The 113206-nt window shown below is 68.7% G+C and carries 96 protein-coding genes, 1 tRNA gene and 2 pseudogenes (2 of these 99 running past the window's edge); 54 read left to right on the top strand and 45 right to left on the bottom strand.

The window, feature by feature from the left end; all coding sequences use genetic code 11:
- A protein-coding gene (locus AC1DW0_RS22320) for a LysR family transcriptional regulator (protein ID WP_457350726.1) crosses the window boundary here: on the bottom strand, positions 1-837 show its 5' portion. It extends 156 nt beyond the left edge of the window; only the first 837 of its 993 coding nucleotides appear in the window; it begins with the start codon at positions 835-837; its stop codon lies off the left edge, out of view.
- Between AC1DW0_RS22320 and AC1DW0_RS22315 the strand changes: the two genes are divergently transcribed.
- The 5 genes from AC1DW0_RS22315 to AC1DW0_RS22295 all read left to right on the top strand — a co-directional run bounded on the left by AC1DW0_RS22315 (position 836) and on the right by AC1DW0_RS22295 (position 5413).
- Positions 836-1786 carry a quinone oxidoreductase family protein gene (locus AC1DW0_RS22315; RefSeq protein WP_477948082.1) on the top strand — a complete coding sequence of 317 codons (951 nt, stop codon included), beginning with the start codon at positions 836-838 and terminating at the stop codon, positions 1784-1786. The genes AC1DW0_RS22320 and AC1DW0_RS22315 overlap by 2 nt on opposite strands.
- Positions 1783-2223 (top strand): RidA family protein, encoded by a 441-nt coding sequence (locus AC1DW0_RS22310; RefSeq protein ID WP_477948080.1) that lies wholly within the window; start codon positions 1783-1785, stop codon positions 2221-2223. The genes AC1DW0_RS22315 and AC1DW0_RS22310 overlap by 4 nt, the downstream gene beginning before the upstream one ends.
- Entirely contained in the window at positions 2220-3299 is a 1080-nt protein-coding gene (locus AC1DW0_RS22305; protein ID WP_477948078.1) for an aminotransferase class V-fold PLP-dependent enzyme, read from the top strand. The genes AC1DW0_RS22310 and AC1DW0_RS22305 overlap by 4 nt, the downstream gene beginning before the upstream one ends.
- A complete protein-coding gene (locus AC1DW0_RS22300; protein WP_477948076.1) occupies positions 3296-4090 on the top strand; it encodes a carbon-nitrogen hydrolase family protein in 795 nt (264 codons plus the stop codon). The genes AC1DW0_RS22305 and AC1DW0_RS22300 overlap by 4 nt, the downstream gene beginning before the upstream one ends.
- A 69-nt stretch (positions 4091-4159) precedes the next feature.
- Complete coding sequence (locus AC1DW0_RS22295) at positions 4160-5413, top strand: MFS transporter (protein WP_457389338.1); 1254 nt, start codon at positions 4160-4162, stop codon at positions 5411-5413.
- Here the strand turns inward: AC1DW0_RS22295 and AC1DW0_RS22290 are convergent.
- The 4 genes from AC1DW0_RS22290 to AC1DW0_RS22275 form a co-directional block, all read right to left on the bottom strand.
- A complete protein-coding gene (locus tag AC1DW0_RS22290) occupies positions 5397-5951 on the bottom strand; it encodes a hypothetical protein (RefSeq protein ID WP_056199808.1) in 555 nt (184 codons plus the stop codon). The genes AC1DW0_RS22295 and AC1DW0_RS22290 overlap by 17 nt on opposite strands.
- A gap of 140 nt (positions 5952-6091) precedes the next feature.
- Positions 6092-6706 (bottom strand): hypothetical protein, encoded by a 615-nt coding sequence (locus AC1DW0_RS22285; RefSeq protein WP_056199805.1) that lies wholly within the window; start codon positions 6704-6706, stop codon positions 6092-6094.
- Positions 6707-6714: 8 nt separating this feature from the next.
- Complete coding sequence (locus tag AC1DW0_RS22280; protein ID WP_477948143.1) at positions 6715-7056, bottom strand: GNAT family N-acetyltransferase; 342 nt, start codon at positions 7054-7056, stop codon at positions 6715-6717.
- 55 nt (positions 7057-7111) lie between these two features.
- On the bottom strand, positions 7112-8293 hold the full coding sequence (locus AC1DW0_RS22275) for an FAD-dependent monooxygenase (RefSeq protein WP_457389340.1): 1182 nt from the start codon (positions 8291-8293) through the stop codon (positions 7112-7114).
- 159 nt (positions 8294-8452) lie between these two features.
- Here AC1DW0_RS22275 and AC1DW0_RS22270 point away from each other — a divergent pair, with 159 nt between their 5' ends.
- The 3 genes from AC1DW0_RS22270 to AC1DW0_RS22260 all read left to right on the top strand — a co-directional run bounded on the left by AC1DW0_RS22270 (position 8453) and on the right by AC1DW0_RS22260 (position 15769).
- On the top strand, positions 8453-9433 hold the full coding sequence (locus tag AC1DW0_RS22270; protein ID WP_457389341.1) for a potassium channel beta subunit family protein: 981 nt from the start codon (positions 8453-8455) through the stop codon (positions 9431-9433).
- A 65-nt stretch (positions 9434-9498) separates the two neighbouring features.
- A complete protein-coding gene (locus tag AC1DW0_RS22265) occupies positions 9499-12639 on the top strand; it encodes a diguanylate cyclase (RefSeq protein ID WP_457389342.1) in 3141 nt (1046 codons plus the stop codon).
- A 31-nt stretch (positions 12640-12670) separates the two neighbouring features.
- On the top strand, positions 12671-15769 hold the full coding sequence (locus AC1DW0_RS22260; protein ID WP_477948072.1) for a P-loop NTPase fold protein: 3099 nt from the start codon (positions 12671-12673) through the stop codon (positions 15767-15769).
- On the opposite strand, the gene AC1DW0_RS22255 is transcribed toward AC1DW0_RS22260, so the two are convergent.
- Positions 15725-16369, bottom strand: a complete 645-nt coding sequence (locus AC1DW0_RS22255) for a hemerythrin domain-containing protein (RefSeq protein WP_457350709.1) — start codon at positions 16367-16369, stop codon at positions 15725-15727. The genes AC1DW0_RS22260 and AC1DW0_RS22255 overlap by 45 nt on opposite strands.
- A gap of 111 nt (positions 16370-16480) precedes the next feature.
- Between AC1DW0_RS22255 and tkt the strand changes: the two genes are divergently transcribed.
- From tkt to AC1DW0_RS22230, 5 genes are all read left to right on the top strand, one after another.
- Positions 16481-18508 carry a transketolase gene (tkt, locus tag AC1DW0_RS22250; protein ID WP_056201247.1) on the top strand — a complete coding sequence of 676 codons (2028 nt, stop codon included), beginning with the start codon at positions 16481-16483 and terminating at the stop codon, positions 18506-18508.
- 243 nt (positions 18509-18751) lie between these two features.
- Entirely contained in the window at positions 18752-23275 is a 4524-nt protein-coding gene (locus AC1DW0_RS22245) for a hybrid sensor histidine kinase/response regulator (protein ID WP_477948069.1), read from the top strand.
- Positions 23276-23576: 301 nt separating this feature from the next.
- Complete coding sequence (locus tag AC1DW0_RS22240; protein ID WP_477857556.1) at positions 23577-24587, top strand: hypothetical protein; 1011 nt, start codon at positions 23577-23579, stop codon at positions 24585-24587.
- Between the two features lie 70 nt (positions 24588-24657).
- Positions 24658-25656 (top strand): type I glyceraldehyde-3-phosphate dehydrogenase, encoded by a 999-nt coding sequence (gene gap, locus AC1DW0_RS22235; protein ID WP_056199784.1) that lies wholly within the window; start codon positions 24658-24660, stop codon positions 25654-25656.
- 169 nt (positions 25657-25825) lie between these two features.
- Positions 25826-27871, top strand: a complete 2046-nt coding sequence (locus tag AC1DW0_RS22230) for a S8 family peptidase (RefSeq protein ID WP_477857567.1) — start codon at positions 25826-25828, stop codon at positions 27869-27871.
- Here AC1DW0_RS22230 and AC1DW0_RS22225 read toward each other — a convergent pair.
- The 3 genes from AC1DW0_RS22225 to AC1DW0_RS22215 all read right to left on the bottom strand — a co-directional run bounded on the left by AC1DW0_RS22225 (position 27854) and on the right by AC1DW0_RS22215 (position 29913).
- A complete protein-coding gene (locus AC1DW0_RS22225; RefSeq protein WP_477948067.1) occupies positions 27854-28525 on the bottom strand; it encodes a hypothetical protein in 672 nt (223 codons plus the stop codon). The genes AC1DW0_RS22230 and AC1DW0_RS22225 overlap by 18 nt on opposite strands.
- 166 nt (positions 28526-28691) lie before the next feature.
- Positions 28692-29420, bottom strand: coding sequence for a biotin--[acetyl-CoA-carboxylase] ligase (locus AC1DW0_RS22220; RefSeq protein ID WP_477948065.1), 729 nt, complete (start codon positions 29418-29420; stop codon positions 28692-28694).
- Between the two features lie 4 nt (positions 29421-29424).
- Complete coding sequence (locus AC1DW0_RS22215; RefSeq protein ID WP_056199773.1) at positions 29425-29913, bottom strand: SET domain-containing protein; 489 nt, start codon at positions 29911-29913, stop codon at positions 29425-29427.
- A 232-nt stretch (positions 29914-30145) separates the two neighbouring features.
- Here AC1DW0_RS22215 and AC1DW0_RS22210 point away from each other — a divergent pair, with 232 nt between their 5' ends.
- The 7 genes from AC1DW0_RS22210 (at position 30146) to AC1DW0_RS22180 (ending at position 42399) form a co-directional block, all read left to right on the top strand.
- A complete protein-coding gene (locus AC1DW0_RS22210) occupies positions 30146-32737 on the top strand; it encodes a DNA topoisomerase III (RefSeq protein ID WP_477948063.1) in 2592 nt (863 codons plus the stop codon).
- Between the two features lie 217 nt (positions 32738-32954).
- A complete protein-coding gene (locus AC1DW0_RS22205) occupies positions 32955-34817 on the top strand; it encodes an ATP-binding protein (RefSeq protein WP_457389349.1) in 1863 nt (620 codons plus the stop codon).
- A gap of 157 nt (positions 34818-34974) precedes the next feature.
- Positions 34975-35958, top strand: a complete 984-nt coding sequence (locus tag AC1DW0_RS22200) for an AEC family transporter (RefSeq protein WP_477948060.1) — start codon at positions 34975-34977, stop codon at positions 35956-35958.
- A gap of 80 nt (positions 35959-36038) precedes the next feature.
- A complete protein-coding gene (locus tag AC1DW0_RS22195) occupies positions 36039-38876 on the top strand; it encodes a M16 family metallopeptidase (protein WP_477948058.1) in 2838 nt (945 codons plus the stop codon).
- A 74-nt stretch (positions 38877-38950) separates the two neighbouring features.
- Entirely contained in the window at positions 38951-40756 is a 1806-nt protein-coding gene (locus AC1DW0_RS22190) for a tetratricopeptide repeat protein (protein WP_477948056.1), read from the top strand.
- Between the two features lie 20 nt (positions 40757-40776).
- Complete coding sequence (locus tag AC1DW0_RS22185) at positions 40777-42036, top strand: glutamate-5-semialdehyde dehydrogenase (protein WP_056199759.1); 1260 nt, start codon at positions 40777-40779, stop codon at positions 42034-42036.
- Positions 42037-42039: 3 nt separating this feature from the next.
- Entirely contained in the window at positions 42040-42399 is a 360-nt protein-coding gene (locus AC1DW0_RS22180) for a hypothetical protein (protein ID WP_477856962.1), read from the top strand.
- 463 nt (positions 42400-42862) lie between these two features.
- Here AC1DW0_RS22180 and AC1DW0_RS22175 read toward each other — a convergent pair whose 3' ends face one another.
- The 16 genes from AC1DW0_RS22175 to AC1DW0_RS22100 form a co-directional block, all read right to left on the bottom strand.
- Entirely contained in the window at positions 42863-44449 is a 1587-nt protein-coding gene (locus tag AC1DW0_RS22175) for a DUF4139 domain-containing protein (RefSeq protein ID WP_477948054.1), read from the bottom strand.
- An 87-nt stretch (positions 44450-44536) separates the two neighbouring features.
- Positions 44537-45601 carry an adenosine deaminase gene (locus AC1DW0_RS22170; RefSeq protein WP_477948052.1) on the bottom strand — a complete coding sequence of 355 codons (1065 nt, stop codon included), beginning with the start codon at positions 45599-45601 and terminating at the stop codon, positions 44537-44539.
- 148 nt (positions 45602-45749) lie between these two features.
- Positions 45750-46883, bottom strand: coding sequence for a BMP family ABC transporter substrate-binding protein (locus AC1DW0_RS22165; RefSeq protein ID WP_477948050.1), 1134 nt, complete (start codon positions 46881-46883; stop codon positions 45750-45752).
- Between the two features lie 35 nt (positions 46884-46918).
- A complete protein-coding gene (locus AC1DW0_RS22160; RefSeq protein WP_477948048.1) occupies positions 46919-47839 on the bottom strand; it encodes an ABC transporter permease in 921 nt (306 codons plus the stop codon).
- Positions 47840-47912: 73 nt separating this feature from the next.
- Positions 47913-48992 (bottom strand): ABC transporter permease, encoded by a 1080-nt coding sequence (locus tag AC1DW0_RS22155; RefSeq protein ID WP_477948046.1) that lies wholly within the window; start codon positions 48990-48992, stop codon positions 47913-47915.
- Positions 48979-50502, bottom strand: coding sequence for an ABC transporter ATP-binding protein (locus AC1DW0_RS22150; protein ID WP_477948044.1), 1524 nt, complete (start codon positions 50500-50502; stop codon positions 48979-48981). The genes AC1DW0_RS22155 and AC1DW0_RS22150 overlap by 14 nt, the downstream gene beginning before the upstream one ends.
- Positions 50503-50684: 182 nt before the next feature.
- The gene (locus AC1DW0_RS22145) at positions 50685-51539 is read right to left on the bottom strand and encodes an outer envelope protein (RefSeq protein WP_457350665.1); all 855 of its coding nucleotides are present in this window, start codon (positions 51537-51539) and stop codon (positions 50685-50687) included.
- A gap of 138 nt (positions 51540-51677) precedes the next feature.
- A complete protein-coding gene (locus tag AC1DW0_RS22140; RefSeq protein ID WP_056205664.1) occupies positions 51678-52370 on the bottom strand; it encodes a GntR family transcriptional regulator in 693 nt (230 codons plus the stop codon).
- On the bottom strand, positions 52367-52807 hold the full coding sequence (gene hpxZ, locus AC1DW0_RS22135; protein ID WP_477948042.1) for an oxalurate catabolism protein HpxZ: 441 nt from the start codon (positions 52805-52807) through the stop codon (positions 52367-52369). The genes AC1DW0_RS22140 and hpxZ overlap by 4 nt, the downstream gene beginning before the upstream one ends.
- Positions 52804-54606, bottom strand: coding sequence for an allophanate hydrolase (atzF, locus tag AC1DW0_RS22130; protein WP_477948040.1), 1803 nt, complete (start codon positions 54604-54606; stop codon positions 52804-52806). The genes hpxZ and atzF overlap by 4 nt, the downstream gene beginning before the upstream one ends.
- Positions 54603-55277 (bottom strand): cysteine hydrolase family protein, encoded by a 675-nt coding sequence (locus AC1DW0_RS22125; protein ID WP_056205655.1) that lies wholly within the window; start codon positions 55275-55277, stop codon positions 54603-54605. Before AC1DW0_RS22125 ends, atzF begins: the two co-directional genes overlap by 4 nt.
- Positions 55274-56806: an ABC transporter ATP-binding protein gene (locus tag AC1DW0_RS22120; RefSeq protein ID WP_056205654.1), complete on the bottom strand. Its 1533-nt coding sequence runs from the start codon at positions 56804-56806 to the stop codon at positions 55274-55276. The genes AC1DW0_RS22125 and AC1DW0_RS22120 overlap by 4 nt, the downstream gene beginning before the upstream one ends.
- Before the next feature lie 9 nt (positions 56807-56815).
- Positions 56816-57508 (bottom strand): biuret amidohydrolase, encoded by a 693-nt coding sequence (gene biuH, locus AC1DW0_RS22115; RefSeq protein WP_477948038.1) that lies wholly within the window; start codon positions 57506-57508, stop codon positions 56816-56818.
- A gap of 17 nt (positions 57509-57525) precedes the next feature.
- Positions 57526-58452: an ABC transporter permease gene (locus tag AC1DW0_RS22110; RefSeq protein WP_457324918.1), complete on the bottom strand. Its 927-nt coding sequence runs from the start codon at positions 58450-58452 to the stop codon at positions 57526-57528.
- A 73-nt stretch (positions 58453-58525) separates the two neighbouring features.
- On the bottom strand, positions 58526-59650 hold the full coding sequence (locus AC1DW0_RS22105) for an ABC transporter permease (protein WP_477948035.1): 1125 nt from the start codon (positions 59648-59650) through the stop codon (positions 58526-58528).
- Between the two features lie 22 nt (positions 59651-59672).
- On the bottom strand, positions 59673-60791 hold the full coding sequence (locus tag AC1DW0_RS22100; RefSeq protein WP_477948033.1) for a BMP family ABC transporter substrate-binding protein: 1119 nt from the start codon (positions 60789-60791) through the stop codon (positions 59673-59675).
- A 279-nt stretch (positions 60792-61070) separates the two neighbouring features.
- Between AC1DW0_RS22100 and queC the strand changes: the two genes are divergently transcribed.
- Complete coding sequence (gene queC, locus AC1DW0_RS22095) at positions 61071-61775, top strand: 7-cyano-7-deazaguanine synthase QueC (RefSeq protein ID WP_477948031.1); 705 nt, start codon at positions 61071-61073, stop codon at positions 61773-61775.
- Positions 61772-62317, top strand: a complete 546-nt coding sequence (locus tag AC1DW0_RS22090; RefSeq protein WP_457442492.1) for a LemA family protein — start codon at positions 61772-61774, stop codon at positions 62315-62317. The genes queC and AC1DW0_RS22090 overlap by 4 nt, the downstream gene beginning before the upstream one ends.
- Before the next feature lie 28 nt (positions 62318-62345).
- Here AC1DW0_RS22090 and folE read toward each other — a convergent pair whose 3' ends face one another.
- Positions 62346-63038 (bottom strand): GTP cyclohydrolase I, encoded by a 693-nt coding sequence (gene folE, locus AC1DW0_RS22085; RefSeq protein WP_056205638.1) that lies wholly within the window; start codon positions 63036-63038, stop codon positions 62346-62348.
- 43 nt (positions 63039-63081) lie between these two features.
- On the opposite strand from folE, the gene rsmB reads away from it, so the two are divergent.
- The 7 genes and pseudogenes from rsmB to AC1DW0_RS22050 all read left to right on the top strand — a co-directional run bounded on the left by rsmB (position 63082) and on the right by AC1DW0_RS22050 (position 69374).
- Positions 63082-64422: a 16S rRNA (cytosine(967)-C(5))-methyltransferase RsmB gene (gene rsmB, locus AC1DW0_RS22080; RefSeq protein WP_477948029.1), complete on the top strand. Its 1341-nt coding sequence runs from the start codon at positions 63082-63084 to the stop codon at positions 64420-64422.
- A gap of 1 nt (position 64423) precedes the next feature.
- Positions 64424-64984, top strand: a complete 561-nt coding sequence (locus AC1DW0_RS22075) for a DUF4390 domain-containing protein (protein ID WP_457389376.1) — start codon at positions 64424-64426, stop codon at positions 64982-64984.
- Positions 64981-67266 (top strand): sensor histidine kinase, encoded by a 2286-nt coding sequence (locus tag AC1DW0_RS22070; protein WP_477948026.1) that lies wholly within the window; start codon positions 64981-64983, stop codon positions 67264-67266. Before AC1DW0_RS22075 ends, AC1DW0_RS22070 begins: the two co-directional genes overlap by 4 nt.
- 6 nt (positions 67267-67272) lie before the next feature.
- Positions 67273-67641: pseudogene (locus AC1DW0_RS22065) on the top strand (response regulator); the annotation flags it as partial.
- Positions 67642-67785: 144 nt separating this feature from the next.
- A pseudogene (locus AC1DW0_RS22060) lies at positions 67786-67971 on the top strand (helix-turn-helix domain-containing protein); the annotation flags it as partial.
- Between the two features lie 77 nt (positions 67972-68048).
- Positions 68049-68124, top strand: a tRNA-Phe gene (locus AC1DW0_RS22055).
- A gap of 281 nt (positions 68125-68405) precedes the next feature.
- A complete protein-coding gene (locus AC1DW0_RS22050) occupies positions 68406-69374 on the top strand; it encodes a S1 family peptidase (RefSeq protein WP_477948024.1) in 969 nt (322 codons plus the stop codon).
- Between the two features lie 49 nt (positions 69375-69423).
- Here the strand turns inward: AC1DW0_RS22050 and AC1DW0_RS22045 are convergent, their stop codons facing one another.
- The 8 genes from AC1DW0_RS22045 to glpD all read right to left on the bottom strand — a co-directional run bounded on the left by AC1DW0_RS22045 (position 69424) and on the right by glpD (position 78499).
- On the bottom strand, positions 69424-69882 hold the full coding sequence (locus AC1DW0_RS22045; protein ID WP_477948141.1) for a tyrosine-type recombinase/integrase: 459 nt from the start codon (positions 69880-69882) through the stop codon (positions 69424-69426).
- 896 nt (positions 69883-70778) lie between these two features.
- Positions 70779-72512, bottom strand: a complete 1734-nt coding sequence (locus AC1DW0_RS22040) for an ABC transporter substrate-binding protein (RefSeq protein WP_056205625.1) — start codon at positions 72510-72512, stop codon at positions 70779-70781.
- Positions 72513-72765: 253 nt separating this feature from the next.
- On the bottom strand, positions 72766-73074 hold the full coding sequence (locus AC1DW0_RS22035) for a DUF2160 domain-containing protein (protein WP_056205623.1): 309 nt from the start codon (positions 73072-73074) through the stop codon (positions 72766-72768).
- A gap of 30 nt (positions 73075-73104) precedes the next feature.
- On the bottom strand, positions 73105-73917 hold the full coding sequence (locus AC1DW0_RS22030; protein ID WP_056205621.1) for a carbohydrate ABC transporter permease: 813 nt from the start codon (positions 73915-73917) through the stop codon (positions 73105-73107).
- The gene (locus AC1DW0_RS22025) at positions 73910-74791 is read right to left on the bottom strand and encodes a carbohydrate ABC transporter permease (protein WP_477948021.1); all 882 of its coding nucleotides are present in this window, start codon (positions 74789-74791) and stop codon (positions 73910-73912) included. The genes AC1DW0_RS22030 and AC1DW0_RS22025 overlap by 8 nt, the downstream gene beginning before the upstream one ends.
- Entirely contained in the window at positions 74788-75816 is a 1029-nt protein-coding gene (locus tag AC1DW0_RS22020) for an ABC transporter ATP-binding protein (protein ID WP_477948019.1), read from the bottom strand. The genes AC1DW0_RS22025 and AC1DW0_RS22020 overlap by 4 nt, the downstream gene beginning before the upstream one ends.
- Positions 75816-76886 (bottom strand): ABC transporter ATP-binding protein, encoded by a 1071-nt coding sequence (locus AC1DW0_RS22015; RefSeq protein ID WP_477948017.1) that lies wholly within the window; start codon positions 76884-76886, stop codon positions 75816-75818. Before AC1DW0_RS22015 ends, AC1DW0_RS22020 begins: the two co-directional genes overlap by 1 nt.
- Positions 76877-78499 carry a glycerol-3-phosphate dehydrogenase gene (glpD, locus tag AC1DW0_RS22010; protein ID WP_477948015.1) on the bottom strand — a complete coding sequence of 541 codons (1623 nt, stop codon included), beginning with the start codon at positions 78497-78499 and terminating at the stop codon, positions 76877-76879. Before glpD ends, AC1DW0_RS22015 begins: the two co-directional genes overlap by 10 nt.
- A 188-nt stretch (positions 78500-78687) precedes the next feature.
- On the opposite strand from glpD, the gene AC1DW0_RS22005 reads away from it, so the two are divergent.
- The gene (locus tag AC1DW0_RS22005; RefSeq protein ID WP_477948013.1) at positions 78688-79452 is read left to right on the top strand and encodes a DeoR/GlpR family DNA-binding transcription regulator; all 765 of its coding nucleotides are present in this window, start codon (positions 78688-78690) and stop codon (positions 79450-79452) included.
- A 109-nt stretch (positions 79453-79561) separates the two neighbouring features.
- Here the strand turns inward: AC1DW0_RS22005 and AC1DW0_RS22000 are convergent, their stop codons facing one another.
- The 9 genes from AC1DW0_RS22000 to AC1DW0_RS21960 form a co-directional block, all read right to left on the bottom strand.
- The gene (locus AC1DW0_RS22000) at positions 79562-80965 is read right to left on the bottom strand and encodes a HipA domain-containing protein (RefSeq protein WP_477948011.1); all 1404 of its coding nucleotides are present in this window, start codon (positions 80963-80965) and stop codon (positions 79562-79564) included.
- Positions 80962-81264, bottom strand: coding sequence for a helix-turn-helix domain-containing protein (locus AC1DW0_RS21995; RefSeq protein ID WP_457322519.1), 303 nt, complete (start codon positions 81262-81264; stop codon positions 80962-80964). Before AC1DW0_RS21995 ends, AC1DW0_RS22000 begins: the two co-directional genes overlap by 4 nt.
- A 280-nt stretch (positions 81265-81544) precedes the next feature.
- Positions 81545-82684 (bottom strand): MFS transporter, encoded by a 1140-nt coding sequence (locus AC1DW0_RS21990; protein ID WP_477948009.1) that lies wholly within the window; start codon positions 82682-82684, stop codon positions 81545-81547.
- Positions 82681-83142, bottom strand: coding sequence for a thioredoxin family protein (locus AC1DW0_RS21985; RefSeq protein WP_477948007.1), 462 nt, complete (start codon positions 83140-83142; stop codon positions 82681-82683). Before AC1DW0_RS21985 ends, AC1DW0_RS21990 begins: the two co-directional genes overlap by 4 nt.
- A gap of 69 nt (positions 83143-83211) precedes the next feature.
- Positions 83212-84174 (bottom strand): extracellular catalytic domain type 1 short-chain-length polyhydroxyalkanoate depolymerase, encoded by a 963-nt coding sequence (locus tag AC1DW0_RS21980; RefSeq protein ID WP_477948005.1) that lies wholly within the window; start codon positions 84172-84174, stop codon positions 83212-83214.
- Between the two features lie 4 nt (positions 84175-84178).
- The gene (locus AC1DW0_RS21975; protein ID WP_457350616.1) at positions 84179-85555 is read right to left on the bottom strand and encodes an efflux transporter outer membrane subunit; all 1377 of its coding nucleotides are present in this window, start codon (positions 85553-85555) and stop codon (positions 84179-84181) included.
- Positions 85552-88707 (bottom strand): efflux RND transporter permease subunit, encoded by a 3156-nt coding sequence (locus tag AC1DW0_RS21970; protein WP_477948003.1) that lies wholly within the window; start codon positions 88705-88707, stop codon positions 85552-85554. The genes AC1DW0_RS21975 and AC1DW0_RS21970 overlap by 4 nt, the downstream gene beginning before the upstream one ends.
- Positions 88708-88714: 7 nt before the next feature.
- Entirely contained in the window at positions 88715-89911 is a 1197-nt protein-coding gene (locus AC1DW0_RS21965) for an efflux RND transporter periplasmic adaptor subunit (protein WP_477948001.1), read from the bottom strand.
- A gap of 149 nt (positions 89912-90060) precedes the next feature.
- Positions 90061-91293, bottom strand: a complete 1233-nt coding sequence (locus AC1DW0_RS21960; protein ID WP_477947999.1) for a multifunctional CCA addition/repair protein — start codon at positions 91291-91293, stop codon at positions 90061-90063.
- A gap of 106 nt (positions 91294-91399) precedes the next feature.
- Between AC1DW0_RS21960 and fghA the strand changes: the two genes are divergently transcribed.
- The 6 genes from fghA (at position 91400) to AC1DW0_RS21930 (ending at position 97560) form a co-directional block, all read left to right on the top strand.
- Complete coding sequence (fghA, locus tag AC1DW0_RS21955) at positions 91400-92224, top strand: S-formylglutathione hydrolase (protein ID WP_457322885.1); 825 nt, start codon at positions 91400-91402, stop codon at positions 92222-92224.
- A 114-nt stretch (positions 92225-92338) separates the two neighbouring features.
- Positions 92339-93670, top strand: coding sequence for a dicarboxylate/amino acid:cation symporter (locus AC1DW0_RS21950; protein WP_457322886.1), 1332 nt, complete (start codon positions 92339-92341; stop codon positions 93668-93670).
- A 33-nt stretch (positions 93671-93703) separates the two neighbouring features.
- Positions 93704-94306: a TetR/AcrR family transcriptional regulator gene (locus tag AC1DW0_RS21945; RefSeq protein WP_477947997.1), complete on the top strand. Its 603-nt coding sequence runs from the start codon at positions 93704-93706 to the stop codon at positions 94304-94306.
- A 74-nt stretch (positions 94307-94380) separates the two neighbouring features.
- A complete protein-coding gene (locus AC1DW0_RS21940) occupies positions 94381-95283 on the top strand; it encodes an alpha/beta fold hydrolase (protein WP_477947995.1) in 903 nt (300 codons plus the stop codon).
- A gap of 22 nt (positions 95284-95305) precedes the next feature.
- Positions 95306-97183 (top strand): ATP-binding cassette domain-containing protein, encoded by a 1878-nt coding sequence (locus tag AC1DW0_RS21935; protein WP_457350606.1) that lies wholly within the window; start codon positions 95306-95308, stop codon positions 97181-97183.
- Positions 97180-97560, top strand: coding sequence for a hypothetical protein (locus AC1DW0_RS21930; protein WP_477947994.1), 381 nt, complete (start codon positions 97180-97182; stop codon positions 97558-97560). The genes AC1DW0_RS21935 and AC1DW0_RS21930 overlap by 4 nt, the downstream gene beginning before the upstream one ends.
- A gap of 248 nt (positions 97561-97808) precedes the next feature.
- Here the strand turns inward: AC1DW0_RS21930 and AC1DW0_RS21925 are convergent, their stop codons facing one another.
- Both AC1DW0_RS21925 and AC1DW0_RS21920 read right to left on the bottom strand, forming a co-directional pair.
- Complete coding sequence (locus AC1DW0_RS21925) at positions 97809-98429, bottom strand: response regulator (RefSeq protein WP_457322890.1); 621 nt, start codon at positions 98427-98429, stop codon at positions 97809-97811.
- A 279-nt stretch (positions 98430-98708) separates the two neighbouring features.
- On the bottom strand, positions 98709-100151 hold the full coding sequence (locus AC1DW0_RS21920) for an aminotransferase-like domain-containing protein (protein ID WP_056205578.1): 1443 nt from the start codon (positions 100149-100151) through the stop codon (positions 98709-98711).
- A gap of 73 nt (positions 100152-100224) precedes the next feature.
- Here AC1DW0_RS21920 and AC1DW0_RS21915 point away from each other — a divergent pair, with 73 nt between their 5' ends.
- From AC1DW0_RS21915 to atpD, 18 genes are all read left to right on the top strand, one after another.
- A complete protein-coding gene (locus AC1DW0_RS21915) occupies positions 100225-101142 on the top strand; it encodes a DMT family transporter (protein WP_457350604.1) in 918 nt (305 codons plus the stop codon).
- 12 nt (positions 101143-101154) lie between these two features.
- Positions 101155-101448 carry a DUF2917 domain-containing protein gene (locus AC1DW0_RS21910; RefSeq protein ID WP_056205574.1) on the top strand — a complete coding sequence of 98 codons (294 nt, stop codon included), beginning with the start codon at positions 101155-101157 and terminating at the stop codon, positions 101446-101448.
- Complete coding sequence (locus AC1DW0_RS21905) at positions 101445-102140, top strand: aspartate/glutamate racemase family protein (protein ID WP_477947993.1); 696 nt, start codon at positions 101445-101447, stop codon at positions 102138-102140. The genes AC1DW0_RS21910 and AC1DW0_RS21905 overlap by 4 nt, the downstream gene beginning before the upstream one ends.
- A 138-nt stretch (positions 102141-102278) precedes the next feature.
- Positions 102279-103487: an aminotransferase-like domain-containing protein gene (locus AC1DW0_RS21900; RefSeq protein ID WP_477947992.1), complete on the top strand. Its 1209-nt coding sequence runs from the start codon at positions 102279-102281 to the stop codon at positions 103485-103487.
- A complete protein-coding gene (locus AC1DW0_RS21895) occupies positions 103487-103921 on the top strand; it encodes a GNAT family N-acetyltransferase (RefSeq protein ID WP_056205569.1) in 435 nt (144 codons plus the stop codon). The genes AC1DW0_RS21900 and AC1DW0_RS21895 overlap by 1 nt, the downstream gene beginning before the upstream one ends.
- A 7-nt stretch (positions 103922-103928) precedes the next feature.
- Positions 103929-104768, top strand: a complete 840-nt coding sequence (locus tag AC1DW0_RS21890) for a PhzF family phenazine biosynthesis protein (protein WP_477947990.1) — start codon at positions 103929-103931, stop codon at positions 104766-104768.
- A gap of 2 nt (positions 104769-104770) precedes the next feature.
- Entirely contained in the window at positions 104771-105349 is a 579-nt protein-coding gene (locus AC1DW0_RS21885; protein WP_056205565.1) for a VOC family protein, read from the top strand.
- Positions 105349-106071: an alanyl-tRNA editing protein gene (locus tag AC1DW0_RS21880; protein WP_477947987.1), complete on the top strand. Its 723-nt coding sequence runs from the start codon at positions 105349-105351 to the stop codon at positions 106069-106071. Before AC1DW0_RS21885 ends, AC1DW0_RS21880 begins: the two co-directional genes overlap by 1 nt.
- Positions 106072-106194: 123 nt before the next feature.
- On the top strand, positions 106195-106710 hold the full coding sequence (locus AC1DW0_RS21875) for a GNAT family N-acetyltransferase (RefSeq protein ID WP_477947985.1): 516 nt from the start codon (positions 106195-106197) through the stop codon (positions 106708-106710).
- 17 nt (positions 106711-106727) lie between these two features.
- Positions 106728-107621 carry an SMP-30/gluconolactonase/LRE family protein gene (locus AC1DW0_RS21870; RefSeq protein ID WP_477947983.1) on the top strand — a complete coding sequence of 298 codons (894 nt, stop codon included), beginning with the start codon at positions 106728-106730 and terminating at the stop codon, positions 107619-107621.
- 150 nt (positions 107622-107771) lie between these two features.
- Positions 107772-108269 carry an ATP synthase subunit I gene (locus AC1DW0_RS21865; RefSeq protein ID WP_477947981.1) on the top strand — a complete coding sequence of 166 codons (498 nt, stop codon included), beginning with the start codon at positions 107772-107774 and terminating at the stop codon, positions 108267-108269.
- A gap of 16 nt (positions 108270-108285) precedes the next feature.
- Positions 108286-109140 carry a F0F1 ATP synthase subunit A gene (gene atpB, locus AC1DW0_RS21860; RefSeq protein WP_056205556.1) on the top strand — a complete coding sequence of 285 codons (855 nt, stop codon included), beginning with the start codon at positions 108286-108288 and terminating at the stop codon, positions 109138-109140.
- A gap of 80 nt (positions 109141-109220) precedes the next feature.
- The gene (gene atpE, locus AC1DW0_RS21855) at positions 109221-109496 is read left to right on the top strand and encodes a F0F1 ATP synthase subunit C (RefSeq protein WP_056205553.1); all 276 of its coding nucleotides are present in this window, start codon (positions 109221-109223) and stop codon (positions 109494-109496) included.
- Positions 109497-109570: 74 nt separating this feature from the next.
- A complete protein-coding gene (locus tag AC1DW0_RS21850) occupies positions 109571-110041 on the top strand; it encodes a F0F1 ATP synthase subunit B (RefSeq protein WP_056205551.1) in 471 nt (156 codons plus the stop codon).
- A complete protein-coding gene (locus AC1DW0_RS21845; RefSeq protein WP_477947978.1) occupies positions 110042-110575 on the top strand; it encodes a F0F1 ATP synthase subunit delta in 534 nt (177 codons plus the stop codon).
- Between the two features lie 94 nt (positions 110576-110669).
- Complete coding sequence (gene atpA, locus AC1DW0_RS21840) at positions 110670-112223, top strand: F0F1 ATP synthase subunit alpha (RefSeq protein ID WP_477947976.1); 1554 nt, start codon at positions 110670-110672, stop codon at positions 112221-112223.
- 60 nt (positions 112224-112283) lie between these two features.
- Positions 112284-113156, top strand: a complete 873-nt coding sequence (gene atpG, locus AC1DW0_RS21835) for a F0F1 ATP synthase subunit gamma (protein WP_477947974.1) — start codon at positions 112284-112286, stop codon at positions 113154-113156.
- Positions 113157-113198: 42 nt separating this feature from the next.
- Positions 113199-113206: the beginning of a F0F1 ATP synthase subunit beta gene (atpD, locus tag AC1DW0_RS21830; protein ID WP_056205542.1), read on the top strand. Its footprint extends 1408 nt past the window's final position; 8 of the gene's 1416 nt are visible here — the first part of the coding sequence; it begins with the start codon at positions 113199-113201; the stop codon falls past the right edge of the window.

The following is a 113206-nucleotide window of genomic DNA, read 5'->3' as shown; positions in this document are numbered from 1 at the left end:
CGCCAGCGTGCCCACGCGCAGCCGCGGCAGCGCCAGCGACAGACGCGTGACCGCCACACCCAGGCCGGCCTCGGCCGCGTCCAGCGTGACGCCGGCATCGTTGAAGGCCGGCCCTTCGGGTTGTGCGGAGACACCGGCCGCGGCTTGCCACAGCGGCGCGTCGCCGGTCACATGGCTGAGCATCTGCGCTGCAGGCCAGCGCATGGCATCCGGCCCGAGCGCGTGGGCCACCGCTGGCGCGGCGACCGCCAGCAGGCTGTCCTCGAACAGCAGCTCGCCGCCGTCCTCGGGCCGGCCATGGCGCAGCGCCACCAGGGCCACACGTGGCGCCGGGCGCACCAGCGCGTAGTCGGTCTGCACGATGAGGCGCACCGCCGGCGCGGCCGCGATGAAGCCGTGCAACCGCGGCAGCAGCCAGGCGCGAGCGAGAGAACCGAGAGTGGCGATCTGCAGCGTCGTGCGTGCCTCTTCTGGCTCGGGGTAGACCGCCTCGTGCAGGGCCGCGAGCGGCCCGCCCAGGCGCGCCAGCAGCTCGCGGCCCTCGGCCGTCAGCCGCATCTGGTTGCCCACGCGCTCGAACAGGGTCTGGCCGCACCAGTCTTCCAGCTGGCGCACCTGGCGGCTGATGGCGCCGGGCGTCAGATGCAGCTCGGCGGCGGCGCGGCTGAAATTGCCCAGGCGGGCGGCGGCCTCGAAGGCTTGCAGGGAAAACAGGGGTGGCAGGCGTTCGCGCATGGTCTTGAGAAATCGGCACAGCCGGTGTGCGAAAGCCTCGCTGGTGTGGCGGGCGGGTGGGGCCGACAGTGGCGCGACGTTAACGCTGGAGATCAAAGCCATGCCCGCACAAGCCATTCTTGTCCACCGGTTCGGTGGCTCCGAGGTGCTGGAATTGCAGCAGCTGCCGATGCCGGAGGCCATGCCCGGCCAGGCGGTCGTGCGCATCGACTACGCCGGCATCAACTTTGTCGACCTCTATCAGCGCGAAGGCCGCTATCCCAACATCAGCCTGCCCTGGCGCCTCGGCCTGGAGGGGGCGGGCGAGATCGTCGACGTCACGCCAGGCGCCGAGTTCCAGCTCGGTGATCGCGTCGCCTTCACGACCGGCGTGCAAGGTGCCTATGCCAGCCATCTCGCCGTGCCGCTGGAGCATCTGGTGCGTGTGCCCGATGCGCTGTCGCTGCGTGACGCCGCTGCGGCGCTGGAGCATGGCCTGACGGCGGCGATGCTGCTCGACGACGTCGCGCGGCTGCCGGCGCGCGAGCCCGTCCTCGTGCATGCCGCGGCCGGTGGCGTGGGCGGCTGGCTGGTGCAGTGGCTGATTGCACGCGGCCATCCGGTCTTCGGCACGGTGTCCAACGCTGCCAAGGCCGACTGGCTGCGTGGCCTGGGCGCCGTGCCCCTGCTCGCGGACGGCGACTGGTTGTCGGCGGCGCGCGGCGTGGCGGTCGCCTTCGACTCGGTAGGCCGCTCCACCTTCGCCGGCAGCCTGGATGTGCTGCGCATGGGCGGCCATCTCGTGCTTTTCGGCGCGGCCAGCGGCCAGCCCGAGCCGGTCGACGTGCTGGCGCTGCAGAAGAAGAGCCTGACGCTGACGCGGCCCGTGCTGCCCCACTTCCTGCCCGATGCGGCCAAGCGCCGCGCGCGTGCGGCAACCGTGTTCGATGCGCTGCTCAGCGGCGCCGTGCAGCTGCGCATCCACGCCGAATTCCCGCTGGCCGACGTGGCCAGTGCCCATGAACTGCTGGCGTCGCGTGCGACGCAGGGCAAATTGCTTCTCAAGCCATGACCACCTTGCAAGACCGCCTGGCCAGCCTCGGCCACACCCTGCCCGACCTCGGCGAACCTGCTGCGAACTATCTGCGCCACCGCGAAGGCAAAGGCCTGCTCGTCATTGCCGGCCAGATCGGTACGCCCGGTCGCGGCGCGCTGGACGCGTCAGCCGGCCACGCCGAGGCCGAGGTCGCCGCACTGAAGCTGCTGGCCGTGCTGGACGCGGCTGTCGGTGGCGACCTGGGCCGCGTGCGCCAAGTGTTGCGCCTGGGCGTGTTTGTCGCTTCGTCGCCTGGCTTCACCGAGCACAGCACCGTGGCCGACGGCGCGTCCGATCTCGTCGTCGCGGCCCTGGGCGAGCGTGGCCGACATGCGCGCGCGGCCATCGGTGTGGCCAGCCTGCCTGCGGGTGCGGCGGTGGAGGTCGAGGCGCTGGTGGAGCTGGTGTCGTGACCGGGCACCTGCTGCTCAACCATGCCGGCGCCTCGCCGATGTCGGCGGCGGCCCTCGCGGCCCTGCAGGCACATCTGGCGCTGGAATCTCGCCTCGGGCCGATGGAGGCCGGGGACGCGGTCGCGCCCCAACTGCAGCGCCTGCGCGAGGACGCCGCACGGCTGTTGAACGCTGGCACGGACGAGGTGGCCTTTCTCAGCAGCGGTTCGGCCGCCTTTGGCGCGGCCTGGTCGGCCTTCACGCACAAGACGCCGCTGCGCCCCGGCGACCGCATCCTGGTCGGTCGCCAGGAATGGGGCGGCAATCTGGCGACCTACCAGCGCAGCGGTGCCAGCGTCGAGGTGCTGCCCTGCCGTGAAGACGGCAGCGTCGACGCCGAGGCCAGCGCGGCGCTGATTGACGAGCGCGTGCGCTGGATCTCGTTGACCTGGCTGCCCGCCAATGGCGGCCTCATCAACGGCGCTGCCGCCCTGGGCCAGGTGGCGCGCGCGGCCGGCGTGCCGTATTTCATCGATGCCGGCCAAGCCGTGGGGCAGTTGCCGGTGGATGTGCAGGCCCTTGGCTGCGATGTGCTGAAGAGCGCCGGCCGCAAGCATCTGCGCGGCCCGCGTGGCACGGCGCTGCTGTATGCGCGCAAGGGTTTCCTGGATCATTTGGAGCCGCCCTGGGTGGACGTCTCGGGAGGGCGATTCGAAACGGCGGAGCAGCCGGTGGCGCTGCGGCTGGCCCTGCAGGTGGCGATCGCCGAAGCGCTGGAGATCGGCATCGATGCCATCGCCGCGCATGTGCAGGGCCTGGCTGCCCGGCTGCGCCAACGCCTGGCCGAGTTGCCCCATGTGCGCGTGCACGACCTCGGCACCGGCCCACGCTCGGGCCTGGTCAGCTTCACCGTCGAGGGCGAGGCAGCCCCGGCGACCCGCGCGCGCCTGGCTCAGCAAGGCATTCATGTCGGCGCCAACGGCGTGCCCTACACGCCGCTGGACATGCAGGCCCGTGGTCTGGACGGCATCGTGCGTGCTTCATTTTCCTGGCTTAACAACCCAGCGGACATCGAGCGGCTAGCATCCGCGCTATGAAGATCGCTGCAGTCCAAATGGTCTCCGGCCCCGACGTGGCCGCCAACCTCGGCACCGCGCGCCGCCTGCTGGAGGACGCCGCCCGCCGCGGCGCCCAGCTCGCGGCCCTGCCCGAATACTTCTGCCTGATGGGCATGCACGACAGCGACAAGCTGGCCCTGGCCGAGACCGAGGGCGAAGGCCCCATCCAGGCCATGCTGGCCAGCGCCGCGCGCGACCTGGGCCTGTGGCTCATCGGCGGCACGCTGCCGATCAGGTCGACAACGCCTGAGCGGGTGCGCAACACGACGCTGGTGTTCTCGCCCGACGGCGAGCAAGTGGCGCGCTACGACAAGATCCACCTCTTCGCCTTCGACAACGGCCGCGAGAGCTATGACGAAGGCCGTGTGCTGGAGCCCGGCAACCAGCCGACGAGCTTCGACGCCGGCGGTGTCAAGGTCGGCCTGTCGGTCTGCTATGACCTGCGTTTCCCTGAGCTCTACCGCGCCTATGCCGGTTGTGACCTGCTCGCCGTGCCGGCCGCCTTCACCTACACGACCGGCCAGGCGCATTGGGAGCTGCTGCTGCGCGCCCGCGCCGTCGAGAACCAGTGCTACGTCGTCGCCCCCGCCCAGGGCGGCCAGCATGCCAACGGCCGCCGCACCTGGGGCCACAGCATGGTCATCGACCCCTGGGGCCAGGTGCTCAGCGTGCTGGCCGAAGGCGAGGGCGTCGTCGTCGCCGACGTGGACCCGGCGCGTCTGACTCAGGTGCGCCAGCAGCTGCCGGCCCTGGCCCACCGCAAGCTCTGAGCAGGCGCGTCGAGAATCGGCGCACTCCGCCGCTCCGGGCCTGCGAGCGGCGTCTGCAAAGGATTCCCCATGACTGACAAGATGGCCAGCCGCTCCACGGCCTGGCTGGTGGGTGCGCTGGTGGCGCTGGCGCTGTTCGGCAACTACTACGTCTACGACTCCATCGGCCCGGTGGCCGACCTGCTGCAGCAGCAGCGCGCCTTCAGCGACAGCCAGATCGGCCTGCTGAACGCGATCTACAGCCTGCCCAATATCGTGCTCATCCTTGTCGGCGGCGTGCTGGTGGACCGCTTCGGCGCCGCGCGCATGACGCTGTGGACGGCGGCCATCTGCCTGGCTGGCGCGGCCTTGACCGCCTTCAGCCCCAATTTCGCCGGCATGGCGACCGGCCGGCTGCTGTTCGGCATCGGCGCCGAGACCTTCGGCATCGCCACGCTGGCGGCCATCGCGCAGTATTTCGCCGGCGGCACCGTCGCCTTCGCGATGGGGCTGGCGCTGGCGATCGGGCGCCTGGGCTCCTTTGGCGCCGACATGTCGCCGACCTGGTTCGCCAGCGCCTACGCCCAGGGCTGGCAGCCGCCGCTGGTCATCGCCGCCACCCTCGCTGCGACGTCGTTCGTGGCGTCGCTGGCCTACTGGTGGGTGGACCGTGGCGCTCAGCGTGGGGTGTCAGCCGCACCGGCGGCCGAACGCTTCGTGCTGCGCGACCTGCTGCACTTCGGCAAGGCCTATTGGTATCTGCTGGCGCTGTGCGTGCTGTGGTACTCGGTCATCCTGGCCTTTCGCAGCACCTTCTCGATCAAGTATTTCCAGCACACGCATGGTCTGGACCTGGCCACGGCAGGCGAAATGAACAGCTATGTCTTCCTGGCCGCGGTGTTCGCCACGCCGGCCTTCGGCTGGCTGTGCGACCGGCTTGGCCGCTATGCGCCTTTCCTGGCCCTGGGGGCGCTGCTGTTGCCGCTGGCGCTGGCCGTCATGGCACTGACGGACTGGTCCCTGTGGGTGTCGACGGCGCTGATCGGCATCAGCTTCTCGCTGGTGCCGGCCGTCATGTGGCCGCTGACCAGTCGCCTCGTTGCCCCGGCGCGCTTCGGCACGGCCATCGGCCTCATGTGGGTGGCGCAGAACGCGGGTGTCAGCGGTGCCAACCTGATGGCCGGCTGGTTGAACGACCAGGCCGGTGCCGGCGCGGCCAACCCGGCGGGCTACGGGCCGATGATGGCCTTCTTCGGCACCGCGAGCGCGCTGGGCTTACTGTGCGCGCTGGCGCTGTGGCTGACGGCCGGTCGGCGCCGGCACGAGGTCACGGCCGCAGCGTGACCAGGTCGCGCAGCAGCAGGTCGATGTTGGCCCGCAGCGCGCGCTCGTTGGCGATGCGCAGCCGCTCGTTGGGCGACACGATGGCCTCGCTGAAGCGGGCCTCGTCGGTGTTGGCGACGCGCCGCTGGTAGACCGGCTTGCCACTGGCCTTGTCGACCAGGGTGTAGCTCACCGCCACGCCGACGGTCACGCCGACGGCGGGCACCAGGGGCTGGTCCAGCTGCAGCAGCTCGGCCTGCAACTCGAAGCGCGGCGCCGGCTCGGGCGACAGCGGCTTCATGCCGACGGCATGCAGAGACTCTTCCAGCGCCTGCTGCAGTGCCAGGGCACTGACCTTGGAGCCCCACCAGCGGCCGGTCTCCTGGCCGCCCTTGACGGCAGCGACGCCGACCTGGGCCTTGAGCGCATCCGGCACCCAGCCACGGATCTGCAGCGCCTCGGCCGGGCTGATCGCCATGGGCAGGGGCTGGCTGGGCGTGCCGCAGCCGGCCAGCAACAGGGCCAGCAGGGCGGCGGGAAGCAGGGCAGGGCGCGACATGGGTGTCCCATGCTAGGCCCAGGCGCGGCTGGGCAGGGCAACAAAAGCGGCCGCTCTGCCCGGCTTTTCAGGCCTCGGAAAACAGCCGGTGCGTCATGACCGTGCCGCTGGCGGGAGCTTTCACCCGCGGCATGACGGGGTCACTTCACGTCAAGCGTATAGGTCACGGCCTGCGACATGCTGGGCAGGATGGCGCCGAAGTTCAGCGTGTAGCGGCCGCGCTTGAGCGGCCCGAGGGCCACGTAGTAGCCATTGCCGGCAGCCGGCGCGTCGTCGTCAGGCGCGACGAGGAAGCAGCCCTTGGTGGCCTGGCGGTGCGCTTCCAGCCCCGCGAAGCGTTTGCCGTTGAGATCCAGCACCAGGGCCGCGGGCGCCTCGGTCAGGGACTCGGCGCGCAGCATCAGCGAGGCACAGGCCTCGCGCTCATCGTCGGGCGGGAAGGCGATGAAGTTGATCAGCGGGAAGAACAGCGTCTTGCCCACCGGGATGCTGCAGCGGCGCACCGTGCGCTTTGTGCCATAGGTGCCGGCCAGGAACCAGACCGGCCCGGACTGGCCGCTGGCGCACAGGCTGCCGTCGGTGTCCGCCACGGGGCTGTCCTCTTCGTCGAAGGACAAGGCCCAGTGCCACCAGCGCTTGGACCATTCCTCCTGCGTGGCGCCAGCGATAGCCTTGCCCGGCGGGATGAGCTGGGCCTGGGCCTGGGTCGGCACGGTCGTGGCCAGCAGCAGGGTCAGAAGGAGAGCGTGTCGCATCGATGCTTTCAGGATTTGCGCTTGCGTTCCATGGCCACCTGGGAGACCTGAAAGCCCAGCTTTTCGTAGAAGGTGGCCACGCCGTCGCGGCCGGCGCGCAGCACCCAGGTCATCTCGTCGTTGTCGCCGACGGCCGCCTTGACGAGGGCGCTGCCGACGCCGCGGCCGCGGTGGGAGTCCGCCACGACGACCATGGAGATATAGCCGTTGAAGAGGCCGTCGGTGATGGCGCGCAGGAAGCCGATGACCTCACCGTCGTCGTCCACGGCAGCCAGGGCCACCTGGGAGCGCCGGACCAGTTCCGCAAAGACGTCGGCATCGGCCACGCGCGGTCCCCAGTGGTTGGCGATCAGCAGCTCGCGCGCGGCTTCGACCTCGGCAGGCTGGATGGGTCGGATCTCCAGATCAGCCTCCGAACATCATGCGGTGCGCCAGCGCTTTCTTCAGCGGCGTGGCCAGCTCCAGGCCGGCCAGGGCCAGGCCACGCAGCGCCGGCAGCCCCGGCAGCCGCCAGGCAAAGCTGCGGGCGAGGAAATCGGTCGCGGCAATCATGGGCCAGCGGTCGGGGGCGCGCTGCCAGTCGACGCGGGCCAGCACGGCGTCCAGGCCCAGGCCGGTTTCCGTCGCATCGCGCAATGCATCGATCAGGGCCTGGGCGTCGCGCAGGCCCAGGTTCAGCCCCTGGCCGGCGACCGGGTGCAGGGTCTGGGCCGCATTGCCGATGCGCAGCGCCCGGCCTTGCAGCAGCCGCGTCTCGGCGTTCAGGCCGAGCGGGAAGCACTTCAATGCCGAGATGCCGGTCAGCCGGCCGGCCACGGCGGGCAGTTGCTGCTGGATGACGACCAGGCGCTGGGCGTCGTTCAAGGTAGCGATGTCGTCCTCGGCCTGGGGCAGGCACCAGACGAGGGCTGCGCGCGGGCCTTGCGCGTCGTCGGGCAGGGGCAGCAGGGCCAGGGGCCCGTTGCGTGTGAAGCGCTCGATGGCCAGGCCCTGCAGGCCGGGCGGCGCCAGGCGCACCGTGCCGACCCAGGCGTTCTGGTGATAGTCGCTGGTGATGGACTTTCTATCCTGCTCGGCAAACACGCCGCCCTCGGCGACGACGGCGAGGTCAAAGCTGTCGACGACTGGACCTTCGCCGCAGTCCAGCTCCACGCCAGCCAGGTTCGAGCGAATCGCATGCACGGCGGTCCCGAAGCGGGTGAACAGGCGCTCGCGCTGGGCGGTGGCCAACTCCAGCCAACGCTGCTGCAGCGGCGCGACCAGGGCGCCATAGGGCAGCACGGCGCCAAGCTGGGGCAGGCCCTGCTCGGTGGCACTGATGCGCACCTCGCCGGCAATCGGCGCGGGCGGCGCCTGGCTGACATGCACGGTCTGGATGGCCTGGGCGCTCTGGGGCTGCCAGGCGTGCAGGCGCTGCAGCAGCCGGATGCTGCCGAGGTTGAGCGCCAGCGTGCGGGCGTCGCCGCTGATGTCGTGGTCCAGCGGCCGGGTGTCGAAAAGATGGATTTCAGCGCCTGCCAGGCGCTCGGCGGCGAGCAGGGCGAGGGCGAGGCCGGCAGGACCGGCGCCGATGACGGCGAGCTTCATGGGCTCAACGATAACTGCCGGCGATGCAGCTGCGCGGCGACTCGGGGTGTCGGGCGCCTCGCCCCCGGCGCGCTCGGGGCCATTGTGGCCATGCACCGGCCGGGCCGGGCGGCCCCGATAAGCTGCGGCTTTTCCGCCCCTCCCGCACAGGAACGCTCCATGCAATACCGCCGTCTCGGCCGCGCCGGCCTCCAGGTTTCCGAACTCTCCCTCGGCTCCTGGGTCACGTATCACAACCAGGTCGGCACGAAGGCCGCCACCGAGATGCTGGCCGCGGCCTTCGACGCCGGCATCAACTTCTTCGACAACGCCGAGGTCTATGCGCAGGGCGAGAGCGAGGTCGTCATGGGCCAGGCCTTCAAGGCGCTGGGCTGGAACCGGCTGGACTACATCGTCTCCAGCAAGTTCTTCTGGGGTCTGCAGCGTGATGGCGTGACGGTCAACCGCAAGGACACGCTGAACCGCAAATACCTGATGCAGGCGGTCGACGCATCGCTGAAGCGCTTCCAGCTCGAGCATCTGGACCTGATTTACTGCCACCGCCCCGACCCGAACACGCCCATCGAGGAAACCGTCTGGGCGATGAGCGACATCATTCGCCAGGGCAAGGCGCTGTACTGGGGCACCAGCGAATGGAGCGCCGCCGACATCCGCGCCGCCTGGGAGATTGCCGAGCGCCATCACCTGCACAAGCCCGTCGTCGAGCAGCCGCAGTACCACCTCTTCCACCGCCGCCGTGTCGAGCAAGACTACGCCCGCCTGTACGAGGACATCGGCCTGGGCCTGACGACCTGGAGCCCGCTGGCCTCGGGCCTGCTGACCGGCAAATACCGCAGCGGCATTCCCGCCGGCAGCCGCGGCGCGCTGGAGAACATGAGCTGGATGCGCGAGCAACTGCAGGACAAGGCCAGGAACGACGCTGTCGGCAAGCTGTCCGAGATCGCCGCCGAGCTGGGCTGCAGCATGGCCCAGCTCGCCATCGCCTGGATCAATCGCAACCCGCGCGTGTCCACCGTCATCCTGGGCGCCAGCCGCATCGAGCAGCTGCGCGACAACCTCGGCGCCCTGGCCGTGACGCCCAAGCTGACCCCGGAAGTCATCGAACGCATCGACAGCATCGCCAAGCCTCTTGCGCAGTGATCATTCACGTTCTCTGAGGGCAAGACCCGGCAAAGCAGGCCCTTTGGGTGCCTGAGAATGCCGTTATGAGGGTCTTGACAACAAAAGGGTGCGCTGCAGCGCTGCTGATCGCCGCGGCGCTGCTGGCCACCGCGGCACAGGCGGTGGTGCCGCGCTTCGAGCCCATCGGGGAAGCGGGCGCGGTAAGGGACAACGTTGTCTCCGCGCTAGCGCTGGATGCCCGCGGCGTGTTGTGGGCCGGCTCGCCCGAGGGGCTGCTGCGCTTTGACGGCTATGCCTTCCGGCGCTACCCCTTGAGCGGCCCCGACGGCCAGCTGCTGCCCGAGCAGTTCGTGCGCGCCATGCTGCCCGACCCGCGCGGCTGGATGTGGGTGGCCGCCGGCAACAGCGGCCTGGTGCGCCTGGACGTGGCCACCGGTCGCTGGGATCGCTGGGCGCGCAACGGCAAGTCGGCCGACGAGACCGCGCCCGCCGCCAATACCGTGCGCACCTTCGCCCTGGAAAAGGACGGCACGCTGTGGATAGGCGGCAGCGGCGGCCTGGACCGCTTCGACGTCAAGAGCCAGCGCTTCACCCACCACCGCGGCAAGGAGGACGGCCTGCCCGACCCGCGCGTGCAGACCCTGCTCGTCGACCGCCAGGGCACGCTGTGGATCGGCACCTGGCGGGGCCTGGCGCGCAAGGCGCCCGACGGCCCCATCGAAGCGCTGGACGTCGGCATCGGCGACCAGCTGGTCACGCTGATCAGCGAGGCCCAGGACGGCCGCATCATCGTCGGCACGGCCCAGGGGCGGCTGCGCGCGCTGTCGCCCAATGGCCAGCCGCTGCCCTTCAGCCCCGGCGCCCAGCCAGGCGCCACCTCGGGCGTCTGGCCCGTCATGGCCATGGCCCAGCCCGATGCCGACGAGCTGTGGTTCGGTGACGCCTCGGGCGTGTCGCGCCGTCGCGCGGTCGACGGCGCGCTGATCGAGCGCCTGCCCGCCACCGGTGCCGGCACCGCGCCGCGCAGCGATGTGCGCGCGCTGATGCGCGATCCGTCCGGCACGGTCTGGGCCGGCAGCTATGGTGGCGGCCTGATGCGCCATGTGCCGTCGCTGCCTGGCCTGTCCATGGTGCGCGAGGCCATCGGCTCGGTCTCGGGCGGCCTGGACGTGCGCAGCATCCTGCAGCTGGACAACGGCGAGATCTGGCTGGGCACGCTGGCCGGCGGCATCGAACGCCGCGACCGCCAGCTGATGCCGCTGGGTGTGGTCGCCCAGGGCAGTGGCGGCCTGCCGTCAGGGCGGGTCAATGCACTGGGGCAGAGCAAGGACGGCTCCGTCTGGGTCGCCATCGACACCCAGCTGCTTCGTTTCGACACCCAGGGCCGCTGGAAGGAAACCCTGCGCAGCGGCAATGCCGTGCCGCGGCGCTTCCACGCGCTGGACGACGGCTCGCTATGGATCGCGACGCTGGACGGCGTGATGCGCTGGACGCCCGAGCACCCGCAGATGCGCGCCATCCCGACCGCCGGCCTGGTGGGCGGCACCGGCGAGGTCAATGCCTTCGCCAGCCTGCCCGACGGCAGCCTGTGGGCGGGCGGCGCGGCCGGCCTGTTCCGCGTCGCCAAGCCGGGGTCGGACGAGCCCGTGGCCGAATGGGTCGAGCCCGTGGGCCTGACCGGCCAGACCGTACTGGGCATGGCCGTCGACCTGGCCGGGCGCCTCTGGGTGGACACCGGCACCGGCCTGCACCGCCTCATCGACAGCGACGGCAAGAAGGCGCGCTTCGAAGTCGTCGGCGCCTCCGACATCGGTGGGGCGTTCGGCGCCAACCTGCTGTTCGACAAGCAGGGCCGCATCTGGTCGCAGCGCAATATGTACGACCCGCGCAGCGGCGAGCGCCGCGAACTCGGCGCGGCCGACGGGGCCGACCTCGGCACCGGCTGGTTCCGCGCCTACGCCAAGCTCGACGACGGCCGCATGCTGTTCGGCGGCGCACGCGGCCTGCTCGTCATCGACCCTGACCGTTTCTCGCCCTGGACGTACAAGCCGCCGCTGGTCGTTTCGGAACTGCGCGTCGATGGCGAGGAGCGCGCGCTGCCGGCCAACGGCAGCGACATCGTCCTCGCGCCCGGCGAGCGGGGCCTGAGCCTGGCCTTCGCCTCGCTGGACTACAGCCAGCCCAGCCGCAACCGCTACCGCTACCGGCTGCAGGGCCTGGACGCCGGCTGGATCGACGCCGGCATGCTGGGCCGTACGGCGGCCTACACCAACCTGTCACCCGGCCACTACCAGCTGCAGGTGCAGGGCAGCAATCGTGACGGCGCCTGGAGCCCCACCGAGATCAAGATCGGTGTCAACGTGCGCGCCGCCTGGTGGCAGACGCGCTGGGCCCTGGCCCTGGCCGTCATCGCTGCCGTGGGGCTGGTGGCGGCCATCGTCAGCATGCGCACGCGGCTGCTGCTGCGCCACCGCCGCGTGCTGGAGCTGCGCGTGCAGGAGCGCACCGAAGCGCTGGAGGCCGCCACTGCCGCGCTGACGGCCAAGTCCGTCGAGCTGGAAGAGGCCAGCCTCACCGACCCGCTGACCGGCCTGCGCAACCGCCGCTTCCTGGACCGCCAGATGCCGGCCGACGTCGCCATGGTTCTGCGCCACTACGAGCCGACCTCGGGCGCTCTCGTCGCCAACCCCGACAGCGACCAGGACCTGCTGTTCTTCCTCATCGACATCGACCACTTCAAGCGCATCAACGACGCCCATGGCCACATGGCCGGCGACGCCGTGCTGATGCAGATGCGCGGCCGCCTGGAGCAGGTCTTTCGCGCCACCGACTACCTGGTGCGCTGGGGCGGCGAGGAGTTCCTCATCGTCGCCCGCGGCACGCCGCGCCGCCGCGCGGCCGAGCTGGCCGAACGCGCCCGCCAGGCCATCATGGCCCAGCCCTTCGAGCTCGACGGCGGGCTGCGCCTGACCCTGACCTGCTCGGTCGGCTTCTCGGCCTTCCCGCTATGCCCCAGGCTGCCGCGCGCGCTGGACTGGCATGCCGCCATCGACCTGGCCGATGCGGCGCTGTACGACGCCAAGGACACCGGCCGCAACGCCTGGGTCGGCCTGCTGGACGCCAAGGCCGATGGCGAGGACGAGCTGCGCCAGGACATGCGCCGGCCGCTGGACAGCTGGGCCAGCAGTGGCCGGCTGACGCTGCAGCGTTCAGGTCGCAGCTGAGGCCCGCGGCGGCGGCTTGCGAAACGACGCCATGCAGCCCGCCGTCCCGCTTTCTTTCGGTCACGCAGCTCTGGCCCGGCGCCTCGTGAGCGAGCTGGAGGCCAGCCTCAGGCCCGGCGCTGGCAGCAGCACCGAGCCGGCGCTGGTCATCGGTGTCTTCGGCGAATGGGGTGCGGGCAAGAGCCGGTTGCTGCAGACCGTCGGCGATGAGCTGGACAAGCGCAGCCAGAAGAACGGCGAGCAGGTGCTGACGGTCGTCGTGCCCTTCAACGCCTGGCGCTTCGAGCGTGAGGAGCATCTGCTGGTGCCGCTGTTGCGGGTCGCCCAGCAATGCCTGCGCAAGGCGATCGACGACAGCCTGGGCACCGACATCAAGCGGCATGAGCGGCTGTCAGATCAGCTGATGTTGCTGGGCGATCTGGCGCAGGTTATCTACCAGCACGGTGGGCGCGACCTGGCCCAGGCGGCGCTGACGGCCCATGGAGTCGCGCTCAAGCTGCCAGCCATCAAGCCGGCCGAGGGCAAGCCCAACCCCGGCGCCCTGGAGGTGCTGGAGTTGCGTCGCCGCCTGAGGGCGAATGCGCGCCGGCTGGACACGCCCATCAGCCAGCTGCAAAGCCTCTACTACGACTTCCTCGAACAGCTCAAGGCCGTCACGGGGCGCAACCCTTCGGCGCTGACCCTGCACCGGCAGCGCCTGCTTCGACGCGGCACGGGTCTGTGGCCCGCCTTGCGCTTCTATTCGCGCACGGGCTGGGACTGGTTCTTCACGGGTGAGGTGGCTTCGGCGCCGGGCGTGCAGGTCAACCTGGTGTTTCTCGTCGACGACCTCGACCGCTGCCTGCCCGACAAGGCCGTCGAGGTCCTGGAGGCGATCAAGCTCTTCCTGGAGGTGGAGGGCTGCGCCTTCGTGCTGGCGCTGGACGAGGAGGTCATCGAGCGCGGCATTGCGCACCGCTACCGCGACTACGCGCTGCAGGGCAAGGAGGGCATGACGCCCATCACCGGTGCGGAGTACCTGGAGAAGCTCGTGCACCTGCCGGTGCGGCTGCCGCGGCCCACCGGCGCGGCGGCGCGCGACTTCCTGGCCGACAAGTGGCCGGCCTGGTTCGCCGACGCGTCCGCGCAGGCCAACGACCTCGCCACGTTGGTGGCTGCCATCACGCCCGGCGTGCCACGCAAGCTGCACCGCATGACCTCGTTGCTGGCCCTGGCCGAGTCTCTGGGTGCCGGCGACGCCAAGACGCCGCGCAAGCGCGAATGGCTGGCCATCGTCTGCGCGCTGCAGTTGTTTGCGCCGGCCTTGTACCGCTATCTGCGCCTGCACGGCGCCAGGCTGCTGATCACGCTGGCCGATTGGCGCACCGACGCGCTGTTCCGCGATGTCGCCGGCCTGCGCAAGGCCTTGCAGTTGCAGGTGCTGGGTGTCGATTCACCGGCCCAGCTGCAGTACCGCCTCGTACTGCTGCGCCTGCCCGACCTGTGCGAGGCGGCCATGCACAACCGCTCGGGGTTTGACCTGCTGGAGTTGCTGGCGCGTGTCGGCGAGCTGCACGAAAAGGCGGCGCTGACCGGGGCGCAGCTGGGGGCGCTGATGGTGTTCACGGAACTCGAGGGTGCTGCGGACACGGTGGCGATGCCAGCCGTCGCGGTTCAACCGACTGAACCCATGACCCCGCCGGTGATGCCAGCACCGCCTGCCGCGCCCGAGGTCATCGTCGTTGTGCCCGCCGCGGCGGAGGTGGTGGATGCGGTGTCCGAGCCCGAGGCCACGTTGATGGAACGGGGAGAACCGACGCCGCTGGCAGGCGCGCCTCGGGAAGCCCGTCTAGAGAACGAGCGTGCGCTGATCGAAGCCGTCAACTCGGGTGAGCTTGAGCTGGTGCGGGTGGCACTTTCGCGGGAAGGCGCAGCACTGCGCGACCGTGTGATCTCACATTCACTTTGGGGCATGCTGCGCGCCAGTCGCCTGAGGGGGCAGCTTAGTGAATGGATCGAACGGGGTGCGCCGGCCGATCAGACCCAGTTCCTGCTGCAGGAGTTGCGGCCTCATCTGTCTCAGGTGGCGGCGTTTAACCTGCTGGCCGATTTCGGCTCGCCCGTGCAACGTGTGCTGAAGCGGCCTGACTGGGCGCAGGACGTGAGGGCGCGTGACGGCCTTGCCCTGCTTGCGCCGCCGTTGCTCGCGGGCAAAGACGTTTGGCTGGCGACGTTGCGGAGTTACTCGGCCGCCGAGTGGGCCATTCCGCGCGGTTGGGCCTGCGCGACCCAGCAGCTAGAGGGCGTAGCGCCGCATGCCCGCATCAGCCTGGGCTCGGACGAGCACTATGGCGTGCACGCTGCATTGCACATCGCGGGGCTGCAGCAGCGTTTGCGCTGGGTGCCGAAGGGCAAGCTGGCCATGGGCTCACCCAAAGGACCGCCGGAGGAGGGCGAGTTGCGCACGGTCAGCCTGGCCGCAGGCTTCTGGATTGCGGACACTGCCTGCCCACTGGGTTTCTGGCACCAGGCGATGGGAAGTACTTCCCCAGGTGGCGACGAGTTGCTGCCGGTCACGGGAGTCAATGTCGACGACATCGAGGGCTTCTTGGCGCAGTTGCAGCAGCGGCTGCCGGGCTGCGAAATCCGGCTGCCGAGCGAGGCCGAATGGGAAGCCGCCTGCAGGGCAGGGACGCGAACGGCATATGCATTCGGCGACGACGTGGGGCCGTCGGAGGTGAATGCCGAAAGCTCGGCTCTGGCACCTGTCGCCGGGATGGCTCCCAACGCATGGGGGCTGTTCCAGATGCACGGCAACGTCGCCGAGATTTGTCGCGACCTGCTGAATCCAGGGCAGCGTACGGTCGACTTCTCGGGCGACCCGGAAGGCCCCTCAGGAGCCGGTACTGGCTGGCACGCGCTGCGCGGCGGTTCGTTCCGCAACAGTTTTCCGCAGACCCGCTCGGCCGCCGTCGACCGCATCGCCCACGACGAGCGCCGTGGTGACGTCGGCTTTCGTTTTATTGTGCGAGCCGGCCAGACGCGCGACGTCGAGAAGCCTTCAGCTGCCGTGGACAGGAGCGTTCAACCGCCCATCGAGGAACTTTCAAGTCCCTTGGACAGGGCCATTCAACGAAGGGGGTTCACCTAAAAGCGCCGGTCCCCAGCCCAGGGGCGCCGGCAGCGCGGCCAGGATGCGCTGGCGCAGCGGCGCGTAGGCCTCGTCCACCGGCTGGCCCGGGCGCGGGGCCAGCGGGTCCTGGTGGCTGCTGAAGGCTTCGTCCAGGTCGGCCCAGTCCGCGGCGCTCAGGAGCCGTGCCGCGCGCGGCAGGATCTCGGTCTCCTCGCGCCGCATGTGGCGCAGGTACCGGGCGGTGTAGACCTTGAGCTGCTGCTCGAACTTCATGCGCCGCGGCTCGCCCATGTGCTCCCAGGCGAGCAGGCTGTGCTGCAGCTCGCGCACCGCGCGTTCGCCCTGGGCATGGTCGGCGTCGAGTTCGTCCAGCGTCTCGCGCAGTTCGGGCGCCAGCGCGCGCAGCTTGGGGAACAGCAGCTCGCTTTCTTTTTGGTGATGCAAGCGTTCTGGAAATTCGTCGACATAGAACAGCATCGCCCGCAGCGCACCGAAGTCGCAGGGCGTGCCGGCGCGCTGCTGGGCCTCGAGCAGCAGGGGCAAGGTGCGCAGCATCGCGGCCAGGGCGTCGTGCTCGGCGCGGATGATGCGCACGGCCAGGGGCATGGGCGTGGTCATGCGCCAAGCGTCGCGCTTCGCCGCGCGGGCGGTCTTGCGCTGGATCAAGTCAATCGAACCACCCCCGTAAAATCCCTGGTTTTGCCCTTCAGCCCCAAGAAAGCCCCGGCCATGACTGCATCGACCGCTTCCCCCACCCTCATGGCCAACGCGATCCGCGCCCTCGCGATGGACGCGGTGCAGGCGGCCAACTCCGGCCACCCGGGCGCACCCATGGGCATGGCCGACATCGCTGTCGCGCTGTGGGGCCACCATCTGCAGCACAACCCGGCCAATCCGCACTGGGCCAATCGCGACCGCTTCGTGCTGTCCAACGGCCACGGCTCGATGCTGATCTACGCGCTGCTGCACCTGACGGGCTATGACCTGCCCATCGACGAGCTGCGCAACTTCCGCCAGATGCACAGCAAGACGCCGGGCCACCCCGAGGTGGGCATCACCCCGGGCATCGAGACGACCACCGGCCCGCTCGGCCAGGGCGTGACCAACGCCGTGGGCCTGGCCCTGGCCGAGAAGCTGCTGGCGCGCGATTTCAACCGCGAAGGCCACGAGATCGTCGACCACCACACCTACGCCTTCCTGGGCGACGGCTGCCTGATGGAAGGCATCAGCCACGAGGCCGCGTCGCTGGCCGGCGCCTGGAAGCTGAACAAGCTGATCGCCATCTACGACGACAACGGCATCTCCATCGACGGCCAGGTTGCGCCCTGGTTCGCCGACGACACCGCCAAGCGCTTCCAGGCCTATGGCTGGCACGTCATCGGCCCGGTGGACGGCCATGACGTCGACGCCCTGGACGACGCCATCGGCAAGGCCAAGGAGAGCCAGGACAAGCCCACGCTGATCATCGCCAAGACGGCCATCGGCAAGGGCTCGCCCAACCGTGCCAACACCAGCAAGGCCCACGGCGAACCGCTCGGCGCCGAAGAGATCAAGCTGACCCGCGCGGCCCTCGCCTGGGAACACGAGCCCTTCGCCGTGCCGGCCGAGGTCTATGCCGCCTGGGATGCCAAGGAACGTGGCGACAAGGTTGAGGCCGAGTGGGACAGCCGCTTCGACGCCTATGCCGAAGCCCACCCCGAGCTGGCCGCCGAGTTCCAGCGCCGCATGGCCGGCGTGCTGCCCGCCAACTTCGCGCAGATCGCCGTCGACGCCGTCGTCAAGGCCCATGCCGAAGCGCAGACCGTCGCCAGCCGCAAGGCCAGCCAACTGGCGCTGGAAGCCTTCACGCTCGCCCTGCCCGAGCTGCTCGGCGGCAGCGCCGACCTGACCGGCTCCAACCTGACCAACACCAGCAGCACGCCGGCCCTGCGCATCGCCGCGGACGGCACGCCCAACAACGGCCGCCACATCAACTACGGCGTGCGCGAGTTCGGCATGGCGGCCATCATGAACGGCGTCGCGCTGCACGGCGGCTTCATCCCTTACGGCGGCACCTTCCTGACCTTCAGCGACTACAGCCGCAACGCCATCCGCATGGCCGCACTGATGAAGGCCCGCGTCATCCACGTGATGACGCACGACTCCATCGGCCTGGGTGAAGACGGCCCGACCCACCAGTCCATCGAGCATGTCGCCTCGCTGCGCCTGATCCCGGGCCTGGACGTCTGGCGCCCGGCCGACACGACCGAAACGGTGGTCGCCTGGACCATGGCCATCGGCAACGCCCAGCGCCCGAGCCTGCTGGCCCTCTCCCGCCAGAACCTGACCTACTCGCCCAAGACCAACGTCGACGAGATCGCCAAGGGCGCCTATGTGCTGTTCGACCCCGTGAGCGCCAAGGGCAACAGCAAGGCCGAGGCCGTCATCATCGCCACCGGCTCCGAGGTGCAGCTGGCCATGGCCGCCAAGGCGCTGCTGGCCGACGAGGGCATCAAGGTGCGCGTGGTTTCCATGCCGTCGACGAGCGTTTTCGACCGCCAGGACAAGGACTACAAGAAGAGCGTGCTGCCCAAGGGCCTGCCGCGCGTGGCCGTCGAGATGGGCGTCAGCGACTTCTGGTGGAAGTACGGTGTCGACGCGGTTGTCGGCATTGACACCTTCGGCGAGTCCGCCCCGGCCGGCGTGCTGTTCAAGCACTTCGGCTTCACGCCCGAGAACGTCGCGGCGACCGTCAAGGCGGTGCTGAAGAAGAAGTGATGCCGTCGCGCCCCGGGCCATGTGCGGCCAGGGGGTGGCGATGGACATCAGGGGCTCGGGGGCGCCGCCGCGGGCCTGCCCGGCGCAGCGGGTGAATGCCGATAGCCGGGGTTCCCGGACAGACATCCAATGGCCCTTGATTCCGGGGGCTCTGGAGGGCTGGCGTTGGCGACTGGCGATTTGTTTCGTGCGCGTTCGAGGGGCTGGCGCGCCATCAGCGCACGGCTATGCAATTTCGTCGCGTTGTTCACCGCGCTTGCTGCGCTCGCCACCTGCAGGGCCGCTTGCGCTCAGGACATCCGCGTCGTCGACGTGGCGCTCGTCGCCGGCGCGCCAATGCCGTTCTACCCGCTGCCGTCGCCCCTTGCGTCCGTGGCGGTCCAGCGGATGGTGCAGGACGAGTTCGGCTTCCTGTGGCTGAGCGCCGAGGACGGGTTGCGGCGCTACGACGGCTACGATTTCATGAAGGTCCCGGCGGACCAGCGCGCGAGCAGCGTCGGCTTCATCATTGGCCAGTCGCTGTTCAAGGACCACGCGGGCCGGCTGTGGATCGGCGCCGACGATTCGCTCAGCCGCTATGACCCTGCGACCGGCAGCTTCAAACAGTACCGGTCACCCAACGAGGCCTGCGGCACCGTGGCGATCGCCCACGACATCAGCGAGGACCCGGACGGCCTGATCTGGCTCGCGACGGACGACGGCGTGACGGCCCTGGACCCGGTCACGTCGAAGACGACCTGCCATCGGCCGCGCCACACGCCCGGGCTCGGCGAGACGCGCGTCATCGCCACGCTGGCGCTGCGCGACGGCACGCTCTGGGTCACGAGCTCCGAGGGGCTCTACGTGCTGGACCGGCGCTCGGGCGAGGTCAGGCGACACATCAGGCTGCAGAACGGCTCCGGGCGCAAGTTGGTCGCCACGGGCTACCCATCCAAGCCGTTCCTGGATAGCCGGGGCATGCTGTGGTTTGGCCTGTCTTCCGGCGGGGATCTTGCCTCGGTCGATGTGGCCAGCGGCGAAGTCACCGTCTATGCGTTCCGGGGCGGCGGGCTGGCGCCGAACGCCTCTTCCGGCGTCCTGTCGATCCAGGAGGATGACGACCGGGCACTCTGGCTCGGCACCGGCAAGCTGGGCCTCGTGAAGCTGACGCCGGACCGCACTCAGGCGCTCTGGTACCAGAGCGACCCTGACGATCCCGACGGCTTGCGCGGCGACCTCGTCGTCGGCACGTTCCGGGATCGCGACGGGAGCTTCTGGTCGACGACGAGGGCGGGGGCCGTCTACCGCTTCGACACCGAGCGTCCGCGTTTCCGGTCCTACCGCCACCAGCAGGCGGACCCGCGCAGCCTCGGCAAGGGCGCGGTGACCGCCGCCTACGCCGAGAACGACCAGACGCTGTGGATCGGCACGGACCGCGGCCTGAACCGCGTCGACCGCACGACCGATCAGGCGACGCAGATCGACCTGCCGGTGTTCGCGCGGGGCGTCCGGGCGATTGCGGATCACGCGGGCGATCTGTGGTTGGGCACCTACGGCAACGGCCTGATCCGCTTCGATCGCCGCACGCAGCGCTACACGGCGTACACCCACGTCGCATCGGACCCGCGCTCGCTGAACCACGACCGCATCACGGCACTGTGGGTTGATCGCGGCAACACCTTGTGGGTCGCCACGGACTTCGGCCTGAGCCGCTGGGAGCCGGCGACGGAAAGGTTCTCGACCTTCAGCCCGCAGCCCGGCACCCTGGTCCAGTACCGCTCGATCGCTGAGGACGCCAGCGGCGTGCTGTGGCTGGCGACGTCATCTCACGGCCTGCACCGTTTTGACCCCCGCACGAGCACCTTCAAGGTCTTCGATGCGGAACTCCGCGCCGCGCGTCCGCCGGGCCATCAACGCGTCAATGCGGTCCACGTCGACCGCGCCGGGACGGTGTGGGCCGGGACCTTCCGCGGGCTGGTCAAGCTCGATCCCCGCGACGGCACGTTCACCTCGTACGACTCGCGCGCCGGCCTTCCCGCGGACAGCGTGTTCGGCATCCTGGAAGACGACGATGGACAGCTGTGGGTCAGCACGCCGAACGGGCTGTCGCGCTTCGACCCGCGCACCGGGACCTTCACGAACTACCGCGCATCCGACGGCCTGCTGACCGACCGGTTCGCGAACCCCGTGGTGGCCGCGAGGAGTTCGAGCGGGGAGCTGTTCTTCGGCTCGCAGAAGGGGCTGGTGGCGTTCATCCCCGGCCAGGTCGTCGACCGCAAGCGCACGCTGCCGGTGTTCCTGACCGACTTCCGCCTGTTCGGCGAGTCGGTGCTGCCAGGCAGCACGCCGCTGCAGCAGCCGATCTGGTCTGCTTCTGCGCTGGCGCTGGAACCGCGCAGCATCGCGTCCTTCGACTTCGCCGCCTTGAACTATGTCGACCCGGCGCACACCCGCTACCGGTACCGGCTCGAAGGGTTCGAGACGAAGTGGAACGACACGGACAGCGCGCGGCGCAACGCGACGTACACGATGCTGCCGCCGGGCGACTACACCTTCCTCGTCCAGGCGCGCGGCACCCGCGGGGACTGGAGCGAGAGCGCGGTGCCGCTCAAGATCCATGTTCCGCCGCCGTGGTATGCCACCTGGTACTTCCGCGCCGCGGTCGCCGTGCTGCTGCTGACGGCGCTGTGGTTGGCCTACCGCCTGCGCATGCGCCAGTTGCACCGCCATTTCGAGATCGCGCTCCAGGCGCGGCTCGACGAGCGCACCCGCGTCGCCCGCGAGGTGGCCGAAGGGCTGGAGCAGCGCGTGCGCGAGCGCACCGAAGAGCTGGCCAGCGCCCAGCACGCCGCCGAGGCCTCCACGCGGGCCAAGAGCGAGTTCCTGGCCAACATGAGCCACGAGATCCGCACGCCGATGAACGCCATCCTCGGCATGTCCTACCTGGCGCTGCAGACCGGCCTGGACGCGCGCCAGCGCAACTACGTCGACAAGGTGCACCGTGCCGCCGAGTCGCTGCTCGGGATCATCAATGACATCCTCGACTTCTCGAAGATCGAAGCCGGCCGGCTGGAGATCGAGGAGATCCCCTTCCAGCTCGGCGACGTGCTGGACCAGCTCGCCACGCTGGTGGGCATGCGCGCCGAGGAAAAGGGGCTGGAGCTGCTGTTCGCGCTGTCGCCCACGCTGCCAACCGCGTTCGTCGGCGACCCGTCGCGGCTGGGCCAGATTCTGCTGAACCTGAGCAACAACGCGGTCAAGTTCACCGAGCAGGGCGAGGTCACGGTGGCGGTGGCCGAGACGGCGCGCGAAGGCCAGCGCGTGACGCTGCGCTTCGAGGTGCGCGACAGCGGCATCGGCCTCGCGCCCGAGGCCGTCGCGCGCCTGTTCCAGCCCTTCACGCAGGCCGATGCATCGACCAGCCGGCGCTACGGCGGCACGGGGCTCGGCCTGGCGATCTGCCGCCACCTGGTGGAGCGCATGGGCGGCGAGATCGGGTTGGACAGCGAGCCCGGGCGCGGCAGCTGCTTCCACTTCAGCCTGCCCCTGGGCCTGCAGCCCGGGGCGGCGCCAGCGCCGCAGGACAACGAACTGCACGGCATGCGCATGCTGGTCGTCGACGACCACCCGGCGGCGCGCGAGCTGCTGCACACGCTGGCGACGGCCTTCGGCCTGGAGGCCGAGACGGCGGCCGATGGCGTTGCGGCACTGCAGGCCGTGGCGCAGGCCGACGCCGAGGACCGGCCGTTCAGGCTGTTGCTGCTGGACTGGCACATGCCGGTCCTGGACGGCATCGGCTGCCTGGAACGGCTGGGGCAGGCCGCCGGCAGGCACGCTCCGCCGACGGTGCTGATGGTGACTGCCTTCAACCGCGACGAGGCCGAACGCCAGCTCACCGCACGCGGGCTGCTGGTGGCAGGGCTGCTGGCCAAGCCGGTCACGCCCTCGGGCCTGCTGGACGCCTGCGCCAATGCGCTGGGCCGTCCGCGTGCCGGGCTCAGCCGCAACGTGCAGCGCCACGAACTGCTGCAGGCGCGCCAGGCCGGGCTGGCCGGCGCGCGCGTCCTGTTGGTCGAGGACAACCCCATCAACCAGGAGCTCGCGCGCGACCTTCTGAACCGCGCCGGCATCGTCGTGCACATCGCCGGCGACGGCCAGGAGGCGCTGGCGATCCTCGCGCGCGAGCGCTTCGAGGCCGTGCTGATGGACTGCCAGATGCCGGTGATGGACGGCTACGAGGCGACGCGCGAACTGCGCCGCCGCCCCGAACTGCAGGACCTGCCGGTGATCGCGATGACGGCCAACGCGATGGCCGGCGACCGCCAGAAGGCGCTGGAGGCGGGCATGAACGACCATGTGCCCAAGCCCATCCGCGTTGACGAGCTGTTCGCCACGCTGGCGCGCTGGGTGCGTCCGGCGCTGCCCGCGCCCGCGCCGCAGGCGCCGCCCGCGGCCCTGGACATGGGCGCCGGCCTGGCCGCGCTGATGGGTGACGAGGCGCTGTATCGGCGCTTGCTGGCGCTGTTCCGCGAGCGTGAGAGCGACATCGTCGTGCGCTTGCGGGCGGCCCGTGAGCGCGGTGATGGCAAGGCCGCCCTGCGCTGCGCGCACGACCTGAAGAGCGTCGCGGGCAGCCTGGGCATGCCCGCCCTCCAGCGTGCCGCCACCACGCTGGAGGAAGCCTGCAGCCAGGGCGTCGAAGCGGTGGGCCTGGAGCCGCTGCTGCAGGCGGTGGAGCGCGAGCTCTCGGCCGTGCTGGCCAGTTTGCAGGAGAAGGGCTTGACCTGAAGTCAGCGATTTCTGGTGGTAATACGGTGTCGACGCCGTCGTTGGTATCGACACCTTCGACGAGACCGCGCCGGCCGGTGTGCTGTTCAGGCACTTTGGCTGCACGCCGAAGAACGTGGCCGCGACCGTCAAGGCGGTGCTGAAGAAGAAGTGATGCGCTGACCGCGCCGCATGACGCCAGGGTCGCATTCGCGGTCCTGTTGCTTTGCGGCGGCGTCCCGAAAGCGGGTGACTGCCCGCGTGCCTCGTCGACCGCCTGCGCTACAAACCCGCCTGCATCCTGAAGATCAGGGAGGATCTGATGCGCCCATTTTTCGTCGCCCTCGTCACCGGCTGGGCCGCCTGCGCTGCACAAGCGCAGACGGAGGTGCGTACGCCGTCGCCAGCGCAATCGCTGGCCTGCCTCGTCAAGCCCGTCAAACCTCCGCGCTTTCCCCAGCAGGACAAGCTGGACCGCGGTTTTGGCGCCATGCGGGTGCTGCTCAAGTTCAACAAGCCGGATGCGGCTCCCGAGGTCGAGGTGCTGTTCAACTCGGCTCGGCAGGACATGCAGGACGAGGCGCACCGTTATCTCGAGCGCTTGCGCCTGCCTTGCCTGACGGCGACGGATGGCGTCGTCAGTGCGGTGCAGGAGTTCAGCTTTGCCAATACCGACCGCGACGCCACGCCGCTGCCGCCAGATCGAGCCGCCGGCGAACCGCCGTTCTGCCTCGTGATGCCACGCCATGACATGGACGGTTTCAGGGGCCTGGGCCGGCTGGAGGTCGAGCATGTCGTCATTGCGGCCACCTTTACCGGCGATGGTCGCCAGCCGCCCGAAGTCAAGATCTTGCATTCCACCGGGTCCAGCCGGTTCGAGGCTGCGGTACGAAAGCGCCTGGCCGACTACCGCATGCCTTGCCGCAGCGGTAGCGAGGGGCCGCAATCCTTCCAGCAACAGTTCACGATGTTCCCCACCGATCAGTCCCGCTACGGATTCAAGCGCGAAGCCTTCGGGCTGGCCGAGTTTCTCGGCATGACCCGCGAGCCGACCAAGCTCAGCGCGTTCTACGACTTCAAGACAATGGGTTGCCCGTTCAAGGTGGACTACACGATCTACGGTGGCGCCGTGCCCAACGAGGCCACCGTCGGCAAGCCGGCGGACCCCAACAAGTTACCTTTCCTCACCTGGCTGGCCGGCTTGCACCTCGCGTTCAAGAATGAACAGCAGGCCCGGGACTTGTTCGGTAGCCAGCTGCAGATCGACGTGCCCTGCGGCACGCTGAATCTGCGCGGCGATGCGCCAAGCGCCGGCGGGCTGAAATCGCCCTGAAACCACCCCGTACCGCGAATCGCCGAGAATCGCGCCCGCACCGAATTTTTCATCCTCTGGAGACAGTTCCATGACCATCAAGATCGGCATCAATGGCTTCGGCCGCATCGGGCGCATGGTGTTCCGTGCCGCCGTGGCGAATTTCAAGGACATCGAGGTCGTCGCGATCAACGACCTGCTCGAGCCCGACTACCTGGCCTACATGCTGAAGTACGACAGCGTGCACGGCAAGTTCGACGGCGAAGTCTCGGTAGACGGCAACACCCTGATCGTCAACGGCAAGCGCATCCGCCTGACCGCGGTCAAGGACCCGTCCGAGCTGAAGTGGGCCGAGGCCGGTGCCGACATCGTCATCGAAGCCACCGGCATCTTCCTGGACAAGGCCGGCGGCGAGAAGCACCTGGCCGCTGGCGCCAAGAAGGTCATCTTCTCGGCCCCCTCCAAGGACGAGACGCCGATGTTCGTCTTCGGTGTCAACCACACCAAGTACGCCGGCGAAGCCATCATCTCCAACGCGTCGTGCACCACCAACTGCCTGGCCCCGCTGGCCAAGGTGCTGAACGACAAGTGGGGCATCAAGCGCGGCCTGATGACCACCGTGCACGCCACCACCGCGACGCAGAAGACCGTCGACGGCCCGAGCAACAAGGACTGGCGCGGCGGCCGCGGCATCCTCGAGAACATCATCCCGAGCAGCACCGGCGCCGCCAAGGCCGTCGGCAAGGTCATCCCCGAGCTGAACAAGAAGCTGACCGGCATGAGCTTTCGCGTGCCCACCAGCGACGTGTCGGTCGTCGACCTGACCGTCGAGCTGCTGAAGGACGCCAGCTACGAAGAGATCTGCGCCGAATTCAAGGCGCAAAGCGAAGGCGCGCTCAAGGGCGTGCTGGGCTACACCGAGGACAAGGTCGTTGCGACCGACTTCCGCGGTGACGCCCGCACCTCCATCTTCGATGCCGACGCAGGCATCGCGCTGGACAGCACCTTCGTCAAGCTGGTGTCCTGGTACGACAACGAGTGGGGCTATTCGAACAAGGTCCTCGAAATGGCCCGCGTTGTCGCCGGCTGACGAGCCGCTCGCACAGTCTGGCCGCGCTGAACGCGGGCCGGGGCTTTGATGAAGGCCAGTCGATCTCGCGATCGGCTGGCCTTTCTGCTTTCTTGCGCCCCACACTTGTTTGCGATTGCTTCACAAGGGCGCGCCTAAACTGGCCGCCCGCCCGTTCGAGCTCGCCGTCATGAAGTCCCTGCGTCCGCTGCTGATCGCCGCCCTGACCGTGATGGCCGCGCCCGTGCTGGCCCAGACGCCAGATACCGAAGCCCGCGTCATCGTGCGCTTCAAGCCCCAGGCCGACAGCGTGCGCGCCAAGGCCCTGGCCTTGCGGGCCACCCGGGCCGAGGCGCGCGAGGTGGCGCAGACGCGCGCGACGGCCCTGGGCCTGCGCAGCGGCCAGCGGCTGGCGGCCGGCATCAGCCTGGACGAGCGCACCCATGTGGTCATCGCCAAGGGCATGACCGGTGCCGCGCTGGCAAAGAAGCTGGCCACCGATGCCGAGGTCGAGCTGGTGGTCGTCGACCAACGCCGCAAGCATGCCCGCCTCCCCAACGACCCGCTGTTCGGTGGCGCGGACGTGAACCCTGAATCGACCGTCGGTGGTGTGCAGGCCCGCACCATCGACCAGTGGTATTTGAAGAAGCCCAGCGCCACGCCGGGCCAGGTTGTCTCCAGCATCAATGCGCCGGCAGCGTGGGACACCACGACCGGCACCGCCACAACGATAGTCGCCGTGCTGGACACCGGCGTGCGCCTGGATCACCCCGACCTGTCGGGTCAATTCGTCAGCGGCTACGACATGATCGGCTTCGGCAGCGCCGGCAACAGCCAGCAAGCGACGTCGATTGCCATCGCCAATGACGGTGGCGGTGCTGACAACGACCCGTCCGACCCGGGCGACTGGGTCAGCCAGACCGATATCAACGGCGGCGCCCTGGGCAGTGGCTGCGACAGCAGCGACATCGGCAACAGCTCCTGGCACGGCACCCGTGTTTCCGGCCTGATCGCCGCCAGCAGCAACAATGGCTTGGGCATGGCCGGCGTCGGCTGGGGCCTGAAGATCCTGCCCGTGCGTGTGCTGGGCAAATGCGGCGGTTATGACAGCGACATCATGGCTGGCATGAAGTGGGCTGCCGGCATTGCCGTGCCGGGCTTGCCGGCCAATGCGAACAAGGCCAAGGTGCTCAATATGAGCCTGGGCGGCAGCGGGACCTGTGGCACCACGGGCACGGGCGCTCTCTACCGTGACGTCATCAGCCAGGTCAACGCGGCCGGTGCCACCATCGTCGTCGCGGCCGGCAATTCCGAAGGCCAGGCCGTCGGCCTGCCGGGCAACTGCCCCGGCGTCATCACGGTGGCGGCGCTGCGTCATGTCGGCACCAAGGTCGGCTTCTCCAGCCTCGGCCCCGAGGTGACCATCGCCGCGCCGGGCGGCAACTGCATCAACACGCTGACCAACCAAGCCTGCCTCTATCCCATGGTCAGCACGACCAACTCGGGCACGACGACGCCAGTGGCGGGCGCAGACACCTACACCGGCAGCGGCGCCTCGGTGGGCACGAGCTTCTCGGCACCCATCGTCAGTGGCATCGTCGGGCTGATGGCCTCCGTGCGTCCGGGTCTGACCTCGGCCGAGGCAACGCAGATCCTCAAGAGCACGGCGCGCCCCTTCCCGACAAGCGGGGGCGGCAGCGCCGCGGATGGCAACCCGCCGCAATGCAAGGCACCCAGTGCCACGGCGCAGGACGAGTGCTACTGCACGACCAGCACCTGCGGCGCCGGCATGGTGGACGCCGCTGCGGCCGTGGCCGCGACCCAGGCGCTGAACGGCACGACGGTGACCATCACGCCAAGCCCGGCGAGCGGCCTGACCGCTGGCCAGACGCTGACACTGACCGTCACGGCCACCGGCCTGCCCGGGGACCGCTCGGTCGCCTCCACGGCCTGGGTGCTGGTCGATGGCGGCGGCATCGTGACGGCCTTTGCCTCCGGCGCCAGCACGGCCACGGCGACGATCACGCCGACGGCGGCCGGCAGCTTCACGGTGCGCGCCGACCTGACCGACAACGCCGGTGTCGTCTATAGCCAGTCGGCGACGATCAGTGTCGCGGCAGCGTCTTCGTCGAGCGGCTCGTCGGGTGGTGGCGGCGGCGGCGCGGCCAGCGCGGCCTGGCTGGCTGGTCTGTTGCTGGCGGCGTTGGCGCTGCGACGCTCAGCTGCTGGCCGCTGATGCGGCTGCGGCGGGCGCCGCACTGCAGGCCTTGAAACCGACGGCCAGGGCCGCGTCCTTGGACGCCTTGAGCCGGGCCGCGAGCAGGCCGTCGGCCTGATTGATGACCAGGCTGTGGCGAGCCAGCGGCGCCTTCAGCGCCAGCACGCGCAGGCCCTTGAGGCCGCGTTTGTCGAAGTTCTCGGCCTGGGCGTTCGCTTCGGCCTGGCTGGGGTGCTTGCTGAGCACGAAGGCCGGTTGCTCGGCGGGCAGGCCGTCCAGCGGTTCGAAGTTGATGCGCAGCTGCTTGTAGGTGGCTTCCTTGCGGGCGCGGAACTCGGGGTCGGCGAGCTTGATGGTCGCCACCACCCACACGCCCGGCTGCTCGCTGCTGCGCACCTGGGCCTCAGCACCGGCAGCCTTCAAGGCGGCCTGGGCGGCGGCGAGGGCCGCATCGCCATCGAGCGGGCCCAGTTCCAGGCAGCTGCGCTGGGCGGCGACGGCGGCCGCACTGGCGGCCAGGGGCTGGATGCGTTCGGGATGCTGCTGGGCCTTGACGCGCTGCGGCTCGCGGCCGCCCTCGGCCGGCAGGCCCGTGACGGTGTCCAGCCAGCCGCGCGACCAGATGAGGAAGACGGCGTTCACCGCCAGCAGTACCAACACGACGATACGCATCACAGGCGGGTCTCCAGAAGGTGTGAATGGCCCCGGCGCGTCCGAGCGGGGCGCGTCCAACGGCTCCAATCTAGGCGCAAAGCACAGCCGTAGCTCGGGCTACGGCGAGCATTTGCAACGACGAGTGGGGTCGTTGGCGCGCTACGAGCGGGCGTGTCGGGTTCGTTCATACCTTCTCTAGTCTCAAGCTCAGTTCACCACCGCTGCAGGGCAAGAGGCCAGCGGCGGTTTCCAGCAGCAGTTCACCACGCTCGCTGACGCCGCGTGCGGTGCCGGCCTGCTCGCCGACGCGCACACGCTGGCCGCCCGCGAGGTCGCGGCGCGCGAATGCGGCCTGCCAGGGCGCAAAGCCCAGGGTCTCGAAATCGGCCAGCATGCCACGCAGTGCGGGGGCCAGGCGGTCCAGCGTCTCGGTGGCCGTGGCGGCCGGGTTCAGCGTCTGCAGCGCCGCGTGGCCGCTGGCAAAGGCGGTGCGGTCGGCGCCTTCGGGCAAGGGCCGCAGGTTGAGGCCGATGCCGATGACGACGCCGCGCTGGTCCACCGGCAACGGCACGGTCTCGATGAGGATGCCGCCGAGCTTGGCGCCATCCAGGAAGAGGTCGTTGGGCCATTTGAGCTGGATGTGCCGGCCCGCCGGGTCCAGCGCATCGGCCACCGTGCAACCCACGGCGAGGGACAGGCCGCTCAGGTCAAGCGCGGCCGGCAGTGGCAAGGCGATGGAGAAAGTCAGCGCGGCGTCATCCCCCCCCTGTTCAGTCAGCCAAGCCCGGCCCAGGCGCCCACGACCCGCGGTCTGGCGCGAGGCCGAAACCAGCAGCGCCCCGCCGCCCTCACGCAGATGCGCCAGCGCCTCGGTGTTGGTCGAGCCGCATTCGGCGAGGTGGCGCCGTTCCATCAGGTCAGCGCCCCGACTTGCGGGTTTTGGGGGCGAGCATGGTGCCGCGGCAGGTCAGCGCGCCGCACCAGCAGGCGAACTGTTTCTTGACTTTGGCCGTGTGGCGGTCGTCCAGCACCAGGCCGTAGTCATAGAACAGCTCCTCGCCGGGCTCCAGATCGCGCAGGGCCTGGATGAAGACGCGGCCATCGACCTCGTCGGCTTCGCAGTTGGGCTCGCAGGCGTGGTTGATCCAGCGCGCGTCATTGCCGCCATACAGCGCATCGATGACGAGGCCGCCGTCGAGGTGGAAGTAGAAGGTGTGGTTGGGCTGGGCCGGGTCGTGCGGATGGCGGTCAACCGCCTGCTCCCAGGTGATGCGCTCGCCGGTGTACTCGATGATGCGCGCACCGGCGGCGATGGGAGCTGCTGCATAAACCCCCCGGCCATGCACGCCGGAATCACGGACTTCGATCTTGCGGCGCGGGGCAGGACGCGGGGATTTGGCGGTCATCGGCGCTGTGGTACGGTGATTTCATGGGTGCGCGTGTGCGTAGGCGTGCGCGCGAGGCCCGGATTGTAGGCAGCAAGAATGAGACCCCTCGTCCAAGGACTACCTTGGCCGGTCCCCCGAGGGGACGGCGATACATGCGGCTTCGAGCCGCGTGCACATCGCCTGGCGGGCCGGCTTGGGGCGGCCCGGCGCTCGGCCCGAATGAACGAACAGACAACCGATTGAAAGACCGATGAGCAAGACTCTGATCATTGCCGAGAAGCCCTCCGTCGCGCAGGACATCGTCCGCGCGCTGACACCCGTGGCGGGCAAGTTCGACAAGCACGACGACCACTTCGAGAACGAGCAGTACGTCGTCAGCTCGGCCGTCGGCCACCTGGTGGAGATCGCGGCGCCCGAGGAGTTCGACGTCAAGCGCGGCAAGTGGAGCTTCAACAACCTCCCCGTCATCCCGCCGCATTTCGACCTCAACCCGATCGACAAGAACAAGGGCCGGCTCAACGCGCTGGCCAAGCTGATCCGCCGCAAGGACGTGACGGCGCTGATCAACGCCTGCGACGCGGGCCGCGAGGGTGAGCTGATCTTCCGGCTTATCGAGCAGTACGCCCAGCCGGCCAAGGGCAAGCTCAACAAGCCCATCGAGCGGCTGTGGCTGCAGTCCATGACGCCGGCCGCCATCCGCGAGGGCTTCGAGAAGCTGCGCAGCGACGCGCAGATGCTGCCGCTGGCCGACGCCGCGCGCTGCCGCTCCGAGGCCGACTGGCTGGTGGGCATCAACGGCACGCGGGCCATGACGGCCTTCAACTCGCGCGACGGCGGCTTCTTCCTGACCACGGTGGGCCGCGTGCAGACGCCGACGCTGTCGGTCGTCGTCGAGCGCGAGGAAAAGATCCGCAAGCACGTCGCCCGCGACTACTGGGAGCTGCGCGCCAACTTCGACGCCCAGGCCGGCCAGTACGAAGGCAAGTGGTTCGACCCCGCGTGGAAGAAGAACGACGACCTGGAGCGCCGGGCCGACCGCCTCTGGACCCAGGCCGAGGCCGACGAGATCGCCAAGGCGGTGCTCGGCAAGCCCGCCGTCGTCACCGAGGAAAGCAAGCCCAGCACGACCAGCTGCGGCGGCCTCTACGACCTGACGACGCTGCAGCGCGAGGCCAATTCGCGCTTCGGCTTCTCGGCCAAGACGACGCTGTCCATCGCCCAGGCGCTGTACGAGAAGCACAAGGTGCTGACCTACCCGCGGACGGACTCGCGCTTCCTGCCCGAGGACTACGTGGCCGTGGCCAAGGACACGGCCAAGATGCTGGCCACCGAGGACCTGCCGGGCCCGCTGGCCGCGCTGTCCCAGCATGCCGCCACGTCGCTGAAAGAAGGCTATATCAAGCCGACGAAGAAGGTCTTCGACAACGCCAAGGTGTCGGACCACTTCGCCATCATCCCGACGCTGCAGGCGCCCAAGGCCCTGACCGAGATCGAGGCCAAGCTCTACGACATGGTCGTCAAGCGCTTCCTGGCGGTGTTCTTCCCGCCGGCCGAGTTCCTGGTCACGACGCGTATCTCGAAAATCGACAACAAGCACCATTTCCAGACCAACGGCAAGGTGCTGGTCAAGCCGGGCTGGCTGGCCGTCTACGGCAAGGACGTGGACGATGAAGACGCCAACCTCGTACCGGTGCAGCCGAACGAAGTCGTGCGCACCGAGAGCGTGGACGTGAAGGCGCTGCAGACCAAGCCGCCGGCGCGCTACACCGAAGCGACGCTGCTGTCCGCCATGGAAGGCGCCGGCAAGCTCATCGACGACGACGAGCTGCGCGAGGCCATGGCCGAGAAGGGTCTGGGCACGCCAGCCACGCGCGCGGCCACCATCGAAGGCCTCATCAGCGAGAAGTACATGCTGCGCGAGGGCCGCGAGCTGATCCCGACCGCCAAGGCCTTCCAGCTGATGACGCTGCTGCGCGGCCTGGACGTGGAGGACCTGACCAAGCCCGAACTGACCGGCGACTGGGAATACAAGCTGGCCGAGATGGAGAAGGGGCGACTGAAGCGCGAGGTCTTCATGGCCGAGATCGCGACCATGACCGAGAAGATGGTCGCCAAGGCCAAGGGCTATGACCGCGACACCATCCCCGGCGACTATGCGACGCTGAAGACGCCCTGCCCCAAGTGCGGCGGCATCGTGAAAGAGAACTATCGGCGCTTCACCTGCACCGGCAAGAGCGGCACGGGTGAGGACGCCTGCGGCTTCTCCATCGGCAAGATCCCGGGTGGGCGCAGCTTCGAGTTGAACGAGGTCGAGACCTTCCTGGCGAACAAGAAGATCGGCCCGCTGGAAGGCTTCCGCTCCAAGGCGGGCTGGCCCTTCACGGCCGAGCTGGCGCTGGTGTATGACGACGAGATCCAGAACTGGAAGCTGGAATTCGACTTCGGCGAGGACGCCAAGAAGGCCGAGGGCGATGGCGAACCGGTGGACTTCTCCGGCCAGAACTCGCTCGGGGCCTGCCCCAAGTGCAAGGGCCATGTCTACGAGCACGGCGCCAACTACGTCTGTGAGCACTCGGTCGGTGCCACAGTCACCTGCGACTTCAAGACCGGCAAGGTCATCCTGACCCAGCCCATCGAGCCGGCCCAGGTGCACAAACTGCTGGCCAACGGCAAGACCGACCTGCTGGAAAACTTCGTCTCCAACAAGACGCGCCGCAAGTTCAAGGCCTTCCTGGCCTATGACAAGAAGGAAGGCAAGGTCATCTTCGAGTTCGAGCCGCGCGCTGCCAAGGCACCTGCTGCCAAGAAGGTGGCAGCCAAGAAGACGGCGGCCAAGAGCTGAATTGGGCTAGCCCCTCGTCCATCCTCGCATCGCTGAACGCGAGCGTGTCTGGTCGGTCCCCCGAGGGGACGGCGATGCTTGCGGCATCGAGCCGCAAGCACATCGCCAGTGCGGGCCGGCTAGGGAGCGGCCCGGCGCTCGGCCCGCTCGCGGCGTTGCGCGCGGACGTCGTTGAGGGACTTATGCTCGCTGAATAGGCCTGACAAGGAGGGCAGGGATGGCGTTGGCACCGATCAGCATCGGCATACAGACGCGTCTGACGGCCGGCATTGCGCTGGTTGCGAGCCTGCTGGTGCTGGCGGTGGGCTGGTACTGGACGACACACGAAGAGGCCGAGCTGATGGCCGGCCTGCGTCAGCGCGAGGCGCGCATGGCTGGCCTCATCGAGCGCGGTTTCGCGGGCCCGATCTGGAACCTCGACCATGTCGCCATCGAGAACCTGCTCGACGCCGTCATGGCCGACCCCGAGGTGCATGCCATCGAGCTCAAGGGCCTGGGCCTGCGCGGCGGCCAGGCGCGGCGCGGCCGCGACACCCCGGCCGTGGGGCCGCTGCGACGCGAGTTCGCCATCACCTACCAGCCCGCGGCTGACACGGCCGGCACCCAGGTCGCCTCGGCCGTTCTCACCGTCACGCGTGATCTCATCGACGAGCAGATCAGCCGCACCCGCCTCTTCGTCGTCGAGCTGCTGGCCGTCGTCGTCATCGGCATCGTCATCGCCAGCTCCCTGCTCGTGCAATGGCTGGTGCGCCGGCCGGTGCTGAAGCTGGGCGCCCTGGCCCAGCGCGTTGCAAAGGGCGACCTCGGGGCGCAGGAGACCGTGGAGCGCGGCGACGAGATCGGCGAGCTGACGATGCGCTTCAACGCCATGAGCCTGAAGCTGCGCAGCGCGGCTGACCAGGTGCAGCTCAGCTCCGAAGGCCTGCGCGCCAGCGAGGCGCGCTACCGCAGCCTGTTCGAGAACGCGACCGAGGGCGTCTTCCAGGCCGACGCCGATGGCCGCGTGCTCAGCATGAACCGCGCCTTCACGCAGATGCTGGGCCTGGGTTCGCAAAGCCCCGTCGGGCGGCGGCTGCGCGAGCTGTCAGGCATTGACCGGAACGAGATGCAGCGCGTCGCCGCCGTCATGAACGAGCAGGGCAAGATCCAGCAATGCCAGCTGCAGCTCCGCGGCGCGGGTGGCCGGCCGTTGTGGGTCGAGCTGAACGCGCATTGGGTTGAGGGCGAGAGCGGCCAGCGTCGCATCGAGGGCATGGTCAGCGACATCTCGCTGCGCCGCCAGGCCGAGGCCGAGTTGACCCGCCACCGCGACCACCTCGAAGAACTCGTCAACGAGCGCACCGCCGAACTCAGCGAGGCCAAGCTGCGCGCCGAAAGCGCCAACCAGGCCAAGGGCCGCTTCCTGGCGACCATGAGCCACGAGTTCCGCACGCCGTTGAATGCCATCCTGGGCTTCACGCAGCTGATGCAGATGGACGCCGCCATTCCCGCCGGCCAGCAGGCCAAGCTGCAGTTGATGCGTGACTCCGGCCTGCACCTGCTGGAGCTGATCAACGACGTGCTGGACATGGCCAGCATCGAGGCCGGCAAGGTCTCGCTCAAGCCGGCGTCCGTGGACCTGCGCGCCCTCGTCGACATGGCCTGCGACAGCGTGCGCCTGCGCGCCGAGCAGAAGGGCCTGGCCTTCTGGCTGGACATCGACGCCCGCCTGCCGACCCAGGTCATCGCCGACGGCCAGCGCCTGCGCCAGGTGCTGCTCAACCTGCTGTCCAACGCCGTCAAGTTCACCGACAGCGGCAGCGTGCAGCTCGACGCGCGCGTCGTCGAGCTCGATGCCAGGCACACGCGGCTGCGCTTCGAGGTCAGCGACACCGGCATCGGCATGACACCGGCCCAGCAGGCGCGGCTCTTCCAGGCCTTCGAGCAGGTGTCCGACGCCTCGCGCCACCTCGGCGGCACGGGCCTGGGCCTGTCCATCAGCCAGCAGCTGGTGCGCCTGATGGGCAGCCAGATCCTGGTGCAGAGCACGGCGGGGCAGGGCAGCAGCTTTGTGTTCGAACTTCGTCTTCCTCTGGCGTGAGCTTCTTTGACGCATTTCGGGCCGAGCGCTGGGCCGCTCCCGAGCCGGCCCGCCTTGGCGATGTGCTTGCCGGTCGATCCGGCAAGCATCGCCGTCCCCTCGGGGGACCGATTGGGCGCGCCCGCGTTCAGCGCGGCGAGACCGGGCGAGGGGCACGATGACCTGGGCAATTGCGGCCAAGCTGTTGGCGATATTGGTTGCGGTGGCCATCGGCTGGGCGGTCGGCCGCATGCGCTGGCTGGGCGGTGGCGAGGCCGGCAGTGACAGCGACCCGGCCCGCGTGCTGGCCAATGCGGCCTTCTACATCTTCGTGCCGGCCCTGCTGTTCCGTACCACGGCGCGGCTGGATACGGCGGCGCTGCCCTGGGCCTTCCTGTTCGCCTTCTTCGTGCCGGTGCTGGTGCTGATCGCGCTGCTCTACGTGCTGTACCGCGGGCTGCGCAAGCCGGGTGAGAACGTCGTCGCGCCCAGCGTCAGGGCCATCACGGCAGGCTTTGGCAACACGCTGCAGGTGGGCCTGCCGGTTGCGGCCGGCGTGTTCGGCGAGAAAGGCCTGGCCATCCACATCGCCGTGGTGAGCCTGCATGCGCTGTCGATACTCACGCTGCTGACCGCCATCGTCGAGCTCGACCTGGCGCGCGAGCGCAGCAGCGGGAACCTGGCCGGCACGCTGCTGCAGACCGTGCGCAACACCGTCATCCATCCCGTCGTGCTGCCGGTGCTGGCCGGCCTGGCCTGGAACACGACTGGCCTCACCCTGCCCGCCGTGGCCGACGAGGCGCTGCAAAGCCTGGGCACGGCCGTCGTGCCGCTGTGCCTGACGCTGATCGGCATGTCGCTGGCCTATTACGGCTGGCCACGCACCTGGCGCGGCCTGGCCGGGCTGGTGCTGGCCAAGCTGGTGCTGATGCCGGCCGTGGTGCTGGGCGTCGCGCATTGGGGCCTGGGGCTGAATGGCATGCCGCTGGCCGTCATCGTCATGATTGCGGCGCTGCCGACCGGCTCCAACGCGCTGATCTTTGCCCAGCGCTACCGCGCGCTGGAGGCCGAGGTCACGGCCGCCACTGTCGTCTCCACCATCCTTTACGTCGCCACGGCGCCACTTTGGCTGGCACTGCTCGCCTGGCTGTCGCCTTGGTAGGCTCATGGTGACTCCCGGCACTTCCGCACCGTGTTGAACACGTCGCCCAATCCCGCATTGCCCTTCGAGGACCGATACGAATGAAAGCTCCCGCCCCCCGCCGTCTCGTCGCGCTGCTGGCCCTGGCCGGCGCCCTCTCGGCCGCCCTGCCCGCGGGCGCCGCCCCTGAATCCGCGATGAAGGGTGCGGTCAACACCGAGGCCGGCCAGCTCGCCGTGCGCCAGGAGAAGCTCACCCTGGCCAATGGCTTCGAGGTCATCCTCGTCGAGGACCACCGCCTGCCGCTGGTGGCCTTCAACCTGTGGGTGCATGCCGGCCCGCGCAACGAGGCCAAGGGCCAGACCGGCTTTGCCCACCTGTTCGAGCACCTGATGTTCGCCGGCAGCAAGCACATCCCGCGCGGCGAATTCGACAAATTCGTCGATGCCGCCGGCGGCACCGACAGCAATGGCTCGACCAACTTCGACCGCACCAACTACTTCTTCACGCTGCCGTCCAACCAGCTCGAACTCGGCCTGTGGCTGAAGGCCGACATGCTGGGCTACATGATCGACGAGGTCGATTCGGTGGCCCTGGCCAACCAGCAGGACGTGGTGCGCAACGAGCGCCGCCAGAGCTTCGAGAACCGGCCCTACGGCATCGTCGAGGAGGCGATGTACCAGGCCCTCTACCCCGAAGGCCACCCCTACCGCGCCGCCGTCATCGGCTCGCATGCCGACATCCAGGGCATCCAGCTCAAGGACGTGAAGGACTTTGCCCGCACCTACTACCGGCCCAACAACGCCACGCTGGTGCTGGCCGGCGACTTCGACCCCAAGCAGGCCAAGACGCTGGTGCAGAAGTATTTCGGCTCGCTGAAGGCCGGCGCCAAGGTGCCTGAGGTCAAGGTCGCCATGCCCGAGATCACCAAGGAGCGCCGCCTCGTCGTGACCGACCGCATCGAGCTGTCGCGCCTGAACCTCGCCTGGCACACGCCGCCCATGTTCGCCGCCGGTGACGCCGAGCTGGACGTCGCCGCTCATGTGCTGGGTGGTGGCAAGGCCAGCCGCCTGTACGGCCTGCTGGTGCGCGACAAGCAGCTCGCCCAGAGCGTGCAGGTGGGGCAGGACTCGCAGTCGCTGAGCTCGATCTTCAACATCGAGATCGTCGCCCGCCCTGGCGCGTCGCTGGACGAGATCGAGAAGCTGGTCGACGCGGAGATCGCCAAACTGGCCACCACGCCGCCCACGGAGGCCGAACTGGGCCAGGCCCGCGCCACCATCCAGACCCAGCTGCTGCAGCGCATGGAGAAGGTCACGTCGCTGGCTGATCTGATCAACCACTACAACCAGATGGCCGGCGACCCCGGCTTTGTCGGCAAGGACCTGGCGCGTTATGGGCAGCTAGGCCCGGCCAACGTCAGTGCCACCGTCACGCAATGGCTCAAGAAGGACCGCCGCGTCGTCGTGCAGGCGAAGCCGGGCGAGCAGGTGCTGCCGCCCGAGGTGGCCACGCCGCCGGCGCCCACCAAGGCCGCCAAGGGTGAGCGCGAGTCGCTGAACGCGGCAGAGGCCTGGCGCGCCAAGCCGCCGGGTGCGGCCAAGGCCAAGGCGCTGACGCTGCCCGCCGCGCAGAGCTTCACGCTGGCCAATGGACTGACCGTCATCTACTCGCCCAAGCCCGGCCTGCCGCTGGTGAGCGCCGCCCTGGTGGTGCGTGCCGGCCAGGGCGCCAACCCGGCGGACAAGCCTGGCCTGGCCGGCTTCACCGCCGCCATGCTGCCCGAGGGCACGAAGACGCGCAGCGCCCAGCAGATTGCCGAAGCTGCCGCGGTCCTGGGCGCCACGCTGAACGCCCAGGCCGGCAGCGAGGAGGCGCGCATCGACTTCTCCGGCCTCAAGGCCAGTGCCAAGGAAGGCCTGGGCCTGCTGGCCGACCTGGCGCTCAATCCGGCCTTTGCCGCGCCCGAGATCGAGCGCCTGAAGGCTCAGCGCCTGGCCGCCCTGGCCCAGATGCGCGAGCAGGCACCGCTGCTGGCCAATGCCGTCGGCAACCGCGTGACCTATGGCGAGGGCCACCCGCTCAGCACCAATGCGCTGGGCACCGAGGCCAGCATCAAGGCCGTGGATGGCGCTGCGCTGCGTGCCTTCTGGCAGGCCCATTACCGCCCCGAGCGCGCGGCCCTGGTGGTTGCCGGTGACCTGACCGAGGCCGAGCTGCGTGCGCTGATCGAACCGCTGTTCGGCGCCTGGAAGGGCGAGGGCGCCGCTGCAGCCGCCGCGCCGCTGCCCGCGTCCAGGCCCATCGCCGCGCGCACCGTCGTCGTCGACAAGCCCGGCGCGCCGCAGACCGCACTGGCCGTCGTCTCGCCCGGCCCCTTCGCCGCCGCGCCCGATGCGGCCGCCATCAACGTCATGAACGCGGCCCTGGGCGGCCTCTTCACGTCGCGCATCAACAACCAGCTGCGCGAGGTCAAGGGCTACACCTATGGCATCCATTCCGGCTACACCATGGGCCGCGAGCGCGGCCAGTTCGGCATCCGCGGCAGCGTGCGCACCGACGTGACCGGCCCGGCCCTGGTCGACATGTGGAAGGAGATCGAGGGCATGCGCGCCAAGCCCATGGGCGCGGCCGAGCTGGGCCGCGTGCGCAACGCCCAGCTGCTGTCGCTGCCGGGTCTGTTCGACACCAACCTCGCGGTCGTGGCCGGCTACTCGGGCAATTGGTCCGCGGGCCGGCCGCTGGACGCGATCACCGAGCTGCCGAAGAAGGTCGGGGCCGTCACCGCCGCCACCGCGCTGAAGGCCGCCCAGCAGCACCTCGACCCAGCCCAGCTCATCGTCGTGGCGGTGGGCGACAAGGCCAAGATCGTGCCGCAGCTGGAAGCGATTGGCCGCAAGCCCGAGGTTCGCGACGCCGAGGGCAAACCACTGCCCTGACCCGGCCCTGATTGCGGCCGCGCGGCGCTGGTGCGAGCATGCCCCTCCTGGCCCCTGCCGGGCCTGGAGGTCGCATGCCGTCACGCCATCACCCCGCCACCCGCCTGCTGCAGGCCCTTGCCGCGCTGGGCCTCGTTGCCCTGACCGGCAGTGCCGATACGGCCGCCGCCTTCGACCCCCTGCTGGGCAGCCCCGGCGGCGTCTGCGCCCCGTCAGTGGCCGGTCGGCCCGTGCTGCTGCAGGCCCTGCTGGCCTCGGCCGCCTCCGCGCCCAGGACGGAGACCGCGCCCTTCCAGCCCGCGCCCATGAAGGCCGCGCCGGGCGACGTGCCGCTCTACAAGGACTTGGGCCGCATGAGCTTCAAGCTCGAGCATGCGTCGCCCAAGGTGCAGGCCTATTTCGACCAGGGCCTGCGCCTGGCCTTTGCCTTCAACCATGCCGAGGCGCAGCGTGCCTTCCAGGCCGCGCAGAAGCTCGACCCGGGCTGCGCCCTGTGCTTTTGGGGCGAGGCGCTGGTGCTGGGCCCCAACATCAATGTGCCCATGCAGGCCGAGGCCAACGCGCCCGCCTGGACGGCGCTTGCCCGCGCCGTCGCGCTGAAGGACAAGCTGCCGCCGCGCGAGCGCGTCCTCATCGAGGCCCTGCAGCAGCGCTACGCCGCTGAGCCACCGGCCGACCGCAGTGCCCTGGACGCCGCCTATGCCGACGCGATGAAGCGCGTCGCCGCCCAGTTCCCCGGCGAGGACCTGATGCAGGTGCTCTTCGCCGAGGCGGCCATGGACACCCAGCCCTGGGACTACTGGGAGGCCGCCGGCGCAAAGCCCAAGGGCCGCACCGCCGACATCGTGGCCGCGCTGGAGACCGTGCTCAAGCGCCGCCCCAACCATGCCGCCGCCATCCACCTCTACATCCATGCCGTCGAGGCCTCGACGCGACCCGAGCGCGCACTGGAACCCGCGCGCCGCCTGGCCGCGCAGATGCCCGGCGCCGGCCACATCGTGCACATGCCGGCCCACATCTACTACCGCGTCGGCCTATACCGCGAGTCACTGGATGCCAACCGCCAGGCCATCGCCGTCGACGAGGCCTATTTCAAGAGCTCGCCGTCCGACCCGCTCTACCGCTCGGCCTACTACCCGCACAACATCCATTTCCTGATGGTGTCGGCCCAGATGGGTGGTGCGGCCAAGACAGCCATCGACGCGGCGGCCAAGCTCGACGCGTCCATGCCCGTCGACGTCGTCAAGGCCTTCCCCATCATGCAGCCCGTCAAGGCCGCGCCCTACACGACGCACGCCCAGTTCAGCCCGCCCGACGTCATCCTGAAGCTGGCCGCGCCACCCGACGACCTGGTGCTGGTGCGCGTCATGTACCACTACGCCCGCGCGCTGGCCCAGGCGGCCCGCCACGACGCGGCGGCGGCCCGGCTCGAGATCGACGCCATCACGGCGCTGGAGAAGGGCGCCGACTTCAAGCCCTTCGATGCCTGGGGCATCCCGGCCCAGGCCATCGCGCAGACGGCCCGCCTCGTCGCCAGCGCTCGCCTGGCCGATGCCCAGGGCGACCTGGCCGGTGCCGCTGCCGCGCTGGAGCAGGCCGTCGCCATCGAGGAGGGCCTGGCCTACACCGAGCCGGCCTATTGGTACTACCCCGTGCGCCAGTCCCTGGGCGCCGTGCGCCTGCGCCAGGGCCGGCTGGACGAGGCCGAGAAAGCCCTGCGGGATTCGCTCGCCCGCGTGCGCAACAACGGCTGGGCGCTGGCGGCCCTGGCCGAGGTCTACAGGAAGCGCGGCGACACGGCCGCCGAGAACAGCGCTCGCCAGGCGTTGAGCAAGGCTTGGTTCGGCGCGGAGGGCGGCCCAGACCTTACGAAGCTGTAGGTCGAGGGTCGTCGACGAAAATGGCGGCCATGAGCCTGCCTGCCTACATGGACGACCTCGGCCGCGCCGCCCGCGCCGCCGCCACCGCAATGGCCGCCGCCCCGACGGCCGCCAAGAACGCCGCACTGCTGGCCCTGGCCCGCCGCCTTCGCGAGGCCGGCCCGGCGCTCGCCGACGCCAATGCCCGCGACCTGGCTGGCGCCGCCGAGCTCAGCGGCCCGTTGCGCGACCGCCTGAAACTCGACGCCAAGACGCTGGCGACGGTCGCCGAAGGCTGCGAGCAGATCGCCGCCATGCCCGACCCCATCGGCGAGATCACCGGCGTGAAGCGCCGCCCGACCGGCATCAGCGTCGGCCACATGCGCGTGCCGCTGGGGGTGTTCGGCATGATCTACGAGAGCCGACCCAACGTGACCATCGAGGCCGCCTCGCTGGCCATCAAGAGCGGCAACGCCTGCATTCTGCGCGGCGGGTCGGAGGCGATTCACTCCAACCTTGCCCTGGCCGAGCTGGTGGCCGCATCACTGGAAGAAGCCGGCCTGCCGCGCGCCGCCGTGCAGCTCGTCAACACGACGGACCGCGCCGCCGTGGGGCTGTTGATCAGCTCGCCGCAATGGGTGGACGTCATCATTCCGCGCGGCGGCAAGGGGCTGATCGAGCGAATCTCTGCCGAGGCCAAGGTGCCCGTCATCAAGCATCTGGACGGCAACTGCCACAGCTATGTCGATGCCGAGGTGGACCTGGAGCAGGCCCTCAAGGTCGTCGACAACGCCAAGACGCAGAAGTACAGCCCCTGCAACGCGACCGAGTCGCTGCTGGTCCACGCGGCCCAGGCGCCGGCCTTCCTGCCGCGCATCGCGGCCATCTTCAAGGCCAAGGGCGTGGAGATGCGCGGCTGCCTGCGGACTTTGGCTTTGGTGCCTGGTGCGGTGCCGGCGACGGAGGAAGACTGGTCCACCGAATACCTCGCCCCCATCATCAGCATCAAGGTGGTCGATTCACTTGACGAAGCCATTGCCCACATCAATCGCTATGGATCGCATCACACGGATGCGATCCTGACGACGAATCATCCCAACGCGATGCGATTCCTGCGCGAGGTGGATTCGGCCAGCGTGATGGTCAATGCCAGCACGCGCTTTGCGGATGGCTTTGAGTATGGGCTGGGTGCCGAGATCGGCATCTCCACCGACAAGTTCCACGCCCGCGGGCCGGTGGGGCTGGAGGGGCTGACGTCGATGAAGTGGGTGGTGTTGGGGCAGGGTGAGGTGAGGGGTTGAACAATGACTTCACCGGCCTTTGCACAGATCTGCGTCCAAGTTCAGCCGAACCGCGCGCCCGGATTCGACGTCAACCGGTTGATTGCGGCTGGCGAAGCGTTGGCGAGGAGCATCAAAGGTTGCCGGGGCTTTGACGCCTCGCAAGGCGAAGATGACGGTGCTTACGCCAACCTGATCTTCGTCACGCAGAACCCAGCTGACTCATGGCCCGAACTCCGAGTGGCGCTGCTCGATTCGGCCGAGTTCGGCACGGCGCTCAAGCAGTCCTGCATGTGCCTTTGCACCGGTAGCGACGGTTGGAACGACTGTCTGCTGCTCTATCACTTTGATCCCAAAGAGGCGCTGGACGAGCTGCTCGGTTAATGCAAGGCGTTTGGCACGCCGGTCGCCTGTTTCGATCCGACGGTTGGCCTCCGCGTGAGGCCCATGCCGGGAGTTCTGCCTTTCCGCTTGCAAGCGGAAAGGCCTTCGCCAGGCACAAGACAGTCCGCAGTGGACTGTCTTGTGTCCGGGCTCAGCCCCGGCGGGCGACCTTCTTTTTGAGCGACCAAAAAGAAGGCAAAAAGTCGCCCCCGATCCGCCCGCCCCGCTGCGCGGGGTTCCCTGCGCTGCTCAGGCCTTGAGGGCCCGCGCAAAACTCGCGCCGCTACGCTCTGCTCAAACAGTTGCGCGGAGTCAGTTCTTGAAGTGCGCTGCGCGCACGCCCTCAAGGCCCTGCGCTGCTCGGCGGGCTCAAAGGGGGGTGATTGAACAGCCCGGTGGCGGCCTGCTTTCGGGTTTGGCTGTTGCGGCTGCAGGGGAGAGCTTTTTGTCTACCCCGAGCCGCTCAACGCAACCCCGTCACCTGCGCCTCCTTCGGCGCACTGATCACATAGTCCGCCATGAACCGCTGACTGGCTCCCGCCGCCAGCGGCTGCTCCCACATCACCAGCCCTGCCTGCTTGCGCCACGCCTGAGTCGTCGGCGCCGGGCTGAATTGAGACTGCACCTTGATGTCCTCGTGTTGCGATACCGGCGCGGCTTCGATGAGCTGCAGCGTCACCGCCGCCGTGTGGCGGTTCTCGACGACATAGGCGCGGCCATAGCGGTGCTCTGCGCGTGTGCTGATGAAGCCGGTGTTGCCGGCATTGCGCTGCTCGGGCTCAACCAGCACGCGCAGCGCGTCGTCGCGGCCGAAGGGCAGCTCCAGGCGCTCGTCGCCGCTGGCGATATTGAGCAGGCTGCTGCCCACCAGCGCGCCGTCGCGCACCAGTTGCACGGCGCCGCGTGGCCAGGCGCCGGCGGGTTTGGCGGCGTCAGCGACGAGATAGGCGGCAGCCTCGCTTTGCGGCTGCACGCGTGCCAGCACCTTGGCCTGCAGCTTCTCGCTGCCGAGCGTCAGGCTGGCGCGCTGCGTGCCGCTGTCGACGGTGACGCGCAGCGGCAGCGCGAACTCGGTCGCGTAGCTGCCCTCGAACACCCCGAGGTCGAAGCGCTCCAGCTTGCCTGCCGCCTCTTCGGCGGTGGCCCGGCTGACGAGGGTGGCCCGTTGGCCGGTCACGACCACCGAATCGGCAACTGACATCGCGGGTGCCGGCACGCGGGCGGTCGCCAGGTCGAGCTGCCAGGGCCGGGGCGAGCCGGGCCCGACCTTCTGAGCCACCTGCGCCGTTGTCAGCCGCAGCTTCACGTTCTTCCAGTCTTCGCCGCTTTGCTGCGACACCTGAGCCAGGCGCTCCAGGTTCAGCGCGCCCGTGGCCGTGTCGAGCAGTGCGCGGTAGCTCGGCGCCCAGCCGGCCTGCGTCACGCGGTAGTTCAGCTTCAGCTCGGCCTCGCGCGCGGTCGACAACCGCAGGCGCAGGCTGCGCCACTGCGGGTTGGCGGCGGCCACGCCGTCTCGCTCGGACTTGAGCGGGGCGAGCTGCTTGTCCAGGTCTTCCAACTGGCGGCGGATGGCGGCCTGGCGCAGCAGGCCCTCCAACGCGGTCTTGCGGATCGTGTCTGCCGTCGCGCCGATCCCTGTGGCCGGTGTGGCCCGCGCTTCGCCAGCGCCCAGGGCCTTGAGGTAGCCGAGGCCGGTGTCCAGTGCGCTCGATTCGGCGGTCAGCCCGTCGCGCTGGGCTTCGAGCTTGCGAACCTGTTCATCCAGCGGGCTTTGCGCGCACTCGGGCACGCGCTCGCGCGGCAGCGTCTCCAGTTGCACCGGCCCGAGGTTGACGCTGGCGGGCGCGTCGATCTGCAGCGAGTCAGGGTCGAAGCGGGCCGACAGGCAGCTCAGCACCAGCTCGCGCGCGCCGGCCGCGACGGTGGCCAGCCGCGTGACCTGGGCGCCGCCCGGGTAGACGAGGACTTCGTCGATGTGTGATGCCGGTGCGGCTGCCAGTACGCTGCCAGCCCCCAGGGCGGTGGCCAGGCTAAAAACGGTCGATTTCATGTTGTTGCTCCCCAGGCGAACGCGCCCACGCGGCGCGGAAGTTACCACCTGGTGAGGCGGGCCGCGGCGAACCGCAGTGGCCGGTTCCTAGACCACCGCCCGCGCGAACTCGGCGTTCAGCGCCGCCACCCAGGGGGCGCGGGCCGGCGGTGGCAGGAAGCTCGCTTCGAGGCTGTTGCGCAGCAGCTGGTAGGCCTCGCGCGCGCCCCACTGCGGCAGGGCGTCGAACAGCGCCGACAGGTTCTCGTTGAGGTAGCCGCCGAAGTAGGCCGGATCGTCGGAGTTGATGGTCACGGCCAGGCCGGCGGCCAGCAACTGTGGCAGCGGGTGCATGGCCAGGTCGGGCACGACGCAGAGCTTGACGTTGGACAGCGGGCAGACCGTCAGCGGCATGCGCTCAAGCGCAAGGCGGTGCATCAGCGCCGGGCTCTCTATGGCCCGCACGCCGTGGTCGATGCGCTCCACGCGCAGCAGGTCCAGGGCCTCTTCGATGTAGGTCGGTGGCCCTTCCTCGCCGGCATGGGCCACGCGGTGCAGGCCCAGTTCGGCGCAGCGCACGAACACGCGCGTGAACTTGCTGGGCGGGTTGCCGCGCTCCGAGCTGTCCAGCCCGACGCCGATGAAATGCGCGCGGTAGGGCAGGGCTTGTTCCAGCGTGGCGAAGGCGTCGGCCTCGCTCAGGTGGCGCAGGAAGCACAGGATGAGCGCGGCGCTGACCCCCAGCTTTTCGCGCGCATCGGTGCAGGCGCGCGACAGGCCCTGGATGATCGTGCCCATGGGCACACCGCGCGCCGTGTGCGTCTGCGGGTCGAAGAACAGCTCGGCATGGACGACGTGGTCGCGTGCGGCCTTCTCGAAGTAGGCCCAGGCCATGTCGTAGAAGTCCTGCTCGTGCAGCAGCACGCTGGCTCCGGCGTAGTAGATGTCCAGGAAGCTCTGCAGGTCGGTGAAGGCATAGGCCGCGCGCAGCGCCTCCACGCTGGCATAGGGCAGGGCCACCCCGTTGCGCGCCGCCAACGCGAAGATCAGCTCGGGCTCCAGCGAGCCCTCGATGTGGATGTGCAGCTCGGCCTTGGGGGCGCGAGCCAGCAGCCCGGGGAGGGCCGAGCGGGGGATTCGGTCGAAGTCGATGTCGGTAGGCATGTCGTGCATTGCGTGTTCGCCGTGGGCCGAGCGCCGGGCCGCTCCCAAGCCGGCCTGCGGGCGATGTGCTTGCGGCTCAATGCCGCAAGCATCGCCGTCCCCTAGGGGGACCGACTGGGCTTGCCCGCGTTCAGCGTGGCAAGACCGGGCGAGGGGCTCATTTTCCGGGCACCTTGCCTTCGACGCCTTTGACGAAGAACTTGATGCCGCCCAGGAAGGCATCATCAGCGACAGCATCCTTGGCCAGCACTTCCTTGCCGGTGTTGTCGACCAGCGGGCCCTTCCAGATCGAGAAGCTGCCGTCCTTGAGGCCGGCCTTGACCTGCTCGACCTTGGCCTTGGCCTCGGCCGGCACATCGTCGGCGAGGGAGACGATGTCGATGGCGCCTTCCTTCACGCCCCACCAGGCCTTGCCGGTGGCCCACTTGCCGTCCAGCGCGTCGCGCGTGGCCTTGATGTAGTACGGCGCCCAGTTGATGACGGCCGAAGCCAGGTGGGCCTTGGGGCCGTAGGCCTTCATGTCGGAGTCCCAGCCGAAGGCGCGCTTGCCCTTTTCCTCGGCGGTCTTGAGCACCGCGGCGGAGTCGGTGTTCTGCATCAGCACGTCGGCGCCGCCGTTGATCAGCGCGGTGGCGGCCTCGGTTTCCTTCGGCGGGTCGAACCACTCGTTGACCCAGACCACCTTGGTCTTGATCTTGGGGTTCACGCTCTGCGCGCCCAGCGTGAAGCTGTTGATGTTGCGGATGACCTCGGGGATGGGGATGGAGCCGACCACGCCCAGGGTGTTGGTCTTGGTCATGGACCCGGCGATGACGCCGGCCAGGTAGGCGCCCTCGTAGGTGCGGCTGTCGTAGGTGCGCAGGTTCTCGGCCGTCTTGTAGCCGGTGGCATGCTCGAACTTCACGTCCTTGTGCTCGGCCGCGACCTTGAGCATGGGCTCCATGTAGCCGAAGGTGGTGCCGAACACCAGCTTGTTGCCCTGGCCCACCAGGTCGTTGAAGACGCGTTCGGCGTCGGCCGCTTCGGGCACTTTCTCGACGAAGCTGGTGGCGATTTTGTCGCCGAACTCCTTCTCCAGCGCCTTGCGGGCGTTGTCGTGGGCAAACGTCCAGCCGCCGTCACCCACCGGGCCGACGTAGGCGAAGGCGATCTTCAGCGGCTCGGGTTTGGCGACGGCGGCGGACGCGGGCGTCGCGGCGGCGGGGGGCTCTTCCTTCTTGGAGCAGCCCGCGAGTGCGGCGGCGGCCAGTGCGGCAAGCGCGAAGGTCCGGCGGGTGGCAAGGGATGTCATGCGTTTCTCCTGGGTGAGCGGTTGAGACAAGGAATTCAATGGCCGGGTTTGAAAGGCTTGCCAAGCGACGCCGGCATGTTGGCCTTGATCCAGGCCGGGTTGCGCGAGATCAGCACCAGCACGGCGATGGTGGCGAGGTAGGGCAGCATGCTCAGCCAGTGGCTGGAGATGGCGATGCCTTCGCTTTGCAGGTGGAACTGCAGCATCGTCACGCCGCCGAACAGGTAGGCGCCCAGCAGCACGCGGGCCGGCCGCCAGGTGGCGAAGGTGGTCAGCGCCAGTGCGATCCAGCCCTTGCCGGCCACCATGCCTTCCACCCACAGCGGCGTGTAGATGAGGGACAGGTAGGCGCCGGCCAGGCCGCACAGCGCGCCGCCGGCAGCCACGGCGGCGAGGCGGATGCGCCGCACCGGGTAGCCCAGCGCATGGGCCGACTCAGGCGACTCGCCCACCGCGCGCAGCACCAGCCCCGCCCGCGTGCGGTACAGGAAGAAGTGCAGCGCCACCGCCAGCGCCATGGCCAGGTAGACGACCGGGTGGTGCTCGAACAGCGCCTTGCCCAGCACCGGCAAATCGGCCAGGCCGGGCAGGGCCCAGTGCGTGCGCTCGGCCAGCCGTTGCTGCGTGTACTCGATGCCGACGAAGGCTGAGAAGCCGGCGCCGAACAGGCTCAGCGCCAGGCCGGTGGCGTATGGGTTGGTGTTGAGCCAGATCGCCAGCAGCCCGAGAAAAAGCGACAGCACCGCGCCCGCGCCCATGCCGGCCAGGAAGCCGAGCAGGTCCGAGCCGGTGTGTACCGCGGTGGCAAAGCCGGCGATGGCCGCCACCAGCATCAGCCCCTCGGTGCCCAGGTTGACGATGCCGGCCCGCTCATTGATCAGCAGGCCCAGGCCGGCGATGGCCAGCACGGTGCCGGCGCTCAGCGTGGCGGCAATGAGCAAGGCAATCTCGTTCATTGATGCACCCTTCGGCCTTCGGCCTGTCCCGCCAAGCGGGAGCGAGCTTGCTTGGGGCGGCCCGGCGCGGCGCTCATGCCGCCGCCCTCGCCTTGACCGCCGCCACCCAGCGCATGCGGTACTGCAAGCCGTGGTCGCAGGCCAGCAGCGTGAATAGCAATACGCCCTGGAAGACACTGGTCAGCGCCTTGGGCAGGCCCATGCGGCTCTGGGCCAGCTCGCCGCCGATGTAGAACATGCTCATCAGCACCGACGAGAAGACGATGCCCACCGGATGCAGCCGGCCGACGAAGGCCACGATGATGGCCGCGAAGCCGTAGCCCACCGGCACGTAAGGCGTCAGCTGCCCCAGCGGCCCGGCCACCTCGAAGGCGCCTGCCAGCCCCGCCATGCCGCCGGAGAGCAGCAGCGCCGTCCACAGCGCGCTGCGCGACGAGAAGCCGGCATAGCGCGCGGCGGCCGGCGCGATGCCGCCGACCGTCAATGCATAGCCGCGGTAGGTGCGGAACTGGAACACCGCGAAGGCCGCCACGGCCAGCAGCGCGATGACCACGCCCGCGTTCATGCGCAATCCGTTCACCAGGCGCGGCAGCCGCGTCGAGGCCGCGAACAGCACGGTCTGCGGGAAGTTGTAGCCGTCGGGGTCCTTCCAGGGCCCGTAGACGAGGTAGTTCAGCAGCAGCGTGGCCACATAGACCAGCATCAGGCTGACCAGGATCTCGTTGGTGTTGAAGCGGTCGCGCAGCAGCGCCACGACCCCGGCCCACAACATGCCGCCGACGACACCGCCCAGCAGCACCGGCACGACGAACCAGGCGGAGGTGTCCGGCCCGGCCTGCATGGCCACCCAGCCGGCGCCCAGAGCGCCAAGCACGAACTGGCCCTCGGCGCCGATGTTCCAGATGTTGGCGCGAAAGCACACCGCCAGACCCAGCGCGATCAGTGCCAGCGGCACGGCCTTGACGCTGAGTTCCGACAGTGCCCGGCCATTCTTCAGCGGCTCGACGAAGAACAGCCGCAACGCCTGCAGCGGGTCCTTGCCCAGGGCCGTGAACAGCAGCACGCCGATGACCACGGTGAGCGCCAGCGCCAGCAGCGGCGCGGCCACGGCCAGCAGCATGGAGGTTTGCGTGCGCGGCTCAAGCCTGAGCATGGACGAGCTCCTCTGCAGTCGCGGGCCACAGCCCCGACATCCATTCGCCGACCTGCTCGCGCGTGGCTGCCGCGATGGGCACCGACGGCGACAGCCGGCCGTCGGCGATGACGTGCAGCCGGTCGCAGATCTCGAACAACTCGTCCAGCTCCTCGCTGAACACCAGCAGCGCGCAGCCCTGGTTGCGCAGCCGCAGCAGCTCGCCGCGTATCTGCGCGGCGGCGCCCACGTCCACGCCCCAGGTGGGCTGGGCAATGATCAGCAGCTTCGGGCTCGCATCGATCTCGCGGCCGACGATGAACTTCTGCAGGTTGCCGCCCGACAGCGTGCGGGCCATCGCGTCCGGCCCCGCGGCCTTGACGCGGAAGCCCTCGATCAATTTGGCCGCCAGCCTGCGCGCCTGGGCGATGCGTATCCAGCCACCCCGGCCCACCGCCTCGGTGCGCGTCAGCAGCGTGTTCATGGCCAGCGACAGCGTCGGTACCGCGCCGCGGCCCAAGCGCTCCTCGGGCACGAAGTGCAGCCCGGCGGCGCGGCGCCGGCCCGGCGTGGCGCGGGCGATGTCCTGGTCGAAGAGCTGGATGGTCCCTGCCGCCGCGCGCGGGTCCTCGCCCGACAGCGCCGCGAGCAGCTCCTGCTGGCCGTTGCCCGACACGCCCGCCACGCCGACGATTTCGCCGGCGCAGACGTCGAAGGCGATGTCCTTGAGCGTGACGCCGAAAGGGTCGAGCTGCTCAAGGCCAAGTTCAGCCACGCGCAGCACGTGTGCGCCGCGCTGGCCTTCGCGGGCTGTGAGCACCGGCGCGTCGGCACCGATCATCAGCCGCGACAGGCTGGCGTTGGTTTCCTTGCGCGGGTCGACCTCGCCCACCACGCGGCCGCCGCGCAGCACCGTGCAGTGGTCGCACAGCGAGCGGATCTCGTGCAGCTTGTGGCTGATGTAGAGGATGGAGCAGCCCTCGCCGCTCAGCTTGCGCAGCGTCACGAACAGGCTTTCGACGGCCTGCGGCGTCAGCACCGAGGTGGGCTCGTCCAGGATCAGCAGCTGCGGCCGCGTCAGCAGCGCACGCACGATCTCGACGCGCTGGCGCTCGCCGACACTCAGCGTATGCACCGGGCGGGCCGGGTCCACGTACAGGCCGTACTGCGCCGACACCACCCGCGTCTGCTCGGCCACCTCGGCCAGCGAGCCCGACTTGTCCAGCCCCAGCCAGATGTTCTCGGCGGCGGTCAGCGTGTCGAACAGCGAGAAGTGCTGGTAGACCATGCTGATGCCCAGCGCACGGGCCTGCGCCGGGCTGGCCACCTCGACCTCGCGGCCGTTCCAGGCGATCTGCCCGGCGTCCGGCTTGGTGGCGCCGTAGATGATCTTCATCAGCGTCGACTTGCCCGCGCCGTTCTCGCCGAGAACGGCGTGGATCTGCCCCGGCGCCACCTTGAGATGGATGTCGTCGTTGGCCCGAACGCCGGGGTATTGCTTGGTGATGCCGATCAATTCAAGCCTGCTCATGTGAGCCCCTCGTCCGGTCTCGCCGCGCTGTACGCGGGCGAGCCCAACCGGTCCCCCGAGGGGACGGCGATGCTTGCGGCGTTGAGCCGCAAGCACATCGCCAGACGGGCCGGCTTGGGAGCGGCCCGGCGCTCGGCCCGAAAACCGTAATCCTCATCACCAGCTGTCACGAGGCCCTGCTTTTAGAAGTGATATTCGGCCCTGATCATCGGCGTCTTGGCGAATGCGCCGCTGCCGGCCGGACCCTTGTACGGGTTGCCGAACTTGTTGCGCCAGTACTGGTACTCCAGCCCCACCTTGAACTTGTTCGGCGTCGCGCCGGTGGCGGCGCCCACGTCGTACATGATCTGGCCGTCGAAGTTGGTCTCGGGGCCTGTTGCGCCGCCGAACTCGTCCGTGCCCTTGCTGGCGATGTAGTTGGCAAAGCCTTCGAAGGCCAGGGGCAGCTTGCCCAGCGGGATGCTCCAGGCCGCCGTCAGCATCACATGGCTCTTGTAGTCGTAGCGCGGCGTCGCCGTGCTGCTGAACTTGTTGTACGGCGCGTTGCTTTCCTTCAGCAGCAGCAGGCTGACGTTGAGGAAGCCAGGCACGTCCATCATCAACGTGGGGCCGAGCACGAGCATCTGCTTGCGCGAGTTGTAGCCGGCATCCACCTTCACGTTGGCATCGAAACCGGCGGTGAGACCCACGCCACGGACGGGGCCGAAGGCGATGGGGCTGCCGGTGATCTTGCCGAAGTCCAGCGTGTGGCGATAGACGATGTAGACCTCGCTGGCGCCGCTGCCGGAGTTGGGGCTGGACGGGTCCTTCTTGTCGGACAGCAGCAGGTCGACGTTGAAGAAGTTGGTGCCGTAGGCGTAGCCGCTGGCATGGTTGAGGTCGAGGATGTTCTTGTGGATGTCGTTCGTGCCGAAGGGCTCGGCGAACTTGGTGCCGTAGCGGTAGCCGATGGAGGTGTCGGCCCAGTCAGCGGCCTGGGTGGCGCCGGCGGCGAAGGCGGCGAGGGCGGTGCAAAGCAGGCGTGCGGTGGGTTTCAAGGCAAAGCTCCTAGGGGGTGGATGAAGAACGCGTGAATTGACTCTTGGCGGCCGGCATCGCCATGGCCGCTCGCACGAACCGGCATGGCGGGCTCATGCAATTCATGTGCCATCCGCATGCCCGGGAGCCGCGTGGCATCAGCTGCTCCGCCTGGCGCGGTAAAGCATGTCGAGCGTGATGTGCCGCACTTCGAGCTTGCTCTGCTGGATGTGGGCGCGCAGCAGGCGCTGGGCTTCGTCGGTGCGCCGCCGCGTGATGGTGCGCAGGATGCGGGCATGCTCGTCGTAGGTTGCATCCACGCGCGCGGGTTTGGTGAAGTCCAGCCGCCGGATGATGCGGATGCGTTCGGTGATTTCCCTGTGCACGCGGACCATCTCGCGGTTGCCGCTGCCCTGCACCAGCAGCGCATGGAAGCGCTCGTCCAGCGCGCCGACCTCTGCCGCGTCGGCCAGCCGCTCGGCAGGCGGCACCATCCAGATGTCGGCCAGTTGCTGCAGCTCGGGCCGTTGCTCGTGCTCGCAGAGGTGGCGTGCGGCCTCGCACTCGATGAGGGTGCGCAGGTCGTAGAGCTCGTCCATCACGTCGAAGTCCAGCGGCGCCACCTGCCAGCCCAGGCGCGGCAGCAGTTGCAGGAAGCCCTCACGCTCCAGCCGCTGCAGGGCGGCGCGCAGCGGCGTGCGGCTGACGACGACGCGCTGCGCCAACTCGGTCTCGGAGACGCGGTCGCCGGGCATCAGCGCAAAGTCAAAGATCATCTGCTTGAGCCGCACGTAGGCCTGGTCGGCCAGGCTCGGGGCTTCGGCGGGCGGGGTGGGGGCGGGCTGGGTCACGGCAAGGTCGCGAGAGTCTCGGGCTCCACGATGGTTGGCGTGCCGCAGGCGAAGGGAATCATGCTGACGTGGGCCGCCACGATGCGCCAGCCCTCGGGCAGCCGCACCCAGGTCTGCGTCTGGAAGCCGCGCAGCGGCGTGTCGCTGCGCACGAACTCGACCTGCGCCACCGCCATGTCGGGCCCGAAGGCGTGCAGGCGCAGGTGCTCCAGCCGCCGCGTGAAGGCCGGCGCGGGCGTGGCGGCGCGGTAGGCCTCCAGCTCGGCGATGCCCCATTGCCGGTCGGCGACGCCGTAGCGCGTGACGCGCGCGTCACGCCAGAAGAAGGCGTTGAGCGCGGCCACGTCATTGCCCATCAGCGCCTGCTCGTAGGCGTCGAACACGGCGCCGAGCTCGGCCAGCACGGCGGGGTCGTCGAAGCGAGCGGCGTCCATCATGACGAAGCCAGGAAGGCGCGCCAGCCGCCGTGATGGCTGATGTCGGGTGCACCCAGCAGCGCGGAGCCTTCGCAGATGAAGCCCTTGACCCAGCGGCCGTCGGCCAGCTCCAGATTGCCGAGACCCAGCGGCGGCGGGATCAGCGCGAGCAGCGAGCCGACGCTGGCCACCGGCAGTTCGTAGACCTCGACCTCGATGGCGTGGCCGGCCTCGCCTTCAGGCACACGGGCCAGGCCGGGCTTGGGCGGTACGGTGCCTGGCGGTGCGTGCAGGCGGTAGCGCGGCGCCGTTTGCGTGCGGGCCTGCAGCCGCGCGCCGCGCTCCTGCAGCTGGCCATGCAGCGGCAGGCCCTGCAGATGGGCGCCGACGACAGCCAGCAGCAGCGTCGGCTCGGCCCGGGGCAGGGCTTGCACGTGGCGGTCGGCCGGGCGGGCCTCGCGCAGGCGCGCGCCCAGCGACGCGGGGCCGGCTGCCTCCCAGCGCAGCCCGAAGTCGACCAGCGCCGCGTCGGCCCCGCCGGGGGCGATCAGCGTGATGCCGAAGGGCAGCGGGGATTTGTCATCGGGCAGTTGGCAAGGCAGGGCCAGCGCCGACCAGCCCAGCAGGTTGACGAAGTTGGTGTAGCGGCCCAGCTCGCTGTTGCGCAGCACCGGCTCGGCGGCCACGGCGGCGCGCGTGGGGCAGGTGGGTGCGGTGGGCACGAGCAGCGCATCGACCTGTTGCCACAGGCTTTGCAACTCGGCGCGCAGGCTTTCCAGCTTGTAGCGGCCACGGAAGGCCGCCACCGCGTCGTGGTTGCCCCCCTGCGTGATGACGCGGGCCACGGTGGGGTCGAACGCCTCGGGTTCGGCGGCGAGCAGGTTGTCGACCACGCTCAGCCGCTCGGCCACCCAGGGGCCTTCGTACAGCAGCTTGGCGACTTCGAAAAGCGGCTCGAAGTCCAGCACCACCAGCTCGGCATCCAGTGCGCGGGCGCGGGCCTGCGCAGCCTCGAAGGCGGCCGGCCAGCCCAGGGCGGCGTCGCAGCCAGGCTCCAGCGGCACACCCAGGCGCAGCACCGCGCGGGCGCCACCCAGCCAGGGCAGGCGCGGCGCGGCGACGTGGAAGCGCGCCTCGTCGCCTTCGGCGCCCTCGAACAGCGAGAACGCCAGTGCCGCGTCGGCCACGGTCAGCGCGAACACGCTCACCACGTCCAGTGTGCGGCAGGCCGGCAGCACGCCGCGCATGGGCACGCTGCCCGGCGTGGGCTTGAGGCCCACGAGGTGGTTGAAGCCGGCCGGCACGCGGCCCGAGCCGGCGGTGTCGGTGCCCAGGGCAAGTGGTACCAGGCCCCGCGCCACCACCGAGGCCGAACCCGAGCTGGAGCCACCGCTCACGTATTCCGGCGCGAAGCTGTTGGGCACTTCGCCGTAGGGCGAACGGGTACCGACCAGGCCGGTGGCGAACTGGTCGAGGTTGGTCTTGCCGACGACGATGGCGCCGGCCGCTTGCAGGCGCTGCACGCAGGTGGCCGAGTGCTCGGGCTGGTGGGCGAAGGCCGGGCAGGCGGCCGTGGTGGGCATGCCGGCGACGTCGATGTTGTCCTTCACGGCCAGCGGCACGCCCCACAGCGGCGTGGCGGGGCCGCGCGGTGGCAGCGCGGCGAGCTGGGCGACGAGCTGCTCGGGCGTGCAGACGTGGATCCACGCAGGGTCGGTGGGTTGCAGCCGGGCCAGCAGGTCGGTCAGCAGGATGTAGGGGCCTGCGCCAGCGGCGTAGGCGGCCTGCCAGTCGGCGACGGTGTGCAGGGTTTCGGTCATGTGATCGCTTCGATGACTGCGCTCGACGGCGCTGCCCAGCCGACGATGGCGCCCTGGGCCGTCAGCATGGCCAGCGCGGCGGCCTTGAATTCGGGGAAGTAGCTGGCGGAGCCGTCTTCGATCAGCAGGCACTCGTAGCCGCGATCGTTGGCTTCGCGCATCGACGTCTGCACGCAGACCTCGGTGGTCACGCCCATGAACAGCAGGTGGGTGATGCCGCGCTCCTTCAGCAGCGCGTCCACCGGCGTGGCGTAGAACATGCCCTTGCCGGGCTTGTCCACCACCAGTTCGCCCGGCAGCGGCGCCAGCTCGGGAATGATCTCGGCGCCGGGCTCGCCGGCAATCAGGACGCGGCCCATGGGCCCGACGTCGCCGATGCGCAGCGACGGCTGGCCGCGCAGCCGCTTGGCCGGCGGGCAGTCGCTGAGGTCGGGGCGGTGGGCCTCGCGGGTGTGCAGCACCACAGCTTCGATGGCACGCCAGGCGTCGAGCATGCGGCGCACGGCCGGCACGATGGCCTGCAGCCGCGTCACGTCGTTGCCCAGGCTGGCGCCGAAGCCGCCGGGCTCGATGAAGTCGCGCTGCATGTCGATGACGACCAGCGCCGTGTGCGCCGGGTTGAAGGTGTAGGGAAAGGGTTGCGCGGTTGCCAGCGTGAGCAGCGTGTTCATGCGTGCCCCTTTCCACCCATGAATTCGCCGAGCGACTGGCGCGTGGCTTCCGCAGCGGGCACGTCATGCACGATGCGGCCTTCGCTCATGACGACGATGCGGTCGGCCAGCGCCAGCAGCTCGTCCAGGTCCTCGCTGACGAGCAGCACGGCCGCACCCCGGTTGCGTGCGGCCGTCAGGCGGCCGTGGATCTCGGCGACGGCGGCGAAGTCCAGCCCGAAGACGGGGTTGCTGACCAGCAGCAGCTCGGACTCGCCGGCCAGCTCGCGGGCCAGCACGGCGCGCTGCACGTTGCCGCCCGACAGCGTGCGGATGGCGGCGCGCTCGCCCTGGGTCTTGACGCCGTACTCGGCGATCCATTCGCGCGCACGCTGGCGCAGCGCGCCCCAGCGCACCAGGCCGCCGCGCGCCCAGGGTGCCTCGTCGAAGCTGCGCAGCGCCATGTTCTGCGCCACGCTCAAGGGGCCGACGCAGGCATTGGCCAGCGGCTCCTCGGGCAGGCTGCGCACTTTTCGGGCGCGGTTCTCGGCGCGGCGGGCCAGGAAGGGCTGGTCGTCCACCATCACCCGGCCGGCGAGGCGGGCGCGCTGGCCCACCAGGGCCTGCATCAGCTCGCGCTGGCCGTTGCCGCTGACGCCGGCGATGCCGACGATCTCGCCGCGCCGCACGTCCAGGCTCAGGGCACGCACGGCGGGCTCGCCGCGGTCGCCCATCACGTCCAAAGCCTCGATGGCGAGCTTGACCTCACCGGGCGGGCGCGTTTCGCGCACCCACGTCGGGCTCATGACCGCGCTGCGGCCCTCGCCCACCATCGCAGTGGCCAGGCTGTCGGGCGTGCAGTCGGCCACCGCGCCGGTGGCCGCCAGCGCCCCCTTGCGCAGCACGCTCACGTCGTCGGCATAGGCCATCACCTCGCGGAACTTGTGCGTGATCATCAGCACCGAGCAGGCCATCGCATGCGCCTGCTCGCGCAGCGCGCCCAGCACCTCGTCGGCCTCCTGCGGCGTCAGCACCGAGGTGGGCTCGTCGAGGATGAGCAGGCGCGGCTTGAGGAAGAGCTGCTTGAGGATTTCGAGCTTCTGCCTCTCGCCGGCCGACAGCTCGCCGGGCCAGGCGTCCAGCGGCAGGCGAAAAGGTGCCGTGTCCATGAAGGCCTGCAGCTCGGCGCGGGCAGCCTTCCAGTCCACGACCATGGGCAGGTGGCCGCGCGCCAGCAGCAGGTTCTCGGCGACGCTCATGCCGGGCACGACGGTGAAGTGCTGGTAGACCATGCCCAGGCCGAGGTCGCGGGCCACGACCGGCGAGGCGATCTCGCGCTCGCGGCCGTCCACCAGCACGGCGCCGTCGTCGGGGCGGTGGTAGCCGACGATGGCCTTCACCAGCGTGCTTTTGCCCGCGCCGTTCTCACCCAACAGCGCATGCACGGTGCCGGGCCGCACGGTGAGGGAGACGTCATCCAGCGCCGTGAAGCTGCCGAAGCGCTTGGTGAGGCGGTAGGTATCGAGCTGCAGGGCGTGCGGGTGGGACATGGCCGCGGCTCAGAGTTGCGCCAGCAGGTCGAGCACGGCGGCCGACTCGGCAACGGCGCCGAACACGCCGCCCTGCATCTGGATCATGTTGAGCGCGGCGGCGTGGTTGCCAGGGTCGGTGGCGCCGGTGCAGTCCGACAGCATCAGGCACTCGAAGCCGCGGTCGTTGGCCTCGCGCATGGTCGTGTGCACGCACACGTCGGTGGTGATGCCGGTGAGGATGAGGTTGCGGATGCCGCGCGTGTGCAGGATCAGCTCCAGGTCGGTCGCGCAGAAGCTGCCCTTGCCGGGCTTGTCGATGACGGGCTCGCCCGCGGCGGGGTAGAGCTCGGGAATGATGTCCCAGCCCGGTTCGCCGCGCACGAGGATGCGGCCGCAGGGGCCGGCGTCGCCGATGCCGCGGCCCGCGGTGCCAATCTGCCGCGAGCGCCACAGCTTGTTGGCCGGCAGGTCGGCCAGGTCGGGGCGGTGGCCCTCGCGGGTGTGGATGACGTGCATGCCTTTGCGGCGCGCGGCGGCCAGCAGCACCTTCAGCGGGGCGATGGGCGCGCGCGTCAGCGACAGGTCGTAGCCCATCTTGTCGACGTAGCCACCGATGCCGCAGAAGTCGGTCTGCATGTCGATGATGACCAGCGCCGTGTTGTTCGGGCTGATGTTGCCGTCGAAGGGCCAGGCATAGGGTTTTGAACGCAGGGTCGGCATGTTCGGGTTCCTTCGGTTCAACGGGACACACCGAGTTCGGCGGGCGCACCTTTGAGAGACTGGCTCGGCGTGCAGGTGGCCACGAGGATGAGCAGGGTCAGCGCGTAGGGCATGGCGTTGAACAGGTAGTAGCCGCCGCTCACGCCCACGCTCTGCAGCGCCGGGCCGATGGCGCCCGCGCCGCCGAACAGCAGCGCCGCGCCCAGGCAGCGCCAGGGGCGCCAGCGCGCAAAGATGACCAGGGCCACGGCGATCAGGCCCTGGCCGCTGGACAGGCCTTCGTTCCAGCTGCCGGGGTAGTACAGCGACAGCGACGCCCCGCCGAGGCCGGCAATGGCGCCGCCCACCGTGGTGGCGGCGATGCGTACGCCGTTGACCGAGTAGCCCAGTGCCCGCGCGGCATCGCTGCTGTCGCCGGCCATGCGCACCACCAGCCCCCAGCGCGTGTTCTTGAAGCCCCAGGCCAGCAGCGTGGCCAGCGCCACGCCGATGGGGAAGAGGGCGTTGACCGACAACGCCGTCTGCACGGCGGACGAGTCGCTCCAGGCGCCCAGCGGCAGCGACGGGATCTGCGGCGCCTGCGGCTGGATCAGCGGCTTGCCCAGGTAGAAGGCCAGGCCCGCGCCCAGCAGCATCAGCGCAATGCCGGTGGCGATGTCTGACACGCGCGGCAGCGAGCACAGCAGCCCGTGCAGCAGGGCCAGCAGCGCGCCGCAGCCGCTGGCAGCCAACACGCCCAGCCACGGCGAGCCGCTGAGGTAGGCGCCGCCGAAGCCGGCCATGGCGCTGAAGACGAGCACGCCTTCGAGGCCGAGGTTGATGCGGCCGCTCTTCTCGGTCAGGCACTCGCCGAGGCTGACGAAGAGGAAGGGCGTGCCCACCCGTAGCGCGCCGCCGATGACGGCGAGCAGCAGGTCGGGGATGACGTTCAGCGTGAGGCTCATTGGGGCACCCTTCGGCCTGCGGCCTGTCCCGCCAAGCGGGAGCGAGCTTGCTTGGGGCGGCCCTGCGCGGCGCTCATGCAACCCCCTGAGGTTCAGCCGCCGCAGTGACGGGCGCTGGCCGCCTAGCCACTGCGCGCGGCGCGAACAGCCGCCCGCGCAGCGCCTCGGCCGCGAGGATGAAGACGAAGGCGAAGCCCTGCAGCACCAGCACCGAGGCGTCGGGCAAATCGAGCCGGCGCTGCAGCAGGCTGCCGGCCGCCGCGAAGCCGCCGAACAGCACCGCCACCGGCGGGATGGCCCAGGGGTTGTGGCGCGCCACGAAGCTGACCAGGATGCCCGTGTAGCCCAGGCCCGCGATCACCGAGGCATTGGCCGCCGTGTGCACGGCCGCCACCTCGATGGCGCCGGCCAGGCCCGCCGCCGCGCCGCCGAGGGCGCAGGCCAGCAGGATGAGGCGGTCGGTGGGCAGGCCGACAAGACGGGCGGCCCGGGCGTTGCCGCCCACCACGCGCATCGCGAAGCCCGAGGCGCTGAAGCTCAGCCAGGCGCCGCAGGCCAGGCACAGCACGACGCCGATGACCAGGCCCCAGTGCACGTCGCCCAGCCAGGACTCCATGGTCGCGTCGCCCATGATGGGGCCGATGCGCAGGCCTTCAGCCAGCGGATGGGTGGACGGCTTGTTCAGGCTCGCCGGGTCGCGCATCGGCCCTTCGACGAAGTGCTTGAACAGCGCGATGGCGATGTAGCTCAGCAGCAGGCTGGAGATGGTCTCGTTGACGCCGCGCCACTGGCGCAGCCAGCCGGAGAGCATCACCCAGCCGCCGCCCAGCAGCGCACCGGCCGCCAGCACCATGGTGCTGCCGATCACGTTGCCGGGTGGGCCGAAGAGATAGGGCAGACCGGCACAGCCCAGCGCACCAAGCACCAGCGCGCCCTCGCCGCCGATCATCGTCAAGCCGGCCTGCGCGGGCAGCGCCACGGCCAGCGCGGTGAGCATCAGCGGCGCGGCGCGCAGCAGCGTGTTCTGCCAGGAGAAGGCGTCGCCGAAGGCGCCGAGGAAGAGCAGCTTCCAGGCCTCCACCGGCGACGTGCCGCCCAGCCACACGAAGACGCCAAACAGCAGCAGCGCAGCCGTCAATGCGAAGACGGGCAGCAGCAGGGCTTCGGCGAAACCCTGCGCTCTTGAGTTGGCGACCATGGTGGCGGCTCCTGGAGCGGGGTCACACCTTGCCGATGACGCCTTCGACCAGGTAATTCATGCCTTCAAGCTCCATGTCGGTCTGCTTGAACACCTTGCCCTTGGGAATGACCACCTTGCCGGCGTTGTCCTTCAACTCGCCCTTGAAGATGTCGAAGCTGCCCTTGAGCATCTCGGCGCGCACGCCTTCAGCCTGCTTGCGCCCGCCTTCGGGCACCGAGCTGCCGTAGGGGCTGCTCTTGACGAAGCCGTCCTTCAAGCCGCCGCGCACGAAGTTCGGATGCGGCTTGCCGGTCTGCGCGGCGTCGATGATCTGCTTGTAGGCGGTGATCCAGTTCCACTCCGCGCCCGTCAGGTAGGCCTGCGGTGCCAGCTTGGCCTGGCTGGCGTGGTAGCCGCAGACGAACTTGCCGCGCTTGGCCGCCGTCTCGACGATGACCTTCGGGCCGTCCACGTGCATGGTGAACACGTCCACGCCCTGGTCGGCCAGGCTGTTGGTGGCCTCGGCCTCCTTGACCGGCATGCTCCAGTCGCCGGTGAAGATCACCGTCGTCGTGATGTCCGGGTGCACGCTGCGCGCGCCCATCGTGAAGGCATTGATGTTGCGCAGCACCTGCGGGATGGGCTTGGCCGCGATGAAGCCGAGCTTCTTGCTCTTGGTCACGTGCGCCGCGACCACGCCGTTGAGGTACTGGGCCTCGTCGATGTAGCCGAAGAAGCTGCCGGCGTTCTTGGGGTGCTTGGCCGCGTCCCACAGCCCGCCGCAGTGCGCGAAGCGCACGTTGGGGTATTTGGGCGCCAGCGCCAGGATGTGCGGGGCGAAGTAGCCGAACGAGGTCGGGAACAGCAGGCCCGCGCCGTCCTGGGCGATCATGCCCTGCATGGTTTTCTGCACCGCGTTGGTCTCGGGGACGTTCTCCTCCTCCACCACCTTGATGCCCGGCATCTTCTTCACCAGCGCCGCCGCCTCGGCATGCGCCTGGTTGTAGCCGTAGTCGTCCCGCGGGCCGACGTAAATGAAGCCCACGGTCAGCGGCTTCTGGGCGTGCGCCAGGCCGCTCCAGCCGGCGGTCATCACGCCGGCTCCCGCAGCGCCCAGGCTGCCCAACAAGTGCCGGCGGTTCCATTGCGATCGCGTCATCCTGGCTCTCCTCAAGTTGCTTGACCCACGAAGTGCGCCGGTTGAGTTCCGGCTTGTGTTCAATGCGGTATACAAGCATGTGGCGTGCCAGTTCGCCCGCCTGGGCGAGGCGGGTTGGACGCGCACGCGGGCGGTGCAAAGGCGCGCCGCGCAGGGCGATTCGGGGGCGCGCAAGCACGGCCGAGGTGCCTGTCGGCCGGCTCTTGAAGGTGCCGAACCGGCGCGCCGGCACCCGGCCTGGCGCCGAGCATGGGCGGGTGGCCGGGTAGCATCCCGGCCATGACCGACAACCGCAAAGCCCTGGTGCTGTTTTCCGGCGGCCAGGACTCCACCACCTGCCTGGCCTGGGCCCTGGACCGCTTCGCCGAAGTCGAGACGCTGGCCTTCGACTACGGCCAGCGCCACCGCATCGAGCTGGACTGCCGCAACACCGTGCGCGCCGAGATCGCGCGCCAGTTCCCGCGCTGGGCCGGCAAGCTGGGCGCCGACCATCTGCTGGACCTGTCCCTGCTCGGCCAGATCAGCGACACGGCGCTGACGAGCGAACGTGCCATCGAGCTGCAGGCCAACGGCCTGCCCAACACCTTTGTCCCCGGCCGCAACCTGCTCTTCCTGACCTTTGCCGCGACGCTGGCCTACCGCCGCGGCGCGTCGGTGCTGGTCGGCGGCATGTGCGAGACCGACTTCTCCGGCTACCCGGACTGCCGCGACAACACGATGAAGGCCATGCAGATCGCGCTCAGCCTGGGCCTGGACACGCCGATGACGCTGGACACGCCGCTGATGTTCATCGACAAGGCGGCCACCTGGCGCCTGGCCGAATCACTCGGCGGCGAGGCGCTGGTCAAGCTCATCGTCGAGGACACCCACACCTGCTACCTCGGCGAGCGCGGCGAGCTGCACGAGTGGGGCCATGGCTGCGGCCACTGCCCGGCCTGCGCGCTGCGAGCCAATGGGTTTGCTGCTTACCGGGCGGCGGCATGACGATCTGGAGCTGGGCTGGCGTCGCCGGGGCGGCGCTGCTGTTCTTCTGGGGCATTGGTGCCTACAACCGGCTGATGTCGCTGCGCAATGTCATCGGCGAGGCCTTTGTGCAGCTCGATGCCCACCTGAAGGATCGCGGCGAGGTCTGCGACAAGCTGCTCGCGGCCGTGGCGCCGCGGCTGTCCAGCGAGCAGGCGACGTTCGATGCACTGGCAAGCGCCCAGGCGGAATCACAGGCCGCGGCCCAGGCCTCACGCAGCAAACCCTGGGCGCCCGACCCGGTCGGCAGCCTGGCCGTGGCCAGTGCACTGCACGCCGCGGCGCTGACCCGCTTGCTGTCCCTGCTGGACCACCAGCCCGAGCTGCGCAGCGAAACCGAGATCGACGGCCTGGTCAGCGAGCTGAAACTGATCGAGCGCCAGCGCGCATTTGCGCGGCAGGTGTTCAACCAGGCGGTAAGCCAGTACAACGAGGCCTTGCACCAGTTCCCGACGCGGGTGCTGGCGAATCTCTACGGCTTCAGCGAAGCGCGCTCGCTGTAGGCGGTCGGGCCGAGACTGGACGAGGGGCTCACGACTTCTTCATCAGCGACAGGAACTCCCGCCGCAGATTGGGATCGGTCAGGAAAGCCCCGCGCATGACGCTGTTGGTCATCGCGGCCTCGATGTCCTTGACGCCGCGCCAGTGCATGCAGAAGTGGTCGGCCTCCATGACGACGGCCAGGCCGTCGGGCCGCACGCGGGTCTCCAGCTCGTTGGCCAGCATGATCACGGCCTCTTCCTGGATCTGTGGGCGGCTCATGATCCAGTCGGTCAGGCGCACGTACTTCGACAGGCCGATCAGGTTGGAATGCTCGTTGGGCATGATGCCGATCCACACCTTGCCGATGATGGGGCAGAGGTGGTGGGAGCAGGCGCTGCGCACCGTGATGGGGCCGACGATCATCAGCTCATTGAGGCGGCTGATGTTGGGGAATTCGGTCACCGTCGGCGCCTCGGCGTAGCGGCCGGCAAAGACCTCGCGGACGAACATCTTGGCGACGCGCTTGGCGGTTTCCTGGGTGTTGTGGTCGCTGTCGGTGTCGATGACCAGGCTCTTCAGCACTTCCTGCATGCGGGTCTGCACCTCGGCCTGCAGCGCGTCGAGTTCACCGGGCTCGATGTAGGCGGCGATGTTGTCGTTGGCGTGGTGGCGGCAGCCGGCCGACACGAGGCGGTAGCGGATGCGTTCGGAAACGGGCGCGTCGGGGGCGGGTGCATTCATGGGCGCGAATTCTCCGGCCAAAGCCCGCTCCTACACTGGCGCGATGTCCCAAAGCCCCCAAGCCGGCTCGATGTCGGCTCCCCTGCACCGGCTGCTGTCCCAGGCCGCCGATGCCGTCCAGGGCGTGCGCGAGGGCAAATCCCTGACCGAGCTGCTGGGCCGCGTGCCCGCCGACCTGCGCCCCGGCACCCAGGCCCTGGCCTTCACGGCGCTGCGCCGCCTGGGCGGCGCCGAAGCGGCCCGCCAGCAGCTCGCGCCCAAGGCGCCGCCGGCGCGCGTCGACGCGTTGCTGCTGACTTCGCTGGCCCTGCTCTGGCCCGACCCCGAGCCCGATTCGTCGCCCATGTACGCCGACCACACCCTGGTCGACCAGGCCGTCCACGCCGCCAAGCAGCGCGCGCCGGCCAGCGCTGCCTTCATCAACGCCGTACTGCGTCGCTTTCTGCGCGAACGCGGCGCCATCGTCGCCGCCGCCGAGCGCAGCCCGCTGGGCGCCTTCAACCACCCGGCCTGGTGGGTCGAGAAGCTGCGGCTGGACTGGCCGGCGCAGTGGCAGGCCCTCCTGGCCGCCAACAACCGCCCACCGCCGATGACGCTGCGGGTGCACGCCCAGCGCGCCACGGCGGATGACTACGTGAAGCGCCTGGCGGCCGCCGGCATCGCGGCACGCACCCTGGGCGCTCCCACGCCCCAGGTCGTTGTGCTGGACAAGCCCGTGCCCGTGTCGGCCCTGCCCGGTTTTGCCGAGGGTCTGGTGTCCGTGCAGGACGCGGCCGCCCAGCTCGCCGCGCCTCTCGTCGTCGGCGCAGGCCTCAAGCCGGGTGCCCGCGTGCTGGATGCCTGCGCCGCACCGGGCGGCAAGACGGCCCATCTGCTGGAACTGCAGCCCGACCTGCAGCTGACCGCGCTGGACGCCGACGCGATTCGCCTGATCCGCGTGCAGGACAACCTCAACCGCCTGCAGCAACAGGCGACGCTGAAGGCCGCCGATGCCCGCCAGACCGGCACCTGGTGGGATGGCCAGCCTTTCGACGCCATCCTCCTTGACGCCCCCTGCAGCGCCTCCGGCATCGTGCGCCGCCACCCCGACGTGCGCTGGCTGCGCCGCCCCGATGACATCACCGCCCTGGCCCGCATCCAGGCCGAGCTGCTGGACGCGCTGTGGCCGCTGCTCGCGCCGGGCGGCCGCCTCGTCTACGCCACCTGCTCCGTCTTCCGTGCCGAAGGCCAGGCCCAGCTCGACGCGTTTTTGCAACGCCAAACTGACGCCAAGTCCCATGCCGTGCCCGGGTTCACAGGTCACCTGCTGCCCCTGGCTGACAATGGTTCGCAACAGCAGTCGCCTCTGGACGGCTTTTTCTACGCACTGATCACGAAACCCTGATTTGTTCGCCCGGATCGCCATCGCCGCCTTCTTTGCCGTGCTACTCGCCCTGACCCCCGGGCCGGCGCGGGCAGACGGCATCGAGCTGTCCCAGCTGTCCGCGCGCCGCGCCGACGACGGCCTGGACCTGAGCTTCACGACTCATTTCGAACTCAGCCACCCCGCCGAAGACGCACTGCACAAGGGGGTGCCGCTGTATTTCGTCGTTGAGGCCACCGTGCTGCGCAACCGCTGGTACTGGCGCGACGCCCGCGTCGCCCGTGCGGAGCGCACCTGGCGCCTGGCCTGGCAGTCCCTGACCCGGCAGTACCGCGTCTCCAACGGCGGCCTTCACCAAAGCTTCGCGACGCTGGACGAAGCGCTGACCGCGATGCGCGGCCAGAGCGCCTGGCATATTGCCGAGTCCAAGGACATCGAGGACGGCGGCAGCTACTACCTCGAGTTCAGCTACAAGCTCGACGTCACCCAGCTGCCGCGCCCCATGCAGATCGGCCTGCAATCGGGCTTTGCGCTCAGCATCGAGCAGAAGCGCTACTTCGCGCCCGACTTCACTCTGAAATGACCAAGGTTTCGCGTTGGGGCTGGGTCATCACCCTGGTGACCCTGACGGGCGTGGCCGGTGTGCTGGCCTTCGTACTCATCGTCGGCACCACGTCCGAGCGCGCCTTCTTCGAGCGCCACTACAACTGGCTCTACTGGGTCAATGTGGGGGTCGCCGCGGTGCTGACCCTGGTCATCCTGACGGCCGCCGTGCGTCTCGTCCTGCGTGTGCGCAGTGGCCGCTTCGGCAGCCGACTGCTGCTCAAGCTGGCGAGCATCTTCGCGCTGGTGGGCATCGTGCCCGGCGTGATGATCTACGCCGTCTCCTACCAGTTCGTGAACCGCAGCATCGAGACCTGGTTCGACGTGCGCCTGGCTAGCGCGCTGGAGGCTGGCCTGAACCTCGGCCGCGGCACGCTGGACGCCATGGTGAGCGACCTCGGCACCAAGACGCGTGACGCCGCCGACCAGCTCGCCGAAAGCAGCACGCCGCAGTTGCTGGCGCTGGAGCGGCTGCGCGACAAGCTTGGCGCCCGCACGGTCGCCGTCGTCGGCGCCAACGGCCAGATCCTGCTGGAGGGCGGCGGCGATACCCGCCAGCTCACGCCCGACCGCCCCAGCAGAGCCATGCTGGACAAGGCCCGTGGCAGCGTGGCCAGCCAGCTCGAAGGCCTGGAGGACGAGGCCGCTGCCCTGGAAGGCGGCGCCCAGATCCGCACGCTGGCGCGGATGCGCAATACCGAGCTGCGCCTGGGGCTGGACGAGCGCTACCTGATGGTCATCCAGCGCATTCCGGCCAGCATGCTGACCAATGCCCTGGCGGTGCAGACCGCCAACGCCGAATACCAGCAGCGCTCGCTGGAGCGCGTCGGCCTGCGCCGCATGTACCTGGGCACGCTGACATTGGTGCTCATCCTGGCCACCTTCGCGGCCCTGCTGCTGGCCGTGACGCTCGGCAACCAGCTCGCGCGGCCGCTGCTGATGCTGGCCGACGGCATGCGCCTCGTGGCTCAGGGCGACCTCTCCGCGCGCCCCGTGCTCGCCTCGCGCGATGAACTCGGCGGCCTGACACGCTCCTTCGCCGACATGACCGGCCAACTGGCCGACGCGCGCGCGCAGGTGTCGCGCACCGTGGCCGAGCTGGACGCCGCCCGCACCCACCTGCAGACCATCCTCGACAACCTGACCGCCGGCGTCCTCGTCATCGACGCCGACGGCTTCCTCGAGACCGTCAACCCCGGCGCGACGCGCATCCTGCGCCTGCCGCTGTCGGCCTACATCGGCCGCCCCTTGGCCGACCTTGCCCCGCTGGCCGAGTTCTCCGCGTCGCTGGACCAGCGCTTCGAGCAGCACCTCGGCCGCGACAGCGGCGAGCGCGACATGGACCGCGAGCTTTGGCAGGACTCCTTCGAGCTCAAGCTCGACCCCAAGCAGGACCCGCTGACCCTGCTGGTGCGCGGCGCGCCGCTGCCGCAGGCCGCCCGCCTTGTCGTGTTCGACGACATCTCCGAAGTTGTCTCGGCGCAGCGCTCGGCCGCCTGGAGTGAGGTGGCGCGCCGCCTCGCCCACGAAATCAAGAACCCGCTGACGCCCATCCAGCTCTCGGCCGAGCGCATGCAGCACAAGCTCGAAGCCAAGCTCGAAGGTACCGACCAGGCCATGCTCGTGCGTTCGGTGGCCACCATCGTCAACCAGGTGCAGGCCATGAAGCAGCTCGTCAACGAGTTCCGCGACTACGCCCGTCTGCCGTCGGCCCAGCTCAAGCCCCTGGATCTGAACGAGCTGATCCACGAGGTGCTCAGCCTCTACGCCGAGCCGCAGGAGCGGGGACGCTTGACGGCCGAGCTGGCCGCCAACCTGCCCCACATCAAGGGCGATGCCAGCCAGCTGCGCCAGGTCATCCACAACCTCGTGCAGAACGCCCTGGACGCCGTGCACGAGCGCCCCGATGGCCATGTGGCCGTGCGCTCCTCGTTGTCCGTGACCGAGGGCGGCACGCCGCGTTCGGTGCGCCTGCACATCGTCGACAACGGCCCCGGTTTTGCCGAGAAAGTGCTCAAGCGCGCCTTCGAACCTTATGTGACAACCAAGGCCAAGGGCACCGGCCTGGGCCTGGCCGTCGTGAAGAAAATTGCCGACGAACACGGCGCCCGCATCTCCTTGCGCAACCTGCATCCGGCTTCCGATGCGGGTTCTCCCCCGGACGGCAGTCAGGAGGCTGTCGTGACCGGCGCGCAAGTTTCGCTATCATTTTCGAATCTGGCACCTGCCACCGAGCCCGGTGCACAGGCTGCCAAGACCTAAGGATTCATGGCCACGATTCTTGTTGTCGACGACGAACTGGGCATCCGTGCCCTGTTGTCCGAAATCCTCAGCGACGAGGGACACACCATTGAGCTTGCCGAGAACGCCACCCAGGCGCGGGCGGTGCGTGAACGCATGCGCCCGGATCTCGTGCTGCTCGACATCTGGATGCCCGACGTCGACGGCGTAACGCTGCTCAAGGAATGGGGCAGCGCCGGCGTGCTGACCATGCCCGTCATCATGATGAGCGGCCACGGCACCATCGACACGGCGGTGGAGGCCACCAAGTTCGGCGCCATCGCCTTCCTCGAAAAGCCGATCACGCTGCAGAAACTGCTGCGCGCCGTCGAGCAGGCGCTGGTCAAGACCGCCCCGCCGCGCCCTGCGCCAGCGGCGGTCGGCATGGCCAACAGCTATGCCCGCCCCGAGATGAGCCCGATGCAGGCTGCGCCCGCCAGCCTCGCGGGCAACAGCCACATGCCTGGCAACGCATTGGCGTCCGAGCAGAGCTTCGAGCTCGACCGCCCGCTGCGCGAGGCGCGTGACGCCTTCGAGAAGAGCTACTTCGAGTTCCACCTCGCCAAGGAAAACGGCTCCATGACCCGTGTCGCCGAGAAGACCGGCCTGGAGCGCACCCACCTCTACCGCAAGCTCAAGCAGCTGGGCGTGGACCTGAGCCGCAACAAGCGCGGCAGCGGCGGCTGACGTAGCAAAAGCCACGCAGCCTGTGCTACAGTCGCGGACTTCGCTGAACGGCGCCAGCCATTCGGGAAGCAGATCAAGGCCTGGTAGCTCAGTTGGTAGAGCAGCGGATTGAAAATCCGCGTGTCGGTGGTTCGATTCCGCCCCAGGCCACCAGACAAGAACGGCACCCTTCGGGGTGCCGTTTGCGTTTGGGGGTTTGGGGCGGATGAGAACCACCGAGTGGTTCGCTCAAGGCAGTCCGGTGGACTGCCTTGGACGTGGCCTGTGGCCACGGGCCGAGCGCCCAGCGAGGCCGAGGGATCGGTCCGGCCGATCCCGAGCATTCCGACTGTCGTCGCAGGACATAGACTTCGCCGAAGCTACAAGCACTTAGAGCAAGCCCCGTGTAGTTCTTCTGCCCGGGGCTTTTCTACAATTCGCTCGGACTTCTACAAATGGCCGCGTTGGAACGTAGTCCCGCCGATTGGCTGCCCAGCTGCACCTCGCGCATCGAATGCGAGTCAGAAGGCCAAGCGAAAAGCACCGGCACGGGGTTCTTCTACGACTTCCCGTTATCCGGCGAATTGATTGAGACACCGCCCGATCCCCTGGTGGATGCGACGGGGCGGCTGGTGATCGAAGTCGGGCCATCGGTGCGGCCGCAGTGCGCGCCAATGCTGGTCACTAACAAGCATGTAATCGAAGGCTGCGATTTCGCGACCATCTGGATCACGGTTGCGCCCAAGGGCGCGGAGAGAGACGCATTTGGCCTGCCCATTGGGCGCACCCACATGCCAGCGCGCCTCGCACTGGGCGAGGACGTTGTTCTCCACCCAAATCCAAATGTTGATCTTTGCGCTCTTCGATTGGCTCGGATATTCACGTTGATAGATGAGCGTGGCCTCAGCCTCGTGAACAACCGGCTCTATTCAGGGCATCGCATGCCCGTTGAGCAGCAAAACACCCTGCGTCACATTGAATCTGTTGCAATGGTTGGATACCCAAACGGGCTTTGGGACCATGTGAACAATGCGCCGCTCGTGAGGCGCGGCACGACAGCGACCCACCCCCTCGTGTCCTTTCAGGGACGGCCTGAGTTCGTAATCGATATGGCTTGTTTTCCGGGATCGAGCGGTTCGCCGGTTTTCCTGTATCAGGACGGCATCTACCATGAGGGAGGCGTTCCCCATGTGGGCGTCAAGACAAAGCTGCTTGGTGTGCTGTACGCCGGGCCGCAATTTACCGCTGAAGGCAAGCTTGAACTCCGGCCTGTACCGCATGCCTTAGATCAGATTCCCGTCTCGATTACCCGGATTCCCATGAATCTTGGACACGTGATCAATGCCAGCCAACTGGATGCGTTTGCTTCGATCATTCAAGAGAAGCATCAGCAGTACCTTGCCCAGCAGAGCGCGGCGAGCTAGCTGGGCACAGACGGCGAGTAGAGCGGTGCGGCGTGGAATGGGCCCAAACTCAACGAAGCGGCTGCACGCGCTCGCCAACACGCTGACGGACATAGTGCTCGGTCATTTCTCGATTGCGGTGCCCCAGCAGCTTCTGTGAATGCGCCAAGTCGCCCGTGTCGGTCGCAGCCTTGGCTCGAATGTCCCCGAACTGAAACGACACGCCCGCAGCCTTTCTGGCCTTGTCAAAGCGCGAGCGCATGGCGAAGGTGCCCAGGGGCTTGCCGTCGTCGTCTTGGATCAACCAGGCGCTTCTCCGTACGTACGGGCGGGCGTTGATCCGGTCGATCTGGGCCAACTCGCCGGTTACCTCGATGGCCCGCTTCGCGCCGGTCTTGTTCTGCACGATCCACAAGGCGCCATCGTGGATATCGGCGCGCTGGATCTTCAGCACATCGGCGGGCCGCTGGCCGGTCAACAAGGCCAGGTCCATTGCATCCCGCAAGGTCGGCCCCGCCTTTTCCCACACGGTCTGAAATTCGGCATCGCTGACGTACCTATCGCGTCCGGCCTCTTTGCAGCCCCTGACCCCCTGGCAGGGGTTCGGCGCGTCCGTATAGCCCCATTCCCGGGCTTTGTTGATGATGTGGCTGAGCAGGGCCTTCTCGCGGTTCGCTCGGGCCTTGGCCTGCTCGCCGCGCTTGTCGAGGTATCCCTGGCGTTGCAGGGGGTGTGCGTGCCGCGGGTCACCAGGATTTGTCCCAGTTGGAGGGAACGACGCTCGTCGCTGGTGACGGCCAAACCCTGGGGCTCGTCTCACGCAATCCGTATCAGCCGGACTCTTTGACCAACCGATTCGGAGAGTACGGCAGCAGCTACAGCGCAACATCAATCTTCAATCAGTACTGCCCATACGGCGGCGCGTACGGAGAGTTCTCACCGTTCAATCAGTTCAGCAACAAGCCGCCGGTTTTCCTAAGGAACGGCGTACAAATGAACTCACTGACCGTGAATCCATTCATTCAGCCCAGCATCCACCCAAACAACTTTCTTGCTTGGCTAGGTCACGCGGGCTGACGTGGCGGGGATGCTCAGCGAAGAGGGCGAACCGCTCACAAGCGGCGGCCCTGGCTTCACCAGAAAGTCGACCGCTCCGGCTTCATAGCCGCGGAACGCCCGCGCGGAATCCATGGCCTCCTGCCGGTACAGCGGCAGATGGTCCACGTTGGCGCCGACCTCCCTTGGGGAATTTCAGCTCGTCAAACGATAGTTTTCGGGTAGCAATCCTCAGGGGCGTCGTGACGCGCCCTGTCGTGAGCAGCGAGCGCATTGCGGCGCTCGCCTGCAATCGCAACACGCAATAAAAAGACCCGGCACTTCGCCGGGTCCGACACGCCATCGCCGTCGCGACAGACAGTGGCCCGCTCAGCGAACCTTCCCCGACTTCCACGCATTCAGCAGCGTGTCGTAGGCAATCGTTTCGCCCTTGGGTTTCTCATTGGCGAGCTTCTTCCACGGTGCGCTCTTGTCGGACAGCCACTTGCCCGGGTCTTCCTTCTTGTTGAGCTTGGGCGCGCAGCGGGCCATGCCGGCGCGCTCCAGGCGGCTCATGACCTGGTCCATCTCCTCGGCCAGGTTGTCCATGGCGGCCTGCGGGGTCTTCTCACCCGTCACGGCGACGGCGACGTTCTTCCACCAGAGCTGCGCGAGCTTGGGGTAGTCGGGCACGTTGGTGCCGGTCGGTGTCCATGCGACGCGGGCCGGGCTGCGATAGAACTCCACCAGGCCGCCGAGCTTCGGAGCCAGGTCGGTCATCGCGCTGCTGCGGATGTCGGACTCGCGAATGGGCGTCAGGCCCACGATGGTCTTCTTCAGCGAAACGGTCTTGGCGGTCACGAACTGCGCGTACAGCCAGGCGGCGGCGGTCTTGTTGGCGTCGTGCGCCTCGAAGAAGGTCCATGAGCCCACGTCCTGGTAGCCGTTCTGCATGCCCTGCTTCCAGTACGGGCCGTTCGGGCCCGGGGCCATGCGCCACTTCGGCGTGCCGTCGGCGTTGACCACGGGCAGGCCGGGCTTGGTCATGTCGGCGGTGAAGGCGGTGTACCAGAAGATCTGCTGGGCGATCTGGCCCTGGGCCGGCACGGGGCCGGCCTCGCCGAAGGTCATGCCGGTGGCTTCCTTCGGGGCGTACTTCTTCATCCAGTCGACGTACTTGGTGAGTGCGTAGACGGCCGCGGGCGAATTGGTGGCGCCGCCGCGCGACACGCTGGCGCCGAGCGGCGTGCAGCCGTCGGGTGAGGCGCGGATGCCCCACTCGTCGACCGGCTTGCCGTTGGGGATGCCGATGTCGGCGGTGCCGGCCATCGACAGCCACGCATCGGTGAAGCGCCAGCCGAGCGACGGGTCCTTCTTGCCGTAGTCCATGTGGCCGTAGATGGGCTTGCCGTCGATGGTCTTCACGTCGTTGGAGAAGAAGTCGGCGATGTCCTCGTAGGCGCTCCAGTTCAGCGGCACGCCCAGCTCGTAGCCGTACTTGGCCTTGAACTTCTGCTTCAGGTCCGGCTTGGCGAACAGGTCGGCGCGGAACCAGTACAGGTTGGCGAACTGCTGGTCGGGCAGCTGGTAGAGCTTCTTGTCGGGGCCGGTGGTGAAGCTGGTGCCGATGAAGTCGGCCAGGTCCAGCCCCGGGTTCGTCCACTCCTTGCCCTTGCCGGCCATGTAGTCGGTCAGGCTCATGATCTTGCCGTACCGGTAGTGGGTGCCGATCAGGTCGGAGTCGGAGATCCAGCCGTCGTAGATTGACTTGCCCGACTGCATGGAGGTCTGCAGCTTCTCGACGACGTCGCCCTCCTGGATCAGGTCGTGCTTGACCTTGATGCCGGTGATCTCCTCGAAGGCCTTCGCGAGCGTCTTGGATTCGTACTCGTGCGTGGTGATGGTTTCGGACACCACTGAGATCTCCTTCACGCCTTTGGCCTGCAGCTTCTTGGCAGCGTCGATGAACCACTTCATCTCACCAGCCTGCTGCTGCTTGCTCAGCGTGGAGGGCTGGAACTCGCTGTCGATCCACTTCTTGGCTTCGGCCTCGCCGGCCCATGCGCCCTGACCCACAGCCAGAGCAGCAGCGGCAAAGGCCACGGCATTCAAGCGCAATTTCATGTCTGTCTCCTGAGATGGCTTCCCATTGCTTGCACTGGCACGCCGGTCGGGAAGAGATGGCCGGCCGCCTTCTTGAAAAAACTGCGTCGCTTCAGAGGGTGAGAGGGCATCCGGCGTGGCCGAGATGGCTTCCCAAAGCGCCCTGGTCTAGGCGCAAAGCACAGCCGTAGCTCGGGCTACGGCGAGCATTTGCAACGACGAGCAGGGTGGTTTGGGGAGTCAAAGCGGGCATGCTGGATGTCCTCTCACCCTCTTAGCCCTTGCGCATGATCAGCGCGAGCAGCGCCATGGAGATCACGAAGCTGATCCAGATGGACGGCTCATCCACGAGGCCGAACCACGTGACCATCTTCTCGCTCAAGGCCACGAAGGCCAGGTTGACCCAGGCCGCCGCCAGCAGGCCGATGAACAGGCGGTCCCCGCGGGTCGTCTCCAGCGGCAGCCAGCCGCGGCGGCTGGTGGTGGGCGACTTCAGCTCCCAGACCGTCATGCCGATCAGCATCAGCACGATGCTGCAGAAGAACACCGCCACCGGCAGCGTCCAGGCCATCCACTCGAACATGCTTGTCTCCTTTCGGTCGATCGCCGGGCGCTAGACGCGGCCCATCGCGAAACCCTTGGCGATGTAGTGCCGCACGAACCAGATGACGATCGCGCCGGGCACGATGGTCAGCACGCCGGCGGCGGCGAGCACGCCCCAGTCCATGCCGGAGGCACTGACCGTGCGCGTCATCGTCGCCACGATGGGCTTGGCGTTCACGCTCGTGAGCGTGCGCGCCATCAGCAGTTCCACCCAGCTGAACATGAAGCAGAAGAACGCCGCCACGCCCACGCCGGCCTTGATGAGCGGGACGAAGATGGTCAGGAAGAAGCGCGGGAAGGAGTAGCCGTCGATGTAGGCCGTCTCGTCGATCTCGCGCGGGATGCCGCTCATGAAGCCTTCCAGGATCCAGACCGCCAGCGGCACGTTGAACAGCAGGTGCGCGAGCGCCACGGCGATGTGCGTATCCATCATCCCCAGCGTGGTGTAGAGCTGGAAGAAGGGCAGCAGGAAGACGGCCGGCGGCGTCATCCGGTTGGTCAAAAGCCAGAAGAAAACGTGCTTGTCACCGAGGAAGCTGTAGCGGCTGAACGCGTAGGCCGCCGGCAGGGCCACCAGCAGCGAGATCACCGTGTTGATGGCCACGTAGATCAGCGAGTTGATGTAGCCGGAGTACCAGCTCTCGTCGGTGAAGATGGTCTTGTAGTGTTCCCAGGTGAAGTGCTGCGGCCAGAGGCTGAAGCTGGACAGGATCTCCGTGTTCGTCTTGAACGACATGTTGACCATCCAGTACACCGGCAGGATGGCAAACAGCAGGTAGGCGATCAGGAAGATCGTGCGCTTCTTGAAGCGGCGCTCATCCATGGGCCACCTCCTTCGACTGCGTGCCCACGCGCTGCATCCAGTTGTAGAGGATGAAGCACAGCAGCAGGATGATGAGGAAGTAGATCAACGAGAAGGCTGCGGCGGGGCCGAGGTCGAACTGGCCCACGGCCTTCTGCGTCAGGTACTGCGACAGGAAGGTCGTCGCGTTGCCCGGGCCACCGCCGGTCAGCACGAAGGGCTCGGTGTAGATCATGAAGCTGTCCATGAAGCGCAGCAGCACGGCGATCATCAGCACGCCGCGCAGCTTGGGCAGCTGGATGAAGCGGAAGACGGACAGCTTGCTGGCGCCGTCGATGCGCGCAGCCTGGTAGTAGGCGTCGGGGATGGCGCGCAGGCCGGCGAAGCACAGCAAGGCGACCAGCGGCGTCCAGTGCCACACGTCCATCACGAGCACCGTCAGCCAGGCGTCGGTCGCATGGCCGGTGTAGCTGTAGTCCACGCCCAGCCAGGCGAGCGCGGCGCCCATCAGGCCGATGTCGGTGCGGCCATAGATCTGCCAGATGGTGCCGACCACGTTCCACGGGATGAGCAGCGAGATGGCCACGAGCACCAGCACCGCGGAAGACTTCCACCCCTGGGCCGGCATCGAGAGCGCGAGGCAGATGCCCAGCGGAATCTCAACCAGCAGCACCGAAAGCGAGAACCCCACCTGGCGCAGCAGTGCGCCCTGCAAGTCCTCGTCGCGCATCACCGCCTTGAACCACTCGGTGCCGACGAACACGCGGCGCTCGGGGGAGATGATGTCCTGCACCGAGTAGTTCACGACCGTCATCAGCGGCAGGATGGCGGAGAACGCCACGCACAGGATGACCGGCAGGATCAGCAGCCATGCCTTCTGATTGACCGGCTTCATGCCATCAGCTCCTCGTTCCTGTAGTAGCAGGTGTGGCCGCCCTTCACGCTGAACCACGCGGTCTCGCCGACGGCGGCCGGCGTGGTGTCAGGGCTCAGGCGCGCGCGGATCACGCTGTCGCCGGCCTTGGCGGTGACGAGCCAGTAGGTGCCCACGTCCTGTCGCTGCGTGACGACGGCCTGCAATGCGCCGGCCGCATCAGGTGCTGCCAGCGTCACGTACTCGGGCCGCACGCCCAGCGTCGTCGCGCCGGCGGGGGCGCCGGGCAGCACGTCGGCGGGCAGGAAATTCATCCCCGGCGAGCCGATGAAATGCCCGACGAAGGTGTGCTGCGGGCGCTCGAAGAGCTCGCCGGCCGTGCCGATCTGCACCGCGCGGCCGCGCGTCATCACCACCACTTCTTCTGCAAAGGTCAGGGCTTCGACCTGGTCGTGGGTGACGTAGATCAGCGTTAGCTTGAGCTCCTTGTGGATCTGCTTGAGCTTGCGGCGCAGCTGCCACTTGAGGTGCGGGTCGATGACCGTGAGCGGCTCGTCGAAGAGCACGGCGCTCACGTCCTCGCGCACCAGGCCGCGGCCAAGCGAGATCTTCTGCTTGGCGTCGGCCGCGAGGCCCGCGGCGCGGGTGTCGAGCTGGCCACTCAGCTCCAGCATCTCGGCGATGACGCCCACGCGCTGCTTGATCCTGTCGCGCGGCACGCCGCGGTTCTTCAGCGGGAAGGCCAGGTTCTCGGCCACCGTCATCGTGTCGTAGATGACGGGGAACTGGAACACCTGGGCGATGTTGCGCTGCTGGGGTGTCTGCCGCGTCACGTTGACGCCGTCGAATTGCACCGTGCCCTGCGACGGCGTGACGAGGCCGGAGATGATGTTGAGCAGCGTGGTCTTGCCGCAGCCCGACGGGCCGAGCAGCGCATACGCCCCGCCATCGCGGAAGACCATCTTGAGCGGCAGCAGCGCGTAGTCTTCATCCGCCTGCGGGTTGGGGCGGTAGGCGTGGGCCAGGTCGAGTTCGATGCGGGCCATCAGGTCAGCTCCTTGCTCGGCGCCACCAGCAGCTCGCCGTTGGCGTCGAACACGTACACCTGGCCAGGGCTCAGGTACAGCGTGAGGCTGGCGCCCAGATCGAAGAAGTGCACGCCGGTCAGTTGGGCAACCAGTTCTCCCACCGGGGTCTCCACGTGCACGAAGGTGTCGGAGCCCGAGATTTCCGCCAGCTCCACCGTGCCGGGAAGCGCCACGTCGCCCGGGCGGCTTTGCAGGTGCAGCGCGCTTGCGCGCACGCCGAGGGTCAGCGCGGCGCTGCGGGTGGCGGGCAGGGGAGTCGTGACCTGCACACCCGCCGGCAGGCTCACCCCCGACGGGGTGGCGTTGCCGGCGATGAGATTCATCGGCGGGTCGCTGAAGGCGCGCGCGACGCGGATCGACCGCGGCCTGTGGAACACCTCGGCCGTGGGGCCGTACTGGAGCACTTCGCCGGCGTCCATCACGGCGGTGTAGCCGCCCAGCAGCAAGGCCTCGGTGGGTTCGGTGGTGGCGTAGACCACCGTGGAGTCGCCCGCGGCGAAGAGCTGCGTGAGTTCGTCGCGCAGTTCCTCGCGCAGCTTGTAGTCCAGGTTCACCAGGGGCTCGTCGAGCAGCATCAAGGGCGCGGCCTTGGCAAGGGCGCGGGCCAGCGCCACACGCTGTTGCTGGCCGCCCGAAAGCTCCGCCGGCAGGCGCGAAAGGAAGGGCTCGATGTGCAGCTTGGCGGCCAGTTCCTGCACGCGGCCGGCGATGTTCCTCTCGCGGCGCAGCTTGAGCGGCGAGGCGATGTTGTCGTACACGCTCATCGACGGGTAGTTGATGAACTGCTGGTACACCATGGCGACGTTGCGCTCGCGCACCGGCATGCCGGTCACGTCCTGGCGGTCCACGTGGACCTGGCCGTGCGTGGGCTTGTCCAGCCCCGCCATCAAGCGCATCAGGGTCGTCTTGCCCGCTTGGGTGGCGCCCAGCAGCACCGTGACGGCGCCCGGCGCGAGCTTCAGGTCCAGTGGGTAGAGATGGGTCTCGGGGCCCACCACCTTGCCGACCCGCTCCAGCGTCAACTCCATGTCGTCGTCCTCACGCTGTCTCCAATGCTTGTCGTTGTCGTTTCACCCGGCCAGCGCGTCGCCCACCAGCGGGCGACGTCCCGGCGCTGTGCTTCGCTCATGTGCAGCCCGAGCTTGGTGCGGCGCCACAGCACGTCGTCGGGCGTGCGTGCCCATTCGTGGTCGTGCAGGTAGACGAGCTCGCCCTCGTGCAGGCCCGGTGCGATCTCTTCACCCAGGCCTTCGGCCCCAAGAACCCTGTCGATGCGAGCGCCATAGCAACGCGCCAGCCGATGGCGCAGTTTGACCGGCAGCGCCGGGTGCCGCTCCCCTAGCTTCTGTTCGAAACGGGCGAAGTCGACGTCGGGCCGGGTGGCCGGGCCGATCCAGGCGCTCAGGTCGCCACCGGGCAGCCAGGTGCCTGCGGTCCACGCGGCCGTCTTCAAGCCCAGGCCTTTGCAAAGCCCGTCCGCCGCGTCTTCGGCCAGCTTGCGGAAGGTCGTGATCTTGCCGCCCCACACGGTCAGCAAGGGCGCGCCGTCGGTGTCCAGCTCGAGCAGGTAGTCACGGGTCACGGCCGAGGGATCTTCGGCGTCGTCCTCGATCAGCGGGCGCACGCCGGAGTAGCTCCACACCACATCGCCCGGCGCCACCGGCTTGACCATGTAGCGGCTCGCCTGTTCGCAGAGGTAGCGGATCTCGTCGTCGTCGATCTTCGCGTCGCCGGCCGGGCCCTTGTGTTCGACGTCGGTGGTGCCGATGAGCGTGTAGTCGCCCTCGTAGGGAATGATGAAGATGACGCGCTTGTCGGCGCCCTGCAGCGCGTAGGCGTGGTCGTGGTCGAACAGCTTGGGCACGACGATGTGGCTGCCCTTGACCAGCCGCAGCGGCTTGATCTTCGACGCCTGAGCATGCGCGTGCTCCTTCAGGAACTGCGCCGCCCAGGGCCCCGCCGCGTTGACGAGGGCACGGGCGCGCACGAGGCGGACGGTGCCCGTGGCGTCCTGGAGGGTAGCCTGCCAATGGGTGCTGTCGCGCTGGGCGTCGATGCAGCGCCAACCGGTCAACACCTGGGCACCCCGCTCGGCGGCGTCCAGTGCGTTGAGCACCACGAGCCGGGCGTCGTCGGTCCAACCGTCGGAGTACAGGAAGGCACGGGAATAGCGCGGGTTCAACGGGGCGCCCAATGTGTGCCCGCGCAGGCGGATGGTGCGTGAGCCGGGCAGGAACTCGCGTCGCGCGAGGTGGTCGTAGAGGAACAGGCCGATGCGCATCATCCACACCGGGCGCATGCTTGGGTCGTGCGGCACCACCAGCCGCAGCGGACGCATGATGTGCGGGGCGCTGCGCAGCAGCACCTCGCGCTCGGCCAGCGCCTTGCGCACCAGCAGGAAGTCGTAGTACTCCAGGTACCGGATGCCGCCGTGGATCATCTTGGTGGATGCCGACGACGTATGGGCGGCCAGGTCGTCCTTCTCGCAAAGCACCACCGACAGGCCGCGCCCGGCCAGGTCGCGCGCGATGCCGGCGCCGTTGATGCCGCCGCCCACGATGAGCACGTCGCATGCTTGCGCTGCACTCGGGTGGGCGGGAGATGCGGCCGGCTGTGTCACGCCCGTCAGGGAGTCATTCAAGCTGTCTCCGATCTTCGTGAGTGGTCGCCGCGCAGTCGCGCCATGGATGTTCGCTTTTGTTCGTATGCGTTCGAAGTTTTTCTTTTTAAGTCACAAGCGAACGCTGCGCAAGAGCAAATCCACCCCTATGGAACATCTCCGCGCGCCTTTACGCTGGCCCCCCCAAGCTTGAACCCTGCCTTGCGCGCATGATCCCCAACCCACGACAAGCCCTGCTGATCCAGGAGGTGCGCAACCGCGGCGCGGTCTCCGTGGAGGCCTTGGCCGAACAGTTCGGCGTGACGCTGCAAACGGTGCGTCGCGACGTGAAGCAGCTCGCCGCTTCGGGCCTGCTCGCGCGCTTTCACGGCGGCGTGCGCATACCCACCTCGACGACCGAGAACATCGCGTACCGGCAGCGCCAGCAGCTCAACGAGCACAGCAAGCAGCGCATCGCGCGGGCCATCGCGGCGGTCGTGCCGCAAGACTGCTCGCTGATCATCAACATCGGCACGACAGCCGAGGCGGTTGCGCGCGAGCTGATGAACCACAAGGGCCTGCGGGTCATCACCAACAACCTCAATGTCGCCGCCATCCTGAGCGACAACCCCGCCTGCGAGGTCATCGTGGCGGGTGGCGTGGTGCGGTCCCGCGACCGGGGCATCGTCGGCGAAGCCACGGTGGACTTCATCAGCCAGTTCAAGGTGGACATCGGGCTGATCGGCATTTCCGGCATCGAGGACGACGGCACCTTGCGCGACTTCGACTATCGCGAGGTCAAGGTGGCGCGGGCGATCATCGAGCACTCGCGGCAGGTGTGGCTGGCGGCCGATCATTCGAAGTTCAACCGGCCGGCCATGGTCAAGCTGGCCAGGCTCGACGAGGTCGACATGCTGTTCACCGACCAGGTGCCGCCAGCGCCGTTTCCAGCCCTGCTAGCGGAAGCGGGGGTGCAGTGCGAGGTGGCGCCTTGAGATGGAGCTCAAAGGCAAACCAAATAGGCACGCAGGCACAGAGGCAAGGCATGAAGGCTGCTTCTCGGTGCCTCTGTGCCCCTGTGTCAGCGCCGCGAACTCCAAGGCGTCACAGAAACTCAGGTTTCATCTTGGACGCCTCGTCCGCGAGCTTGGTCAACCGGGTAGCCTGTCCCACGACGAAATCACGGAGTTGGCCTGCAAAGGCGCGCTCACTGTCGTCGATGTAGTCGTCCGCCAAGGCCTGTGCCGGCGCGTGTTCCACCGCCAGCTTGGCCAGCCGTGCCGCCTCGCGTTTCAGTAGCTTCCTGTCGACCCCGCATCGCTGCGCAAAGTCGGCCAGCTGAAACGCTCCTACCTCTTCCAGCGAGAAGGCATCGCCCCAGGCCATGGCCAACTGGTGGTCGATGCCTGCGTACTGAACCACACTGACCAGGTCATACCAGGGCGCCGGGTCCAGTCCCTCGCGTCGCACGAAGAACGAGAAGTTCTTGCCGTGCGCGTCGCAGTTGCCGATCAGGAATTGGAACAGGGCCCACCTCAGCAGGGTCATGCGTGCCACGGCCTTGTTGACGGTCTGCTCCACGCGTTCGAACAGCATTTCGAAACTCACGCCCTCCCGGATGTTGCGGACGTGCTCGCCGCTCCCCAGGTTCCGCTCGTACTTGAAGCTCTCGGGCAGGTCCGAGGCCTGGCAGGCGTCGATGATGTGCAGGCGCCGCACGGTGGGCTCGTTGGCGCCATGCGCGGCACCGTCTCCGGCGCCTTGCACGACAACCCGGTCGAAGCGGCGGACGACGAGTACCGGCCGTGGTGTCCGATAGATGCCGACCTCCGCGACGGGCAGCTTCATGCGCCGCGCCAATGACATGCAGAAGTGTTCGTTGACGACCAGATGCGGCGTCACCGCACGCGCGGGGTCGGGCTTGAGGATGTGAGTCGATGCCAACGGCGGCTCGACCAGGAACAGACGTCCTGCGTCGCTCAGCGGGCGGTCCAGGTAGACCATCAACTTGTCCTGCACGCCCGCGATGGACATGCGGACCTTGCCATCCCAGACGGCCAGCGGAATCTGGTCGCGCTCGGCAATTCGTTGGTCCAGTTCTTCGCGGGTCACCTCACGCGGCGGTTTGGCGGCGGCGGCCGGCGGCACGTCATCCGAGCGCCAGAATCGGAACGCCCCGGTGGTCTCGGTCCCAAGTGCGCTGATGAGGGCGTAGATGTTCGACTTGGAGACGCGGTAAGTCGTGGCCGCGATGTCGAGCGCGCGGCCTTCGGGCAACAGGTTCTCCACGAAGCGCTTCACGGCACCGACGGCATAGCCGTCGGCCGGGGGTTGGAAGGGCAGCGCAGGCGACAGGGGAAACGCTCCCGGCGCCGCGACCCAGTTCGCGTCGTAGTCCAGCGACCACCGGTCGTTCAGGGCCCCATAGCCCAGCGTCGCGACCTTCTGGCCGTCGGCCCAGAGGTTGAGCGCATGCGGGGCAACAGGGGCGTCGGCGGCCGAGTTCATGGCTGCTCCGGAGGCTCGACTCCGGGACGCGAGACGGACTGCATCGTTGGGTGGTCCTTGGGGCCGAGCACGAGGGCGAGCCCCAGGCTGTCCAACACCGCCAGCAGCTTGTCCAGTCGCACGGAGCCCTTGCCGTTCTCGAGGCGGGAGAGCAGGTCGACGGAGACGCCGCTCAAAGAGGCCGCATCGTCGATGCGCAGCGACTGTGCGCGGCGACGGGCTCGGATGGCCGGGCCGAGGGCGCCGGCATCCACGACGCGCAGGAGTTCGGGTGGCGGGGCGCTAGGGTTGGAAGTCATTTCGGAATTCCCGTGATGAGGCGCTCCGGACGATGCCGGAAGGACAAATTTCTTGAATTCCGAAATCATGCCACAGCTGTGGCTTTACAACTTCAAATTCATTAAATTCCGAAACTGTCTCGCTATCTTCGGTCCTGCCAGCTTGATGCCTTAAATTCCGAAACGAGTTTGCCCGCCATGCGACAGCACAAGGGCGAGCTCACCGCGCGCATCAAGTGGCCCAAGCCGGCCGGTCGTGGGTAGATGACCCCGCCCCGGTTTCGTCCTGCTGCGCCCGGCGTCAGGCCCCGCGCATTGCCCGCTTCGCCGACAGCGCCATGAAGACGGCGAACACGACGACGACGACCAGGCCGGCCGTCAGCGACGAATGCTCGGCGATCAGCCCGATCAGCGGCGGGCCGGCCATCATGCCGAGGTAGCCGACGCCAGACACGGCCGCGATGCCGTGGGCCGAAGACACGCCGGGCACTTGCGACGCCGCGCTGAAGATCACCGGTACGACGTTGGACAGGCCCAGCCCCACCAGCGCGAAACCGATCAGCGCCACGACGGGCGAAGGCACGGCCAACGCCAGCGCCATGCCGGCGGCGCCGAGTACGCCGCTGGCCCGCATCAGCTTCGTGCCCGACATGCGCGCTCGCACCCAGTCGCCGCCGAACCGGCCCACAGCCATCGCGCCGCTGAAGCTGGCGTAGGCGAGGGCCGCGGTGCTGGGCTCGCTGCCGCGCTCCTGCTTCATGAAGAGCACGCTCCAGTCGTACATCGCGCCCTCGGCGATCAAGCCCATGGACGCCAGCACGCCCAGCAGCAGCAGCGGGCCACGCGGAATGCTCAGCGGTCGCTTTTCGTCGACCGCACCGGGCTCGACGGGCAGCATCGCGCGGCTGGCCACCAGCGCGCAGACGGCACCCAGGCCGGTGGCCACGAAGAGATGGCCCTGCGGCGTGAGGCCCAGCGCCGGCGCGACGCTGCCCAGGCCCGCGCCTGCCATGCCGCCGAGGCTGAACATGCCGTGGAAGCCGCTCATCAGCGGCCGCTTGGACAGGCGCTCGATCTCGGTCGCCTCGACGTTGACCGACACATCGAGCAGACTGCCCGTGATGCCGAAGCCGAGCATGACGACCAGCAGCGCCGCATAGGACGAGAACGCCAGCAGGCAGGCGACGCTGGCGCAACACAGCACGCCCATGGTGGCGGCCACGGCGCTGGGGCCGAAGCGGCCGACGATGCGGCCCGCCTGGGCCAGGGCCAGCAGCGCGCCGACGCCGCCGGCCAGCATGGCCAGTGCCAGGGTTTGCTCGCCCAGCCCGTAATGGGCCTTGACGGTGGGCACATGCACGCCCCACGTGGCGAACATCACGCCCAGCACGAAGAACTGCGTGCGCAGGGCCCACGAGGCGCCGGTCAGGGAGACCGTCACTTGGCCGAGGCAGTCACGCGGCTGAAGAAGTCGTAGACGCCCTGGTCGCCCATCTTGCGGGCGTCGGCCAGCTCGCCGCCTTCGGTGGCGTAGATCAGCTTGCCTTGCGGCGACAGCACGGCGACGGCGGGGATGCCTTTCTTCAGTGGCACGCGGTAGCTCTCGGCAATGTCGACATTGCGGTCGAAGCGGCCGACGTCGACCTTGACGACCTTGAAGCTCTTGGCGATCAGCGGCGCGCTCGGGCCGTGCTTGAAGCTGTTGTCCAGCATGCGGCAGTCGCCGCACCAGTTGGCGCCGAAGACGACCAGCACGGGCAGCTTGGCCTTCTCGGCTTCCGCCAAGGTGGCGCGGATCGCAGCCTTGGCGTCGACGCCTTCGTCGTAGATGGCCGGCGGGCCGCCGGCGGTGGCGCAAAGGCTGGTGGCAAGGAGGAGGGCGGCAGTCAGGAAACGCATGGCGGCGAGGGCGGCATTGGTTGTGCGGCGCAGTATGGGTCAGAAAATTGGAAGCGATTCCAGCAGGGTCTAGCGTGAGGCCTGCTCGAAGAAGCGCCAGATCACGTCGTTGGCGTCCAGCGCCTGCGAGGCCGCCCCTTTGCCGCGGCGCACGCTGGGCGCGCCAGGCCAGGAATGGCCGCCGGTCTCGGTGACGCAGAGCTGCACGCTGACGCCGCCGCTGCAGCCGCTGTAGGTCTCGCAGGTGGCGCCGGGCTTGTCGAGCACGCGCTGCGGCGGCACCGCGCAGTGGTCGCGCTGCACCCAGCGCGAGATCGTCTCGGGCACGGAGATGAAGCTCATGACCTTGCTCTCGTCGCGGAAGGCGCCTTGGCCGGCGCCGCCGTTGAAGAGCACATGGTCATCATCCTTGGCGTGGATGTGCAGCACGGCGATGGGCTTGCTCGGCGCGCAGCTGGCGGTGGCATCGGTGCCGGCGACCGAAGCGACGGCGCGGAACACATCGGCGGCCTCGCAGGCCAGGCGGTGGCTGAGCATGCCGCCGTTGGACATGCCGGTGGCGAAGACGCGGCTGGCGTCGATGCTGTATTTGTCCTTGATCGCCATGACGGTGGCGCGGACGAAGGCGACGTCGTCCACATTGCGGTCGCGCGCGTCGCCGCAGCAGCCGCCGGCGTTCCAGGTGGCGAACTTCCCACCCGGCAGCTTGCTGTAGCCATTGGGGAAGGCGACGACGAAGCCGGCCTGGTCGGCCTTCTTCTGCAAGCCGTATTTCTCGTCGTCGGCCATGTACCCGGCATGGCCGCCGCCGCCGTGGAAGGCCAGCACCAGCGGCGCGGGGCGGCTGGCGTCATAACCCGTCGGCAGATGGACCAGCACCTTGCGGCCCTGCACCTGCAGCTCCTGCAGGCCGCCGCCCTTGTCGGCGCGGCGCTCCTCAATGCGGGCCTTGATGCGTTCTCGCAGCGTCCCTTGGGCCTGCGCCGTTGGCAGCAGCGCCAGCAGGACAAGGGCAAGCGCCAGCCCGCGCATGGGGTCAGCCTCCGCCGCCCAAGGCACGGTACAGCGCCACCAGGTTCTGCGCGCGCTGGCTTTGCACCTGCACCAGGGTCTGCTGGGCCGCGAACAGCGAGCGCTGTGCGTCCAACCGGTCCAGGGCGCTGGAGACACCGGCCGTGTAGCGCTGCTCGGCCGCGTTCAGGCGGCGAGTCTCGGCTTCCACCTGGGCAGCCAGTGCGGCGCGCTGTTCGGCCAGCGTGGCGCGGCCCGCGAGGCTGTCGGCGACCTCGCGGAAGGCGGTCTGGATGGCCTTCTCGTACTGGGCCAGCGCAATGTCCCGCGACGCTCGTGCTCCGGCCAGGTTGGCGCGGTTGCGGCCGGCGTCGAAGAGGGGCTGGATCAGCTGCGGCGCAAAGCTCCAGGCCGAGTTCTTGAACAGGTCGGACAGATGGCCGCTGGCCGTGCCGACGCTGCCGGTCAGCGTGATGCGCGGCCAGAAGGCGGCGCGGGCGGCATCGATGTTGGCGTCCGTTGCGCCGAGCTGAAACTCGGCCTGGCGGATGTCGGGCCGGCGTGTCAGCACCTCGCTGGGCACCCCGGCGGGCAACTCGGCCAGGGGCTCGAAGTCCGCCAGGTCGCCGGTGGGCGCGGGCAGGTCGGCCGGCAGCGGGCCGCCGATCAGCAGGGCCAGCGCGTTCTCGTCCAGCGCGCGCTGGCGCTGGGCCTGGGCCAGCACGGCGCGGGCCGCCTGCCAGGAGGACTCGGCCGAGCGCAGGTCCAGCTCGCCTGACACGCCGCCTTCGAAGCGCTGCCGGGTCAGCGACAGCGACTGCTCGCGCGTGGCGAGGGCGTCGCGCGTGATCTTCAGCAGGGCCTCGTCGGCCTGCAGCGCGATCTCGGTATTGGCGACGCTCGCCACCAGCGCCGTGCGCACCGCCTGCTGGTTGGACTGCGCCGCCAGCACCTGTGCGGCGGCCGCGGCGCTCAGGCCACGCAGGCGGCCGAACAGGTCCAGCTCATAGGCCGAGACCTGCAGGCCGGCCTGGTAGACGCTGTTGATGCCGCCAGCCGCCGTCGGCGTGCGCGAGCCGCTGATGCCGGCGTTGACGGTGGGCCAGAGGTCGGCATCGCGCGCCGAAGCGGTGGCGCGGGCGCTCTCGATGTTGAGCACCGCCACGCGCAGGTCGCGGTTGTTGGCCAGGGCCAGCGGGATCAGCTTTTGCAGCCGCGCGCCCTTGAAGGCCTGGGCCCAGGGCAACTCGGTGGCGGCCGTCGCGCCAGGGCCACCGGCTTGCGGAAAGGCTTGCGGCACGGCTGCGGCCGCGGCTTCCGAGGCAACCGGGCGCTTGGGCTCGGGGCCGGCGCAGGCGGCCAGCAGCGCCGCGAGGGCGATCAGCGAGAGAGACGTCTTCATGCCTGGCCTCCCGACTCGTCCTCGGCCTCGTGGGCATCGCGCTTGCGCTGCCGCTCGCTGCCCGGGAAGAAGCGGCGCACGACGACGAAGAACACCGGCACGAAGAACACGGCCAGCGCCGTGGCCGTCAACATGCCGCCCAGCACGCCCGTGCCGATGGCACGCTGGCTGGCCGAGCCCGCGCCGCTGGCGAGCACCAGCGGCAGCACGCCCAGCATGAAGGCCAGCGAGGTCATGATGATGGGGCGAAAGCGCAGGTGGGCCGCTTCGCGCACCGCGTCGAATACGCTCTTGCCGTGGGCCTGCAGGTCCTTGGCGAACTCGATGATCAGCACCGCGTTCTTGGCCGACAGGCCGATGATGGTGATCATGCCGACCTTGAAATAGACGTCGTTCTCCAACCCCCGGAAGGTCGCACCCAGCACCACGCCGAGCACGCCCAGCGGCACCACGAGGACGACGGCGAGCGGGATGCTCCAGCTCTCGTACAGCGCGGCCAGGCAAAGGAACACGGCCAGCAGCGAGAAGCCGAACAGGATGAAGGCCGTGGAGCCCGAGAGCTTTTCCTCGCGCGACTGGCCGGTCCACTCGTAGCCGAAGCCGTCGGGCAGGGTGGCCGCGATCTTCTCCATCTCGGCGATGGCCACGCCCGTGGACACGCCCTTGGCCGGCTCGCCCAGGATGCGCATGGCCGAGTAGCCGTTGTAGCGCACGGTCTGCATGGCGCCGGTGACCCACTTGCTGGTCGAGAAGGCGCTCAGAGGCACCGGCTGGCCGGCGTTGTTGAGCACGTTGAGCCGGGCGAGGTCCTCGGGCTGCATGCGCGCGGGCGCATCGGCCTGCACGATGACGCGCTGCAGGCGGCCGGTGTTGGGGAAGTCGTTCACGTAGGTGGACCCCAGCGACGTGCCCAGCACCGCGTTGACGGCGCCAATGTTCACGCCCAGCGCCTGCGCACGGTCGCGGTCGATGCTGAGCTCCAGCTGCGCGGCGTCCTCCAGGCCGTCGGGGCGCACGGCGTTCAGCAGCGGGTTCTTGGCCGCGGCGCCCAGCAGTTGGTTGCGCGCGGCCAGCAGTTCGGCGCGCGTGTGGCCGCTGCGGTCCTGCAGGCGGAAGGCGAAGCCGTTGGCGCGGCCCAGATCGCGAATGGGCGGCGGGCTGGTCGGGAAGATGATGGCGTCGCGCACCTTGCTCAGCGCCCCGAAGGCGCGGGCGGCCAGGCCTTGCGCGGAGTGCTCGGGGCCGTGGCGCTCGTCCCAGGGCTTGAGCGTGACGAAGGCCAGGCCTGCGTTCTGCCCCGCGCCCGAGAAGCTGAAGCCGACGACGCCGACCATGCTCTCCACCTCGGGCTGCTTGAGCATGTAGTCCTCGACCTGCTTCACGACATTCAGCGTGCGGGCTTGGGTGGCGCCCGGCGGCAGCTGGATGTTGACGAGGATGTTGCCCTGGTCTTCATTGGGCACGAAGGAGGTGGGCAGCTTCTGGAACACCAGCACGGCCGCCGCGATGACGGCCGCGTAGACCACAGCCATGCGCGCGCCGCGGTAGATGAACTTGGACACCCAGCCCTCGTAGCCCTTGGCCGTGCGCGAGAAGCCGCGGTTGAACCAGCCGAAGAAGCCGCGCTTCTCCAGGTGATGGCCGGCTTCGACGGGCTTGAGCAGCGTGGCGCACAGCGCCGGCGTCAGCGACAGCGCCAGGAAGGCCGAGAAGGCGATGGAGCTGACCATCACCGCCGAGAACTGGCGGTAGATGTTGCCGATGGAGCCCGAGAAGAAGGCCAGCGGCACGAACACCGAGATCAGCACCACCGTCACGCCGACGATGGCGCCGGAGATCTGCCCCATGGCTTTGCGCGTGGCCTTGAGGGGCGACAGCCCCTCCTCGCTCATGACGCGCTCGACGTTCTCCACCACGACGATGGCGTCGTCCACCACGATGCCGATGACCAGCACCATGCCGAACATCGTCAGCACGTTGATGGAGAAGCCCAGGGCCAGCAGCGTGGCGAAGCTGCCCAGCAGCGCGATGGGCACGACCAGCGTGGGGATGATGGTGTAGCGGATGTTCTGCAGGAACAGGAACATCACGAGGAACACCAGCGCGACGGCCTCCACCAGCGTCTCGACGACTTGCGAGATGGAGATGTCGATGAACAGCGAGCTGTCGTAGGGGATGGTGGCCTTCACGCCCGCCGGGAAATAGGGCTCCAGCTGCTTGAGCCGCTGCTTGATGAGCTTGGCCGTCTGCAGCGCATTGGCCGCAGGGGCGAGCTGCACGCCCACGCCGGCCGAGGGATTGCCGTTCAGTCGCGTGGAGCGGCCGGTGTAGCTGTCGGCGCCCAGCTCGATGCGGGCCACGTCCTTGAGCCGCACGGTGGAGCCGTCGGCGTTGGCGCGCAGGATGATGTTGCCGAACTGCTCCACGTTCGTGAGCTGGCCGCGCACGACGACCGTGGCCGCGACCGGCTGGCCGGGCACATTGGGCAGGTCGCCGATGGAGCCGGAGCTGACCTGGGCGTTCTGGGCCTGGATGGCGGCGTTCACGTCGGCCGGCGCGAGTCGGAAGCCCACCAGCTTGGCCGGGTCCAGCCAGATGCGCATGGCGCGCTCGGTGCCGAACAGCAGGCCCTGGCCCACGCCGGGCACGCGCTGGATCTCGGGCAGCACGGTGCGCGAGGCGTAGTCGCCCAGCGCGATGGGGTCGAAGGCCGGGTTGCTGCTCGACAGGATGATGAAGAGCAGGAAGTTGGGGTTGGCCTTGTCCACCCGCACGCCCTGCTGGATGACGGCCTGAGGCAGGCGCGGCTGGGCGCGGGCGTAGCGGTTCTGCACGTCCACCTGGGCCAGGTCGGGGCTGGTGGCCGGGTCGAAGCTCATCGTGATGGAGCCGGTGCCGTCGGCCTGGGCGACGGCTTCCATGTAGATGAGGCCGGGCGAGCCGTTCATCTCGCGTTCGATGACGCTGATGACCGAGTCCTCCAGCGTCTGGGCCGAAGCGCCGGGGTAGCTGACCGACAGCACGATGGACGGCGGCGCCACCGGCGGGTACTGCGCGATCGGCAGCTGCGTGACCGCGACGATGCCGATGACCGTGATGAACAGGGCGATGACCCACGCGAAGATGGGCCGGTTGATGAAGAACTGCGCCATGTGAGGTTCAGCCCTTCGAGGCGGCCGATGCAGGCGCTGCAGCCGGGGCCGAGCCCGCGGGCGACCATGGCACCGGGCGGGCCTTGCCGCCGGCCTTGGCCTTCTGCAGGCCGTCCACGATGACCTTCTCGCCAGCCTTCAGGCCGCTCAGCACCAGCGCGTTGCCGCCCTGGGCCGGGCCCAGCTTGACGGGCCGCGCGCTGACGCTGCCGTCGTCGGCCACCACCAGCACCGTCTCGCCGGTCGCGCCGCGCGCCACCGCTTGTGCCGGCAGCCAGACGGCGTCGCTGACCTCGGCCTGGGCCAGGCGCACGCGCACGTAGAGCCCGGGCAGCAGCAGGCCCTTGGGGTTGGGCAGCTCGGCGCGCAGCGTGATCTGGCCGGTGGCGGCGTCCACGCTCAAGTCCGAGAACAGCAGCTTGCCGGTCTCGGCGTAGACGCTGCCGTCCTCGAGCAGCACCTGCACGCGTGCGGCGTCCTTGCCGCCCGCACGTTGCAGCTTGCCATCGGCCAGCGCCTGGCGCAGCCGCATCACCTCGGCGGCCGACTGCGTGAAGTTGACATAGAGCTTGTCGATCTGCTGCACGATGGCCAGCGGCGTGGCCTCGCCCTGGCCCACCAATGCGCCTTCAGTGACCAGGGCGCGGCCGATGCGGCCCGAGATGGGCGAGGTGACGGCGGCATAGCCGAGGTTGATCTGCGCCGTCTGCACGGCGGCCTTGCCGGCAGCCACGTCGGCCTTGGCCTGGCCGGCCGCGGCCTGGGCGCTCAGCGCCTCCTGCTGGCTGACGGCCTGGGTCTTGGCCAGCGGTGCATAGCGGTCCGCCAGCGACTGGGCCTGCAGCAGATTGGCTTCGGCGCGTGCGAGCGTGGCCTGAGCGCTGGCGAGGGAGGCGCGGTAGGGCGCGGCGTCGATCTCGAACAGCGCCTGGCCGGCCTTGACGTCGCTGCCCTCAGTGAAGAGGCGCTTGTTCAGGATGCCGGCGGCGCGGGCGCGCACCTGGGCGACGCGGAAGGCCTCCAGCCGACCGGGCAGTTCGGCGGCGAGGTCGGCACGGCCCGGCGTGACGGTGACGACGCCCACTTCGGGCGGGGGCGGCGTGGCCGCCGCAGTCTGGCTGTTGGACTGGCCGCAACCGCCCAGCCCCATGCCCAGTGCCACCAAGATGCCCAGCCGAGCGCTGCTACCCCATGCCAACTTCATCATTGCGTCCTGTTCGACTTGCTTCTCGACGGCCCGCTCCGGCGCCGACCCTGGCGCCGGGAGCAAAACCACTGACTTTAGCCATGCGATCGCTTTCACGCCGGTGAAGCAACGCAAAGCCCTGAGGCGGGCTTGGGCGTCACAGGGCCCTAACTAACGCTGGCATTGAGCGCCGCCAGCCGCGCGCGCTGCACGGCGCGGCCGATGTCCGGCCCCTTGGCGCCGCGCGCAATGGCCGCTGCGCTCGCGGCGGCGAGGTCGACCTTCAGCGTCGCCGCCAGGTCGGCAGCGAGGCGCTCGCGCTGCGGGTAGTCGCGGTCCTCCAGCCCGAGGCGGCCGCGGGCGTCGCATTCGCAGGCCCACAGCATTTCGGCAAAACGCTCGGGCCGGCGCCAGGCGTCGCAGCGCTCCAGCAGGCGCAGCCGCGCCTCGGCGCTGAAGGCGCTGCTCTGGTGCACATGGGTGTGCTCGCGGGCGACCAGCTCGGCCAGTTCGCGGCAATCGGTCGGCACTTTCCAGCGCGCGCTGACCTCGCGGGCCAACTTTTCGCTGCGCACCTCGTGAGCGATGTGGCGCGGCAGCTCCTCCTTGCGCGTCGTGCCCTTGCCGAGGTCGTGGCACAGGCAGGCGTAGCGCACGGTCAGCGGCGCCTCCAGCCGGGCGCATTGGTCCAGCACCATCAGCAGATGGATGCCGGTGTCGACCTCGGGATGGTGGGCCTCGGGCTGCGGCACGCCGAACAGGGCCTCCACTTCGGGCAGCAGCCGCGCTAACGCACCAGCCTGGCGCAGCACCTCGAACATGCGCGACGGCTTGTTCTCCATCAGGCCGCGCGACAGCTCCTGCCAGACGCGTTCGGCCACCAGCGCATCCACCTCGCCGGCCACGACCATGGCGCGCATCAGCTCGACGGTCTCGGGCGCGACCGTGAAGTCCGCAAAGCGCGCCGCAAAGCGGGCCAGGCGCAGGATGCGCACCGGGTCCTCGGCAAAGGCGGGCGACACATGGCGCAGCACTTTGTCGCGGATGTCACGCTGGCCGTCGTGGGGGTCGACGAGGCGCCCCTGCTCGTCCTGGGCCATTGCGTTGATCGTCAGGTCGCGGCGCGCCAGGTCCTGCTCCAGCGTCACGTCGGGCGCGGCATGGAAGGCGAAGCCGTGATAGCCGGCGGCTGTCTTGCGCTCGGTGCGGGCCAGGGCCACTTCCTCGCGCGTGTCGGGGTGCAGGAAGACGGGGAAGTCCTTGCCGACGGGCAGATAGCCGGCTGCAGCCAAGTCCTGCGGCGACGCGCCGACGACGACCCAGTCATGGTCCTTGACGGGCAGGCCGAGCAGGCGGTCGCGGATGGCGCCGCCGACGAGATAGGTCTGGAATTGGGACATCCTGCGAATTCTGCGGCCACACTGTGGGCATGAAGCCCCCACGTCAACTTCGTTTCCTGCCCCCCGAGGGGGCGTCAGTGCCCTTCGGGCGGCCGGGCGGGCACTGATGCAGATCCTGAGCGAACACCGCTGCTTTGGCGGCATCCAGCGCTTCCACCAGCACGACTCGGCCGAGATTGGCCTGCCCATGCGCTTCGGGCTCTTCCTGCCGCCGCAGCCCAAGGCGCTGCTGGTGTTTCTTGCGGGCCTGACCTGCAACGAGGAGACCTTCGCGATCAAGGCCGGCGCGCAGGCGCTGGCGGCCGAGCTGGGCCTGGCCCTGCTGACGCCCGACACCAGCCCGCGCGGTGCCGGCGTGGCAGGCGAGAGCGAGGCCTGGGATTTCGGCGTCGGCGCGGGCTTCTATCTCGATGCGACGCGCGAGCCGTGGGCCAAACACTGGCGCATGGAGAGCTGGCTGATGCGAGAGCTGCTGCCGCTGGTGCAGCGCGAAACCGGGCTCGCGCGCGCCGGCCTGTTCGGTCACTCCATGGGAGGCCATGGCGCGCTGACTCTGGCGTTGCGCCATCCCGGCCGCTTCGCGTCACTGTCGGCCTTTGCGCCCATCGCCGCACCCATGCAATGCCCCTGGGGCCAGAAAGCCTTCAGTGGCTATCTCGGCGAGGACCGGGCCGCCTGGGCTGCCCACGACGCCAGCGCGTTGATGCAGTCACAGGCCAGCGCCCCTTACCCGGAGGGCATCCTCATCGACCAGGGCCAGGCCGACAAATTCCTGGCCGAGCAACTGCACCCCGAAGCCTTCGAGGCCGCCTGCGCCGCCAAGGGTCAACCCTTGACCCTGCGCCGCCATGCCGGCTACGACCATGGCTACTACTTCATCGCCAGCTTCATGGGCGACCACCTGCGCCACCACGCGAGCCAATTGTTCTAGGGGGTTGGGCGCCGGCTTTGCAATTCTTGTGGGAAGCCACAGTCGCCGCCGCCGGCCTTCGCACCTAAGCTGCCGCCGAAGCCAGTTCCGCTCGAAGAACTGATGGAGACACGCATGCAAGCTGCCACCGGCCGCCAGCCTTTCTACCGTTCGCTGTACCTGCAGGTCATCACAGCCATCCTCATCGGCGTGCTGATCGGCCACTTCTGGCCACAGACGGGCGAGGCGCTCAAGCCGCTGGGCGACGGCTTCATCAAGCTGATCAAGATGATCATCGCGCCCATCATCTTCTGCACGGTGGTGGTGGGCATCGCCGGCATGGAGGACATGAAGCGTGTCGGCAAGACCGGCGGCTATGCGCTGCTGTACTTCGAGGCCGTGTCCACCATCGCGCTGATCGTCGGCCTCATCATCGTCAACGTGCTGCAGCCGGGCGACGGCATGCATGTGGACCCCAAGACGCTGGACACCAAGGGCATCGCCGCCTACACCGGCCCGGGCAAGCTGCAGGGCACGGTGGACTTCCTGCTCGCCATCATCCCGACTACGGTGGTGGACGCCTTCGCCAAGGGCGAGATGCTGCAGGTGCTGCTGTTCGCGCTGCTGTTCGGCTTTGCGCTGCACCGCTTCGGCGGGCGTGGCACGCTGGTGTTCGACGTGATCGAGAAAACCTCGCACGTGCTGTTCGCCATCGTCGGCATGATCATGAAGCTCGCGCCCATTGGCGCCTTCGGTGCGATGGCCTTCACCATCGGCAAGTACGGGCTGGGCTCGCTGGTCTCGCTGGCCAAGCTGATGGGTGCCTTCTACGCCACCTGCCTGATCTTCATCTTCATCGTGCTGGGCACCATCGCCAGGCTGCATGGCTTCTCGGTCTGGAAGTTCATCAAGTACATCAAGGAAGAGCTGTTCATCGTGCTGGGCACGTCGTCCAGCGAATCGGTGCTGCCGCGCATGATGGCCAAGCTCGAGAACCTCGGCGTGCGCAAGTCCACCGTCGGCCTCGTCATCCCGACCGGCTATTCCTTCAACCTCGACGGCACCTCCATCTATCTGACGATGGCGGCCGTCTTCATCGCCCAGGCGACCGACACGCCGATGACCCTGATGCAGCAACTGACGCTGCTGGGAGTGCTGCTGCTGACCTCCAAGGGCGCGGCCGGCGTGACGGGCAGCGGCTTCATCGTGCTGGCAGCCACGCTGTCGGCCGTCGGCCATGTGCCGGTCGAGGGGCTGGCGCTGATCCTGGGCATCGACCGCTTCATGTCCGAGGCGCGGGCGCTGACCAACCTGGTGGGCAACGGCGTCGCCACGGTGGTAGTGGGCAAGTGGACGGGTGACCTGGACATGCCTCGACTGCAGGCTGTGCTGGACAACGAGACGCCGGCCGAGGCCGAGGAGCCGGAAGCCGTGCTGGACGCGAAGACCCCGCACATGGCACCCTAGCGGCGGCCCGCACGGTCGTGCTAAATTGCGGGCATGGAAACTCGCAGCGAACGCGCCGAGATCACGCTGGCCGCCATCGTCGGCGCGGCACTCGACATGGCCGTGACCGAGGGGCTGGAGAGCATCAGCCTCGGTGAGGTGGCCAAGCGGCTGGACCTGTCCAAGAGCGGCGTGTTCTCGCGCGTGGGCTCGCGCGAGCAACTGCAGCTGGCTGTGCTGCTGGAATTCGACAGGCGCTTCGTGCAGACGGTCTTCGTGCCCGCCATGGGCGAGGCCCGCGGCCTGCCGCGGCTGCAGGCCGTCATGCGCCGCTGGCTGGCCTGGGCCAGCGACGTCGACCGCCACAAGACCTGCCTCTACACGGCCGGTGCCTTCGAGTATGACGACCGCGAGGGCCCGGTGCGCGAGCACCTGCTGGACGGTGTACTGCGCTGGCGCGCGACGCTGCGGCGCACCGTGCTGCAGGCGGTTGAAGCGGGCCATCTGCGTGCCGACCTCGACGCCGAGCAGATGGTGTTCGAAATGGACGCCATCTTCATCATCCTGCTGCACGACGCCCGCTTCCTGCGCGACCCCCGTGCCGGTGAGCGCGCCGAGCGTGCCTGGCAGCGCCTGCTGAACGACTGCCTTCCCTGATCGATGACGCCTTTGCCCGCTGATCTTCTTCGTTTGCCTTTTTGTCGCACGGTCGTGCGAAATATGGAGCCCCTGTGACCACCTCCCACAACCCCGCCGCTGCCTTCTACGCCTCGCCCACCGCCCGCGGCATCGCGGCGCTGTTGCGTGGCCTGCATCGCCTGTCGCCCGACCTCGGCGCGCGCGTGGCGCTGCGCCTGTTCTTCACGCCCATGCCGACCAAATGGCTGGCCCGTTCGCGGGACGTGCCGCGGCCCTGGGTGGAGCGGCAACTGCCCTTCGAAGGTGGCCACATCAGCGTCTGGCAGCGCAGCGATATCGAGCATGACGAACCGGGCCGGCCCAAGGTGCTGCTGACGCACGGCTGGGCCGGCGATGCCCAGCAGCTGCGGCCGCTGGCCGACACGCTGGCGGTGGCCGGCTTCGAGCCCGTGCTGCTGGACCTGCCGGCGCACGGCCGCAGCAGCGGCTGGCGCAGCAACCTGCTGCAGTGGGTGAGGGCGCTGTTCGCCGTCACGGCGCGTTTCGGACCGTGGGATGGGGTCGTCGCGCATTCCCTGGGGGCGATGGCGCTGTCCCACGCATTGGCGCGTGGCCTGCCGGTGCGGCGGGCGGCGCTGATCGCGCTGGCGCCCCCACCCTGGCAGTTCCTGCGCTGGTTCGCCCAGGCCATGGGCACGGGCGAGGGTCTGGCGGCGCGCATGCGCGGCCGTATCGAGCAAAGCGAGGGCGCATCGCTGGGGCATTTCGAGCCCGGCTGGCTGGGCGTGCGCGTGAACCAGCCGACGCTGCTGGTGCATGACCGGGGCGATCTGACGGCGCCACTGACCGGCAGCGAGACCCTGCTGGCCGGCTTGGCGGCGGGCCGCCTGCACGTGACCGAGAACCTCGGCCACCGCCGCCTGCTCAACGACCCGGCGGTCATGGAGCAGGTGCTGGGCCATCTGTCGGCAACGCCGTCGCTGAGGGCCGTTTGAACCGCCGAGGGACAATCGAGGGATGGCAGTCCTCTCCCTCTCCAACGCCCACCTCGCTTTCGGCCACGTCGCCCTGCTCGACGGTGCTGGCTTTTCTCTCGAAGTCGGCGAACGCGTCGGCCTCATCGGCCGCAACGGCACCGGCAAGTCCTCGCTGCTGAAGATCCTGGCTGGCCTCGAGAAGCTCGACGACGGCCTGCTGCAGCAGCAGCAAGGCCTGACCAACGTCTATGTGCCGCAGGAGCCCGAGCTGCGCGGCGACGCGACCATCTTCGACGTCATCAGCGAGGGCGTGGCCGAGCACAAGGCGCTGCGCGAGCGCTACGAGATCCATGATGAGAACGATGACCTGGCCTGGGTGCAGGAGCGCATCGAGCACATCGGCGCCTGGAACTGGGAGCAGCGCGTCGAGGAGACCCTGCACCGCCTGGGCCTGGACGGTTCGCGCCTGGTGAGCACGCTGTCCGGTGGCCTGAAGAAGCGCGTCGCGCTTGGCCGGGCCCTCGTCGCCCAACCGGACGTGCTGCTGCTGGACGAGCCCACCAACCACCTGGACCTGGACGCCATCACCTGGCTGGAAGGCCTGCTGAACGACTTCAAGGGCTCGCTGCTGCTGATCACCCACGACCGCGCCTTCCTCGACAACGTCGCCAACCGCATCGTCGAACTGGACCGCGGCCAGCTGCGCGGCTACCCGGGCAACTACGCTGCCTTCCAGGCCGCCAAGGCCTATGAGCTGGAGAACGAGGCGCTGTTCAACGCGCGCTTCGACAAGCTGCTGGCTCAGGAGGAGGTCTGGATCCGCAAGGGCGTCGAGGCGCGCCGCACGCGCTCCGTCGCGCGCATCCAGCGCCTGGAAGTGATGCGCCAGGCCCATGCGGCGCGGCGCGATGTGCAGGGCAAGGTGAGGCTGGACATTGACACCGGTGGCGCCAGCGGCAAGATCGTCGCGGAGCTGGAGGATGTGTCCAAGAGCTACGGCGATCGCGCCATCGTGCGCGGCTTCACGTCCACCATCCTGCGCGGCGACAAGGTCGGCCTGATCGGCCCCAACGGCGCCGGCAAGACGACGCTGCTGAAGATGATCCTCGGCGAGCTGGCGCCGGACAGCGGCACGGTGCGGTTGGGCTCTCGGCTGAGCGTCGCCTACTTCGACCAGATGCGCGACACGCTGAACCTCGACGCGACGCTGGCCGACACCATCAGCCCGGGCTCGGAGTGGATCGAGATCGGCAACCAGAAGAAGCACGTCAAGAGCTACCTCGGCGACTTCCTGTTTTCGCCGGCACGCGCCAACTCGCCGGTGCGAACGCTGAGCGGTGGCGAGCGCAACCGCCTGCTGCTGGCACGCCTGTTCGCACGGCCCGCCAATGTGCTGGTGCTGGACGAGCCCACCAACGACCTCGACATCGAGACGCTGGAGCTGCTGGAGGAGCTGCTGGCGGAGTACGACGGCACCGTCTTCCTCGTCAGCCACGACCGGCGCTTCCTGGACAACGTCGTCACGTCCACCATCGTCTATGAAGGCGACGCGCGCTGGCGCGAGTACGAAGGCAGCGTGCAGGATTGGCTGCTGCAATCCAGGCGCGCCGCGGCTTTGCAGGCGCAGGCCGCACCCAAGGCCGCGGCTGCTCCGACACCGCCGCCCGCGCCCGAGCCCGCGTTGGTCGTCGCGACCAAGCGCAAGCTCAGCTACAAGGAGCAGCGCGAGCTCGACGAGATCCCCAAGCAGATCGCCGCGCTGGAGGCCGAGCAGACGCAGCTGAACGCGTTGATCGCCGGTAGCGAGCTGTACGCGCAGGGCGCGACCCGCATCGCCGAGGTGACCGACCGCGCCGCCGACATCGATGCCGAGCTGCTGGTGCTGATGGAGCGGTGGGAACTGTTGGAGGCGAAGTGAACGCCTTGCACCAGGAATGGTTGGCCCTGCAGGCGCAGCACGAGCGCTACGAGGCCTTGGCCCTGGGTGTGAAGCTGGTGGCGTTTGCGGCCACCGTGCTGGTGCCGGACAACACCCTGGCCCTGGCGCTGCTGGCCCTGCTGTGGCTGCAGGAGGGCGTGCTGAAGACCTTCCAGGGGCGGCTGGGCGATCGCCTGCTCGTCGTCGAGGCGGGGCTGAAGGCGGGCGAGGGCGCGGTGGCAATGCAGTTGCACAGCGACTGGCTCGCCAGCCGGCCGCGCGGCTTGGGCCTGGTGACGCAATACCTGAAGAGCGCGCTGCGCCCGACGGTGGCCCTGCCTTATCCGCTGCTGATGATCCTCATCGTCGTGATCTGAGTGCTGCGGCAGTCGTGCCCTGCCCGGGCCGAGCGCCGGGCCGCTCTCTAGCCGGCCCGTCGGACGATGTGCTCACGGCTCGATGCCGTGAGCATCGCCGTCCCCGCGGGGGCTGAGGCCGGACACATGGCGCCCAGTGGGCGGCATGCGCCTGCCGAAGAGCTGCGGCTCAAGACGCAGCGCGGTCTGCAAGACCGACCAGGCGCGCCCGCGTTCAGCGGGGCGGGACTGGGCGAGGGGACTTGATGTCAGGCGGGTTGCAGCTTCTCGAGCGACACAAAGCCGTTCTGACCTTTGAGCTGAACCACGGTCTCGCCGTGGCGGTGCACGACGTACTGCGCCACGTGAACGGCGCCGTTGAAGCGCACCTTGTCGCCCGGCTTGATGACGGGCTGGGGCGCAATGACAGGCAACGCCGGCCGCGGTGCCGGCTTGGCCGCGCGCATCGCCTCGCGCACCTGGCCATGCAGGCCGGGCGAGCGCTTGGCCAGCGCCTCGAGTGAGCGAGTCATCTCCGCCTTGAGCTGCTCGGCGGTGAAGGGCTTCTTCAGCAGGAAGTCGGCGCCGTGCGCCTCGGCCTCGAACTGGTGTTCGGGCGTCACCTCGAAACTCAGCAACGACAGATGCAGCGATGGCTGCACCTCACGCAGGCGCTGGTAGAGCTGGATGCCGCTCAGTGGCGCCTTGGCAAACCAATCGGTGATCAGGAAATGCGGCTTGAAGAGCAGGCCCTGGGCCAGGGCCGCCTCGGTGTCGGCGCAGCACAGGATGCTGTCGGCGGCAAAGCCGCGGCTTTGCAGCAGCTGGCGTGCAAAGGTCTGAACCCCGGTAAGGGGGTCTACAACAAGGAATTTCAAGGAGTTGCTCATGTCCACATCGGGCGCCGCAGCGGCGCCGGGCGACGCGGATTCTGCCGGCGGCCCGAGCGCGGCTCCTTGAAAAAGTCCGGGTGGAGTGAGAACTTTTTGTCAGCCCTGCAGGCGGCAGAAATCGGCTCTCAGCGCTTGCGGCGTGACCGCGTGGCCATCCGCCTCGAACTGCCGGCCGACATGCGACTGCCAGCTCGCCAAGTCGACCCGCCCGTCCAGGCTGCGGTGCAGCGCCGCTCAAGCGCCCAGGGGTTGCTCCAGCGAACAAGGGGGATGAACCTAGGGGAGCGCGGCGCGGCCTTTCAAGGCGTCAACGCCGGCGCGCAGCTCGCGCCAGAAGGCCGGGTCCTGCGAGGTGGCCATGTTGATGCGCACCAGCGAGCCGGGGGCGCGCGTGGCGCTGAAGAGGGCACCGGGCGCGATCAGCCAGCCCGCGTCCAGCAGGGGCTGGGCCAGGCGCTCGGTGTCGACGCCGACGTCCAGCCAGCCGAACAGGCCGTCCGGCGGCGCAGCCCAGGCGAAGCCCTGCTTGGTGGCCAGGGCCGAAATGCGCTGGCGCGCGGTGGCCAGGCGCTCACGCAGGCGCTGCGCATGGCGGCGCAGCCGCCCCTGCTCCAGGCACAGCGCCACGGCGCGCTCGAGCACGGCCGAGCTGGTCAGGCCATCGAGCAGCTTGGTGTCGGTCAGTGCGTGCAGGCGCTCGGGCGCGGCCGCCAGGTAGCCGACTCGCCAGGCCGGCGTCAGCACCTTGGAGAAGCCCGACACGTAGATGACGCGGCGCAGCCCGTCCAGCGCCGCCAGGCGCGGCAGGTGCTCGGGCGCGAGGAAGCCGTAGCTGTCGTCCTCGACGATGAAGAAGTCGTGCTCGTCGGCCAGGCGCAGCAGCTTGTGGGCGCTGGCCAGGTTGAGGCTGTGGCCGGTCGGGTTGTGCAGCACCGACACGGTCAGGTAGGCGCGCGGCGAATGGGCGGCGGCGAGCGCGCTCAGTACCTCCAGGTCGGGTCCCTGGGCGCCACGCGGAACCGGCAGCAGGCGAATGCCGCCTTGGGTCAGGCGGGCAAACATGACGGCCCAGCCCGGGTCGTCGACGAGGACGGCGTCGCCGGGCTGCAACTGGGTGCGGATGATGAGGTCCAGCGCGTGCGTGGCGCCGTTGGTCGTCAGGATCTGTGCCGGCACAGCGTGGATGCCGAGGTCGTCCAGGCGCTGGGAGAGCGCCGCGCGCAGGCGGTCGTCGCCCATCGGGTCGCCATAGCCGACCTGCAGGGCCAGGCAGTCGGCGGCATGCAGGCGGCGCAGCGCGGACTGCAGCAGCGTCGGGTCCAGCCAGTCGGCCGGCAGCGTGCCCAGGCCCGGTGAGCGCGCGGCGTCGGCCTCGAACATGCCGCGGATCAGCGCCGTCGCATCCATCGGCGCCTGGCGCGGCATGGCCATGGCCTGCGGGCGCGGCGCGGCGCGAGTGGTGGCCGGGCGGCTCTCGCGCACGAAGAAGCCGCGCTGGCGGCGCGCCTCCAGCAACCCCGCGGCCTGCAACTGGTCATAGGCGGCGACGACGGTGTGCGGGCTGACGCCATGCTGGCGCGCACAGTCGCGCACCGACGGCAGGCGGGCGCCCGGCAGCAGCAGGCGTTCCCGGATGCGCTGGGCATAGCGCTCAGCCAACTGGCCGGCGAGCGGCAGGCTGGCGCCGCGCTGCAGGGGAGGGTGTGTACCGGTGGGCATGGCAGTACAGATTCTTGGTCAGGTTGGCTGACTGTACTGGTTCTGTATCGGTGTCATGCCTCAGACTGAGTTCATGTCAGGGTTTTCCACGTCCACCACGGTCTCGACGACCACCACGTCCGATGCGACACGTGGCCTGCTGCTCGGCGCGGCCGGCGTGCTGATGTTCGCTCTCAGCATCCCGATGACGCGGCTGGCCGGTGGCAGCGCAGCGGCGCCCCAGCTCGATCCGGCCTTTGTCGCCTTCGGGCGCGCGGTGGCGGCGGGGCTGTTGTCGATCGCCTATCTCTGGATCACCGGCGCGCGACGGCCGCGCGGCGGCGAATGGCAGCTGCTGGCCTTCACGGCCGCTGGCGTCGTCTTCGGCTGGCCGCTGCTGCTGGGCTTCGCGGTGCGCCATGTGGACGCCGTGCATGCCTCGGTCGTGTCCGGTGTGCTGCCACTGGCCACGGCCGTCATCGCCGCGCTGGTGCTGCGCCAGCGGCCGAGCCTGGGGTTCTGGATCTGTGCGTTGGCTGGGCTGGCATTGGTGATCGGCTTTGCGGCCTGGCGCGGGGCGGGCGGGCTGGAGATGGCGGACGGCCTTCTGCTGGGGGCTGTGGTCTGCGCGTCGGCGGGTTATGTCAGCGGCGCGCGGCTCACCAGCGCCCTGACGGCCGAGCAGGTGATCTGCTGGGTGCTGGTCATCAGCTTGCCCTTCACCGTGCCACTGGCCGTGCTGACGCGGCCGACGGCGCCGGTGGCGGCTTCGGCCTGGGGCGGCTTTGCCTATGTATCGCTGGTGTCGATGTGGATCGGCTTCTTTGCCTGGTATCGCGGCCTGGCGCTGGGCGGCACGATGCGCGTCAGCCAGGTGCAGGTGCTGCAACCCTTTTTGTCCATGCTGTTCGCGGTGCCCTTGCTGGGCGAGCGGCTGGATGCGATGACCGTGGTCTTCGCCGCCGCCGTGCTCGCGGTCGTGTGGCTGGGCAAACGGCAACCGGTTCACTGAAGGAGGCCTGTGATGAATGATCGATTCACCATCCCACTTGCGCCCGGCCAGGCGCTGACCCTGGCTGCCGCTCGCACGCCGCGCCGCCTCGTCGTGACGGGTGGTCGGCTGTGGCTGACCATTTCGGGAGGCACCGACGACCACTGGCTGCGTGCCGGTGAGGGCCTGACGCTGGCTGCTGGTCAGGAGGTCGTTGTCGAGGCCTGGCCGGAAGCAGCCTTTCAATTGCTGCAGCCCGCGCCCAAGCGCAGAGTCGAGGCAAAGCCGGCACGGGGCTGGCGCATGAACCTGGCAGGCGCTGCATGAAGACACTTGGCATCCTCGGCGGCATGAGCTGGGAGTCCACCCAGCATCTGTACGCGCTGATCAACCGCGGCGTCGCCGCGCGCCTGGGTGGCCTGCACAGCGCCCAGCTCGTGCTGCACAGCGTCGACTTCGCGCCGATTGCAGCGATGCAGTCGGCCGGTGAATGGGGCGAGGCTGCGCGCGTGCTGGGTGAAGCCGCCGCCGGCTTGAAGCGTGCCGGCGCCGAGGCGCTGCTGATTGCGACCAACACCATGCACCTCGTCGCCACTGAGATCGAACAGGCGGCCGGCTTGCCGGTGCTGCATATCGTCGATGCGACCGCCGAGGCGCTGCGTGCGGCCGGCGTCAAACGCGCCGGCCTGCTGGCCACGCGCTTCACGATGGAGCAGGGCTTCTATCGCGACCGCATGTGGGAGCGATTTGGCATCGAGGTCATCACGCCCGAAGAGGCAGGCCGCACGGAAGTGCACCGCTTGATCTACGAGGAACTGTGCCGCGGCCGCTTTGAACCGGCCTCGCGCGAGGCCCTGCGCGCCCAGGTTGCAGCCCTGGCCGACCGCGGCGCACAGGCCGCCATTCTTGGCTGCACCGAGCTGGGCCTGCTGTTGCCCGCTGACAGCGCTGCCGCCCTGCCGCTGTTCGACTCCACCGATTTGCAGGCCCGTGCCGCGGTCGACTGGATGCTAGGCTGACTCCTTTGAAATCCCGCGAGTGATTGCCATGCACCATTCTGTCTTTGCCGGCCGGCGGGCCGAGCGCCGGGCCGCCCCTAGCCGGACCGCCATCCCCTCGGGGGATCGGTCCATGTACTCATGGAACGAGGGGCTGACATGACGACCGTCTGGACCCAAGCGCGCCGCGCCGCGCGGATGAACCCGTCCATCATTCGCGAGATCCTCAAGGTCACCGAGAAGCCCGGCATCCTGTCCATGGCCGGCGGCCTGCCGAGCGCGGACACCTTTCCGGTCGACGCGCTGAAGGCCGCCTGCGACCGCGTGCTGAGCAAGAACCCGCGCGAGGCCCTGCAATACGCGGCCAGCGAGGGCTTTGCGCCGCTGCGCGAATGGGTGGCGGCGCGGGTGGCAACACTCGGCATGAACGTGACGCCCGACCAGGTGTTGGTCACCAGCGGCTCCCAGCAGGGGCTGGACCTGGTCGGCAAGATCCTCTGCGACGCTGGTGCGCCGGTGGCCGTCGAGACGCCGACCTACCTCGGTGCGCTGCAGGCCTTCACGCCGTTTGAGCCCATCTTTGCGAGTCTCGCCAGCGACGACCAGGGCCCGCGCCCCGAGGCCATTGCGGCCCTGCCGCATGACGCACCCGGCACGCGCTTCAGCTATCTGCTGCCCAACTACCAGAACCCGACCGGCCGCGTCATGGGCGCTCAGCGCCGCGTGGAAGTCGTCGAAGCCTCGCGCCGCGCCGGCGTGCCCATCGTCGAAGACAACCCTTATGGCGACCTCTGGTTCGACGAGCCGCCGCCGGCCGCGCTATCCAGCCTATGGCCGGAAGGGTCGCTCTACCTGGGCTCCTTCTCCAAGGTGCTGACGCCGGGCTTTCGCCTCGGCTATCTGATCGCCCCGCCCGAGCTGTACCCGAAGCTGCTGCAGGCCAAGCAGGCCGCCGACCTGCACACGCCGGGCTTCAATCAGCGCGTCGTCCACGAGGTCATCCGCGATGGCTTCCTGGACGGCCACATCCCCACCATCCGCGCCCTCTACAAGGCCAACCGCGATGCGATGGCCGAGGCTCTGCGCGAGCATCTGCCGCCGGGCTGCGACTACCTGTCGCCCCAGGGCGGCATGTTCTTCTGGATCCGCCTGCCCGAAGGCCTGGACGCGATGGCCCTGCTGCCCCGGGCCGTGGACGCCGGCATCGCCTATGTGCCGGGCGCGGCCTTCTATGCCCACCAGCCCGACCCGCGCACGCTGCGCCTGTCCTTCGTTACGCTGACACCGGACCTGATCCGGGATGGCGTCGAGAAGCTCGGCCGTCTGCTGCACGAGGCGCTGGAGCCGGTTGCGGAGCACGCGCCCTGATGCAGCGCGACGGCTACCGGCTCAGCTTTGCGCCCGAGGACATCGACGCCCGGGCGGCGCACGACTTCCTCGTCGGGGCCTATTGGTCCGAAGGCATTCCGCTGGCCTTGGTCGAGCGCTCGATTGCCAACTCACTGTGCATCGCGCTGCATGCCGAAGGGGTCGGCCAGGTCGGCTTTGCCCGCGTCGTGACCGACCGGACGACCTTCGCCTATCTCTGCGATGTCTATGTGCTCGATACCCACCGCGGCCACGGCCTGGCGAAATGGATGATCGAGACGCTGCTGGCCCACGCCGACCTGCAGGGCTTGCGCCGCTTCATGCTCTTCACCCGCGACGCCCATGCGGTCTATGCCGGCCACGGCTTCTCGCCACTGGCCAAGCCGCAGCGCGGCATGGAAATCGTCCGCCCCGGTCTATATCTCAAGCCGTGATCAAGCCATGACTCAGTTGCGCCGCTTTGCCCAGGTCGATGTGTTCACCGCCGTGCCGCTCAAGGGTAATGCCCTGGCCGTCGTCATCGACGGCAGCGGCCTGTCCGACGCCGAGATGAGCGACTTCGCGCGCTGGACCAATCTGTCCGAGACAACCTTTCTGCTGCCGCCCACCGACCCGGGCGCCGACTACCGCGTGCGCATCTTCACGCCCGGCGGCGAACTGCCCTTCGCCGGCCACCCGACGCTGGGCAGCGCCCATGCCTTCCTGGCCAGTGGCGGCGATGCGAAGAAGGCCGGTGAGGTCGTGCAGCAATGCGCCATCGGCCTCGTGCGGGTGAAGCGCGACGGTGCCCGCCTGGCCTTCGCCGCGCCGCCGTTGAAACGCAGCGGCGGCGTCGGTGCGCAAGAGCGCGCGCAGGCGATTGCGGCACTGCGCATCGCGCCTGAAGCCTTGCTCGACCTGGTCTGGGTCGACAACGGCCCCGGCTGGATGGCCGCTCGCCTGGGCGACGCGGCCAGCGTGCTGGCGCTGCAGCCGGACTTCATCGCGATGCAGGGGCTCAAGCTCGGCGTCGTTGGTGCCTACCCGGCCGGCGGTGAATGCCAGTTCGAGGTGCGCGCCTTTGTGCCCGACCTCGGCATCCCCGAAGACCCGGTCACCGGCAGCCTCAACGCCGGCCTGGCGTTGTGGTTGCAGGAGTCCGGTCTGGCGGGCGACAGCTATGTGGCCGCCCAAGGCGCCGCTCTCGGTCGGGCCGGCCGCGTGCATGTGAAGCGCGACGGCGAGGGCACCTGGATTGGCGGCGACGTGACGCCGCTGATCCACGGCCAGGTGAGGCTGTGAGCATGGAACTCGACCATCTCGTCGTTGGTGCCGCGACGCTGGAAGAGGGCGTCGCCTGGTGCGATCGAGTGCTCGGCGTCACGCCGCAACCTGGCGGCAAGCATGCGTTGATGGGCACGCACAACCGCCTGGTGTCGATCAGCGGCCCCAATCACCCGCGCTGCTACCTGGAAATCATCGCCATCGACCCCGCGGCGCCACCGCCAGGCCGGCCCCGTTGGTTCGACCTCGACCAGCCCGCACTGCGCGAACGGTTGGCGCTGGGGCCGGGGCTCATCCACTGGGTCGCCCGCGTCCCCAACCTGGACGCGGCGCTGGCCTATTGGCGCGGCGAGGGCGTGGACGCCGGTGAGGCGGTCGACGCCTCACGCGGCGCATTGCGCTGGCGCATCGCGCTGCGCGAGGACGGTCGCCGCCTGCGCCGCGAGGCGTTGCCGGTGCTCATCCAATGGGACGAAGCCCACCCGACCGACACGCTGCCCGATCAGGGCGTGCATCTGCTCGGCTTCGAGACACGTGATGGCCTGAAGGCTCGCCTGGCCACCCCGCTCGGCGAGGTCGAACTGGGAGTGATTGGGTGATGAAGACCGAAGACCTGTTCCGCGAGGACGCAACGCTGCTGGCCTGCGAGGCCGTCGTCACCTCTCACGGCGAAGGCGGCGTGCTGCTGGACCGCACCGTCTGCTACCCGCTCGGCGGCGGCCAGGCCGGCGACACCGGTTGGCTGATCGCGGGCGAGGAGCGCTGGCGTGTCACCGACACGCGCAAGAGCAAGGAACACCCCGAGGCCATCGTCCACCTGATCGACGGTGAGCTGCCCACCGTCGGCACGGCGGTGCGCATCGAGGTCGACGCCGCGCGCCGCCAGGCTCACCGGCGTTTCCATACGGCGACACATCTGCTGTGCGCGCTGCTGCCTTATCCGGTCGACGGCTGCTCCATCACCGAAGGCTATGCGCGGCTGGACTTCCATACCGACGAGCCCTTCGACAAGGAAGCCATCCAGGCCGGGCTGGACCGCCTCGTCGCTGAGGCGCATCCGGTCGGCCATCGGTGGATCACGGAGGATGAACTCGACGCCAACCCCGGCCTCGTCCGCTCAATGAGCGTGCAGCCACCGCGAGGTCTCGGGCGCATTCGCGTGCTGGAGGTGGAGGGCGTGGATCTGCAGCCCTGTGGCGGCACGCATGTGAGCAACACGGTTGAGATTGGTGCCGTCGTTGTCACCAAAATTGAGAAGAAATCAGCCAAGACCCGCAGGGTCGTTCTCGGCTTTGCCGAGTCGGCCTCGGGCCGGAGCTGATTTCTTCGGGGATCACTCTTGTGTGCGCAGCGAACGTGAATGATCACCAAAAGAAGAGTGCCAAGACCCGCCGCGTGGTCTTGGGATTTGCTGCCTGAGACAGCTGGCTAAACTGCGGCGCCTATGGCCGGTCCCGACATACAGCTCATCACGCCTGAATCGCCCGAGGACTGGCAGGAGGCCCGGCTCGTCCTGCGCGACTACGCCAACAGCCTCGACATCGATCTGGACTTCCAGGGTTTCGAAGAGGAACTCGCAGCGCTGCCCGGCGCCTATGCGCCGCCCGGCGGCCTGATGCTGCTGGCAACGGTCGATGGCGCAATAGCCGGCAGCGGCGCCTTCCGGCCCCTGCCCGACGCCGACTACCCGAACGCCTGCGAGATGAAGCGCCTCTTCGTGCGCCCGGCCTTCCGCCGCTTTGGCCTGGGACGCATCCTGGCGCAGGCGCTGATGGACCGCGCCACCGAGGCCGGCTACTCGTCCATGCTGCTCGACACGCTGGATGACATGGAAGCCGCCCGTGGGCTCTACGAAAGCCTGGGCTTTGCCGAGGTGCCGCCGTTCTACTTCAACCCCATCCCCGGCGCCCACTATCTGAAGGCCGAGCTCGGCGCCTTCCGGCCGAGTTACTTCGGATAACCGCCTAGAGTGCCGGCATGGCACTCGAACACGACATCCAGCCCCTCGGCGAGCACCGCTGCCTGCTTGGCGAATCGCCGCTCTGGCATCCCACCGAACTGCAGCTCTATGCGGTCGACATTCCGGGCCGCCAGGTGCTGCGCTGGCGCGCGGGCATCGACGCGCCGGACGTGTGGCCGCAGGCGGCGGAGCCCGGCTGCATCGCGGCTCGCGCCGGCGGCGGCCTGCTCGTCGCGCGGCGCGACGGCCTGTGGGCGCTGGACACGACTACCGGTGCGCAGCAACTCGTCAGCCCGCCACCCTACGACCCTGCAAGGCTGCGCTTCAACGACGGCAAGGTCGACCCTGCCGGGCGTTTGTGGATCGGCAGCGTCTCGGATGCGCGCGAGCCCGAGGCGGCGCTGTATCGCTTCGACGGCAAGGTCTTTGAATCTCAGGTGCCCGGCTTGACGACCTCCAACGGTCTGGCCTGGAGGCCCGACGGCCACCGCATGCACTGGTCCGATACCAAGGCCCATCGCATCTACGTCGCGGACTTCGACGTGGCGACCGGCGCGCTGTCTTCCCCGCGCGTCTTCGCCGAATTCAAGCCGCGCACGCCGGGCGAGGCCTACGGAGGCCGCCCTGACGGTGCAGCGATGGATGCTGAAGGCCACTACTGGGCCGCGATGTTTGAAGGTGGCTGCCTGCTGCGCATTGCGCCGACCGGCGAAGTTGTGCAGCGTGTCGAGTTGCCGGTGACCTGCCCGACCATGCCCACCTTCGGCGGCGCTGACTTGCGCACCCTCTTCATCACGACGGCGCGCGAGAAGCGCCCCGCCGACGAACTGGAACGCGAGCCGCTCGCTGGCGCCGTGCTGCAACTGCGCGTCGACGTGCCGGGCTTGCCCGCGACCCTGACAAGCGCCTGAATCCTGTGTCGGCCTGGGGGCGTATTTACCCCGGTGTAACTCGTCACATATAATGGCTGGCTTTGTTGGGTGGCGCCCGTGCGTCATCCCGGTGCAATCAGCTCCTGGTAGTTTTGGGGGTTGAGCCGCCCACCCCAGGACCCTGGCGCCATGACCGAGAACGGCCCCCGAAAGACCTGGCCCCCCGCCGTTTCGACGGCCGGCGGCTGGGGCGACGACAAAGAGGAGCTGCCCGTCAAGGCCCTGAGCCCTGAGCAGGCGGCAGCGCTGAAGTCGGCGTTGCCGATGTTGTCGCCCTGGCGTGTGCTGGGGATGCAGCTGGTGGCAGGCTTGCTGTGCGTGGCCGTGATCCGGCTGTGGACGGCGTCCGGCGTGGCCATGGTTTCGGCGCTCTATGGCGTCGCGGCGGTGGTGCTGCCAAACATGCTGCTGGCGCGGGGCATGACAAAGCGCGTGGATTCAGCGGTCGGTGCGGCTGCCGGGTTCATGGGTTGGGAATTTTTGAAAATCGGTGCATCGATCGCGATGCTGGTGCTGGCGCCAAAGGTGGTGCCGGGCCTGAGCTGGCCAGCCCTGCTGGTCACCCTCGCGGTGTGCATCAAAGTGAACTGGCTGGCGCTCGCGTGGCGTGGCCGCAGATTGACCTGACGAGGCAGAACGAAACATGGCAGCAGAAGGCCACGAAACAGCAGCCCCGAGCGCTGGTGAATACATCATTCACCACTTGAACCACGCGCAGAGTGGCAAGCAGCAAGGCATCGTCGACTTCTCCGTCGTCAACCTCGACTCCATCTTCTTCAGCGTGCTGCTGGGTCTGGTGGGCAGCTTCTTGCTGTGGCGCGCCGCGAAGGCTGCTACTTCGGGCGTCCCGGGCCGGTTTCAAGCCGCCGTCGAAATCCTCGTCGAGATCGTTGCCGATCAGGCCAAGGGCATCGTCCACAACGCCAACAGCCGCAAGCTCGTCGCGCCGCTGGCCCTGACCGTGTTCGTCTGGATCTTCCTGATGAATGCGATGGACTTGTTCCCGGTGGATCTGTTCCCCTGGATCTGGCAGAACCTCACTGGTGACCACCACGCTTACCTGCGCGTCGTGCCGACTGCGGACCTGTCCATGACCATGGGCCTGTCCCTTGGCGTGCTGATCACCTGCCTCATCTACAACGTCAAGATGAAGGGCGCCGGCGGCTGGGCTCACGAGCTCGTTGCGGCACCGTTCGGCGACAAGGTCTATCTGTACCCAGTCAACCTGGCCATGCAGCTGATCGAGTTCGTCGCCAAGACGGTCTCCCACGGCATGCGACTGTTCGGCAACATGTATGCCGGCGAACTGATCTTCATGCTGATCGCCCTGATGGGCGGCGCCTGGAGCCTGTCGGCCACCGGCATCGGCCTGGCCATCGGCCACATCATCGCGGGCTCGGTGTGGGCGATCTTCCACATCCTGATCATCACGTTGCAGGCCTTCGTGTTCATGATGCTGACGCTGGTCTACATCGGCCAGGCCCACGACGCGCACTGATCCCGCAGCAGCCGTCCCCCAGTTTTTCCAAGCAGTTTTCCCTCAACCCTTTCTCTCTTTTTTCCCCTCAAGGAGTCATCGTGGAAGTCATTAGCTTTGTTGCCCTCGCCGCTGGTCTGATCATTGGTCTGGGCGCCTTCGGTGCTTGTATCGGCATCGGCATCATGGGCAGCAAGTACCTTGAGTCCGCCGCTCGTCAGCCTGAGCTGATGAACGAACTGCAGACCAAGATGTTCCTGCTGGCCGGCCTGATCGACGCGGCCTTCATCATCGGCACGGGTATCGCCCTGTGGTTCGCCACCGCCAACCCGTTCCTGGGCCAGATCGCTACTGCGCTGGCTGCTGGCGCCAAGTAATTCGATGCTGTCGACCCGCCGTGGCCAAGGTTGCCCCGGCGGTTTCCGCACTCGAAACTTTGTGAGGCACCAAGGTGTTTATTAACGCATCGCTCATCGTTCAGATGATCGTGTTCCTGATCCTGGTCGGGTTCACGATGAAGTATGTGTGGCCGCCGATCATCAAGGCGCTCGACGAGCGTGCCGCGAAGATCGCCGCTGGCCTGTCCGCTGCCGACAAGGCCAAGGCCGAACTGGCCGGCGCCGAAGCGCAGATCGCCAAGGAACTGGCTCAGACCAAGGCTGAATCCGGCAAGCTGATCTCGGACGCCGAGAAGCGCGCCGCTGCCATCGTCGACGCCGCCAAGGGCAAGGCCGAAGAAGAAGGCGCCAAGATCCTGGCCGCCGCCAAGGCCGACGCCGAGCAGCAGGTTTCCCGCGCTCGCGAAGTCCTGCGCGAGCAAGTCGCTGCGCTGGCCGTCAAGGGCGCCGAGCAGATCCTGCAGAAGGAAGTCAACGCCGGCGTTCACGCCGAGCTGCTGGCTCGCCTGAAGACGGAGCTGTAAATGGCCGAGATCGCCACCATCGCCCGCCCCTACGCGGAAGCCCTGTTCCAGGTCGCCAAGTCGCAGGACCTGGTCGCCTGGGGCAAGCAGCTCGACGCGCTGGCCCAGGTGGCGCAGGACGCCGATCTGCGCCAGTTCGCCGATCACCCCAAGGCCCAGGCTGAGCAGGTCGTTGCGGTCGTGACCGCCGCGGCCAAGCAGGACCTCGCTGCCGGCTTGCAGAACTTCCTGCGCGCCATCGTCGAGAACGGCCGCCTGGCTGCACTGCCCGAGATCGTGGCCCAGTACCACGTGCTGGCCAACGCCGCCTCGGGTGTGTCCGACGCGCAGATCTTCAGCGCCTACGAGATCAGCGACGCTCAGCTCGCCGACCTCAAGGCGTCGCTGGAGAAGCGCTTCGGCCGCAAGCTCGAAGCCCATGTGCAGCTGGAGCCCGGCCTGATCGGCGGCGTTCGCGTCGTCGTGGGTGACGAGGTGCTGGACACCTCCGTCAAGGCCCGCCTTGAGCGCATGAAAGTTGCGCTGACTGCCTGATCCGCAGCTGGACACCCGCAAGACATTCCGATTTACCCCCGCGTCTGACCCCGCCCTTGATCCGGCGAAGGAACGGCCACCTGGGAGACCTAGCATGCAACTGAATCCCGCTGAAATTTCCGAACTGATCAAGAGCCGTATCGAGGGTCTTGGTGGCAGCACGGACATCCGCAACCAGGGCACCGTCGTGTCCGTTTCCGACGGTATCGTCCGCGTCCACGGCCTGTCCGACGTGATGCAGGGCGAAATGCTCGAATTCCCGGTCGCCAAGGACGGCAGCCAGACCTTCGGCCTGGCCCTGAACCTCGAGCGCGACTCCGTCGGCGCCGTGATTCTGGGTGCCTATGAGCACATCTCGGAAGGCGACACCGTCAAGTGCACGGGCCGCATCCTGGAAGTGCCGGTCGGCCCCGAGCTGATCGGCCGCGTCGTCAACGCGCTGGGCGAGCCTATCGACGGCAAGGGCCCGATCAACGCCAAGATGACGGACGTCATCGAGAAGGTCGCCCCGGGCGTGATCGCCCGTAAGTCGGTCGACCAACCCGTGCAGACCGGCCTGAAGTCGATTGACTCCATGGTTCCCGTCGGTCGCGGCCAGCGCGAACTGATCATTGGTGACCGTCAGACGGGCAAGACTGCCGTCGCCATCGACGCGATCATCAACCAGAAGGGTCAGAACATGACCTGCGTCTACGTCGCCATCGGCCAGAAGGCGTCGTCGATCAAGAACGTGGTGCGCTCGCTGGAGCAGGCCGGCGCGATGGAATACACCATCGTCGTCGCCGCCTCGGCCTCCGAGTCCGCCGCGATGCAATACGTGTCGGCCTACTCGGGCTGCACGATGGGCGAGTACTTCCGCGACCGCGGCCAGGACGCGCTGATCATTTACGACGACCTGTCCAAGCAGGCCGTCGCCTATCGCCAGGTCTCGCTGCTGCTGCGCCGCCCGCCGGGCCGCGAAGCCTACCCCGGCGACGTGTTCTATCTCCACAGCCGCCTGCTGGAGCGCGCCGCTCGCGTGAACGCCGACTACGTCGAAGCCTTCACCAAGGGTGAAGTCAAGGGCAAGACCGGTTCGCTGACGGCCCTGCCGATCATCGAGACGCAAGCCGGCGACGTGTCCGCCTTCGTGCCGACCAACGTGATCTCGATCACCGACGGCCAGATCTTCCTGGAAACCAGCCTGTTCAACGCCGGTATCCGCCCCGCCATCAACGCTGGTATCTCGGTGTCGCGCGTCGGCGGTGCAGCGCAAACCAAGCTGATCAAGTCGCTGTCCGGCGGTATCCGTACCGACCTGGCGCAGTACCGTGAGCTGGCCGCGTTCGCGCAGTTCGCTTCCGACCTGGACGAAGCTACCCGCAAGCAGCTGGACCGCGGTGCCCGCGTGACGGAACTGCTCAAGCAGGCCCAGTACTCGCCGCTGTCCATCTCGCTGATGGCCGCTTCGCTGTACGCCGCCAACAAGGGCTTCATGGACAGCATCGAAGTGAAGAAGGTTCTGTCCTTCGAGCACGGCCTGCACCAGTACCTGAAGACCAGCCACGCCGCGCTGCTGGCCAAGCTAGAAGCTGACAAGGCGATGGACAAGGATGCGGAAGCTGAACTGAACGCCGCCATCACGGCCTTCAAGAAGTCCTTCGCTTAAGAAGCCACGGAACACGTGGGGCTGAGCCTCTACTTAGCCCCACACTGACTAGGAGTTCGAATGGCTTCAAGCAAAGAAATCCGCGGCAAGATCAAGTCGGTCGAGAACACCAAGAAGATCACCAAGGCGATGGAAATGGTCGCCGCCTCCAAGATGCGCAAGGCGCAGGAACGGATGCGGTCGGCTCGCCCCTACGCCGAGAAGATCGGCAACATCGCGGCCAGCCTCGCCAAGGCCAACCCCGAGTACCGCCATCCCTTCCTTGTGAAGAACGAGGGCGTGAAGACGGTCGGCATGGTCGTCGTCACGACGGACAAGGGTCTCTGCGGTGGTCTCAACACCAACCTGCTGCGCGCGGCCACGGCCAAGCTCAAGGAAGTCGAAGCGGCGGGCCAGAAGGCCGAAGTCGTCGCCATCGGCGGCAAGGGCCTGGGCTTCATGAACCGCATTGGCGCCCGCGTCGTCGCTCACGCGACGCAGCTCGGCGACCAGCCGCACATCGAGGCCCTGATCGGCCCCGTCAAGGTGCTGCTCGACCAGTACGCCGAAGGCAAGCTGTCCGCCGTCTATCTCTGCTACACGCAGTTCATCAACACGATGAAGCAAGAGGTGAAGGTGCACCAGCTGCTGCCGTTGAAGGCCGACGACATGGTCACGGACAAGGCCGGCCACTCGTGGGACTACATCTACGAGCCGGACGCGCCCACGGTCATCAACGAGCTGTTGATGCGCTACACGGAAGCGCTGGTCTTCCAGGCCGTTGCCGAGAACATGGCCAGCGAGCAGTCCGCCCGCATGGTGGCCATGAAGGCCGCGACCGACAACGCCGGCACGCTGATCGGCGAGCTGAAGCTGGTCTACAACAAGACCCGTCAGGCAGCGATCACCAAAGAGTTGTCCGAGATCGTCAGCGGCGCAGCCGCAGTCGGTTGAGTCGCTTCGGCACGCAAAGAATTGAATTGAAGGAACGCAAAAATGGCTAA

The sequence above is a fragment of the Roseateles sp. P4_D2 genome, assembly GCF_056401875.1.
This window is presented reverse-complemented; position numbering and strand designations above follow the sequence as displayed.

Bases quoted from the DNA above. Each gene is read 5' to 3' on its own strand.
- AC1DW0_RS21925 (WP_457322890.1), bottom strand. From the start codon at position 98,429: ATGAGCAACTCCTTGAAATTCCTTGTTGTAGACCCCCTTACCGGGGTT.
- AC1DW0_RS22315 (WP_477948082.1), top strand. From the start codon at position 836: ATGCCCGCACAAGCCATTCTTGTCCACCGGTTCGGTGGCTCCGAGGTG.
- AC1DW0_RS22030 (WP_056205621.1), bottom strand. From the start codon at position 73,917: ATGGATGAGCGCCGCTTCAAGAAGCGCACGATCTTCCTGATCGCCTAC.
- AC1DW0_RS22150 (WP_477948044.1), bottom strand. From the start codon at position 50,502: ATGAGCAGGCTTGAATTGATCGGCATCACCAAGCAATACCCCGGCGTT.
- AC1DW0_RS22265 (WP_457389342.1), top strand. From the start codon at position 9,499: ATGAGGGTCTTGACAACAAAAGGGTGCGCTGCAGCGCTGCTGATCGCC.
- atzF (WP_477948040.1), bottom strand. From the start codon at position 54,606: ATGACCGAAACCCTGCACACCGTCGCCGACTGGCAGGCCGCCTACGCC.
- fghA (WP_457322885.1), top strand. From the start codon at position 91,400: ATGCAGATCCTGAGCGAACACCGCTGCTTTGGCGGCATCCAGCGCTTC.
- AC1DW0_RS22240 (WP_477857556.1), top strand. From the start codon at position 23,577: ATGCGCCCATTTTTCGTCGCCCTCGTCACCGGCTGGGCCGCCTGCGCT.
- AC1DW0_RS22110 (WP_457324918.1), bottom strand. From the start codon at position 58,452: ATGAGCCTCACGCTGAACGTCATCCCCGACCTGCTGCTCGCCGTCATC.
- AC1DW0_RS22190 (WP_477948056.1), top strand. From the start codon at position 38,951: ATGCCGTCACGCCATCACCCCGCCACCCGCCTGCTGCAGGCCCTTGCC.
- AC1DW0_RS21980 (WP_477948005.1), bottom strand. From the start codon at position 84,174: ATGCGCGGGCTGGCGCTTGCCCTTGTCCTGCTGGCGCTGCTGCCAACG.
- AC1DW0_RS22000 (WP_477948011.1), bottom strand. From the start codon at position 80,965: ATGAACTCGGCCGCCGACGCCCCTGTTGCCCCGCATGCGCTCAACCTC.
- AC1DW0_RS21995 (WP_457322519.1), bottom strand. From the start codon at position 81,264: ATGACTTCCAACCCTAGCGCCCCGCCACCCGAACTCCTGCGCGTCGTG.
- AC1DW0_RS21885 (WP_056205565.1), top strand. From the start codon at position 104,771: ATGGAACTCGACCATCTCGTCGTTGGTGCCGCGACGCTGGAAGAGGGC.
- AC1DW0_RS21890 (WP_477947990.1), top strand. From the start codon at position 103,929: ATGACTCAGTTGCGCCGCTTTGCCCAGGTCGATGTGTTCACCGCCGTG.
- AC1DW0_RS22195 (WP_477948058.1), top strand. From the start codon at position 36,039: ATGAAAGCTCCCGCCCCCCGCCGTCTCGTCGCGCTGCTGGCCCTGGCC.
- AC1DW0_RS21960 (WP_477947999.1), bottom strand. From the start codon at position 91,293: ATGTCCCAATTCCAGACCTATCTCGTCGGCGGCGCCATCCGCGACCGC.
- AC1DW0_RS22040 (WP_056205625.1), bottom strand. From the start codon at position 72,512: ATGAAATTGCGCTTGAATGCCGTGGCCTTTGCCGCTGCTGCTCTGGCT.
- AC1DW0_RS22160 (WP_477948048.1), bottom strand. From the start codon at position 47,839: ATGAACGAGATTGCCTTGCTCATTGCCGCCACGCTGAGCGCCGGCACC.
- AC1DW0_RS21875 (WP_477947985.1), top strand. From the start codon at position 106,195: ATGGCCGGTCCCGACATACAGCTCATCACGCCTGAATCGCCCGAGGAC.
- AC1DW0_RS22200 (WP_477948060.1), top strand. From the start codon at position 34,975: ATGACCTGGGCAATTGCGGCCAAGCTGTTGGCGATATTGGTTGCGGTG.
- AC1DW0_RS21915 (WP_457350604.1), top strand. From the start codon at position 100,225: ATGTCAGGGTTTTCCACGTCCACCACGGTCTCGACGACCACCACGTCC.
- AC1DW0_RS21950 (WP_457322886.1), top strand. From the start codon at position 92,339: ATGCAAGCTGCCACCGGCCGCCAGCCTTTCTACCGTTCGCTGTACCTG.
- AC1DW0_RS22120 (WP_056205654.1), bottom strand. From the start codon at position 56,806: ATGTCCCACCCGCACGCCCTGCAGCTCGATACCTACCGCCTCACCAAG.
- AC1DW0_RS21910 (WP_056205574.1), top strand. From the start codon at position 101,155: ATGAATGATCGATTCACCATCCCACTTGCGCCCGGCCAGGCGCTGACC.
- AC1DW0_RS22015 (WP_477948017.1), bottom strand. From the start codon at position 76,886: ATGGAGTTGACGCTGGAGCGGGTCGGCAAGGTGGTGGGCCCCGAGACC.
- AC1DW0_RS22155 (WP_477948046.1), bottom strand. From the start codon at position 48,992: ATGCTCAGGCTTGAGCCGCGCACGCAAACCTCCATGCTGCTGGCCGTG.
- folE (WP_056205638.1), bottom strand. From the start codon at position 63,038: ATGAATGCACCCGCCCCCGACGCGCCCGTTTCCGAACGCATCCGCTAC.
- AC1DW0_RS22310 (WP_477948080.1), top strand. From the start codon at position 1,783: ATGACCACCTTGCAAGACCGCCTGGCCAGCCTCGGCCACACCCTGCCC.
- AC1DW0_RS22090 (WP_457442492.1), top strand. From the start codon at position 61,772: ATGACGATCTGGAGCTGGGCTGGCGTCGCCGGGGCGGCGCTGCTGTTC.
- tkt (WP_056201247.1), top strand. From the start codon at position 16,481: ATGACTGCATCGACCGCTTCCCCCACCCTCATGGCCAACGCGATCCGC.
- AC1DW0_RS22255 (WP_457350709.1), bottom strand. From the start codon at position 16,369: ATGACCACGCCCATGCCCCTGGCCGTGCGCATCATCCGCGCCGAGCAC.
- AC1DW0_RS22290 (WP_056199808.1), bottom strand. From the start codon at position 5,951: ATGTCGCGCCCTGCCCTGCTTCCCGCCGCCCTGCTGGCCCTGTTGCTG.
- AC1DW0_RS21975 (WP_457350616.1), bottom strand. From the start codon at position 85,555: ATGAAGACGTCTCTCTCGCTGATCGCCCTCGCGGCGCTGCTGGCCGCC.
- queC (WP_477948031.1), top strand. From the start codon at position 61,071: ATGACCGACAACCGCAAAGCCCTGGTGCTGTTTTCCGGCGGCCAGGAC.
- AC1DW0_RS22050 (WP_477948024.1), top strand. From the start codon at position 68,406: ATGGCCGCGTTGGAACGTAGTCCCGCCGATTGGCTGCCCAGCTGCACC.
- AC1DW0_RS21895 (WP_056205569.1), top strand. From the start codon at position 103,487: ATGCAGCGCGACGGCTACCGGCTCAGCTTTGCGCCCGAGGACATCGAC.
- AC1DW0_RS22210 (WP_477948063.1), top strand. From the start codon at position 30,146: ATGAGCAAGACTCTGATCATTGCCGAGAAGCCCTCCGTCGCGCAGGAC.
- AC1DW0_RS22035 (WP_056205623.1), bottom strand. From the start codon at position 73,074: ATGTTCGAGTGGATGGCCTGGACGCTGCCGGTGGCGGTGTTCTTCTGC.
- AC1DW0_RS21865 (WP_477947981.1), top strand. From the start codon at position 107,772: ATGACCGAGAACGGCCCCCGAAAGACCTGGCCCCCCGCCGTTTCGACG.
- AC1DW0_RS21920 (WP_056205578.1), bottom strand. From the start codon at position 100,151: ATGCCCACCGGTACACACCCTCCCCTGCAGCGCGGCGCCAGCCTGCCG.
- AC1DW0_RS21935 (WP_457350606.1), top strand. From the start codon at position 95,306: ATGGCAGTCCTCTCCCTCTCCAACGCCCACCTCGCTTTCGGCCACGTC.
- AC1DW0_RS21880 (WP_477947987.1), top strand. From the start codon at position 105,349: ATGAAGACCGAAGACCTGTTCCGCGAGGACGCAACGCTGCTGGCCTGC.
- AC1DW0_RS22205 (WP_457389349.1), top strand. From the start codon at position 32,955: ATGGCGTTGGCACCGATCAGCATCGGCATACAGACGCGTCTGACGGCC.
- atpB (WP_056205556.1), top strand. From the start codon at position 108,286: ATGGCAGCAGAAGGCCACGAAACAGCAGCCCCGAGCGCTGGTGAATAC.
- rsmB (WP_477948029.1), top strand. From the start codon at position 63,082: ATGTCCCAAAGCCCCCAAGCCGGCTCGATGTCGGCTCCCCTGCACCGG.
- AC1DW0_RS22285 (WP_056199805.1), bottom strand. From the start codon at position 6,706: ATGCGACACGCTCTCCTTCTGACCCTGCTGCTGGCCACGACCGTGCCG.
- AC1DW0_RS21985 (WP_477948007.1), bottom strand. From the start codon at position 83,142: ATGCGTTTCCTGACTGCCGCCCTCCTCCTTGCCACCAGCCTTTGCGCC.
- AC1DW0_RS22005 (WP_477948013.1), top strand. From the start codon at position 78,688: ATGATCCCCAACCCACGACAAGCCCTGCTGATCCAGGAGGTGCGCAAC.
- AC1DW0_RS22300 (WP_477948076.1), top strand. From the start codon at position 3,296: ATGAAGATCGCTGCAGTCCAAATGGTCTCCGGCCCCGACGTGGCCGCC.
- hpxZ (WP_477948042.1), bottom strand. From the start codon at position 52,807: ATGATGGACGCCGCTCGCTTCGACGACCCCGCCGTGCTGGCCGAGCTC.
- AC1DW0_RS22020 (WP_477948019.1), bottom strand. From the start codon at position 75,816: ATGGCCCGCATCGAACTCGACCTGGCCCACGCCTACCGCCCCAACCCG.
- AC1DW0_RS22295 (WP_457389338.1), top strand. From the start codon at position 4,160: ATGACTGACAAGATGGCCAGCCGCTCCACGGCCTGGCTGGTGGGTGCG.
- AC1DW0_RS22100 (WP_477948033.1), bottom strand. From the start codon at position 60,791: ATGACGCGATCGCAATGGAACCGCCGGCACTTGTTGGGCAGCCTGGGC.
- AC1DW0_RS21870 (WP_477947983.1), top strand. From the start codon at position 106,728: ATGGCACTCGAACACGACATCCAGCCCCTCGGCGAGCACCGCTGCCTG.
- AC1DW0_RS22165 (WP_477948050.1), bottom strand. From the start codon at position 46,883: ATGACATCCCTTGCCACCCGCCGGACCTTCGCGCTTGCCGCACTGGCC.
- AC1DW0_RS22215 (WP_056199773.1), bottom strand. From the start codon at position 29,913: ATGACCGCCAAATCCCCGCGTCCTGCCCCGCGCCGCAAGATCGAAGTC.
- AC1DW0_RS22070 (WP_477948026.1), top strand. From the start codon at position 64,981: ATGACCAAGGTTTCGCGTTGGGGCTGGGTCATCACCCTGGTGACCCTG.
- atpA (WP_477947976.1), top strand. From the start codon at position 110,670: ATGCAACTGAATCCCGCTGAAATTTCCGAACTGATCAAGAGCCGTATC.
- AC1DW0_RS21905 (WP_477947993.1), top strand. From the start codon at position 101,445: ATGAAGACACTTGGCATCCTCGGCGGCATGAGCTGGGAGTCCACCCAG.
- AC1DW0_RS22105 (WP_477948035.1), bottom strand. From the start codon at position 59,650: ATGGTCGCCAACTCAAGAGCGCAGGGTTTCGCCGAAGCCCTGCTGCTG.
- AC1DW0_RS22025 (WP_477948021.1), bottom strand. From the start codon at position 74,791: ATGAAGCCGGTCAATCAGAAGGCATGGCTGCTGATCCTGCCGGTCATC.
- AC1DW0_RS22230 (WP_477857567.1), top strand. From the start codon at position 25,826: ATGAAGTCCCTGCGTCCGCTGCTGATCGCCGCCCTGACCGTGATGGCC.
- AC1DW0_RS22275 (WP_457389340.1), bottom strand. From the start codon at position 8,293: ATGAAGCTCGCCGTCATCGGCGCCGGTCCTGCCGGCCTCGCCCTCGCC.
- AC1DW0_RS21945 (WP_477947997.1), top strand. From the start codon at position 93,704: ATGGAAACTCGCAGCGAACGCGCCGAGATCACGCTGGCCGCCATCGTC.
- AC1DW0_RS22170 (WP_477948052.1), bottom strand. From the start codon at position 45,601: ATGCACGACATGCCTACCGACATCGACTTCGACCGAATCCCCCGCTCG.
- AC1DW0_RS22175 (WP_477948054.1), bottom strand. From the start codon at position 44,449: ATGAAATCGACCGTTTTTAGCCTGGCCACCGCCCTGGGGGCTGGCAGC.
- AC1DW0_RS22220 (WP_477948065.1), bottom strand. From the start codon at position 29,420: ATGGAACGGCGCCACCTCGCCGAATGCGGCTCGACCAACACCGAGGCG.
- atpG (WP_477947974.1), top strand. From the start codon at position 112,284: ATGGCTTCAAGCAAAGAAATCCGCGGCAAGATCAAGTCGGTCGAGAAC.
- AC1DW0_RS21900 (WP_477947992.1), top strand. From the start codon at position 102,279: ATGACGACCGTCTGGACCCAAGCGCGCCGCGCCGCGCGGATGAACCCG.
- AC1DW0_RS22125 (WP_056205655.1), bottom strand. From the start codon at position 55,277: ATGAACACGCTGCTCACGCTGGCAACCGCGCAACCCTTTCCCTACACC.
- AC1DW0_RS21970 (WP_477948003.1), bottom strand. From the start codon at position 88,707: ATGGCGCAGTTCTTCATCAACCGGCCCATCTTCGCGTGGGTCATCGCC.
- AC1DW0_RS21965 (WP_477948001.1), bottom strand. From the start codon at position 89,911: ATGAAGTTGGCATGGGGTAGCAGCGCTCGGCTGGGCATCTTGGTGGCA.
- AC1DW0_RS22270 (WP_457389341.1), top strand. From the start codon at position 8,453: ATGCAATACCGCCGTCTCGGCCGCGCCGGCCTCCAGGTTTCCGAACTC.
- AC1DW0_RS22180 (WP_477856962.1), top strand. From the start codon at position 42,040: ATGACTTCACCGGCCTTTGCACAGATCTGCGTCCAAGTTCAGCCGAAC.
- AC1DW0_RS22225 (WP_477948067.1), bottom strand. From the start codon at position 28,525: ATGCGTATCGTCGTGTTGGTACTGCTGGCGGTGAACGCCGTCTTCCTC.
- AC1DW0_RS21845 (WP_477947978.1), top strand. From the start codon at position 110,042: ATGGCCGAGATCGCCACCATCGCCCGCCCCTACGCGGAAGCCCTGTTC.
- biuH (WP_477948038.1), bottom strand. From the start codon at position 57,508: ATGCCGACCCTGCGTTCAAAACCCTATGCCTGGCCCTTCGACGGCAAC.
- AC1DW0_RS22260 (WP_477948072.1), top strand. From the start codon at position 12,671: ATGCAGCCCGCCGTCCCGCTTTCTTTCGGTCACGCAGCTCTGGCCCGG.
- AC1DW0_RS22185 (WP_056199759.1), top strand. From the start codon at position 40,777: ATGGCGGCCATGAGCCTGCCTGCCTACATGGACGACCTCGGCCGCGCC.
- gap (WP_056199784.1), top strand. From the start codon at position 24,658: ATGACCATCAAGATCGGCATCAATGGCTTCGGCCGCATCGGGCGCATG.